The 111,276-nt window shown below is 63.5% G+C and carries 104 protein-coding genes and 2 tRNA genes (1 of these 106 only partly in view); 43 read left to right on the top strand and 63 right to left on the bottom strand.

Annotated features, from left to right (window positions below; all coding sequences use genetic code 11):
• The 7 genes from tauD to U873_RS0111880 all read right to left on the bottom strand — a co-directional run.
• A protein-coding gene (tauD, locus tag U873_RS0111910; protein ID WP_025128481.1) for a taurine dioxygenase crosses the window boundary here: on the bottom strand, positions 1–381 show its 5' end (the start). Its footprint begins 459 nt before the window's first position; the window shows 381 of its 840 coding nt (coding positions 1–381); it begins with the start codon at positions 379–381; its stop codon lies beyond the left edge, outside the window.
• An 88-nt stretch (positions 382–469) separates the two neighbouring features.
• A complete protein-coding gene (tauC, locus tag U873_RS0111905; RefSeq protein WP_025128480.1) occupies positions 470–1,309 on the bottom strand; it encodes a taurine ABC transporter permease TauC in 840 nt (279 codons plus the stop codon).
• Positions 1,306–2,100 (bottom strand): taurine ABC transporter ATP-binding subunit, encoded by a 795-nt coding sequence (gene tauB / locus U873_RS0111900; protein WP_025128479.1) that lies wholly within the window; start codon positions 2,098–2,100, stop codon positions 1,306–1,308. Before tauB ends, tauC begins: the two co-directional genes overlap by 4 nt.
• Before the next feature lie 27 nt (positions 2,101–2,127).
• The gene (gene tauA / locus U873_RS0111895) at positions 2,128–3,105 is read right to left on the bottom strand and encodes a taurine ABC transporter substrate-binding protein (protein WP_025128478.1); all 978 of its coding nucleotides are present in this window, start codon (positions 3,103–3,105) and stop codon (positions 2,128–2,130) included.
• A 173-nt stretch (positions 3,106–3,278) separates the two neighbouring features.
• Positions 3,279–4,862, bottom strand: coding sequence for a glutamate--cysteine ligase (gshA, locus tag U873_RS0111890; protein WP_025128477.1), 1,584 nt, complete (start codon positions 4,860–4,862; stop codon positions 3,279–3,281).
• A gap of 216 nt (positions 4,863–5,078) precedes the next feature.
• Positions 5,079–5,462, bottom strand: a complete 384-nt coding sequence (locus U873_RS34745) for a PaaI family thioesterase (protein ID WP_025128476.1) — start codon at positions 5,460–5,462, stop codon at positions 5,079–5,081.
• The gene (locus U873_RS0111880) at positions 5,462–7,786 is read right to left on the bottom strand and encodes a Tex family protein (protein ID WP_025128475.1); all 2,325 of its coding nucleotides are present in this window, start codon (positions 7,784–7,786) and stop codon (positions 5,462–5,464) included. The genes U873_RS34745 and U873_RS0111880 overlap by 1 nt, the downstream gene beginning before the upstream one ends.
• Positions 7,787–8,145: 359 nt before the next feature.
• Here U873_RS0111880 and ompR point away from each other — a divergent pair, with 359 nt between their 5' ends.
• Both ompR and U873_RS0111870 read left to right on the top strand, forming a co-directional pair.
• On the top strand, positions 8,146–8,886 hold the full coding sequence (gene ompR / locus U873_RS0111875) for a two-component system response regulator OmpR (RefSeq protein ID WP_025128474.1): 741 nt from the start codon (positions 8,146–8,148) through the stop codon (positions 8,884–8,886).
• 105 nt (positions 8,887–8,991) lie between these two features.
• Positions 8,992–10,305 (top strand): ATP-binding protein, encoded by a 1,314-nt coding sequence (locus U873_RS0111870; protein ID WP_025128473.1) that lies wholly within the window; start codon positions 8,992–8,994, stop codon positions 10,303–10,305.
• Positions 10,306–10,380: 75 nt separating this feature from the next.
• Here U873_RS0111870 and rimK read toward each other — a convergent pair whose 3' ends face one another.
• The 3 genes from rimK to U873_RS0111855 are packed head-to-tail and all read right to left on the bottom strand — an operon-like array spanning position 10,381 to position 12,561.
• The gene (rimK, locus tag U873_RS0111865) at positions 10,381–11,286 is read right to left on the bottom strand and encodes a 30S ribosomal protein S6--L-glutamate ligase (protein ID WP_007931744.1); all 906 of its coding nucleotides are present in this window, start codon (positions 11,284–11,286) and stop codon (positions 10,381–10,383) included.
• Positions 11,283–11,747, bottom strand: coding sequence for an ATP-dependent zinc protease (locus U873_RS0111860; RefSeq protein WP_371261301.1), 465 nt, complete (start codon positions 11,745–11,747; stop codon positions 11,283–11,285). Before U873_RS0111860 ends, rimK begins: the two co-directional genes overlap by 4 nt.
• A 34-nt stretch (positions 11,748–11,781) precedes the next feature.
• A complete protein-coding gene (locus tag U873_RS0111855; RefSeq protein ID WP_025128471.1) occupies positions 11,782–12,561 on the bottom strand; it encodes an EAL domain-containing protein in 780 nt (259 codons plus the stop codon).
• Positions 12,562–12,676: 115 nt separating this feature from the next.
• On the opposite strand from U873_RS0111855, the gene U873_RS0111850 reads away from it, so the two are divergent.
• Complete coding sequence (locus tag U873_RS0111850) at positions 12,677–13,081, top strand: RNA-binding S4 domain-containing protein (protein ID WP_025128470.1); 405 nt, start codon at positions 12,677–12,679, stop codon at positions 13,079–13,081.
• 75 nt (positions 13,082–13,156) lie between these two features.
• Here the strand turns inward: U873_RS0111850 and U873_RS0111845 are convergent, their stop codons facing one another.
• Entirely contained in the window at positions 13,157–13,969 is an 813-nt protein-coding gene (locus tag U873_RS0111845; RefSeq protein WP_025128469.1) for a phosphatase PAP2 family protein, read from the bottom strand.
• Positions 13,970–14,069: 100 nt separating this feature from the next.
• Between U873_RS0111845 and hslO the strand changes: the two genes are divergently transcribed.
• Positions 14,070–14,972 (top strand): Hsp33 family molecular chaperone HslO, encoded by a 903-nt coding sequence (gene hslO / locus U873_RS0111840; protein ID WP_025128468.1) that lies wholly within the window; start codon positions 14,070–14,072, stop codon positions 14,970–14,972.
• A gap of 179 nt (positions 14,973–15,151) precedes the next feature.
• Positions 15,152–16,693: a phosphoenolpyruvate carboxykinase gene (locus U873_RS0111835; RefSeq protein WP_025128467.1), complete on the top strand. Its 1,542-nt coding sequence runs from the start codon at positions 15,152–15,154 to the stop codon at positions 16,691–16,693.
• Positions 16,694–16,852: 159 nt separating this feature from the next.
• On the opposite strand, the gene U873_RS0111830 is transcribed toward U873_RS0111835, so the two are convergent.
• The gene (locus U873_RS0111830) at positions 16,853–17,707 is read right to left on the bottom strand and encodes a DMT family transporter (RefSeq protein ID WP_029978347.1); all 855 of its coding nucleotides are present in this window, start codon (positions 17,705–17,707) and stop codon (positions 16,853–16,855) included.
• A 40-nt stretch (positions 17,708–17,747) separates the two neighbouring features.
• Positions 17,748–18,101 carry a DUF1493 family protein gene (locus tag U873_RS0111825; protein ID WP_025128465.1) on the bottom strand — a complete coding sequence of 118 codons (354 nt, stop codon included), beginning with the start codon at positions 18,099–18,101 and terminating at the stop codon, positions 17,748–17,750.
• Positions 18,102–18,355: 254 nt separating this feature from the next.
• Here U873_RS0111825 and U873_RS0111820 point away from each other — a divergent pair, with 254 nt between their 5' ends.
• The 5 genes from U873_RS0111820 to U873_RS0111800 all read left to right on the top strand — a co-directional run bounded on the left by U873_RS0111820 (position 18,356) and on the right by U873_RS0111800 (position 24,900).
• On the top strand, positions 18,356–19,528 hold the full coding sequence (locus U873_RS0111820; RefSeq protein WP_025128464.1) for a YfaP family protein: 1,173 nt from the start codon (positions 18,356–18,358) through the stop codon (positions 19,526–19,528).
• A gap of 67 nt (positions 19,529–19,595) precedes the next feature.
• Complete coding sequence (locus U873_RS0111815; RefSeq protein ID WP_025128463.1) at positions 19,596–20,726, top strand: polysaccharide deacetylase family protein; 1,131 nt, start codon at positions 19,596–19,598, stop codon at positions 20,724–20,726.
• A gap of 196 nt (positions 20,727–20,922) precedes the next feature.
• A complete protein-coding gene (locus U873_RS0111810; RefSeq protein ID WP_025128462.1) occupies positions 20,923–22,857 on the top strand; it encodes an ATP-dependent DNA helicase RecQ in 1,935 nt (644 codons plus the stop codon).
• A 315-nt stretch (positions 22,858–23,172) separates the two neighbouring features.
• On the top strand, positions 23,173–24,399 hold the full coding sequence (locus U873_RS0111805; RefSeq protein ID WP_025128461.1) for a 3-hydroxyacyl-CoA dehydrogenase: 1,227 nt from the start codon (positions 23,173–23,175) through the stop codon (positions 24,397–24,399).
• A 66-nt stretch (positions 24,400–24,465) separates the two neighbouring features.
• Positions 24,466–24,900: a thioesterase family protein gene (locus U873_RS0111800; protein WP_025128460.1), complete on the top strand. Its 435-nt coding sequence runs from the start codon at positions 24,466–24,468 to the stop codon at positions 24,898–24,900.
• Between the two features lie 152 nt (positions 24,901–25,052).
• On the opposite strand, the gene U873_RS0111795 is transcribed toward U873_RS0111800, so the two are convergent.
• The 3 genes from U873_RS0111795 to U873_RS0111785 form a co-directional block, all read right to left on the bottom strand.
• Positions 25,053–25,526, bottom strand: a complete 474-nt coding sequence (locus tag U873_RS0111795) for a YMGG-like glycine zipper-containing protein (protein WP_025128459.1) — start codon at positions 25,524–25,526, stop codon at positions 25,053–25,055.
• A gap of 282 nt (positions 25,527–25,808) precedes the next feature.
• A complete protein-coding gene (locus tag U873_RS0111790; protein WP_025128458.1) occupies positions 25,809–28,157 on the bottom strand; it encodes an FdhF/YdeP family oxidoreductase in 2,349 nt (782 codons plus the stop codon).
• Between the two features lie 299 nt (positions 28,158–28,456).
• Complete coding sequence (locus tag U873_RS0111785; protein WP_025128457.1) at positions 28,457–29,344, bottom strand: LysR family transcriptional regulator; 888 nt, start codon at positions 29,342–29,344, stop codon at positions 28,457–28,459.
• 136 nt (positions 29,345–29,480) lie between these two features.
• Here U873_RS0111785 and lysM point away from each other — a divergent pair, with 136 nt between their 5' ends.
• The gene (lysM, locus tag U873_RS0111780; RefSeq protein WP_025128456.1) at positions 29,481–29,921 is read left to right on the top strand and encodes a peptidoglycan-binding protein LysM; all 441 of its coding nucleotides are present in this window, start codon (positions 29,481–29,483) and stop codon (positions 29,919–29,921) included.
• A gap of 61 nt (positions 29,922–29,982) precedes the next feature.
• Here the strand turns inward: lysM and yrfG are convergent, their stop codons facing one another.
• The gene (gene yrfG / locus U873_RS0111775; RefSeq protein WP_025128455.1) at positions 29,983–30,645 is read right to left on the bottom strand and encodes a GMP/IMP nucleotidase; all 663 of its coding nucleotides are present in this window, start codon (positions 30,643–30,645) and stop codon (positions 29,983–29,985) included.
• Positions 30,646–30,866: 221 nt separating this feature from the next.
• Here yrfG and nudE point away from each other — a divergent pair, with 221 nt between their 5' ends.
• Both nudE and cysQ read left to right on the top strand, forming a co-directional pair.
• Positions 30,867–31,433 carry an ADP compounds hydrolase NudE gene (gene nudE / locus U873_RS0111770; protein WP_025128454.1) on the top strand — a complete coding sequence of 189 codons (567 nt, stop codon included), beginning with the start codon at positions 30,867–30,869 and terminating at the stop codon, positions 31,431–31,433.
• 11 nt (positions 31,434–31,444) lie between these two features.
• Positions 31,445–32,293: a 3'(2'),5'-bisphosphate nucleotidase CysQ gene (gene cysQ, locus U873_RS0111765; protein ID WP_025128453.1), complete on the top strand. Its 849-nt coding sequence runs from the start codon at positions 31,445–31,447 to the stop codon at positions 32,291–32,293.
• Between the two features lie 95 nt (positions 32,294–32,388).
• Here cysQ and U873_RS0111760 read toward each other — a convergent pair whose 3' ends face one another.
• The 7 genes from U873_RS0111760 to rfbB form a co-directional block, all read right to left on the bottom strand.
• On the bottom strand, positions 32,389–32,844 hold the full coding sequence (locus tag U873_RS0111760) for a YiiD C-terminal domain-containing protein (protein ID WP_025128452.1): 456 nt from the start codon (positions 32,842–32,844) through the stop codon (positions 32,389–32,391).
• Between the two features lie 37 nt (positions 32,845–32,881).
• Positions 32,882–34,288 carry a sigma-54 dependent transcriptional regulator gene (locus U873_RS0111755; protein WP_025128451.1) on the bottom strand — a complete coding sequence of 469 codons (1,407 nt, stop codon included), beginning with the start codon at positions 34,286–34,288 and terminating at the stop codon, positions 32,882–32,884.
• Between the two features lie 86 nt (positions 34,289–34,374).
• Entirely contained in the window at positions 34,375–36,183 is a 1,809-nt protein-coding gene (locus U873_RS0111750) for an ATP-binding protein (RefSeq protein ID WP_025128450.1), read from the bottom strand.
• Positions 36,184–36,217: 34 nt separating this feature from the next.
• Positions 36,218–37,099, bottom strand: a complete 882-nt coding sequence (gene rfbD / locus U873_RS0111745; protein WP_025128449.1) for a dTDP-4-dehydrorhamnose reductase — start codon at positions 37,097–37,099, stop codon at positions 36,218–36,220.
• Positions 37,096–37,641 (bottom strand): dTDP-4-dehydrorhamnose 3,5-epimerase, encoded by a 546-nt coding sequence (gene rfbC, locus U873_RS0111740; RefSeq protein WP_025128448.1) that lies wholly within the window; start codon positions 37,639–37,641, stop codon positions 37,096–37,098. Before rfbC ends, rfbD begins: the two co-directional genes overlap by 4 nt.
• A complete protein-coding gene (gene rfbA, locus U873_RS0111735) occupies positions 37,638–38,513 on the bottom strand; it encodes a glucose-1-phosphate thymidylyltransferase RfbA (RefSeq protein ID WP_025128447.1) in 876 nt (291 codons plus the stop codon). Before rfbA ends, rfbC begins: the two co-directional genes overlap by 4 nt.
• Complete coding sequence (gene rfbB / locus U873_RS0111730) at positions 38,510–39,592, bottom strand: dTDP-glucose 4,6-dehydratase (protein ID WP_025128446.1); 1,083 nt, start codon at positions 39,590–39,592, stop codon at positions 38,510–38,512. The genes rfbA and rfbB overlap by 4 nt, the downstream gene beginning before the upstream one ends.
• A 237-nt stretch (positions 39,593–39,829) precedes the next feature.
• Between rfbB and U873_RS0111725 the strand changes: the two genes are divergently transcribed.
• The 7 genes from U873_RS0111725 (at position 39,830) to U873_RS0111695 (ending at position 48,530) form a co-directional block, all read left to right on the top strand.
• Positions 39,830–42,748, top strand: coding sequence for an aminotransferase (locus U873_RS0111725; RefSeq protein WP_025128445.1), 2,919 nt, complete (start codon positions 39,830–39,832; stop codon positions 42,746–42,748).
• 225 nt (positions 42,749–42,973) lie between these two features.
• Positions 42,974–43,852: an N-carbamoylputrescine amidase gene (aguB, locus tag U873_RS0111720; RefSeq protein WP_025128444.1), complete on the top strand. Its 879-nt coding sequence runs from the start codon at positions 42,974–42,976 to the stop codon at positions 43,850–43,852.
• 5 nt (positions 43,853–43,857) lie between these two features.
• On the top strand, positions 43,858–44,964 hold the full coding sequence (aguA, locus tag U873_RS0111715; RefSeq protein WP_025128443.1) for an agmatine deiminase: 1,107 nt from the start codon (positions 43,858–43,860) through the stop codon (positions 44,962–44,964).
• Positions 44,965–45,211: 247 nt separating this feature from the next.
• Complete coding sequence (locus U873_RS0111710) at positions 45,212–45,412, top strand: hypothetical protein (protein ID WP_025128442.1); 201 nt, start codon at positions 45,212–45,214, stop codon at positions 45,410–45,412.
• 479 nt (positions 45,413–45,891) lie between these two features.
• Positions 45,892–46,587: a DsbA family protein gene (locus U873_RS0111705; protein ID WP_025128441.1), complete on the top strand. Its 696-nt coding sequence runs from the start codon at positions 45,892–45,894 to the stop codon at positions 46,585–46,587.
• Positions 46,588–46,614: 27 nt separating this feature from the next.
• Positions 46,615–47,004: a nuclear transport factor 2 family protein gene (locus U873_RS0111700; RefSeq protein ID WP_025128440.1), complete on the top strand. Its 390-nt coding sequence runs from the start codon at positions 46,615–46,617 to the stop codon at positions 47,002–47,004.
• 239 nt (positions 47,005–47,243) lie between these two features.
• On the top strand, positions 47,244–48,530 hold the full coding sequence (locus U873_RS0111695; RefSeq protein ID WP_025128439.1) for an OprD family porin: 1,287 nt from the start codon (positions 47,244–47,246) through the stop codon (positions 48,528–48,530).
• 68 nt (positions 48,531–48,598) lie between these two features.
• Here U873_RS0111695 and U873_RS0111690 read toward each other — a convergent pair whose 3' ends face one another.
• A complete protein-coding gene (locus U873_RS0111690; protein ID WP_157838076.1) occupies positions 48,599–49,459 on the bottom strand; it encodes a hypothetical protein in 861 nt (286 codons plus the stop codon).
• 104 nt (positions 49,460–49,563) lie between these two features.
• Here U873_RS0111690 and U873_RS0111685 point away from each other — a divergent pair, with 104 nt between their 5' ends.
• A complete protein-coding gene (locus tag U873_RS0111685) occupies positions 49,564–50,229 on the top strand; it encodes a hypothetical protein (protein ID WP_256244330.1) in 666 nt (221 codons plus the stop codon).
• A gap of 5 nt (positions 50,230–50,234) precedes the next feature.
• On the top strand, positions 50,235–50,930 hold the full coding sequence (locus U873_RS0111680; protein ID WP_025128436.1) for a tetratricopeptide repeat protein: 696 nt from the start codon (positions 50,235–50,237) through the stop codon (positions 50,928–50,930).
• 70 nt (positions 50,931–51,000) lie between these two features.
• Here U873_RS0111680 and U873_RS0111675 read toward each other — a convergent pair whose 3' ends face one another.
• From U873_RS0111675 to U873_RS0111640, 8 genes are all read right to left on the bottom strand, one after another.
• Complete coding sequence (locus U873_RS0111675) at positions 51,001–52,137, bottom strand: lysozyme inhibitor LprI family protein (protein ID WP_025128435.1); 1,137 nt, start codon at positions 52,135–52,137, stop codon at positions 51,001–51,003.
• A gap of 32 nt (positions 52,138–52,169) precedes the next feature.
• The gene (locus U873_RS0111670) at positions 52,170–52,556 is read right to left on the bottom strand and encodes a c-type cytochrome (RefSeq protein ID WP_025128434.1); all 387 of its coding nucleotides are present in this window, start codon (positions 52,554–52,556) and stop codon (positions 52,170–52,172) included.
• Between the two features lie 79 nt (positions 52,557–52,635).
• Complete coding sequence (locus U873_RS0111665; protein WP_025128433.1) at positions 52,636–53,430, bottom strand: hypothetical protein; 795 nt, start codon at positions 53,428–53,430, stop codon at positions 52,636–52,638.
• A gap of 13 nt (positions 53,431–53,443) precedes the next feature.
• Positions 53,444–54,271 (bottom strand): phosphatase PAP2 family protein, encoded by an 828-nt coding sequence (locus U873_RS0111660; RefSeq protein ID WP_025128432.1) that lies wholly within the window; start codon positions 54,269–54,271, stop codon positions 53,444–53,446.
• Between the two features lie 34 nt (positions 54,272–54,305).
• The gene (locus U873_RS0111655) at positions 54,306–55,157 is read right to left on the bottom strand and encodes a MipA/OmpV family protein (RefSeq protein WP_025128431.1); all 852 of its coding nucleotides are present in this window, start codon (positions 55,155–55,157) and stop codon (positions 54,306–54,308) included.
• Between the two features lie 214 nt (positions 55,158–55,371).
• Positions 55,372–56,406 (bottom strand): DUF1254 domain-containing protein, encoded by a 1,035-nt coding sequence (locus U873_RS0111650; protein WP_025128430.1) that lies wholly within the window; start codon positions 56,404–56,406, stop codon positions 55,372–55,374.
• A 161-nt stretch (positions 56,407–56,567) separates the two neighbouring features.
• Positions 56,568–57,551: an AraC family transcriptional regulator gene (locus U873_RS0111645; RefSeq protein ID WP_025128429.1), complete on the bottom strand. Its 984-nt coding sequence runs from the start codon at positions 57,549–57,551 to the stop codon at positions 56,568–56,570.
• Positions 57,552–58,003: 452 nt separating this feature from the next.
• A tRNA-Thr gene (locus tag U873_RS0111640) sits at positions 58,004–58,079 on the bottom strand.
• Positions 58,080–58,496: 417 nt separating this feature from the next.
• Between U873_RS0111640 and U873_RS0111635 the strand changes: the two genes are divergently transcribed.
• Positions 58,497–58,766: a hypothetical protein gene (locus U873_RS0111635; protein WP_177330262.1), complete on the top strand. Its 270-nt coding sequence runs from the start codon at positions 58,497–58,499 to the stop codon at positions 58,764–58,766.
• Positions 58,767–58,968: 202 nt separating this feature from the next.
• Here U873_RS0111635 and speB read toward each other — a convergent pair whose 3' ends face one another.
• On the bottom strand, positions 58,969–59,937 hold the full coding sequence (gene speB / locus U873_RS0111630; RefSeq protein ID WP_025128427.1) for an agmatinase: 969 nt from the start codon (positions 59,935–59,937) through the stop codon (positions 58,969–58,971).
• A gap of 29 nt (positions 59,938–59,966) precedes the next feature.
• On the bottom strand, positions 59,967–61,352 hold the full coding sequence (locus U873_RS0111625) for a sodium:solute symporter (RefSeq protein ID WP_025128426.1): 1,386 nt from the start codon (positions 61,350–61,352) through the stop codon (positions 59,967–59,969).
• Between the two features lie 217 nt (positions 61,353–61,569).
• Here U873_RS0111625 and U873_RS0111620 point away from each other — a divergent pair, with 217 nt between their 5' ends.
• Entirely contained in the window at positions 61,570–62,214 is a 645-nt protein-coding gene (locus U873_RS0111620; RefSeq protein ID WP_025128425.1) for a hypothetical protein, read from the top strand.
• Positions 62,215–62,266: 52 nt separating this feature from the next.
• Here the strand turns inward: U873_RS0111620 and U873_RS0111615 are convergent, their stop codons facing one another.
• From U873_RS0111615 to U873_RS0111575, 9 genes are all read right to left on the bottom strand, one after another.
• Positions 62,267–62,488 (bottom strand): formate dehydrogenase subunit delta, encoded by a 222-nt coding sequence (locus U873_RS0111615; protein ID WP_025128424.1) that lies wholly within the window; start codon positions 62,486–62,488, stop codon positions 62,267–62,269.
• Entirely contained in the window at positions 62,485–65,382 is a 2,898-nt protein-coding gene (gene fdhF / locus U873_RS0111610; RefSeq protein WP_025128423.1) for a formate dehydrogenase subunit alpha, read from the bottom strand. The genes U873_RS0111615 and fdhF overlap by 4 nt, the downstream gene beginning before the upstream one ends.
• On the bottom strand, positions 65,379–66,932 hold the full coding sequence (locus U873_RS0111605) for an NADH-quinone oxidoreductase subunit NuoF (protein WP_025128422.1): 1,554 nt from the start codon (positions 66,930–66,932) through the stop codon (positions 65,379–65,381). Before U873_RS0111605 ends, fdhF begins: the two co-directional genes overlap by 4 nt.
• Positions 66,932–67,408, bottom strand: coding sequence for a formate dehydrogenase subunit gamma (locus U873_RS0111600; protein WP_025128421.1), 477 nt, complete (start codon positions 67,406–67,408; stop codon positions 66,932–66,934). Before U873_RS0111600 ends, U873_RS0111605 begins: the two co-directional genes overlap by 1 nt.
• 524 nt (positions 67,409–67,932) lie before the next feature.
• Positions 67,933–68,748 (bottom strand): ABC transporter permease, encoded by an 816-nt coding sequence (locus tag U873_RS0111595; RefSeq protein WP_025128420.1) that lies wholly within the window; start codon positions 68,746–68,748, stop codon positions 67,933–67,935.
• Between the two features lie 7 nt (positions 68,749–68,755).
• The gene (locus tag U873_RS0111590) at positions 68,756–69,592 is read right to left on the bottom strand and encodes an ABC transporter permease (protein ID WP_025128419.1); all 837 of its coding nucleotides are present in this window, start codon (positions 69,590–69,592) and stop codon (positions 68,756–68,758) included.
• A gap of 10 nt (positions 69,593–69,602) precedes the next feature.
• Complete coding sequence (locus U873_RS0111585; RefSeq protein ID WP_025128418.1) at positions 69,603–70,715, bottom strand: ABC transporter substrate-binding protein; 1,113 nt, start codon at positions 70,713–70,715, stop codon at positions 69,603–69,605.
• A 100-nt stretch (positions 70,716–70,815) separates the two neighbouring features.
• Positions 70,816–71,907 carry an ABC transporter ATP-binding protein gene (locus tag U873_RS0111580; RefSeq protein WP_025128417.1) on the bottom strand — a complete coding sequence of 364 codons (1,092 nt, stop codon included), beginning with the start codon at positions 71,905–71,907 and terminating at the stop codon, positions 70,816–70,818.
• 150 nt (positions 71,908–72,057) lie between these two features.
• On the bottom strand, positions 72,058–72,975 hold the full coding sequence (locus U873_RS0111575; RefSeq protein ID WP_025128416.1) for a LysR substrate-binding domain-containing protein: 918 nt from the start codon (positions 72,973–72,975) through the stop codon (positions 72,058–72,060).
• Positions 72,976–73,292: 317 nt separating this feature from the next.
• Between U873_RS0111575 and U873_RS0111570 the strand changes: the two genes are divergently transcribed.
• Positions 73,293–74,876 (top strand): peptidase M20, encoded by a 1,584-nt coding sequence (locus U873_RS0111570; protein ID WP_025128415.1) that lies wholly within the window; start codon positions 73,293–73,295, stop codon positions 74,874–74,876.
• 383 nt (positions 74,877–75,259) lie between these two features.
• Here the strand turns inward: U873_RS0111570 and U873_RS0111565 are convergent, their stop codons facing one another.
• The 6 genes from U873_RS0111565 to U873_RS0111540 all read right to left on the bottom strand — a co-directional run bounded on the left by U873_RS0111565 (position 75,260) and on the right by U873_RS0111540 (position 81,412).
• Positions 75,260–76,891 carry an FAD-binding protein gene (locus tag U873_RS0111565; protein ID WP_025128414.1) on the bottom strand — a complete coding sequence of 544 codons (1,632 nt, stop codon included), beginning with the start codon at positions 76,889–76,891 and terminating at the stop codon, positions 75,260–75,262.
• Positions 76,892–77,166: 275 nt separating this feature from the next.
• The gene (locus U873_RS0111560; RefSeq protein ID WP_025128413.1) at positions 77,167–78,378 is read right to left on the bottom strand and encodes a methyltransferase; all 1,212 of its coding nucleotides are present in this window, start codon (positions 78,376–78,378) and stop codon (positions 77,167–77,169) included.
• 48 nt (positions 78,379–78,426) lie between these two features.
• Positions 78,427–79,116 (bottom strand): ABC transporter permease, encoded by a 690-nt coding sequence (locus U873_RS0111555; RefSeq protein WP_025128412.1) that lies wholly within the window; start codon positions 79,114–79,116, stop codon positions 78,427–78,429.
• The gene (locus U873_RS0111550; protein ID WP_025128411.1) at positions 79,116–79,808 is read right to left on the bottom strand and encodes an ABC transporter permease; all 693 of its coding nucleotides are present in this window, start codon (positions 79,806–79,808) and stop codon (positions 79,116–79,118) included. Before U873_RS0111550 ends, U873_RS0111555 begins: the two co-directional genes overlap by 1 nt.
• 64 nt (positions 79,809–79,872) lie before the next feature.
• Positions 79,873–80,625, bottom strand: coding sequence for an ABC transporter substrate-binding protein (locus tag U873_RS0111545; protein WP_025128410.1), 753 nt, complete (start codon positions 80,623–80,625; stop codon positions 79,873–79,875).
• 13 nt (positions 80,626–80,638) lie between these two features.
• Entirely contained in the window at positions 80,639–81,412 is a 774-nt protein-coding gene (locus U873_RS0111540) for an ABC transporter ATP-binding protein (protein WP_025128409.1), read from the bottom strand.
• A 565-nt stretch (positions 81,413–81,977) separates the two neighbouring features.
• Between U873_RS0111540 and gabP the strand changes: the two genes are divergently transcribed.
• The 3 genes from gabP (at position 81,978) to U873_RS0111525 (ending at position 86,277) form a co-directional block, all read left to right on the top strand.
• The gene (gabP, locus tag U873_RS0111535; RefSeq protein ID WP_015633814.1) at positions 81,978–83,369 is read left to right on the top strand and encodes a GABA permease; all 1,392 of its coding nucleotides are present in this window, start codon (positions 81,978–81,980) and stop codon (positions 83,367–83,369) included.
• Between the two features lie 187 nt (positions 83,370–83,556).
• On the top strand, positions 83,557–85,587 hold the full coding sequence (locus tag U873_RS0111530; RefSeq protein ID WP_025128408.1) for a DKNYY domain-containing protein: 2,031 nt from the start codon (positions 83,557–83,559) through the stop codon (positions 85,585–85,587).
• Positions 85,588–85,956: 369 nt separating this feature from the next.
• The gene (locus U873_RS0111525) at positions 85,957–86,277 is read left to right on the top strand and encodes a hypothetical protein (protein WP_025128407.1); all 321 of its coding nucleotides are present in this window, start codon (positions 85,957–85,959) and stop codon (positions 86,275–86,277) included.
• A 101-nt stretch (positions 86,278–86,378) separates the two neighbouring features.
• On the opposite strand, the gene U873_RS0111520 is transcribed toward U873_RS0111525, so the two are convergent.
• Entirely contained in the window at positions 86,379–86,810 is a 432-nt protein-coding gene (locus tag U873_RS0111520) for a hypothetical protein (RefSeq protein WP_025128406.1), read from the bottom strand.
• 250 nt (positions 86,811–87,060) lie between these two features.
• Between U873_RS0111520 and U873_RS0111515 the strand changes: the two genes are divergently transcribed.
• Genes U873_RS0111515 through gltS form a run of 3 tightly spaced genes read left to right on the top strand, consistent with a single transcriptional unit; the run spans position 87,061 to position 90,009 of the window.
• The gene (locus U873_RS0111515) at positions 87,061–87,786 is read left to right on the top strand and encodes an IclR family transcriptional regulator (protein WP_025128405.1); all 726 of its coding nucleotides are present in this window, start codon (positions 87,061–87,063) and stop codon (positions 87,784–87,786) included.
• An 18-nt stretch (positions 87,787–87,804) separates the two neighbouring features.
• On the top strand, positions 87,805–88,743 hold the full coding sequence (gene hutG, locus U873_RS0111510; protein WP_025128404.1) for a formimidoylglutamase: 939 nt from the start codon (positions 87,805–87,807) through the stop codon (positions 88,741–88,743).
• A 57-nt stretch (positions 88,744–88,800) separates the two neighbouring features.
• Positions 88,801–90,009, top strand: coding sequence for a sodium/glutamate symporter (gene gltS, locus U873_RS0111505; protein ID WP_025128403.1), 1,209 nt, complete (start codon positions 88,801–88,803; stop codon positions 90,007–90,009).
• Between the two features lie 8 nt (positions 90,010–90,017).
• Here gltS and U873_RS0111500 read toward each other — a convergent pair whose 3' ends face one another.
• Together U873_RS0111500 and U873_RS0111495 are read right to left on the bottom strand one after the other, a co-directional pair.
• Positions 90,018–90,995 (bottom strand): alpha/beta fold hydrolase, encoded by a 978-nt coding sequence (locus tag U873_RS0111500; RefSeq protein WP_025128402.1) that lies wholly within the window; start codon positions 90,993–90,995, stop codon positions 90,018–90,020.
• 48 nt (positions 90,996–91,043) lie between these two features.
• Positions 91,044–91,373 (bottom strand): hypothetical protein, encoded by a 330-nt coding sequence (locus U873_RS0111495; RefSeq protein ID WP_025128401.1) that lies wholly within the window; start codon positions 91,371–91,373, stop codon positions 91,044–91,046.
• A gap of 124 nt (positions 91,374–91,497) precedes the next feature.
• Here U873_RS0111495 and U873_RS0111490 point away from each other — a divergent pair, with 124 nt between their 5' ends.
• Positions 91,498–91,818, top strand: coding sequence for an isochorismate lyase (locus U873_RS0111490; RefSeq protein ID WP_025128400.1), 321 nt, complete (start codon positions 91,498–91,500; stop codon positions 91,816–91,818).
• Between the two features lie 180 nt (positions 91,819–91,998).
• Positions 91,999–92,610 (top strand): hypothetical protein, encoded by a 612-nt coding sequence (locus U873_RS0111485; protein ID WP_025128399.1) that lies wholly within the window; start codon positions 91,999–92,001, stop codon positions 92,608–92,610.
• Between the two features lie 192 nt (positions 92,611–92,802).
• Here U873_RS0111485 and U873_RS0111480 read toward each other — a convergent pair.
• The 5 genes from U873_RS0111480 to U873_RS0111460 form a co-directional block, all read right to left on the bottom strand.
• Positions 92,803–92,878, bottom strand: a tRNA-Phe gene (locus tag U873_RS0111480).
• 104 nt (positions 92,879–92,982) lie between these two features.
• Positions 92,983–93,255 carry an oxidative damage protection protein gene (locus U873_RS0111475; RefSeq protein ID WP_025128398.1) on the bottom strand — a complete coding sequence of 91 codons (273 nt, stop codon included), beginning with the start codon at positions 93,253–93,255 and terminating at the stop codon, positions 92,983–92,985.
• Positions 93,252–94,319, bottom strand: a complete 1,068-nt coding sequence (gene mutY / locus U873_RS0111470; protein ID WP_025128397.1) for an A/G-specific adenine glycosylase — start codon at positions 94,317–94,319, stop codon at positions 93,252–93,254. The genes U873_RS0111475 and mutY overlap by 4 nt, the downstream gene beginning before the upstream one ends.
• Entirely contained in the window at positions 94,316–96,541 is a 2,226-nt protein-coding gene (locus tag U873_RS0111465) for an AsmA family protein (protein WP_025128396.1), read from the bottom strand. The genes mutY and U873_RS0111465 overlap by 4 nt, the downstream gene beginning before the upstream one ends.
• Positions 96,542–96,622: 81 nt before the next feature.
• Entirely contained in the window at positions 96,623–97,021 is a 399-nt protein-coding gene (locus U873_RS0111460; RefSeq protein WP_025128395.1) for an acetyl-CoA sensor PanZ family protein, read from the bottom strand.
• Positions 97,022–97,408: 387 nt separating this feature from the next.
• Between U873_RS0111460 and U873_RS0111450 the strand changes: the two genes are divergently transcribed.
• From U873_RS0111450 to U873_RS0111420, 7 genes are all read left to right on the top strand, one after another.
• Positions 97,409–99,070, top strand: coding sequence for an OFA family MFS transporter (locus U873_RS0111450; RefSeq protein WP_025128393.1), 1,662 nt, complete (start codon positions 97,409–97,411; stop codon positions 99,068–99,070).
• Positions 99,071–99,281: 211 nt separating this feature from the next.
• Positions 99,282–99,875, top strand: a complete 594-nt coding sequence (gene hisB, locus U873_RS0111445) for an imidazoleglycerol-phosphate dehydratase HisB (RefSeq protein WP_025128392.1) — start codon at positions 99,282–99,284, stop codon at positions 99,873–99,875.
• Positions 99,875–100,513 carry an imidazole glycerol phosphate synthase subunit HisH gene (gene hisH, locus U873_RS0111440; RefSeq protein ID WP_025128391.1) on the top strand — a complete coding sequence of 213 codons (639 nt, stop codon included), beginning with the start codon at positions 99,875–99,877 and terminating at the stop codon, positions 100,511–100,513. The genes hisB and hisH overlap by 1 nt, the downstream gene beginning before the upstream one ends.
• Positions 100,513–100,767 (top strand): DUF2164 domain-containing protein, encoded by a 255-nt coding sequence (locus U873_RS0111435; RefSeq protein ID WP_029978342.1) that lies wholly within the window; start codon positions 100,513–100,515, stop codon positions 100,765–100,767. Before hisH ends, U873_RS0111435 begins: the two co-directional genes overlap by 1 nt.
• 102 nt (positions 100,768–100,869) lie before the next feature.
• The gene (hisA, locus tag U873_RS0111430; RefSeq protein WP_025128389.1) at positions 100,870–101,619 is read left to right on the top strand and encodes a 1-(5-phosphoribosyl)-5-[(5-phosphoribosylamino)methylideneamino]imidazole-4-carboxamide isomerase; all 750 of its coding nucleotides are present in this window, start codon (positions 100,870–100,872) and stop codon (positions 101,617–101,619) included.
• 87 nt (positions 101,620–101,706) lie between these two features.
• Entirely contained in the window at positions 101,707–102,477 is a 771-nt protein-coding gene (gene hisF / locus U873_RS0111425; RefSeq protein WP_025128388.1) for an imidazole glycerol phosphate synthase subunit HisF, read from the top strand.
• A gap of 63 nt (positions 102,478–102,540) precedes the next feature.
• Positions 102,541–103,296 (top strand): ABC transporter substrate-binding protein, encoded by a 756-nt coding sequence (locus U873_RS0111420; protein WP_025128387.1) that lies wholly within the window; start codon positions 102,541–102,543, stop codon positions 103,294–103,296.
• 105 nt (positions 103,297–103,401) lie between these two features.
• Here U873_RS0111420 and U873_RS0111415 read toward each other — a convergent pair whose 3' ends face one another.
• The 5 genes from U873_RS0111415 to gpmI all read right to left on the bottom strand — a co-directional run bounded on the left by U873_RS0111415 (position 103,402) and on the right by gpmI (position 109,894).
• Positions 103,402–104,208, bottom strand: a complete 807-nt coding sequence (locus tag U873_RS0111415) for a divergent polysaccharide deacetylase family protein (RefSeq protein WP_025128386.1) — start codon at positions 104,206–104,208, stop codon at positions 103,402–103,404.
• 115 nt (positions 104,209–104,323) lie between these two features.
• Complete coding sequence (locus tag U873_RS0111410; RefSeq protein ID WP_025128385.1) at positions 104,324–105,634, bottom strand: S41 family peptidase; 1,311 nt, start codon at positions 105,632–105,634, stop codon at positions 104,324–104,326.
• Between the two features lie 31 nt (positions 105,635–105,665).
• Entirely contained in the window at positions 105,666–106,952 is a 1,287-nt protein-coding gene (locus tag U873_RS0111405) for a murein hydrolase activator EnvC (protein WP_025128384.1), read from the bottom strand.
• Between the two features lie 219 nt (positions 106,953–107,171).
• The gene (locus U873_RS0111400; protein WP_025128383.1) at positions 107,172–108,086 is read right to left on the bottom strand and encodes a DUF1460 domain-containing protein; all 915 of its coding nucleotides are present in this window, start codon (positions 108,084–108,086) and stop codon (positions 107,172–107,174) included.
• Between the two features lie 272 nt (positions 108,087–108,358).
• Positions 108,359–109,894 (bottom strand): 2,3-bisphosphoglycerate-independent phosphoglycerate mutase, encoded by a 1,536-nt coding sequence (gene gpmI, locus U873_RS0111395; RefSeq protein ID WP_025128382.1) that lies wholly within the window; start codon positions 109,892–109,894, stop codon positions 108,359–108,361.
• A 163-nt stretch (positions 109,895–110,057) separates the two neighbouring features.
• Here gpmI and U873_RS0111390 point away from each other — a divergent pair, with 163 nt between their 5' ends.
• Genes U873_RS0111390 through secB form a run of 3 tightly spaced genes read left to right on the top strand, consistent with a single transcriptional unit; the run spans position 110,058 to position 111,250 of the window.
• Positions 110,058–110,471 carry a rhodanese-like domain-containing protein gene (locus U873_RS0111390; RefSeq protein WP_025128381.1) on the top strand — a complete coding sequence of 138 codons (414 nt, stop codon included), beginning with the start codon at positions 110,058–110,060 and terminating at the stop codon, positions 110,469–110,471.
• A complete protein-coding gene (gene grxC, locus U873_RS0111385; RefSeq protein ID WP_025128380.1) occupies positions 110,471–110,725 on the top strand; it encodes a glutaredoxin 3 in 255 nt (84 codons plus the stop codon). Before U873_RS0111390 ends, grxC begins: the two co-directional genes overlap by 1 nt.
• Before the next feature lie 42 nt (positions 110,726–110,767).
• Positions 110,768–111,250, top strand: a complete 483-nt coding sequence (gene secB, locus U873_RS0111380) for a protein-export chaperone SecB (protein ID WP_025128379.1) — start codon at positions 110,768–110,770, stop codon at positions 111,248–111,250.
• The last annotated feature ends 26 nt before the right edge of the window (positions 111,251–111,276 follow it).

The following is a 111,276-nucleotide window of genomic DNA, read 5'->3' as shown; positions in this document are numbered from 1 at the left end:
GGCCCACAGGGTATCGCCGCCAAACTCCGGCAGCAGCTTGGCGCTGAGCACCGCGCCCAGGGCCGGAGTCGGCAGGAAGGTCACGTCGGTGTGCCAGATGGCGTTGTCGCGCACGTCGGTTTCGGCGGTATCGAGGATCAGCACTTCCGGCTGTTCCGGCACGTTGGGGTAGATCGGGTGAATGTGCAGGTCACCGAAGTTGGCGGCGAAGCGCGCCTGCTGCTGCGGGGTGATCGGCTGGTCGCGGAAGAACAGCACCTGATGCTTGAGCAGCGCCTGCTCGATGGCGTCACGCAATTCGACGCTCAATGGCTGGCTGATGTCGACGCCACTGATCTGGGCGCCGAGGGCGGAGCTTAAGGGGGTGATGGTCAGGCTCATGGTCATTCTCATGTTCGCGGACGGGTAGGAGCCGGCCGAGCGACGGCGGGCCTCTTCGCTGGCAAGCCAGCTCCTACACAGATCGGGGTCAGTGGCTTTGGCCGTGCCAGGGCACCAGCTTGCGTTGCAGGGCGCGCAGGCCCATCTCCATGGCGAAGGCGATCAGGGCAATCACCAATATCCCCAGCACCACCACATCGGTGACCAGGAACTGCGCGGCGGACTGCACCATGAACCCCAGGCCGCTGGTGGCGGCAATCAGTTCTGCGGCCACCAGGGTCGACCAGCCCACGCCCAGGCCGATGCGCACCCCGGTGAGGATGTCCGGCAGGGCGCTGGGCAGGATCACGTGGCGAATCAGCTGGGCCCGGGTGGCGCCCAGGGACTGCGCAGCCCGGAGCTTGGCCGGGTCCACGGTGCGCACGCCGGTGGCGGTGGCGATGGCAATCGGGGCGAAGATCGCCAGGTAGATCAGCAGCACCTTGGACAGTTCGCCGATGCCGCACCAGATGACGATCAGCGGCAGATAGGCCAGGGGCGGAATCGGCCGGTAGAACTCGATCAGCGGGTCGAGCACGCCACGGGCGATACGGTTGGCGCCGATGGCGATGCCCACCGGGATCGCCGTCAGCACGGCAAACCCCAGGGCCAGGCCGATGCGCTCAAGGCTTGCCGCCAGGTGCTGCCAGAGGGTGGAATCCATGTAGCCGCTGGTGCCCAGCAACCAGGCCTTTTGCAGCACCGCTGAAGGGGGCGGCAAGAACAGCGGTTCGATCAGGCCGCTGGCGGTGACCGCCCACCACAGGGCCAGCAGGGTGACCAGGGTCAGCATGCTGATCCAGCGGGTACTCAGGCGGCGGCGCGCGGGCAATGGCGATTTCGGCTTGGTATCGCCGGTCGCGGTGGCGGGAATCTCGTAGCTGCTCATGGGCGCTCCTGCTGCTGGGTGGCGCTGCGTTGGGAGAACACCCGGGACAGCACGTGTTCGCGGGTTTCGATGAACAGCGGGTCGGACTTGATCGCCCGCGCCGATTCACCGGCGGCGTAGCGTTGGCCGAAGTCCAGGTTCAGGCGTTCGACGATCTGCCCCGGGTTGGGCGCCAGGAGGATCAGGTCGGTGGCCAGGAACACCGCTTCCTCGATGTCGTGGGTAATCAGGAACACCGGCTTGGCGGTGCGCCGCCAGACTTGCAGCAGCAGCTCCTGCATCTGTTCACGGGTGAAGGCATCCAGGGCGCCAAAGGGTTCGTCCATCAGCAGCACTCGCGGGTCGGCCGCCAGGGCGCGGGCCAGGCCTACGCGCTGTTTCTGGCCACCGGAAAGCTGCCAGATGCGGCGCTTGTCGAAGCCGGCCAGGTCCACCAGGGCGAGCATCTCCCGAGCCCTGGCTTCGCGTTTGTCCCGGGCCACGCCGGCCAGTTCCAGGCCGAAGGCGACGTTGCCCAGCACATCCTGCCAGGGCAGCAGGGCGTCGTCCTGGAACACTACGCCGCGCTCGGCGCTGGGGCCCTGCACCGGTACGCCATCGAGCTGGATGCGCCCGGCGCTGGGTTCGACGAAGCCGGCAATCAGGTTCAGCAGCGAGGTCTTGCCGCTGCCGGAAGGGCCCAGGGCGACCAGCAGTTGCTGTGGCCCCAGGGTCAGGGAAATATCCGCCAGCACCGGTTCGGCGGCGCCGGGGTACTGTGCGCTGATGCGCTCCAGTTGTAGCAAGGCCATGACGGCTATCTCCTGTCCTGACGCGGGTTATTCACTGATGAACTTGGCGCTGACGTAGGGGGCGTAGTCCGGCAGCACCGCCTCGACCTTGCCTTGCTCCTTGAGGAACACCGCGGTGTCGGTGATGGCCTTGGTGGTCGGCGCACCGAGGCTGACGACTTGGTCGGCGGCCAGCGGGTAGACGTTGCCTTGCAGCAGCAGCGGGATGTCGCTGGCCTTGGCCCCGGAGAGCTTCACCAGCTTGTCGACGTTGCCCTGGTTGGCCAGCCAGGCTTGCGGGTCCTTGCGGTACTGGGCGTAGGCCTCCAGGGTCACCTTGGCGAAGGCGGTGACGATTTCCGGGTGCTTCTCGGCGAAGTCCTTGCGCACGATCCAGGCATCGAAGGTCGGCGCGCCGAACTTGGCCAGTTCACCGGAGGTGATCAGCACCTTGCCGTTTTCCTTGGCCACGCCCAGGGCCGGGTCCCAGACGTAGGTGGCATCGATATCGCCGCGTTTCCAGGCGGCGATGATCGCCGGTGGCGCGAGGTTGAGGATCTGTACTTTCGAGGGGTCGATGTTCCAGTGCTTCAGGGCGGCCAGCAGGCTGTAGTGGCCGGTGGAAACGAACGGCACGGCGATTTTCTTGCCGATCAGGTCCTGGGGGTTGTTGATCCCGGAGCCGTCCCGGGCCACCAGGGCTTCGGCGGCGCCGATCTGGGTGGCGATGAGAAAGGTCTGCACCGGCACCTTGCGGGTGATGGCGGCGGTCAGCGGGCTGGAGCCCAGGTAGCCGATCTGCACATCGCCGGAAGCGATGGCGGCGATGACGTCGGCACCGTTATCGAATTTGCGCCAGTTGATCTTGGCCTGGGTGGCTTTTTCGTAGCTGCCGTCGGCTTGCGCGACCTTGGCCGGGTCGACGGTGGTCTGGTAGGCGACAGTGACGTCGGCCGCCTGGGCAAAGAAACTCGCTGCAGCCAGGGACGCGGCCGCCAGGAGGCGAAGGGGGAAGTGCAGTTTCATGGGGTGCTCCTCATAGGCGGCCGGTGATCGGCGTGGGAGGAGACTAAATGATCTAAGAATGCAGAAATAAATAACTTATTTGCATTAGCTTATGAGGGGAATATGCAGCGTGCTGTTCGCCGGCAAGCCGGCTCCTACGGGATGGGGGTAGGAGCCGGCTGGCCGGCGAAGCGTCAGTTGCTGATGGCCAGGATGCTGGCCTGGTAGGCGCCGACGAAGACGTCGAAATCACCCACTTCGTTCTGCTCAAGCTCGGTCTGCTGCTCCAGGGATTTGCGCGCCGCTTCTTCGAAGGCGGTTTGCTCTTCCTTGCTCAGGGCCTGGCTGCGGAAGTATTCGGCATGGGCCTGGCTCTGGCGCAGGGAGAACTGGGTGAAGCTCTCCTTGTGCTCGCTCATGGCCGCCAGCACCTGGGCCGAAGGGGTCAGGGACGAATCCTTGACCTTGGCCAGTTGGGCGTCCAGGGCCTTGCTGTGCACGTCGCTGCCATGGCTCTGATCGAGCAGGGCGGCCAGTGGTGCGATCTGCTCCAGCAGTTCGGCAGCCCATTCCTTCATCTCTACCGGTTGGCCCTGGCGCTGCAGTTGCAGGCCCGGGCGCCGGCCTTCCTTGACCACGGCAAGGAAGTTCGAGGTGGCGTTGCCACATTCGTTGTTCTCGAACAACGGGCTGTCGTTGAGCGCGCAGTACAGCAGGAAGGCGTCGAGGAAGCGGGCTTCCTGGAGGTCGATGCCCAGGGGCAGGAAGGGGTTGATGTCCAGGCAGCGCACTTCGACGTACTGGATGCCCCGGGCCATCAGCGCCTGGATCGGCCGCTCGCCGGTGTAGGTCACGCGCTTGGGGCGAATGTTGGAGTAGTACTCGTTTTCGATCTGCAGGATGTTGGTGTTGAGCTGCACCCACTCGCCATCCTTGTGGGTGCCGACTTCCACGTAAGGTGCGTAAGGCGTGGCCACCGCCTTGCGCAAGCTGTCGGTGTAGCTGTTCAGGTCGTTGTAGCAAGGGGTCAGGCCGGCCTGGGCCTTGCTCTGGTAGCCCAGGTCGCTCATGCGCAAGCTGGTGGCGTAGGGCAGGTACAGGGTCTCGGCGTCCAGCTGTTCCAGCTGGTGCGAGCGGCCGCGCAGGAAGCCCGCGTCCAGGGCCGGCGAGGCGCCGAACAGGTACATCAGCAGCCAGCTGTAGCGGCGGAAGTTGCGGATCAGCGCAATGTAGGCCGAGGACTGGTAGTCACGGTCGCTGCCGACAAAGCCTTCGGCCTGCTTGAGCAGCGGCCAGAGCTGTTCCGGCAGGGAAAAGTTGTAGTGGATCCCGGCAATGCACTGCATGGTCTTGCCGTAGCGCAGGGCCAGGCCCTTGCGATAGACGTACTTGAGCTGGCCGATGTTGGAGGTGCCGTAGTAGGCAATCGGGATATCTTCCTCGGCCGGCAACGGGCACGGCATCGATGGACTCCACAGGTACTCGTTGCCGAGCTTGCTGTAGGCGAAGCGATGAATCTTGTCGAGGCTGGCCAGGGTATCCGCCGGGTCCTTGAGGGCCGGGGTGATGAACTCCAGCAGCGACTCGGAGTAGTCGGTGGTGATCTGTTCGTTGGTCAGCGCGGAACCCAGTTCTTCCGGGTGCGGGGTCTGTGCCAGGCGGCCTTCGCCGGTGACACGCAGGCATTCACGTTCGATGCCGTGCAGGCACTGCTCGAGCAGGGAGAGGTTAGCGCGCTCGCCGAGCAGGGCCAGGCGGCGGTTGAGAAGTTCGCTCAAGTTGGATTCCTTCACGCGTCAGTCGCCCCAATATGGGGGTGGGCAGGACGGTCTACAAGGGTGAAGTTGAAACTGGCGTTTTCGCCTTGTTTTTGAGTCAAGTCGACTCGCCTGGAAACGCCAACACTCCATCCTTGAATCTGGCTTCGGCGCGGGCAAGAAAACCCCGACGCCGCTTTCGCAGCGCCGAAATTAACCCAATTTGAGGGGATGCAGCTATAGGACCGCGAAGGTGCCTTGTGCTTTTGCGACCAGTTTGTCGCCCTGGATCACGTCCGCTTCCACCACCAGGGTGCGGCGCCCGGGGTGGATCACCCGGGCCCGGCACAGCACTTCACCCTCGGCCACAGCGCGTATGTAGTTGATCTTGCACTCGATGGTGGCGCTCTGCTGGTCAAAGCCGTGGCTGCTGGAACAGGCCAGCCCCATGGCAATGTCCACCAGGCTGAAGATCGCCCCGCCGTGAAGCTTCTGCCCGCGATTGCGCAGCTGCGGGGTCAGCTCCAGGGCCACGTCCGCCTCGCCGGTTTCCAGGCGTTGCAGACGGCAGCCAAGCAACTGGCTGAAGGCGCTTTCAGTGAGGCCGGCGGGGATTTCCATCAGCGCTTCTTCAACTGCTTGGCATTGGCGAACAGCGAGGCCATGGCGTTGTTGCTCGGCGCCGCCGCAGTGGTTTCCTTGCGTGGTGCATTGCCCTGGGACGCGCGCGGCGCCGAGCCTGGACGGGAGCCGCGGGCGCCGTCGATCTTCTCGCCCGGGGTGTCGCCCATGCGCATCGACAGGCCCACGCGTTTGCGCGGGATGTCGACTTCCATGACCTTGACCTTGACCACGTCGCCGGCCTTCACCGCTTCACGCGGGTCCTTGATGAACTTCTCCGACAGCGCCGAGATGTGCACCAGGCCGTCCTGGTGCACGCCGATGTCGACGAAGGCCCCGAAGTTGGTGACGTTGGTCACCACGCCTTCGAGGATCATCCCCAGCTGCAGGTCCTTGAGGTCTTCGACACCGTCCTGGAACTCGGCGGTCTTGAACTCGGGACGCGGGTCGCGGCCGGGCTTGTCCAGTTCCTGGAGGATGTCGGTGACGGTGGGCAGGCCGAAGGTTTCGTCGGTGAACTTCTTCGGGTCCAGGCGCTTGAGGAAGCCGCTGTCGCCGATCAGCGAACGAATGTCGCGGCCGGTGTCGGCGGCGATGCGCTGCACCAGCGGGTAGGCTTCCGGGTGCACCGCCGAGGCGTCCAGCGGGTTGTCGCCGTTCATCACCCGCAGGAAGCCGGCGGCCTGTTCGAAGGTTTTCTCACCCAGGCGCGCGACTTTTTTCAGTGCCGCACGGGTCTTGAACGCACCGTGCTCGTCGCGGTGGCTGACGATGTTCTGCGCCAGGGTCGCGTTGAGGCCGGAAATCCGTGCCAGCAGGGCCACGGAGGCGGTGTTGACGTCGACGCCGACGGCGTTCACGCAGTCTTCCACCACCGCGTCCAGGCCGCGGGCCAGCTTCAGCTGCGACACGTCGTGCTGGTACTGGCCGACACCGATGGATTTCGGATCGATCTTCACCAACTCCGCCAGTGGGTCCTGCAGGCGGCGGGCGATGGACACCGCACCGCGGATCGACACGTCCAGGTCGGGGAATTCCTTGGCTGCCAGTTCCGAGGCCGAGTACACCGAGGCGCCGGCTTCGGAGACCATGACCTTGGTCATCTTCATGGCTGGGTATTTCTTGATCAGTTCGGCGGCCAGCTTATCGGTCTCGCGGCTGGCGGTGCCGTTGCCGATGGCGATCAGGTCCACCGAGTGCTTGGCGCACAGGGCCGCCAGAATGCCCAGGGTCTGGTCCCACTTGTTGTGTGGCACGTGGGGGTAGACGGTGGCGTGGTCCAGCAGCTTGCCGGTGGCATCCACCACCGCCACCTTGCAGCCGGTGCGCAGGCCCGGGTCCAGGCCCAGGGTCGCGCGGGGGCCGGCTGGCGCCGCCAGCAGCAGGTCGTGCAGGTTGTGGGCGAAAACGTTGATCGCCTCGGTTTCCGCGCCGTCGCGCAGCTCGCCCAGCAGGTCGGTTTCCAGGTGGGTGTAGAGCTTGACCTTCCAGGTCCAGCGCACCACTTCGCCGAGCCATTTGTCGGCGGGGCGGTTCTGGTTCTGGATGCCGAACTGCTGGCCGATCATGCCTTCGCAGGGGTGCATGGTGCCCGGCAGCTCGTCACCGACTTTCAGCGCGGAGCTGAGAATGCCTTCGTTGCGGCCGCGGAAAATCGCCAGGGCGCGGTGCGACGGCATGCTTTTCAGCGGTTCGTCGTGTTCGAAGTAGTCGCGGAACTTGGCGCCTTCCTCTTCCTTGCCGGCAATCACCCGGGCACTGAGGGTGGCTTCCTGCTTCAGGTAGTTGCGCAGCTTGTCCAGCAGGCTGGCGTCTTCGGCGAAGCGCTCCATGAGGATGTACTTGGCGCCTTCCAGGGCGGCCTTGACGTCGGCCACGCCTTTCTCGGCGTCGACAAAACGCGCGGCTTCGCTTTCCGGGGCCAGGCTCGGGTCGTTGAACAGGCCGTCCGCCAGTTCGCCGAGGCCGGCTTCCAGGGCGATCTGGCCCTTGGTGCGGCGCTTCTGCTTATAAGGCAGGTAAAGGTCTTCGAGGCGGGTCTTGGTGTCGGCCAGCTTGATCTCGCGGGCCAGCTCCGGGGTCAGCTTGCCCTGCTCCTCGATGCTGGCGAGGATGCTGATCCGCCGTTCGTCGAGTTCTCGCAGGTAGCGCAGGCGCTCTTCCAGATGACGCAGCTGGGTGTCATCGAGGCTGCCGGTGACCTCTTTCCGGTAACGGGCGATGAAGGGCACGGTGGAGCCTTCATCCAATAGAGCGACGGCCGCTTCGACCTGTTGTGGGCGTACACCGAGTTCCTCGGCAATGCGGCTGTTGATGCTGTCCATAAAACCACCTGACAAATTGTGAAAGCAGGCCCGCGGGGGCATGAATAAGGCCCGGCGAGTCTGGTTGAGCGGCCTGGCCCGCGCCGCCACCTGGATCAAAAGGCTGCCTGTTGACCCGTGAAATCGAAAAAATACTGCCGGCCGAGGCAAATAAATAAACCGGCCGCTGTCGTACTGATCAGATATTGCCCAACACAAAAGGCGGCGCATTATACCCAGCGTTAGTCGTTGCGGGGTGATCGCCAGCCTCAGGCCGACAGCGGGTTTGCTGGCGATAGAGGAAAAATCTGCTAACAATGCACACGGTGCGTATAACGGCAGCTACGCCATAATGCGCACCGAGATTAGAGGAGCATCCAATGAGCAGCACTGCACAAACTGCTGAAGGCGAAAAAATTCTTATTGTTGACGACGATCCGGGGCTGAGCAGCCTGCTGGAGCGCTTTTTCGTCAGCAAGGGCTACCGTGCCCGCGCAGTCCCGAACACCGAGCAAATGGACCGCCTGCTGGGTCGCGAAGTGTTCAACCTGGTGGTCCTCGACCTGATGCTGCCCGGCGAAGACGGCCTGACCGCCTGCCGCCGCCTGCGCAGCGCCAACAACCAGATCCCGATCATCATGCTCACCGCCAAGGGCGACGAACTGAGCCGGATCAAGGGCCTGGAACTGGGCGCCGACGACTACCTGGCCAAGCCGTTCAACCCCGACGAGCTGATGGCCCGGGTCAAGGCCGTGCTGCGTCGCCAGTCGGCTCCGGTGCCCGGGGCTCCCGGCAGCGAAGACGAAAGCGTGACCTTCGGTGACTACGAGCTGTCCCTGGCCACCCGCGAGCTCAAGCGCGGCGCCGAGGTGCACATGCTCACCACTGGCGAGTTCGCGGTGCTCAAGGCCCTGGTGATGAATGCCCGCCAGCCGCTGACCCGGGACAAGCTGATGAACCTGGCCCGTGGTCGCGAGTGGGACGCCCTGGAGCGTTCCATCGACGTGCAGATCTCCCGCCTGCGCCGGATGATCGAGCCCGACCCTTCCAAGCCGCGTTATATCCAGACCGTCTGGGGCGTGGGTTATGTATTCGTGCCGGATGGCACTGCGACCAAGTGATCAGTGATGTGTAGGAGCGAACGGCCGGGCCGGTAACGACCCGGGCGTTCGCATTCCACAACGCTGCGAGTGCGACTCGCTCCTGCAAAGTGTGTATTGGCTGTCATGAAAACCCCGCTGTGGTTCCCCCAGAGTTTCTTCTCCCGCACCCTGTGGCTGGTGCTGATCGTGGTGCTGTTTTCCAAGGCGCTGACCCTGGTTTATCTGCTGATGAACGAGGACGTGCTGGTGGACCGGCAATACAGTCACGGCGTGGCCCTGACCCTGCGCGCCTACTGGGCCGCCGATGAGTCCAACCGCGACCAGATCGCCGAGGCCGCCGGCCTGATCAAGGTGGTGGGCAGCGGTGTGCCGGCCGGCGAGCAGCACTGGCCCTACAGCGAGATCTACCAGCGCCAGATGCAGGCCGAGCTGGGGGCCGACACCGAAGTGCGCCTGCGCATGCACGCGCCGCCAGCGCTCTGGGTGCGAGCGCCGAGCCTGGGGGATGGTTGGCTCAAGGTGCCGCTGTACCCCCATCCGCTGCGGGGACAGAAAATCTGGAGCGTGCTCGGCTGGTTCCTGGCCATCGGCCTGCTGTCCACCGCCTCGGCGTGGATCTTCGTCAGCCAGCTCAACCAGCCCCTCAAGCGCCTGGTGTATGCCGCCCGGCAACTGGGCCAGGGGCGCAGCGTGCGCCTGCCCATCAGCGATACCCCGAGCGAGATGACCGAGGTCTACCGCGCCTTCAACCAGATGGCCGAGGACGTCGAGCAGGCCGGGCGCGAGCGCGAACTGATGCTGGCCGGGGTGTCCCACGACCTGCGCACGCCCTTGACCCGCCTGCGCCTGTCCCTGGAATTGATGGGCGATCACACTGACCTGACCGACGACATGGTGCGCGACATCGAGGACATGGACGCGATCCTCGATCAGTTCCTGGCGTTTATCCGCGACGGTCGCGACGAATCGGTGGAAGAGGTCGACCTCAGCGACCTGGTGCGCGAAGTTGCGGCGCCCTACAACCAGAACGAGGAGCGGGTGCACCTGCGCCTGGAGCCGATCCAGCCGTTCCCGCTGCGTCGGGTGTCGATGAAGCGCCTGCTCAACAACCTGATTGGCAACGCCCTGAATCATGCGGGGACCGAAGTCGAGGTGGCGGCTTACCTGTCCGGTGACACCAATGCGCCGTATGTGGTGTTGAGCGTGATGGACCGTGGCGCCGGGATCGACCCTTCGGAACTGGAGGCGATCTTCAACCCCTTCACCCGAGGCGATCGTGCTCGGGGCGGCAAGGGCACCGGCCTGGGGCTGGCCATCGTCAAGCGGATTGCCGCCATGCATGGCGGCAACGTCGAATTGCGCAACCGCCCCGATGGCGGCCTGGAAGCGCGGGTGCGCCTGCCCCTGGGCCTGCTGCTGCCCCGCGATGCGGATTGATGAGGGCTTCGCTCCTGCAGGCAGCACATAGCCCGTAGGAGCTGGCTTGCCAGCGAAAGGCCGGCAACGCGGTCCCTAGCCTTTGCCTTTGGTCCGGGTCATGTTCGGCCCGCCGTTTTTCTCGATGTGCTCGATGATGATCCCTGCCACGTTCTTGCCGGTGGTGGTCTCGATGCCTTCCAGGCCCGGCGAGGAATTGACTTCCATCACCAGCGGCCCGTGGTTGGAGCGCAGGATGTCCACGCCAGCCACGCTCAGGCCCATGACCTTGGCCGCCCGCAGCGCGGTCATGCGTTCTTCCGGGGTGATCTTGATCAGGCTGGCGCTGCCGCCGCGATGCAGGTTGGAGCGGAACTCCCCCGGCTTGGCCTGGCGCTTCATCGCCGCAATCACCTTGTCCCCCACCACGAAGCAGCGGATGTCGGCGCCGCCGGCTTCCTTGATGTATTCCTGGACCATGATGTTCTGCTTCAGGCCCATGAAGGCCTCGATCACCGATTCCGCCGCCGTGGCGGTTTCACACAGCACCACGCCGATGCCCTGGGTGCCTTCCAGCACCTTGATCACCAGCGGCGCACCGTTGACCATTTCGATCAGGTCGGGAATGTCGTCCGGGGAATGGGCGAAGCCGGTTACCGGCAGGCCGATGCCGCGCCGCGACAGCAGCTGCAGCGAGCGCAGCTTGTCCCGGGAGCGGGCGATGGCCACCGATTCGTTGAGGGGAAACACCCCCATCATCTCGAATTGGCGCAGCACCGCGCAGCCATAGAAAGTCACCGAGGCACCGATCCGCGGGATCACCGCATCGAAGCCCTCCAGGGGCTTGCCGCGGTAGTGGATCTGCGGCTTGTGACTGGCGATGTTCATGTAGGCGCGCAAGGTATCGACCACTACCATTTCATGGCCACGCTCGGTGCCGGCTTCGACCAGACGACGAGTGGAATACAGACGCGGGTTACGCGACAGCACAGCGATCTTCATGCAACACCTGTGGCAGAGGTAGTGGATACCGGGAACACCGGTTTGTCTTGAACGTACTTGATACCCGGATTGACCACCAACTGGCCGTCGATCAGGGCCTTGGAACCCAGCAGCAGGCGATAGCGCATGGCCTTGCGGCAGGCGAGGGTGAATTCCACCCGCCACACGCGATCGCCCAGGGCCAGGGTGGTGCTGATCACGTAGCGCACCTGGGCCTGGCCGTTGGAACTCTTGATGGTCTTCATCGCCACCAGCGGCGCTTCGCAGTGCCGGTGGCGCAACTGCACCACGCTGCCCAAGTGGGCATTGAAGCGCACCCACTGCTCGCCGTCGCGCTCGAAGGGCTCGATCTCGGTGGCATGCAGGCTGGAGGTACTGGCCCCGGTGTCGATCTTGGCACGCAGGCCGGCCACCCCCAGATCGGGGAGCGCCACCCACTCGCGCAGACCGACAACGGTCAAATGGTCAAATGTCTTCAAATAGGCAAACTCGTAATCAACCTTTCCAGGCCGTGGCGGGAACCTCGGCCAAGGCTTTGAATGCAGGCTTGGCGAACCAGAAACCTTGCATCAGATATATTCCACTGTCGGCGAGAAAGTCCCGTTCGCCGGCACTTTCAATGCCTTCGGCAATGACTGTAACGTTCAACTCCGCACAGATTGTGACAATCCCGCGGATGATTGCCTGGCGCACACGATCCTGATCGACATCACGCACCAGCGCCATGTCGAGCTTGATCAGATCGGGTTGGAAATCCGCCAGCAGATTCAGCCCCGAGTACCCCGAACCGAAGTCGTCGATGGCGGTCTTGAAGCCGAATTCGCGGTATTCACGCAGAATATGGGTCAAATGGCGATAGTTATCTGCGTGCTGGCTTTCCAGGGTTTCGAAAATCAGCCGGTCCAGGGGGAAACGCTGCTCGCGGGCGCTTTCCAAGGTGCTGCGAATGCACAGTTCCGGCCGGTACACGGCATTGGGCATGAAGTTGATCGACAGATGGCTTTGCATCCCCAATTGCGCTGCGATGGTGATGGCCTGGGTGCGGCAGCGCTGGTCGAATCGATAGCGGTTGTGGTCGTCGACCTGCTTCAGCACCGTGTCTGCGCCTTCGCCGTTGATCCCGCGGACCAGGGCTTCGTGGGCGAAGATCGAGCGGTCCCGCAAGTCGACTATGGGTTGGTAGGCAAAGGCGAAATCAAAGCCCAGTGGCTGGCTCTGCTGGCAACCCTCGCAGCGCGTTCCGGGCGAGGTCAATGAAGTGGGGAAGTCAGTCACGGGGACTCCTCGCGTGTCAGGGCGCAACCTGGGTTATTTTAGGTGAGCGGCAGGGTTTATGAGAGCCCGTTTGCGGGCTGTTCAGTTGCGACATTTTTCAGCAAGAGGAATTCCAGTGGCGCACAAGCAGGAAGAAGAGGACAAGGTTCGTCTGGATAAATGGCTGTGGGCGGCGCGCTTCTACAAGACCCGTGCCCTGGCCAAGGCGGCCATTGAAAGCGGCAAGGTGCATCACCGTGGCGAGCGCTGCAAGCCGGGCAAGGAGCCGCGGGTGGGTGACGAGTATGAGATCCGTGCCGGCTTCGATGCGCGCACGGTGGTGGTCCAGGCGTTGTCCATCGTGCGTCGTGGCGCTCCCGAAGCGCAGACGCTCTACTCGGAAACCGAAGCCAGCATTGCCAAGCGCGAAGCCGCTGCGGCAATGCGCAAGGCCGGGGCCCTTGGGGTCAGCACCGACGGCAAGCCAAGCAAGAAGCAGCGCCGTGATCTGTTCAAGTTCCACGGCAGCAGCCACGAGTGAAACCGCAGGAGCCGGCTGGTCGGCGAAGGCGCCTTCAAGGCCCATTCGCCGGCAAGCCGGCTCCTACAGGTCTGCTCAGCGCAGCAGGCTGCTGGCGCGCACCACGCTCATGCGCGACAGCAGCGGCATCCGGCTCAACAGGTTGAACAGCGGATGGGTCAGGCGCAGCAGGAAGTTCGACATCCGCGCCGCATACGGCGTGTAGAAGCCCCAGCCCAGGGCCAGCACTGCCAGCAGCACGCCGCCAATGTAGTCGTCCTGGCCCCAGTGCGCGCCTGCCACCAGGCGCGGCATCATGAACAGCAGGGTCAGGCCCCAGACCACCAGGAACTGGCCGACGCTGCGGCTGAAGATACCCATGAACAGGCCCCAGATCAGCAGCACCGAGGCGTGGTCCCCGGGGAAGCTCTGGCTGGAACGGTCCTTGAGCTCCCAGGTTTTTTCCAGGCCGGGGAAGTAGTCGCTCATGTGCACCGCGCCGTCGATCACCATCGAGGGGCTGTTGTGCTGCCAGCCCATGATCGCCACCAGCTTGGAAAACAGTGCGCGAATCACCACCATAAGAATCAGGATCGAGAGAAAGCCGAAAAACGCCCGGCGCACGTCCGCCGCCTTGAACACCCAGTCACCACGAATCAACAGGCCGAGCATGATCAGGCCGACCACGATGTCGAAGGGCCGCAAGCTGGCCATGGCCCAGATGTGCAGCCACGTGGAGTTCGTGGCAAGGGGAGCGTTGAGGTGGTTGAACAGCCACTCGTCGAAGATCACGCAGAACATTTGTCCGGTCGGCCACAACCAGAATCCCAGCAGGGCCAAAGGGAGTAAATTGCACAGAACCAGCTTGCCGAGGTTCCACCTTGCTTGGAACAAACCCGGATTGTTCATAAAATATCTCCAATCACCGTAAAAACTGCACCTTCATGGTGCAAAAAAGCTAATTTTCGGTGCTTGTCACCTTTTTGTCATCATTCAGATACCCAGACCTATGACTGATTTGCCGGATACCGACTTCACCCAACGCTTCATCTTTGATGAGAGCGACGCCCGTGGCGAACTGGTGGCGCTGGAGCGCAGTTACGCTGAAGTCCTTGCCAAACACCCCTATCCCGAGCCGGTTGCGCAATTGCTCGGCGAACTGATGGCGGCGGCGTCGTTGCTGGTCGGCACTTTGAAGTTCGATGGCTTGCTGATTCTCCAGGCGCGCTCCGAAGGCCCGGTGCCGCTGCTGATGATCGAGTGCTCCAGCGACCGTGAGATCCGCGGCCTGGCTCGCTACGACGCGTCGCAGATCGCCCCCGACGCGACCCTCGCCGACCTGATGCCCAACGGCGTCCTGGCCCTGACCGTGGACCCGGCCCAGGGCCAGCGCTACCAGGGCATCGTCGACCTCGACGGCGCCACCCTGGCGGAATGCTTCACCAATTATTTCGTCATGTCGCAGCAGACCGGCACTCGCTTCTGGCTCTACGCCGACGGCCGCAGCGCCCGTGGCCTGCTGCTGCAACAGCTGCCTGCCGACCGCCTGCGCGACCCGCAAGAGCGCGAGGACAACTGGCAGCACCTCACCGCATTGGCCAGCACCCTGAGCGCCGATGAACTGCTGAGCCTGGACAACGAAACCGTGCTCCACCGCCTGTACCACGAAGAGGCCGTGCGCCTGTTCGATGTACAGCCGCTGCGCTTTCGCTGCAGCTGCTCGCGGGAGCGCTCGGGCAATGCGCTGGTCAGCCTGGGGCTGGAAGATGCCCAGGAGCTGGTGGTGGAGCATGGTGGCCGCATCGAGATCGATTGCCAGTTCTGCAACGAGCGCTACCTGTTCGATGCCGCTGATATTGCGCAATTGTTCGCCGGAGCGGGTGTCGACACACCGTCAGATACTCGTCACTAAAACGATTCAGCGCAGGTAAATCACCTGGCAAACGCCGGAATTACGCCGTGCTGACGGGAGGGCCCTACTATTTTCGGGCTTTTCTGGCATAATCCGGCGCACTTTTTTCGCGGTAGTAGTGCGCGAGTTTCTACTACAAAACGTTTGGAGCACTCGGCCAGTGGCCGATGGGGAACCTCATGACGCAAGCCAATAACGCCGTGTACACCGATCTGAGTGTGGATGATCTGGTCAAAGAAGCCCTGAACCGTGGTGAGGGCGAGCTGGCCGATACCGGCGCTCTAGTGGTTCGCACCGGTCACCGCACCGGCCGTTCGCCGGTGGATCGTTTCATCGTTGAAGAGCCCAGCACCCAGGACGCTATCGCCTGGGGCCCGATCAACCGCAAGTTCCCGGCGGCCAAGTTCGACGCCCTGTGGGACCGCGTTGAAGCCTACCTGGGCGAGCGCGAGCGTTTTGTTTCCCACGTGCATGTAGGTTCCGATCCGGCCCACTACCTGCCGGTGAAAATGACCACCGAGACTGCCTGGCACAACCTGTTCGGCCGTTGCCTGTTCATCAACCCGGAGCAGTACAACGCCGGTGGCAAGGACGAGTGGCAGATCCTCAACGCGCCGAACTTCGTCTGCGAGCCTGAGCGTGATGGCACCAACTCCGACGGCACCGTGATCCTCAACTTCGCGGCCAAGAAAGTGCTGATCGCTGGCATGCGCTACGCCGGCGAAATGAAGAAAGCCCTGTTCTCCGTGCAGAACTTCCTGTTGCCTGCTGTGGACGTGCTGCCGATGCACTGCGCGGCCAACATGGGTGAAGACGGCGACGTGACCCTGTTCTTCGGCCTGTCGGGCACCGGCAAGACCACCCTGTCGGCCGACGAAAGCCGTTACCTGATCGGTGACGACGAACACGGCTGGGGCGTGGGCGTGGTGTTCAACATCGAAGGCGGTTGCTATGCCAAGTGCATCGACCTGTCGGAGAAGAACGAGCCGGTGATCTGGAAAGCCATCCAGCACGGCGCGGTCCTGGAAAACGTCGTACTCGATGCCAACAAGAAGGCCGACTACGCCGACGACAGCCTGACCCAGAACAGCCGTGCGGCCTACCCGCGTGAGCTGATCGAAAAACGCGCACCGAAGAACCTCGGTGGCGAGCCTAACGCGGTGATCTTCCTGACCTGCGACCTGACCGGCGTACTGCCACCGGTGTCGATCCTCAGCGAAGAACAAGCCGCCTACCACTTCCTGTCCGGCTACACCGCTCTGGTGGGCTCGACTGAAATGGGCTCGGGCTCGGGCATCAAGTCGACCTTCTCCACCTGCTTCGGCGCGCCGTTCTTCCCGCGTCCGGCGGGCGAATACGCCGAGCTGCTGATCAAGCGCATCCGCGGCTTCGGCTCCAAGGTCTACCTGGTCAACACCGGCTGGACCGGCGGTGGCTACGGCGTTGGCAAACGCTTCAACATCCCCACCACCCGTGGCGTGATTGCAGCGATCCAGAGCGGCGCGCTGATCGGTGCCGAGACCGAGCACCTGGACATCGTCAACCTGGACGTGCCAAAAGCCGTACCAGGCGTCGAAACCGGCCTGCTCAACCCACGCAACACCTGGGCTGACCAAGCCGCCTACGATGAAGCCGCCAAGGCATTGGCCGGCCTGTTCACCGAGAACTTCAAGAAGTTCGACGTGAGCGACGCGATCAAGGCTGCCGGTCCGAAGGCGTAAGCCTCGACCCGCAATGAAAAAGCCGCCCTCTGGGGCGGCTTTTTTGTGCACGGCGGTTTTGCCGGTGCATCGGGCGTTGCGCCTGATCGGCAGCTGCTCCAGATCACCGCGGGGCCTTCCTCGGCCGTATATGCCGGCGCGGCCTGGGCTGCACGTGGCTCAGCCCTGCAAGTGCAGGAGCAGCGCCCCGAGCAGTACCAGCACCACCCCCGTCACCTGCAGCGGCGACAGGCGCTCCTTGAAGAACAGATAGCCCAGTACCGCGGCGATGCCGCCAGACAAGGTACTGATCACCGTCACCACCGACACCGAGCCGTTCATGGCGCCCCAGGAAAAGGCGAAGAAGGCGCTGAGGTTCATCAGGCTGGTGGACGCCAGCAGGCCGCAGTTTTTCAGCGGCGGGATCTGCAATCCGTCCGCAATCTTCAACACCATCAGCAGCATCACGCCGCTGCCCACCCCATAGCCCAGCCAGAGCATGCCGATCGGCCCCAGTTGCGGCAGGGTGTAGCGCCCCTGCAGCCAGAAGCTGGTGCCATACAGGGTCGCCGACAGCAGGGCGTAGAAGATCGAGCGGCCGGCGTCGGTGCTGTGGGGCAGCTTGGGGCCGGAGTGGATGCCGGAAAGGATCACCCCGATCACGCACAGCAGGATGCACAGCAGCTGGATCAGGCTGATCTGTTCACCGCTGGCCCAGGACAGCAGGGTGGTGACCACGCCGTAGGAGGTCACCAACGGCGCGACGATGGAGGCTTTGCCCAGGGCAAAGGCCTTGCCCAGGGCCAGGGCGCCGGAAACGATGAAGGCCGCGGCGACCACGCCCATCAGCCAGACCTCCAGAGGGGCGGTCATGGCCTTGAAGAGGAAGGCGGGGAAGACCGTCAGCAGCAGGCACATCAGGGCAAAACCCAGGGCCTGGCTGAAGAACACCGCACGCTTCACACCCACGGCGCGGACGTTGATGCCCACGAGAAAATCGGTGACGCCCCAGAGCAGGGCGGCAAGCAAACCCATCAATACGTCCACGGCCTGTCCTTGCGTGTTGCCGTGAACCCTAGAGGCCTTCCAGCGCCTGCGTGTCCCAGCGTTGATCCTTGATTGCCCGATACAGCATGCCGATGGTCAGTGGGACCTTGTCGCCCCGGCCCTTGGCTCGGCGCTTGAGGAACACATCGTAGCCTTCGGGCTGGAAGTAGCGATAGCTGTCGAAGTCGACAAAATCGATCACGAATTGCTCTTCCAGGGTCTGCAGCAAATGCCGGGCATCGGCGCCATCACAGCCCAGGTCGAAGTTGATCGCAGTGCTCAGGCGCAGGGTCTTGCGCTCGGGCAGGCCGATTTCCTCATGCAGCAACTGCATCAGCTGGCGCATGGCGGCATCGTCGGGAAAGTCGGGGGCGAGGTGCATGCTTGAGGTTCACTGTCTGCTCATGAGGGCTGCAGTGTACGGTGATTCAGTGAGCGGACTTCAACTGGCGAAGAAGATGAGCTCAGCATCTGCCGGGCACTTTGTGCCTCTGCCTGGGGTCTGTGTTTTGGACAGCGTCGCCCTGCATTTTCAAGGCCCGGGCCGAGCATTGGCGGGCAAAACTGTGTATGGTTCGCGGCTGGCGGAGGGACGGGCTCCGAGCTCGGGCCCTCTTCATTTACAGGGATTTTGTTATGGCAGTTTTACGCCTGGTGGCGTTGTTGTGGCTGGGGATGCTGGCGAGTGCGGTGCAGGCCGGGTCCTTGTCGATCGAGGTGCTGGACGCGGTGGTCAAGGGCGCTGTGCTCGCCGATGCCGAGGTGACGGTGCAGCAAGGCACACTCAAGAGCACGGGGCGTACCGACACCCAGGGGCGGTTGACCCTGGCCACCGAGGCCGTCGATAGCGCCGTCAGCGAGTTGCTGATCCGCAAGCTCGGCTACGCCGATCTGCGTACCCAGTGCCCTTGCCAGGGCCTGAGCTATGCCCTGAGCCCGGTGCTGCAGGATCCCGACAGCCTGCGAGTGGTATTGAGCTGGAGTGCACCGGGGGAGGACCTCGATGCCTATCTGGACTATCCCCACAAGCTGTTGTACTTCGCCACCGGCAAGGGCCCGGGAGCCCGACTGGATGTTGAAAGCAGCGACAGTCGTGGCCCGGAAACCATCACCCTGGAAAAGCCGCAGGCCAACGACAACTACCTCTTTGCCGTGCATGACTTCACCAATGGCAACAACCCCGATTCCCTGCGCCTGGGTCGTAGCCAGGCGCGAGTCTACGTCTATCGGGGGCCGACGCTGATGCGCAGCTATCAGGTGCCGCAGAACCGCCGGGGCAATCTGTGGGCGGTGTTTCGCCTGACCGCCGATGGCCGCCTGCAGGACATCGACCGGCTGCTGCAGAGCAACCTGGAACCGGGTTCGGTGATGAGCGACCTGGAACCCTTGCTCGATCCGGCCAGGACGATTGCCGAGGTGGTGCCCAAGGACACCGGACCAGTGGATGCCAGAAGCCTCAACCAGATCGGTGAGGAGCGCTACCGCAAGGGCGACTTCGGGGGCTCGACCATCTACTACCGCGAGGCCATCGAGATGGACCCCGGCTACGCCCAGGCCTACAGCAACCTGGCCCTGGCCCTGCGCAAGAACAGCCGGCCCGACGAGGCCATTCTCGCCGACCGCCAGGCCATCGCTCTGGCCAGTGGCCCAACGGCGCCGACGGTGCGTGCCAGCGCCTATTACGACATGGGGCGGGTCTATGAAGACGCCGGCCTGTTGCCTCTGGCCCTGGAGCACTATCAGAAGGCCCGGGAACAAAAAGCCAACGCCGTCTATGACAAGGCGGTGGAGCGGCTGCAGAGCCGCTGATCACACAGGCAAGAGTTATCTCCACAACGCGCCGGCAGTGGCGCGTTGTGTATTTATGGAGGTTGATATGCGAATTCGTCTTTTCCCCTGGTTGCTGGCGCTGTGCCTGGCCACGGGAGTGGCCCAGGCCGCTGGCCCATTGGCCTTTGCCACCATCGACCGTAGCGGCTGGCCGACCCCGCTGATCAATGCAGCGGATTTCGATACCGCCTCGCGGGCTGAGATCCTGATGTTCGGCAAGGCCCTGCTGGCCAGCGAGGCGCTGGACGAAAAGGCCTTGAAGCAGCGGCTCGGGGTCAAGCAGCTGGACCTCAAGTCGATCGATCAGGTACGCCAGCGTTTCTGGAGGTTGCTGCTGAACAACTATCAGTTGGCCAGCCGTGACTGTGAGGGCGAGGCGTTCTGCCTGGCAGTGCGCAACCTCGCGCAGTTGCGCCAGCTGGCGGCCAGCTTCACGGGACGCAGCAAATCCACCTACGGCCCCTGGGCCGAAGCCAGTGCCCGGTTCCATCAGCAATACCTGAACGAGCAACTGCGGCTGGCGGCGTTGTTTCCCACCGTGAGCAGTGAAATCCAACGTATCGATCCGGCCGAAATGCTGGGAGATGAACTGGAGGACCGGCAGTTCCTGCTGACCTTCGATGATGGCCCGAGCCCACGCGGCGGGCGCACGGATGAGTTGCTGGAAGTACTGCGGGCCTACGACCTGCATAGCCTGTTCTTTGTCCTGGGGGACTCGTTTCAGGCTCGCTTGAGCCAGTCTTCGGCGGGGCAGATGCGTGAGTTGTATGACAACCAGTGTGTTGGCGTACACGGTTGGGAGCACAAGTCCCATTCCTCGTGGGGCGCCTGGCAGAACTCGGTGATCCACAGTGCCAACCTGGCCAATCGCACCCTGGCGGACGAATACCAGCCGCGGTTTCGCCCGCCCTACGGGCAGCGTCGCAGCGACAGCGCCGGGTTCTTCAAGGCCCAGGGCCTGCAACTGATGTTGTGGAACATCGATTCCCAGGACTGGAGCAGGAAGGTCAGTGCCCAGGACGCCATCCAGCGGGTCCAGACGCTGATGCTGCTCTGGCGGCGCGGCATCATTCTGTTCCATGACACCCATGCCAAGGCGGCCCAGGCCGTGCCGGCGCTGTTCGAAGCCAATCAGCACAATGGCGTGCAGTGGCTGGATTGCCGGAGCCTGCGCTAGGTTTTCGGCCCTGCACCCGTTGCTGCCGCAGCACCCGTTCGTTCATGCAGGAAGAGCGGGTGCAGGAGACGGCCGGCCGGTTGAAACTTTTGCGTCCGGTATCATCCGGTAGCCCTTTTCCCGCTACCTTTACTCGACCCGCTGGCCCGTCACGCTAGTCTTCAGTGACAGGTCAGCGGTCAACGGAGTGACCCTCATGCACAGCACCCTCGAACAGGTCTTCGGTTATCCACGGTTCCGTCCGGGCCAGGAGGCTGCAGTCAGCGCGGTGCTGGCCGGGCGCTCGGCGGCGGCGATCTTTCCCACTGGCTCGGGCAAGTCCCTGTGCTATCAATTGCCGGCCTTGCTGTTGCCACACCTGACCCTGGTGGTCTCGCCCCTGCTGGCACTGATGCAGGACCAGCTGGCCTTCCTTCAACGCCATGGCATTGCCGCGGCCAGCATCGATTCGGCGCAGAGTCGCGATGAGGCCAACGAGGTCATGGCCCGGGCCCGCTCCGGTGAACTGAAGATCCTGATGATCTCCGTGGAACGCCTGAAGAACGAGCGCTTTCGCAACTTTCTGCAGCAGGTGCCGATCTCGCTGCTGGTGGTGGACGAGGCCCACTGCATCTCTGAATGGGGTCACAACTTCCGCCCCGACTACCTGAAGCTGCCGGACTACCAGCGCCAGTTCAACATTCCCCAGGCCCTGCTGCTGACGGCCACGGCGACCCCCAAGGTGATCGCCGACATGCAGGCCAAGTTCGCCATCGCCCCAGACGATGTGGTGACCACCGGTTTCTACCGACCCAACCTCAACCTGCTGGTGGAACCGGTACGTGGCGCGGACAAGCGCCGGCGGCTGGTGCAGTGGATGAGCGAGCGAGCCGGGCAGGCGAGCATTGTCTACGTGACGCTGCAGAAGACCGCCGAGCAGATCGCCGAGCACCTGAGCCAGCAGGGCATCGCCGCCGAGGCCTACCACGCCGGCTTGCCCCATGAGCAGCGCGAGTCGATCCAGCGGCGCTTCATGGCAGGACGCAGCCTGTGCATCGTCGCCACCATCGCCTTCGGCATGGGCATCGACAAGAGCGACATCCGCAACGTGGTGCATTTCGACTTGCCCAAGTCCATCGAGAACTACAGCCAGGAAATCGGGCGTGCCGGCCGTGATGGCCAGCCGTCGGATTGCCTGGTGCTGGCCAACCGCGACAGCCTCAACGTGCTGGAGAACTTCGTCTATGGCGATACCCCGGAGTTGAGCGGCATTCGTTGTGTGCTCGACGAGCTGCAGGCCTCGGCGCCGGACGGCCAGTGGGAGTTCCTGCTCGGGCCCCTGGCGGACCAGAGCAACATCCGCCAGCTGCCGCTCAAGACCTTGCTGGTGCAGTTGGAGCTGCGCGGCCTGATCGCGCCGCGCTACGCCTATTTCGCCGAGTACCGTTTCAAGTTCCTCCTGGAAACCCAGGACCTGCTGGCGCGTTTCGAGGGCGAGCGCCGGGACTTCGTCGAAGCCATCATCCACACCTCAAGCCGTGCCCGGACCTGGGCCACGGTGAATTTCGACGCGCTCTATGACCAGTACCAGGCGCCACGCAACCGAGTGGTCAAGGCCTTGGACTACTTCCAGGAAAAGGGCTGGGTGGAGCTGGAAAGCAAACAGATGACCGAGGTCTACAGCCTGCTGCAGACGGACTTCGATGCCGCCGCCTTGAGCGCAGACCTGCACGGCTATTTCACGCGTCATGAGGCCAGCGAGATCGCGCGGATCCACGCCATGCTCGATCTGTTCGCCACCGAGCAGTGCCTGGGGCATCGCCTGGCGCAGTATTTCGGTGACGAGCAGGCGCCCCGGCGCTGCGGGCACTGCTCAGTCTGCCATGGCCAGGTGGCGCACTTGCCAGAGCCTCCGGCCCTGTCGGCACTTGTGGATAAGAACTTCGACGGGCTGTGTGCCGACTTTATCCACAGGCATCAGCAGCACAGCGGCGCTGTGCCCGGGGCGGAGCGGCTGACGCGTTTTCTCTGTGGCATCAGTGTGCCGCTGTTCACCAAGCTCAAGGCCCGGGGCATTCCCGGCTTCGCGGCGCTGGAGAATTACCCCTATGCCGCGGTGCGCGAGTGGTGCGAGTCCCATTTGCCCGGCTGACAACGGGCTAAAAAACTCTCCGGCCGCCTGTGGCGAGGAAACGTACTTGCGCTTGGCTGGTCGGCTTTCCGAGGTGCAGTGGGGGTAAAAACCTCTTCTGAATCCCGTACCGGGCGAGTGCTGCAAGCCATCCAGGCGCCTGCGCCAGCGCGAACCAAGGTGGTCAGAACCTGGTCTTTCGCGAGCAAAGCGTGGCTGGCATTCTTCCGCAAAATCCATTCGCTGAATGCTGCTCATCACAGGAATAAATTTCAAAAATGATACTCGCCTGACTATGGTGGTGTCTGTCTTCGAATTGCCTACAAGAGAGCCAGCATGAGCCAGACAGCATTCGACATTCAGCGCGCCGCAGTGATCGGCGCCGGCACCATGGGCCGCGGTATCGTCATGTGCCTGGCCAACGCCGGCCTGCCGGTACTCTGGCTGGACAACAATGCGCAGATGCTTGAGCAAGCATTGCAGGCGGTGGCCGAGACCTACGCCCACAACCTGCGTCAGGGGCGGATCGATCAGGCCGAGGCCGATGCGCGCCTGGCCCGAATCAAGCCCGTGGCGGATTATCCACAGCTTGCCGAGGTGGACCTGGTGATCGAGGCGGTCTACGAGAACCTCGAACTCAAGCAGCAGATCTTTCGCCAGCTGGACGCCACCCTCAAGCCCGGGGCGATCCTGGCCAGCAATACTTCGGCCCTGGATATCGACGCGATTGCCGCTGTTACCCAGCGGCAATCCCTAGTGCTGGGGCTGCACTTCTTCAGCCCGGCACACATCATGAAACTGCTGGAAGTGGTGCGCGGCGCCAAGACCGCGCCGGCGGTGCTCGAAGCGGCCCTGGCCCTGGGCGAGCGCATGGGCAAGGTCAGCGTGGTGGCCGGCAACTGCTTCGGCTTCATTGGCAATCGCATGCTCAATACCTATGTGCTGGAGGCCCGCAAGATGCTCCTGGAAGGGGCCTTCCCCTATCAGGTGGATGCGGCGCTGCAGGGCTTCGGTTTCGCCATGGGGCCGTTTCGCATGTATGACGTGGTCGGCATCGACCTGGGCTGGCGTGCCCGGCAACTGGATGGCGTCGGCCAGGCTGCGCCTGAAGTGCAGGTCGACAACCGCCTGTGCGAGCTGGGGCGTTTCGGCCAGAAGAGCGGCGACGGCTACTACCACTACGAACCGGGCAGTCGCCAGGCCGAACATGATCTGCAGGTCGATGCCCTGGTGCAGCAGGTCAGCGAAGGCCTGGGGTTTCAGCGTCGGGACATCGGCCCTGAGGAAATCCTCGAGCGCTGCCTGCTGGCGCTGGTCAATGAAGGCGCAAAGATCCTCCAGGAAGGCATTGCCCGCTCGGCCCATGACGTCGATCGGGTGTACCTCAACGGCTACGGCTTTCCCCGGGAGCGGGGTGGCCCGATGAGCTGGGCGAATACCCAGGGGCTTGGGCGGATTCGCCAGCGCCTGTTGCACCTGCAGGCCGAGCACGGCGCGCATTGGCGCCCGGCGCAACTGATCGACGAGTTGGCGGCGGCAGGAAAAGGGTTTGCCCAGGCGTAGCTGCTTGGGGTGAAATGCCGGGCGATCAATCGATCGCCCGGTATCGAGTCGATGGGAGAAACCTGCATGACCGAGTCCATGCCGCAACGCGGCGACTACCGCCATTTCCAGCCGATCATCACCCGCTGGCATGACAACGACGTCTATGGCCATGTGAACAACGTCACCTACTACAGCTTCTTCGACACGGCAGTGAACACCTACCTGATCGAACAGGGGGGCCTGGACATCCATGATGGCGAGGTGGTGGGGCTGGTGGTCAGTTCGGCTTGCGACTACTTCGCGTCCATCGCCTTTCCCGAGCGTATCGAGATCGGCCTGCGAGTCGGCAAGCTGGGCAACAGCTCGGTGCAATATGAGCTGGCGGTGTTCAAGGCGGGAGAAGCGGATGCCTGTGCGGCGGGGCGTTTCGTCCATGTGTTCGTGGACCGGGCCTCGAACCAGCCCGTGCCGATTCCGCCTGCATTGCGCGTGGCCCTGGAGCAGCTGCTACCCGCCTGAATGCAGGTAGCCGCTGTCTTCAATCTGGGTCGTTGCCCCTGGTTGTGAAGGGCGAGGTCGCAGCCCTGAAGGCCGGTATCGGCCATGAGGTTGCCGGCCTGGGTCCTGCTGCGCCGCCACCTGCTACTGAGGCCGCGGCGCGGTCCGGGTGATCAGTCGCGATAGTGACGGTGCTTGCGATGCCCATAGGCATGGCCCCGGCCACGGTGGCCATCGCGGTAGTAGCGGCGGTCGTCGCGGCCACGGTAGTTGCGATCTTCCCGGGCGCTTTCATTGCCCATGTAGTTACCCAGCGCGCCGCCGGCGCCACCGCCTGCTGCTGCGCCGATCAGGCTGCCGGTGTTGCCCCCCATGCTGCGCCCGACGACGTTGCCGCCGGCAGCACCCAGGGCACCGCCAATGGCTGCCTGGCCACGGCTGCGCTTGTCGGCACCGACCGCACTGCCGCCCGCGCCGCCCAGGGCTGCGCCGATGGCCGAGCCGGTATTACCGCCGATCTGCTGACCGACCACCGAGCCTAGAACCCCGCCCAATGCGCCGCCCACACCTGCTTCGGTGGTGCCGCCGGCAGAGGCTGCGCCACTGATCAGGCCAAGGGACAACAAGAGAATCGAGGAGAACTTCATAGAGGAGCCTCAAAGGGATGACGGCGCGATCCTGAGGCTGTATCACCACGCTTACAAACGAAATCCGACGAATAGCACGAGTTGTACACAATCTCGTAACTTACTGTTTTTATTGCGGAACTTAAGTGATTTTTGCGGGTCTTTAGCTACTTCGGAACGGCCGCTTTTATGCAAAAGCGGCCTTTTTTGTGCCCGCGATTCAAGACCGCGAAGAGGCGCTCGCCAGCTTACCTGTCAAGTGTAGGAGTTGGCTTGCCAGCGAAGAGGCCCTCAAGTCAGGCATCAGGCCGAGCGGGCCATGATCAGGCCGCTGTCGCTGGCCGCCTCCAGGCGGATGGCGATGAACTTCGACGTCGGGGTGTGGCTGCCGTCACCGGTACTTTCCAATGGCACCAGGGGGTTCACCTCCGGGTAGTAGGCCGCAGCCTGGCCCGCCGGAATATCGAACGCCAGCAGGGTGAAGCCCTTGACCCGGCGCTCGCGACCGTCATCCCAGAGCGACACGATATCGGCCTTCTGCCCCGGCTTGAAGCCCAGGCGGATGATGTCCGCCTCGTTGGCGAACAGCACGTCGCGCTGGCCCTTGACCCCACGATAACGGTCATCGAGGCCGTAGATGGTGGTGTTGTACTGGTCATGGGAGCGCATCGACTGCAGGATCAGGTCCGGCAGTTGGCCGGTGGCCCGGGTGCGTTCGTGGATCAGGTCCTTGGGCAAGGCATTGGCGCGAAAGTTGGCGCGCCCCGAGGGGGTGTTCCACTGCCGCGCCCCGGCGCTGTTGCCCAGGTAGAAACCACCCGGGTGCTTGAGCCGCTCGTTGAAGTCCTTGAAGCCGGGAATGGTGTCGGCGATCAGGTCGCGGATGCGCCCGTAGTCCGCCGCCAGCCAGTTCCAGTCCACCGGGCGGCTACCCAGCGTCGCGGCGGCGATACCGGCGAGGATCCATGGCTCGGAGCGCATGTGCGCCGACAATGGCTGCAACTGGCCGTTGGAGGCGTGGACCATGCTGAAGGAGTCTTCCACGGTCACGGCCTGCGGGCCGCCTGCCTGCTGGTCGATGTCGGTGCGGCCCAGGCACGGCAGGATCAGCGCCTGCTTGCCGTGGGCCAGGTGGCTGCGGTTGAGCTTGGTGCTGATCTGCACGGTCAGGTCGCAGTTGCTCAGGGCCTGGAAGGTCCGTGGGCTGTCCGGGGTGGCTTGGGCGAAGTTGCCCCCCAGGCCGATGAACACCTTGGAGCGGCCTTCGAGCATGGCGTGAATCGCCTCGACCACGTTGTGGCCGTTCTCCCGAGGGACCTTGAACTGGAAACGCCGCTCCAGGGAATCGAGGAAGGCCACCGGCGGGCGTTCGTTGATGCCCATGGTGCGGTCGCCCTGCACGTTGCTGTGGCCGCGTACCGGGCACAGGCCGGCGCCGGGCTTGCCGATATTGCCCCGCAGCAGCATCAGGCTGGCGATTTCCTGGATGGTCGGTACCGAGTGGCGGTGCTGGGTGATGCCCATGGCCCAGCACATGATCACGTTCTTGCCCTTGGCGTACATGCGCGCCGCTTGTTCGATCTCCACCAGGGTCAGGCCTGATTGCTCGACGATCTGTTCCCAGGGGGTGTCGTCGACCATGCCCAGGTAGTCGAGCACGTTGGCGGTGTGCTCATTGAGGAAAGCATGGTCGAACACCGCCGGGGCGCCGAGTTTCTGCGCGTCGCGCTCCCACTGCAGGAGGAACTTGGCCATGCCTCGCAGCAGGGCCATGTCGCCGCCCAGGGCCGGGCGGAAGTAGGCGGTGTTGGTCGGGCGGTTGCCGTTGGTGAGCATCTCGATCGGGCTTTGCGGGTGCTGGAAACGTTCCAGGCCGCGCTCCTTGAGCGGGTTGATGCACACCACCTGGGCCCCGCGCTTCACTGCTTCACGCAGCGGTTCGAGCATGCGCGGGTGGTTGGTGCCGGGGTTCTGGCCCCAGACGAAGATCGCGTCCGCGTGTTCGAAGTCATCGAAGGTCACGGTGCCCTTGCCGACCCCGACGCTTTGCGCCAGGGCTACGCCGCTGGCCTCGTGGCACATGTTCGAGCAGTCGGGGAAGTTGTTGGTGCCGTAGGCGCGCACGAACAGCTGGTACAGATAGGCCGCTTCGTTGCTGGCCCGGCCCGAGGTGTAGAACTCGGCCATGTCCGGGTTGGGCAGGTTGTGCAGGTGCTTGGCGATCAGGCTGAAGGCGTTCTCCCAGCTGATGGGCTGGTAGCGGTCGGTCTCGGCGTTGTAGCTCATGGGCTCGGTCAGCCGGCCCTGGTACTCCAGCCAGTAGTCGCTCTGCTCCAGCAGCGCGGTGACGCTGTGCTTGGCGAAGAAGGCGGCGTCCACCCGGCGCTTGGTGGCTTCCCAGTTAACCGCCTTGGCGCCGTTTTCGCAGAACTTGACCATGCCGCTTTCCGGCGAGTCGCCCCAGGCGCAGCCCGGGCAGTCGAAACCGCCGTTCTGGTTGGTCTTGAGCATCATGCGGATATTCTTCAGGGCGTTGTCGCTGGTCAGCCAGGCCTGGGCCACGCTGATCAGGGCACCCCAGCCACCGGCCGGGCCCTTGTAGGGCTTGTAGCGGGCCACCGGCTTCTGATCGGCTTGATGATGTGTACTCACGGGCGACTCTCCATCGCGGGCTGTCGACCCGCGGCGCACTTCACGGCGGCAGGTGGACAAGGTTGAGGCGCTGATCACGCGACCATCGCCTGGCCAGGCTGGTGGCTTCCGCTTGCGAGCGCTTGAGGGGGCTGTGGGTCTGGCGGGCGGCAAACGCCTGGCGGCGTTGCGGGGGCGGGAGCCATGCAGGCCGGGCACTAGCGTTCGTTAAGGGACCAGCGGCGTAGTGGGGCCAAGACTAAGCGCGGCAATCTGTCGCGTCTAATTGCTAGTACTGATCCCTTGATAGATGGCGTCGATCAAGCCTCGTTGAACGATTCCTGATAAAGCGCGAAGCAGGCTTGCGCCAGGGCGGAGCGCGGCGCGCTGCGTCGCATGATCAAGCCCAGGCGGGCCAGGGTCTGGGCATTTTCGATGGGTTGCAGGCGCAGGTGTTCGGTGAGGGCTTCCAGGCCGCTGTCCAGGGGCATCACCGCGCAACACAGGCCGCCGTGGACCATCTGCACCAACTGATGGACGGCATCGGTCTGCAGCACCGGCTGTGGATGCAGGCCGCGGATGTGGAAGTTGTGGTCGATGGATTGGCGAAAGTGCATGCCACTGGTGAGCAGGCCCAGGGGCAGTTCGATCAAGGACTCCCAGCTCAGGGGCTGCTCGCCGAAGCTGAAATGCCGCTGGTCGTACAACAGCCCCATGCGGGTCTGGCCCAGGGCCAGCGAGTCGAAGTGCTCGCTGTCCAGGCGCTCCAGGTAAGACACGCCGAGGTCCAGGCGGTTGCTCGCCAGCTGTTCGAGAATCTGCTCGGAACTCAGGGACGAGAGCTCGAAGCGCAGGTTCGGGTGTTCACTGTGCAAGCGTTGCATCAAGGGCAAGGGATCGAAGCTCGACAAGGGCACCACGCCCAGTCGCAAGGTGCCCACCAGGCTGCCCCGGCACGCGGCGGCTTCGGCCAGCAGGCCGTCGTAGGCCGTGATCACGGTACGAGCCCAGGCCAGGACCCGCTCGCCGGGAGCGGTAAAGCCTTCAAAGCGCTGGCCACGGTTGACCAGGGGCAGGTCGAGCTCTGCCTCGAGGCTGCGCAGGCGCATGGACAGGGTCGGCTGGGTGATATGGCAGCGGGCCGCGGCCTGGCCGAAGTGACGGGTTTCGTCGAGGGCGATGAGGAATTTCAGCTGCTTGATGTCCATCGTCGCTCCGGGGCGGCAAAAGGTCGGGATTCTACCGCGCGGGCGCGACCTTGGGTCACTGGTCGCCCGGGAACCTCACCCGGTCAGGCTGGTCTAGTCTTTCGCGTCTGGATCTATCAACCAAGGAGTGTGCGACATGAGCATTTTCAGCTTTGTGAAAGAAGCCGGTGAAAAACTGATCGACTTGCTGACCCCGGGTAACGCCAATGCCAGCGAGCAACTCAAGGAGCACATCGCCAAGGTCGGCCTGGGCAATCCCAATGTCCAGGCCACCGTGGAAGGCGACAAGGTCATCGTGAGCGGCGAAGTAGCGAGCCAGGAAGAGAAGGAAAAGATCCTTCTGGCCCTGGGCAATATCGCCGGTGTCGGCAGTGTCGAGGACCAGATCACCGTGACCGGTCCGGTCGTGGTGTCGGCGGTGTTCGTGACCGTGAAGAAGGGCGACACCCTGAGCGCCATCGCCAAGGTGCAATACGGCGATGCCAACAAGTACAACAAGATTTTCGAGGCCAACAAGCCGCTGCTGTCCCACCCGGACAAGATCTATCCGGGGCAGGTCCTGCGTATTCCCGAGTGATCGGTTAGCCGCGCTTGCGGGCAAGCCTGCTCCACTGGAGCAGGCTTGCCCGCAAAGGCATTCACAGCCCTGCGATCAGTTCCCGATAGTCTCCCAGCGCCGCGAATTCCGCGGTGTCCTTCGGCCCTTTGCGGCTGTCTGGCTGGCTCACCGCCAGTAACTGCGCCACGCCAAAGTCCCGCGCACTGCGCAGGATCGGCAAGGTGTCGTCGATGAACAGGCTGCGGGCCGGGTCGAACTGGATATCGGCCTGCAGGGCGTCCCAGAACTGCGGGTTTTCCTTGGGGAAGCCGTAGTCATGGGAGCTGATCAAGCGCTCGAAGTAGGGCGCCAGCTCGATCCGTTCCAACTTCAGCGACAGGGAATCACGGTGGGCATTGGTGATCAGTATCACTCGCTTGCCGGCCTGCCTGAGCGCGGCAAGAAAGGTATCGGCATCCGGGCGCAGGGCGATCAGGTAGGCGGTTTCCAGCTTCAGTTCGCGCACCGAGAGTTTCAGCTCGGCGCTCCAGAAGTCCAGGCAATACCACTGCAACTGCCCGGCGTTACGCTCGAACAAGGGTTGCAACTCCAGCTCGGCCATGGCCCGACTGACCCCGTGCAACTCGGCATAGCGCTGGGGCAGGTGCTCCATCCAGAAGTGGTTGTCGTAGTGCAGGTCCAGCAGGGTGCCGTCCATGTCCAGCAGGACGGTATCGATTTCATGCCAGGGCAGTAAGGCCATCGAACACTTCTCCAGCAATCAGAAAACAGCCGACCACCAGGGTCGACAAGGCTAGGGGGCAAGGGAAATCCACTGACCGCAAGGATAGAGAAAATACCCTGGCGGCAACGGTCACACGCAGTAAACAATCCGTCGCGGGGCCTGGGGGCAGGCACGCAATCTGCAACCCAGTCACTTTAAAACAGGCTGTATAGTAACCCGCTATCGCCAAGGAGCCCGTTATGCGCCAGAAACCCACCGTACTCGCCCGCGAGATCGTCGCCACCAGTCGTCTGTTCTGTGTCGAAGAGGTGCAGTTGCGGTTCTCCAATGGTGCCGAGCGTACCTATGAGCGCCTGGTGGGCAAGGGCGCCGGCTATGGCGCAGTGATGATCGTGGCGATGCTCGATGCGGAGCACGCGGTGCTGGTGGAGGAATACTGCGGCGGCACCGACGCCTACGAGCTGTCCCTGCCCAAGGGCCTGATCGAGCCGGGCGAGGACGTCCTGGCGGCGGCCGAGCGCGAGCTCAAGGAGGAGGCCGGGTTTGGCGCGCGGCAACTGGAGCACCTGACCGAGCTGTCGTTGTCCCCGGGCTACATGAGCCAGAAGATCCAGGTGGTGCTGGCCACCGACCTGTACGAAGAGCGCCTGGAGGGCGACGAGCCGGAGCCGATGCGGGTCGACAAAGTCAACCTGCGAGAGCTGGCCAGCCTGGTGCAGAATCCGCAATTCAGTGAAGGCCGGGCCCTGGCCGCGCTGTACCTGACCCGCGACTTGCTGAGCCAGCGCGGAGTCTTTCAAGCATGAGCGAGATCAGCATGAACCTGCCCCACCCCCTGCTGGCACCGGTGATCGACCTGGCGCTGCGCGCCGGCGAGGCGATCCTGCCGTTCTGGCGCGCCGATGTGGCGGTCAATCACAAGGCCGACGAGTCCCCGGTGACTGCCGCGGACCTGGCCGCCCACCACTTGATCGTGGCCGGCCTGACCGCGCTGGCTCCGGACATCCCGATACTCTCCGAGGAAGATGCCGACATCCCCCAGGCGACCCGGGCCGGCTGGCAGCGCTGGTGGCTGGTGGACCCGCTGGACGGCACCAAGGAGTTCATTTCCGGCAGTGAGGAGTTCACCGTTAACATCGCCCTGATCGAACAGGGACGGGTGGTGTTTGGCGTGGTGTCGATGCCCACCAATGGGCGTTGCTACTTTGGTGGCGCAGGCCTGGGGGCCTGGCGGGCGGATCGGGGGCAGTCGCCCCAGGCGATCCAGGTGCGCGAACAGCCAGGTGCGGGGGAAGCCTTTACCGTGGTGGCCAGCCGTCGTCATTCGAGCCCGGAGCAGGAACGGTTGCTCAGTGGCCTGGGGGCGGCCCTGGGCGAGCTGCAACTGGCCAATATCGGCAGTTCGCTGAAGTTCTGCCTGCTGGCCGAAGGGGCGGCGGATTGCTATCCGCGCCTGGCGCCCACTTCGCAGTGGGATACCGCGGCGGCCCAGGGCGTGCTGGAAGGCGCCGGGGGCGAGGTGCTGGACATGACCGGTGTGCCGTTCTGCTACCCGCCCCGGGAGTCGTTGCTCAATGGCTTTTTCCTGGCGTTGCCGGCCAAGGCCACCTGGCGGGCGAAGCTGTTGGCGCTGTGTGATTGCAACGGGGCTGCACAGGCGCAGTAAAGCGGCTTTCCAGGTCTTTCCGGAGAGTCCCGGCGTCAGGGTCTGGGGCCGCTTTGCGGCCCAGCGGGAGCAGGCTCCCCCGCCACAGCTTGGCGTCAGCGATGCAGGACGTACTGGCCACTGAAACGCACGGCATCTGCGTCCTGGCCGGCGTTGACCACGCGGGTGTCCAGGGTCAGTCGGGCCCGGCCGTAGCGCTGGTACATGGCAAGGAATTTCTTCCAGACCTTTTCATCCGGTGCGCCGCAGATCGCCACCGCATCGCCGGTGACCGGCAGCGGGTAGCTGATTTGCCCTTCCTGAATGACGATGTGCCCATCCTCGATCCCGACTTCCTTGAGCCGCAGGTGCAGCCAGCCCCAACCGGCCAGGACCGCGCCGCAGTACAGGCTGCCGCCGAACATGGTGCTCTTGTGGTTGACGTTGGCCTCCAGGGGCAGGTGCAGGCGCAACTCTAGTGCCTGCCAGTCGAGGACCTTGAGCCCCATGTCCCGGGTCAGGGGAATGTCGTGATGGAGGATGGATTCCAGGTATCGACTGTCGCGGTTCATGCACGGGCCTCAAGGGTCAAGGGAGTAACGGTGGGGCTCATTCGGATTCGTCGCCGGGCTGGCTGGCGCCACCGTCGGCGAAGTTCAAGCCATGCTTGCGCAGTTTGTCGTGCAGGGTCTTGCGGGGAATGCCCAGGGCTTCGGCAAGGCTGCGCATCGAGCTGTGGGGCTGGGCCAGTTCGGCGGCGATCAGGCTCTTCTCGAAGTGTTCCACCTGCTCGCTCAGGCCACCTGCGATCACCTTGGGAGCGACAGCGGCGCCGTGCGGCAGGTCGTTGTGGTCCAGGGCCAGCTCCAGGCCCAGGGCGAAACGCTCGGCGGCGTTCTGCAGTTCGCGCACGTTGCCCGGCCAGTCGTGGCGCAGCAGCAGGGCACGATGCCCGGGCTGCAGCTCCTGGGGCGGCAGGCCGTGGCGGGCACTGGCTTCGTCGGCGAAATGCTGGAACAGCATCAGTGCGTCTTCACCCCGTTCACGCAGGGACGGAATGCGCAGCGGGGCGACATTCAGGCGGTAGTAGAGGTCGGCGCGAAAGCGTCCCTGGTCCGCGGCCTGGCGCAGGTCTTCCTTGGTCGCGGCGATGATGCGGATATCCAGGGGGATCAGCTGGTTGCCCCCCAGGCGCTCCACCACCCGCTCCTGAAGCAGGCGCAGCAGCTTGACCTGGACATCCAGGCTCATGCTTTCGATTTCATCGAGAAACAGAGTGCCGCCATTGGCGAATTCGAACTTGCCGATGCGGCGTTTCTGCGCGCCGGTGAAGGCCCCCGGCTCGTGGCCGAACAGTTCGCTTTCCACCACCGACTCCGCCAGGGCGCCGGCATTGATCGCCACGAACGGACCGTTGCGCCGCCCCGACAGGTCATGCAGGGCGCGGGCCACCACCTCCTTGCCGGCTCCGGTCTCGCCAAGGATCAGCACGTCTGCCCGGGTCGCCGCCAGGGCGCCGATCTGCTGGCGCAGGCGCAGCATCGGCGCCGACTGGCCCACCAACCGCGCACTCAGCTCCTGACGGTCGCTGAGGGCCAGGCGCAGGCTGCGGTTGTCGAGCACCAGGCGGCGCCAGTCCAGGGCCCGGCGCACGCTGTCCAGCAGGGCATCGCTGGCGAAGGGTTTTTCCAGAAAGTCATAGGCGCCGGCGCGCATCGCCTGCACCGCCAGGGGCACATCGCCGTGCCCGGTGATCAGCAGCACCGGCAGTTCCGGATCCTGGGCATGCAGTTGGTTGAGCAGCTCCAGGCCGTCCATGCCGGGCATGCGGATATCGCTGACCACGACCCCGGGCCAGTCCCGCTCCAGGCGCGGGGCCAGGCCCTGGGCCTCGGCCAGGGACAGCACCTTGAGTCCGGCCAGGTCCAGGGTCTGGCTCAAGGCCTGGCGCAGATGGGGATCGTCATCGATCAGTACCACCTGCAGCTGGGGATCGAGGGAGTCGGGGCGGGTCATCGGTCACTTTCCAGGTCGTGTCATGGCCGGCAACGCCAGGCCGGGCGGTGAGGTGGATAGCTTATGGCAAAGCCTGTCGGGGTGCTTCATACCCCGCGATCCTCGGAGGGTTGCAGGTTTACCCCCGGTGCCCCGGCGCGCAGGCGCAGGGTGATCAGGGCGCCGCCCTCGGGGTGATTGGCGAACGACAGTTCGCCGCCAAAGGCACGCATCAGGGTGTCGCAGATCGCCAGGCCCAGTCCCAGTCCCTGGGTGCGCGTCTTGGTGGTATAGAACGGCTCGCCGGCGCGCCCCAGGGCCTCCAGGCAAAAGCCCGGGCCATTGTCACGGATGCACAGGTTGACGCCCGCGGCGGTGGATTCGGCACTCAGCCAGAGTTTGCGCGGCGGGCCCTTTTCGGTCAGGGCGTCCAGGGCATTGGCCAGCAGGTTGCCGAGTACCTGGCGCAGGCGGGTTTCCCCGGCTTCGACCCACAGCGTGGCGGCCGGCAGGTCGCGGATCAGTTCCACCTCCATGGCCCGGCGGCGCTTGGCCAGCAGGGCCAGGGCATCGTCCAGGGCTGGCTGCAGGGCGACGCTTTCCGGGGCGTGGTGGTCGCGCCGGGCGAAGGCCCGCAGGTGGGTGATGATCGAGGCCATGCGCCCGGTCAGCTCGCTGATCAGCTTGAGGTTGCCCCGGGCTTCATCGGTGCGCTGGTGGTCCAGCAGCACTTCGGCGTTCTCCGCGTAGCTGCGGATCGCTGCCAGGGGCTGGTTGAGCTCGTGGCTGATACTCGCGGACATGGTGCCCAGGGCCGAGAGCTTGCCGGCCTGGACCAGATTGTCCTGGGCGCGGACCAGTTCCTGCTGGGCGGTCTCACGCTCCAGCACTTCTTGTTTCAGGCGTCGATTGAGGCTCTCCAGGTCGCTGGTGCGCTCGGCCACACGCATCTCCAGCTCCCGTCGGGCCTTGGCTTCGAAGGCGATCCGCTCCAGGTAGTGGCGACGGCGCTGCATCATCAGGCCCAGCAGCAGCATCAGTACCAGCAGCGCAGCGGCGCCCACCGCGACCACGGTGCGCACCGGACGATCGATCAGGGTGCGCGGGGCGAGGATGCTGACGCTCCAGCCGGTTTCCTCGATCTGCTGGGTCTGGGTCAGCCAGGCAGCGGGGTTGAGATTCAATGGCCGTGGGGCGCGGGTCGGGTAGGGCTGGATGGCGACGATGGCCTGGCTCTCCTCGGCGCTCAACGGCCGGGTCGAGCGAAAGCGCCATTCCGGGCGCGAGGTGAGGATCACCACGCCGTTGTGGTCGGTCATCAGCAACTGTTCCGGGGTCTTGCCCCACAGGCTCTCGGTGTGATCCAGATCGACCTTGACCACCAGCACGCCAAGGACTCGCTCGCCATCGCGCACGGCCGCGGCGAAGAAATAGCCCCGCTTGGCCGAGGTGGTGCCCAGGCCGAAGAAGCGCCCGAGGCGTCCGGCCATGGCTTCGCTGAAGTAGGGACGAAAGGCGAAATTGCGCCCGACGAAACTGTCGTGCTTGTCCCAGTTGGACGCTGCCAGGGTGTTGCCCCGGGTGTCCATCAGGTACATGACCTCGGCCCCGGTCTGGGCACTGATGTTTTTCAGCAGGCGATTGGCATTGCCTTGGGTCACGCTATCGTCCGGTGCGCCCAGTACCGAGCGCAGTGCCGGCAGGTCGCCGAGAATCTGCGGCAGCACTTCGTAGCGGTGCAGGGTGCCCAGCAGGTTGGCCACGTAGAGGTCGAGGGTCTGGCGATTCTGGCTGGCCAGTTCGTTGCGGTAATAGCGTTCGGCCAGGTGCTCCAGTGGCCACAGCAACGGCGCCAGGCACAGGGCCAGTAGCGCCAGGCTGCGCCAGCGGGGACGACGGGGAAGGGGTGCAGTCATGGGAAGGGCGCCTGTGGATACAGGCGCATTATGCCTAGCCCTGCTCGGCAAGACACTCGCGCAATGCGGTGTGCCAGTCCGGTTGGATCACTCCCCACTGCTGCGCCAGCCGACTGCAGTCCAGCCGCGAGTTCAGTGGCCGGGGTGCCGGTGTCGGGTAGGCGCTGGAGGGGATGGCTTCCAGTACCGCGCAGGGTTTGCCCATGGCCAGCAGCTGCTCGCCGATGGCCTGGGCGAAGCCGAACCAGGACGTCTCGCCATGGGCGGTGAGGTGGTAGGTGCCCCAGGCTCCGGGGTTGCCGGCCTGCCAGCGTTCGATCAGGGCGCGGGTGCTGTTGGCGATGGTACCGGCCCAGGTCGGAGCACCGATCTGGTCGGCGACGATGCGCAGCTCCGGTTTTTCCTGCAGCAGGCGTTGCATGGTCAGCAGGAAGTTCTTGCCGTGGCTGGAATAGACCCAGCTGGTGCGCAGGATCAGGTGCTGGCCCTGGACCAGATTGATCGCCCTCTCGCCGGCCAGCTTGCTCTCGCCATAGACACTCAGCGGATTGGGCTCGTCGTCTTCCACGTAGGGCGCGTCCTTGCTGCCATCGAACACGTAGTCGGTGGAGTAGTGAATCAGCGGGACGCCCAGTGCCTGGGCCTCCTGGGCGAAGATTCCGGGGGCGGTGGCGTTGATCGCGAAGGCCAGGTCCGCTTCGCTCTGGGCCTGGTCGACGGCGGTGTGGGCGGCGGCGTTGATGATCAGGTCGGGACGGATCGCCCGGACCTGCTGGCGAATCTGCTCCGGGTGAGTCAGGTCCAGTTGGTCACGGCCCAGGACCACCAGTTGGCCCAAATCGCCGAGGCGCTGTTGCAGCTCGCGGGACACCTGGCCGTGCTGGCCGCTGATCAGGATTTTCAGGGGAGTGCTCATGGGAACAGGTCGGCCTCAGTCAGCAGGGTTCCTGCCTGATCCTTGGCGGACAGTTGCGGGGGGGCGCTGAGCTCCCAGTCGATGGCGAGTGTCGGATCGTCCCAACGGATACAGCGCTCGGCAGAGGGAGTGTAGTAGTCGGTGGTCTTGTAGAGGAACTCGGCGAAGTCGCTGAGCACCACGAAACCATGGGCGAAGCCTTCGGGAACCCAGAGCTGGCGATGATTCTGGGCCGACAGGCGCACCGCCACCCACTGGCCGAAGTGCGGCGAGCTGCGACGGATGTCCACGGCCACGTCGAGTACTTCGCCCTGGGTCACGCGCACCAGTTTTCCCTGGGTGTTCTGCAACTGGTAGTGCAGCCCGCGCAGCACGCCCTGCTGCGAGCGTGAGTGGTTGTCTTGGACGAATTGAGTATCGAGGCCCGTGGCTTCGGCAAATGCCTTGGCATTGAAGCTTTCGTAGAAAAAACCGCGCTCGTCGCCAAACACCTTGGGCTCGATAATGAGCACGCCCGGGAGTTCAGTCTGAATGACATTCATTGATTTTCCCCGGCCAAGGTGAACAGGTACTGGCCGTAGCCGGTCTTGCCGAAATAGGCGGCGCGCTCCAGCAGGTGCTCACGGCTGATCCAGCGGTTCTCGTAGGCGATCTCTTCCAGGCAGGCGACCTTCAGGCCCTGGCGGTGCTCGATGGTCTGCACGTATTGGGAGGCCTCCAGCAGGCTGTCGTGGGTGCCGGTGTCGAGCCAGGCGAAGCCCCGACCGAAACGCTCCACATGCAGGTCGCCACGCTTGAGGTAGGCGTTGTTGACGTCGGTGATCTCCAGTTCGCCACGGGGCGAAGGCTTGACCGCCTTGGCGATCTGCACCACGTCGTTGTCGTAGAAATACAGGCCGGTGACGGCGTAGCTGGATTTCGGCTGCTCGGGTTTCTCTTCGATGGACAGGGCGCGGCCCTCGCTGTCGAAGTCGATGACCCCGAAACGCTCCGGGTCCTTGACCCAATAGCCGAATACGGTGGCGCCGCTAGGACGCTGGGCCGCATTGCGCAGTTGTTCGCCGAAGTACTGGCCGTGGAAGATGTTGTCGCCGAGGATCAGGCACACCGGATCATTGCCGATGAACGCCTCGCCGATCAGGAAGGCCTGGGCCAGTCCATCCGGCGACGGCTGCTCGGCATAGCTGAAACGCACGCCGAACTGGCTGCCGTCACCCAGCAGGTTGCGGTATTGCGGCAGGTCATGGGGGGTGGAAATGATCAGGATGTCCTGGATGCCGGCCAGCATCAGCACCGAGATCGGGTAGTAGATCATTGGTTTGTCGTAGATCGGCAATAGCTGCTTGGAAACGCCGAGGGTGATGGGGTGCAGGCGGGTACCGGACCCGCCGGCCAGAACAATGCCCTTGATCATGCAATCAGATCCTTGATGTCGGTGGAGCCCAGGCGTTCGCCCTGATAACTGCCGTCCTGTACCCGGCGGCACCACTCGAGGTTGTCCAGGTACCACTGCACGGTCTTGCGCAGGCCACTGTTGAAGGTTTCTTCCGGGACCCAGCCCAGTTCGCGCTCGATCTTGCTGGCGTCGATGGCGTAGCGCAGATCGTGGCCGGGACGGTCCTGAACGAAGGTGATCAGGTCGGCGTAGTGGGCCAGGCCCTGGGGTTTTTCCGGGGCCAGCTCTTCCAGCAGGCTGCAGATGCCACGCACCACGTCGATGTTCTTCTGTTCGTTGTGGCCGCCGATGTTGTAGGTCTCGCCCACCACGCCTTCGGTCACTACCTTGAACAGAGCCCGGGCGTGATCTTCGACATACAGCCAGTCACGCACTTGCAGGCCATTGCCATAGACCGGCAGTGGCTTGCCTGCCAGGGCATTGAGGATCACCAGTGGAATCAGCTTCTCGGGGAAGTGGAACGGGCCGTAGTTGTTGGAGCAGTTGGTGATCAGCACCGGCAGGCCATAGGTACGCTGCCAGGCGCGGACCAGGTGGTCGGACGCGGCCTTGCTGGCGGAGTAGGGCGAGCTGGGGGCGTAGGGCGTGGTTTCGGTGAACAGGTCATCGACGCCATGCAGGTCGCCGTAGACCTCATCGGTGGAAATATGGTGGAAACGGAAGGCGGTTCTTTCCGCTTCGGGCAACTGCTGCCAGTAGGCGCGTGTCGCTTCCAGCATGCTGTAGGTCCCGACGATATTGGTCTGGATGAAATCCGAGGGACCGTCGATGGAGCGGTCGACATGGGATTCGGCCGCCAGGTGCATGATCGCGTGGGGCTGGAAGCGTGATAGCACAGCGCTGACGGTGGCCTGGTCGACGATATCCGCCTTGACGAATTCGTAGCGGCTGTTGCTGGCGATGCTCTCAAGCGACTCCAGGTTGCCGGCGTAGGTCAATTTGTCCAGATTCAGCACTTCGTGTTCCGTGTGCTGAATCAGGTGGCGGATCAGGGCCGAACCGATAAAACCGGCTCCGCCGGTGATGAGAATGCGCATGTGAAGTGGCCTGTATCCTTAAAAGATCATGTGCTGCGGAAATGCAGCATAGCTTGTCGACACAACGCCTGTGGCGCAATAGGCGCAGCCCACCGATTGCATTCCGGGCGGGCGAAATCCGATCAAAACCAGGCATGCGACCGTCAGGGGCATCGTGCGTTCAGCGTTTTTGGGGGTTGCGCAACGCCTTGGGCAGTGGCGATATAAGCGGCTGACAATAATTCCAGGGGACGTTGTATGTTGCTCGCCACTTTGATCCACCGCGCCAGCCTGCCCAGCCCGCGAGTGACTGCACAGCAAGCGCTGGAACTGCTGCAAACCCATTACGGCCTGCACGGCACCTTGCAGACCCTGGGCAGCCAGCAGGACCTCAACTACCGCGTCGACAGCCCGCAAGGCCGCTTTGTCCTGAAAATCTGCCGCGGCGACTACGCCGCCCTGGAACTGCAGGCGCAGCACGCCGGCCTCAAGCATCTGCAACAGCTCCCCGGGCTGCGGGTGCCTCGGGTCATTGCAGCAAAAGACGGCGCCGAGCTGCTGTCCCTGGAGATTGCCGGGCAAGCACTGCATGTGCGATTGCTCGACTATATAGACGGCCGCTCCCTGACCCATCTGCCGCACCTGGGCCGTGAACTGGTAGCGGGGCTCGGGCGGCTCTGTGGCCAGATGGACCTGGCCCTGGCGGATTTTCAGCATCCGGGCCTCGAGCGCACCCTGCAGTGGGATGCCCGACACGCCCAGGCGCTGATCGGCCACCTGTTACCGATCATCACCGAGCCGCAGCAGCAGGCTTGCATTCGCGAAGCCGCGCAGCGCGCCGAGCGCCGCCTGCAGCCACTGCTGGAGCAGTTGCCGGTGCAGGCGATCCACATGGACATCACCGACGACAACGTGGTCTGGCAGCGGGATGCGGCGCGGCATTGGCAGTTGCAGGGGGTGATCGACTTCGGTGACCTGATCCGCACCTGGCGCATCACCGATTTGTCGGTGACCTGTGCAGCGCTGCTGCATCACGCCGAGGGCGATCCGCTGCGCATCCTGCCGGCGATCCAGGCCTATCACCAGGTCAACCCGCTGCAACGGGCTGAGTTGCTGGCACTCTGGCCGCTGATCGTGGCCCGGGCCGCGGTGCTGGTGCTCAGTGGCGAGCAGCAGGTCAGCATCGATCCCGGCAATGCGTATTCACGCGCCAACCTGGCCCACGAATGGGAAATCTTCGAGGTCGCCAGTTCGGTGTCGTTCGAGCTGATGGAAGCGGCGATCCTCACGGCTGTCGGCCAGACGTTGCCGGCCATCGGCAGCGAAGGCTTCGCCCCGCTGCTGCCGAGCCTGGTGGGCCGCGAGTTCGCCCTGATCGACCTAGGAGTGCTCAGCCCGCATTTCGAGGCCGGCAACTGGGAGCAGCCAGGAGTCGACGACCGCCTGCTGGCGGAAGCGGGCGCCGCCCATGGCCTGGCGGCCAGCCGCTATGGGCAGTACCGCCTGTCGCGCACCCGCCATGACTGTGCACTGGAACCGCAGACCTGCCCATTGCATGTGCAGTTGCAGGTTCCAGGGGGCACGGCGGTGGAGGCGCCATTCGCCGGTGTCCTGCATCGCGCCGAAGAGGGGCTGTGGCGCCTGGATGGCCCGACCCTGAGCGTGCACCTGTGGGGCGTCGAGCCTTCGCTGCATTCGGGAGCTGCCCTGGTCAAGGGCCAGGTGCTCGGGGCAGTGGGCAGCGAGGGGCGGCTCAAAGTGCAGCTGTGTCGCGCCGCCGAGTTGCATCCGCCACTGTTCTGCACGCCCTCCCGGGCCCCGGCCTGGCAGGCGCTGTGCCCCTCTCCGGCGGCGCTGCTGGGCCTGGCCTGTGACGCCGAGCCGGAACTGGACCCGCAGCGCCTGCTGGTCCGCCGCGATGCCAGTTTTGCTCGCTCGCAAAAGCATTACTACGTCGATCCGCCGCGCATCGAGCGGGGCTGGCGCAACCACCTGATCGACATGCAGGGGCGCTCCTACCTGGACATGCTCAACAACGTCGCGGTGCTTGGTCACGGTCATCCACGGATGGCCAGCGAAGCGGCGCGACAATGGTCGCTGCTCAACACCAATTCACGCTTTCACTATGCCGCGATTGCCGAGTTCTCCGAGCGTCTGCTGGCCCTGGCGCCCGACTCCATGGACCGGGTGTTCCTGGTCAACAGCGGCACCGAGGCCAATGACCTGGCGATCCGCCTGGCCTGGGCCTACAGCGGCGGGCGCGACATGCTCAGCGTGCTGGAGGCCTACCACGGCTGGTCGGTGGCGGCGGACGCGGTATCGACCTCGATCGCTGACAACCCCCAGGCCCTCACCAGCCGCCCGGACTGGGTGCACCCGGTGACGGCGCCCAACACCTATCGCGGCGAATTCCGTGGCCAGGACAGCACCCCGCAGTACCTGCGCAGCGTGGATCAGCAACTGGACCAGCTGGACGCACAGAAGCGCCAGCTGGCCGGGTTCATCTGTGAGCCGGTGTATGGCAACGCCGGGGGCATTTCGTTGCCGCCTGGCTACCTGAGCGAGGTGTATGAGCGGGTCCGTGCCCGGGGCGGGGTGTGCATCGCCGATGAGATCCAGGTGGGCTACGGGCGCATGGGTCGGTTCTTCTGGGGCTTTGAAGAACAGGGCGTGGTGCCGGACATCATCACCATGGCCAAGGGCATGGGCAACGGCCAACCCCTGGGGGCGGTGATCACCCGGCGCGAGATTGCCGAGGCGCTGGAAGCCGAGGGTTATTTCTTTTCTTCATCCGGCGGCAGCCCGGTCAGTTGCCGCATCGGCATCGCCGTGCTGGATGTGATGCAGGAGGAAGGTCTCTGGGAGAACGCCCGGGTGGTCGGCGAGCACTTCAGGCAGCGGCTGGAAGCCTTGAAGGATGTGCATCCGCTGGTGGGGGCGGTGCATGGCTCGGGTTTCTACCTGGGGTTGGAACTGATCCGCAATCACCAGACCCTGGAGCCAGCCACCGAGGAAACCACCTTGCTCTGCGAGCGCCTGCGGGAGCTGGGCGTGTTCATGCAGCCCACCGGCGATCACCTGAACATTCTCAAGATCAAGCCGCCGATGGTCACCACCCGGCAGAGTGTGGATTTCTTCGTCGACATGCTGTCCAAGGTACTGGGCGAAGAGCTCTAGAGGCGAGCGTTGCAGGCCCGCCCATCGGCAGACGATAGGCGGGCTGATCCAAATCCCGATTGTTATCGGGTTTTTGTTACGTATTTTTCTGGTTTCATATTTTTCTAGCTTTTAAAGTCGATATTTATCGGATATAAAGTGACCGTAGTCGGGCGCGAACTTTTCCTGCCCGAGTCTTTTCCATGGCTGTCATCCACCGCCTCGTATTCGCCCAGGAGTTGATCCATGAGCCGTATCGTTACCGTCGCCGCTACCCAGATGGCTTGTTCCTGGGACCTTGAGGCCAACCTCGAAACCGCTGAACGGCTGGTGCGTGAAGCTGCCGCCAAGGGCGCGCAGATCATCCTGATCCAGGAGTTGTTCGAAGCCCCGTACTTCTGCCAGAAGCCCAACCCGGACTACCTGCAGCTGGCCACCACCGTCGAGGCCAACGTGGCCATCGCGCATTTCCAGAAAGTCGCCAGGGAGCTGCAAGTGGTGCTGCCCATCAGCTTCTACGAGCTGGCCGGGCGGGCGCGTTTCAACAGCATCGCGATCATCGATGCCGATGGCAGCAACCTCGGGATTTATCGGAAAAGCCACATCCCGGATGGCCCTGGCTACCACGAGAAGTACTACTTCAACCCGGGGGATACCGGCTTCAAGGTGTGGAACACCCGCTACGCGAAGATCGGCGTGGGCATCTGCTGGGACCAGTGGTTCCCCGAATGCGCCCGCAGCATGGCGCTGCAAGGGGCGCAGATCCTCTTCTACCCCACCGCCATCGGCAGCGAGCCTCACGACAAGAGCATTTCCTCGCGCGATCACTGGCAGCGCGTGCAGCAAGGCCACGCTGGGGCCAACCTGATGCCGCTGATTGCCAGCAACCGCATCGGCAACGAAGAGCAGGACGGCTACGACATCACCTTCTACGGTTCGTCCTTCATCGCCAACCAGTTCGGCGAGAAGGTTCAAGAGCTCAACCAAACCGAAGAAGGTATCCTTGTGCACAGCTTCGACCTCGACGAGCTCGAGCACATCCGCAGCGCCTGGGGCAGTTTCCGTGACCGTCGTCCGAACCTCTATGGCGCGCTGAAAACCCTCGACGGTTCCCTGGAGTCCTGAACACTATGAGCACTTTGCACAGCACGCCGCGCGCCGACGGTTTCCATATGCCGGCCGAATGGGCGACCCAGACCCAGACCTGGATGATCTGGCCCGAGCGTCCGGACAACTGGCGCCTGGGCGGCAAGCCGGCCCAGGCCGCCCATGCGGCGGTGGCCAAGGCCATCGCGCGTTTCGAACCGGTGACCGTGGCGGTCTCGGCGGCCCAGTACGAAAACGCCCGGGCGCGCCTCGACGTCCCCAACATCCGTGTGGTGGAGATGTCCAGCGACGACGCCTGGGTACGCGACACCGGCCCGACCTTCGTCATCAATGACAGCGGCGAAGTGCGCGGCGTGCACTGGGGGTTCAACTCCTGGGGCGGCTTCGAGGGCGGCCTGTATTCGCCGTGGAACCGCGATGAACAGGTGGCCAGCAAGGTGCTGGAGATCGAACGTTGCCAGGAGTATCGCACCGAGGGTTTCGTGCTCGAAGGCGGCTCGATTCACGTCGATGGCGAAGGCACCCTGATCACCACCGAGGAATGCCTGCTCAATCACAACCGCAACCCGCACCTGTCCCGCGAAGAGATCGAGGCGGTGCTGCGCGAGCACCTGGCGGTGGAGCAGATCGTCTGGTTGCCGGACGGCCTGTACAACGACGAAACCGATGGCCATGTGGATAACTTCTGTTGCTACGTGCGTCCGGGCGAAGTGCTGCTGGCCTGGACCGACGACCCTCAGGACCCGAACTATCCCCGTTGCCAGGCGGCCATGCAGGTGCTGGAAAACAGCCGCGATGCCAAGGGGCGCTCCTTCAAGGTGCACAAGATGCCGATTCCCGGGCCGTTGTATGCCACCGAGGAAGAATGTGCCGGCGTCGATGCGGTGGACGGCACCCAGGAGCGCAATCCTTCGGTCCGTCTGGCGGGCTCCTATGTGAACTTCCTGATCGTCAACGGCGGGATCATCGCGCCAAGCTTCGACGACCCGATGGACGCCCAGGCCAAGGCCATCCTGCAGAACCTGTTCCCCGAACATGAAGTGGTGATGGTGCCGGGGCGCGAACTGTTACTGGGGGGCGGCAACATTCACTGCCTTACCCAACAGCAGCCGGCGCCACAGCGGGTTTGAGTGCCGTTGTAACAGCGTTTGTCGATGGTCTGACGGCATTGGCTCCGGCCCGTGCCTGAGGCTTTCCAGCAAGCCCGCAGCCCAGATGGGTTGCGGGCTTTTTCATGGGCCGCCTGTCGGCGTGCCGGACACATTGGCACAGCTCTTGTATCCGCCCAATGGTCATTCTGAGACGGGTGGAACTCTGTTGTTCTGTCATAAACCTTGGATAAGTTAAGCCGCTCAGGAACCAGGAGAGAGCGCTGGAATGAATATGGTCAGCGAGCGGGCGTCCCATCCCTTGGCAATGAATAACGAGTCGTTGCAGGCTCTGGTGCAATGGTTGAAGTCCAATGGAACGCGTCAGATCAGGGAACCTGATCCGCGCCGGATCATCATTGAACGCTACCCCGCTGGATTGCTCAGTGAGGCGGAACTGCAAGCGCTGTGGGATGTGGTGAAAGGATAGAAAGACAGCGGATTGTCAAAAGGCGCTGCCGGGAGGGCGGCGCTTTTTTTTGCCTGTCGGTTACTGGCGGGAAGCGCCCTGGTGTTACCCAGGGTTGGGCTCGGCTTCGGCACTGATGGAAGTCGTCGGCAGGGTGGTACTGGTGGCGCGGGCAAAACCTGCGGTCAGCAGGGTACAAAGACCCAGATATAGGGATGTGAGGCGGAAATGTGCAGGCATCTGAAGTGCATCCGAGAGGAGGGAGCTCTAGGGGGGCGAGTGATAATGGTTGCAGTTTGCTTATGTTAATTATTCGGTATGAGTTTTCTCGAGGCGTTGTTGCGAATTGTTTCGGGGTGGTGTCTGCCCGCATATAGTGCCCAATCCCCCCGATTCGACCGGTTACAGAAACAGACTAAAAGTCATATTGAGGTTTTTCCCGTGGCATCCGCGGCCTAGTCTTGGCCTCATCGAATTTCAAGATCCTGCTGGAGCCCTGTATGTCCTCGGCCACTCTTCACTACATCTACGATCCTCTTTGCGGCTGGTGCTATGGCGCCAAGCCGCTGGTGCAGGCCGCCCAGGCGGTGGTACCGGTGGTGGCCCACGCCGGCGGCATGATGACTGGGCGCAATCGCCAGTCGGTGTCGCCGCAGTTGCGTGATTACGTCATGCCCCATGATCGGCGGATTGCCGAATACACCGGGCAGCCCTTCGGCCAGGCCTATTTCGAAGGCCTGCTGCGCGATCATTCGGCAGTCTTCGATTCGGCGCCGCCGATTGCTGCGGTGCTGGCGGCCCAAGCCCTGTCCGGCCGTGGCCTGGAACTGCTGGGGCGCTTGCAGACTGCGCATTACCTGGAAGGCCGGCGGATTGCCGACCGCGAAGTGCTGCTGGAACTGGCTCAGGAGCTGGGGTTTGCGCCGGAGGCGTTCGCGCAAGCGTTCGATCAGGCTGGAGCCCGGGATCTGGACGAGCATATAAAGGCCAGCCGGGCGCTGCTGGCAAAAGTGGGCGGCCAAGGCTTCCCGACCCTGGCTCTGGAGCAGGACGGGCGCTTCCAACTGCTCGACATCAGCCCCTGGTTGGGTAAACCCGAGGCGTTTGCCCAGTGGCTGAAGACCTCCCTGGGCGCGGACTCGAGCCCTCACGATGGCGTGGTCCAGGCTTGTGGCCTGGACGGTTGTGCACTTTGAACTCACCTGACCTGCGAGGAATCACCCATGGATAACCTAGCGTTGATCAAAAGCACCTACGAAGGTGCCAACTCCCAGGAAAATGCGCGAAACACCGCGGCCGCCCTGGCCCCTGATGCCCGCTGGACCGAGGCGGCGGGTTTTCCCTATGCCGGCACCTATGTCGGTTTCGAGGCGGTGCTGGAGCATGTCTTCAAGCGCCTGGGTTCGGAATGGCAGGATTTCACCTTCAAGGTCGAAAATTACGTGGCCCAGGGCGACAAGGTGTTCGCCTATGGCAATTACCAGGGCATCTATAACGCCTCGGGCAAGCCGATCGATGTGCGCGTGGCCCACCTGTGGACGCTGAAAGACGGCAAGGTCACCCACTTCGAACAATTCGTCGACAGCCACAGTGTGCAGTTGGCAATGCTCTAGCCTGCGGTTCTTAGAATATTTTCAGCTATTCAAAGACGATTCACGAAATTGACACCTTGTTAAGGGCGCAGATAGGATTCGCCCCAACGCCTGTGGCCAGGAGCCATATTTCAGAATAATAAAAGGCCCGTCGCGATCACCCGCGGACGGGCTTTTTTGTTTCGACGGTAGAAGAGCGCTCAAGCGCCATAACCACAAGGGCCCACAGCGCGTCATCAAACCGTAATAAGGAAAATAAAATGTTGAAACAGCGGATCTGCTTGGTTGCACTGGGGATTTTGAGCGCTACACAGGCCATGGCTGAAGGCCAGGCCGACGCCAAGGGTTTTGTTGAAGACAGCAGCCTGAAAGTGCTGTTGCGCAACGCCTACATCAATCGTGACTACAAAGATGGCAACCCGGACAAGGCTGAATGGGGCCAGGGTTTCATCGGCACCTTCTCCTCGGGCTTCACCCAAGGCACCGTGGGCGTGGGCGTTGACGCCTTCGGCCTGTACGCACTGCGCCTGGACGGCGGCAAGGGTCGCAGCGGTGCCGGCGGCATCGACTTCTTCAAGCAGGGTGACAGCGGTAGCGCTGCAGATGATCTGGCCAAGGCCGGTGCTGCAGTCAAGTTCCGTTTCTCCAACACTGTGCTGACCTACGGTGACCAGATGCCGGCCCTGCCGGTGCTGAATTACGACAACTCGCGCCTGCTGCCGGAAAGCTACACCGGTACCCTGATCACCTCCAAGGAGATCAAGGGCCTGGAGCTGAACGCAGGTCACTTCACCGCCGAGTCGCGTAAAAGTGCCGAAGGCCGTGACAGTGGTGGCCTGAAGTCGATCAACGTATTGGGCGGTAGCTACCAGTTCACCGAGCAGTTCAAGGGCGCGCTGTACGCTTCCGACGTCGAAGACGTGCTGAAGAAGCAATACATCAACCTGAACTACGTATTCCCGCTGGCCACTGACCAGTCCCTGACCCTGGACTTCAACGGCTACCGTACCGAGCTGGACAAGTCCTACGCGCAGAAGGCTAAAGCAGGCGGCGAGGACAACAAGATCTGGAGCCTGGCAGCCACCTACGCCATGGGCCCGCACTCCTTCACCCTGGCGCACCAGCGCAGCACCGGTGACAGCAACCTGGGCTATGCCTACGGTGGCTACCAGCGTGGTCAGAACCGCGTGGGCGATGGCGGCAACACCATCTACCTGGCCAACTCCTACTGGTCCGACTTCAACGCTGAAGACGAGCGCAGCTGGCAGCTGGGCTACGGTCTGGACTTCGGCGCCTTCGGCGTACCGGGCCTGACCTATAACGTGGCCTACGTACGTGGCGACAACATCACCACCTCGACCTCCACCGGCGGCAGCGAGCGGGAAATCTTCAACCAGTTCAAGTACGTAGTACAGAGCGGCCCGGCCAAAGACCTGAGCGTGAAAGTACGCAGCTCGGTACTGCGCGTTTCGCAGAAGTCTTCCGAGTACAACGTGGGCGGCAACGAGCTGCGTGTGTTCGTCGACTACCCGATCAACGTGTTCTGATCAGCGTTTGATCGCGACCTGAGCGCAGGTTGCTGCAACGAAAAAGCCCCGACTGGTTCGGGGCTTTTTTATGCCTGGGTTTTGCATTTTTTGATTGCCGCCTGAGAAGGCAGGTAAGTGTCTTCGTACCACTGCCTTTTCAAGACGTCGCCTTGATGTTTGTAGGCAATCATCTCCTTCCAGTGATCGTTGGCCAGCTCGAGGGCTTTGCGTGCAATGGCCTGCACCGAGAAGATCAGGTACTGGTTGTAGTCAGGGCCCAGAAGACTCATCAGCTTGTCGAGTTGGATTGTTTGCGCCTGGCTGGAATGGTCGGCCAGTAGCCTGTTCAAGATGATGGTCGGGATAACCAGAATGACACACCCGTTGATGCCGTCGAAGTCAGGGTATCCGTCATGCAGTTGATAAAGGATATAGACATAGATGTCCGCCCAGCGCCGTGTGACGTGGTCACAGCGGTACTCCTGAGCGTCCCAGGTTTTCATCCAGGCGCTCTTGGGTGCCAGGGGAAGCTGGGTTTTCAGCTCTGCGCGGCGAGCGAGCAGGGACAGCCTTTGCGCAGTGCTAGGTACCTGCTTGCTTTTTACTTCCACCCCCCAGCCGTTCCTGAAACTCTGACAAAACAGCTCCTTGTTCTCGGCCACAGGGGCGTGGATGTTCGGGTATAGATCAAGCACTGGCTGGGGATAGCCGAGGAAGATATCCGCCACATCATTCTCGCCATTGTCCTCGCTGGCCGGATCGAACAACACGTTGCTTCGGTAGTTGCTGGGTCTTTGAGTGGGGCTGTAATTGAGCTTGCCGAGCGGTGGATTCGCTTGTTCGAACTGCTTGATCGCCGAAATGATGCACGACTCATAGACACGCCCGATCCAACTGGGATTGTTCTTGAGGATCTTGAGCAGTCTTTGTGGCAGTTCCATGGTCATGGCGGTCCCGAAGGGTGAGGCGAGGTCGGGATTTTCGGCGACTGGTTGGCTGATATCAATCTTGTTACAGTCCGCCGGCCCTTTTCTTTTCACGGATGATTTCGATGTTCCGTACCCTGTTATCCGGCCTGTGCCTGCTGGGCGTCGCCAGCATTGCCCATGGCCAGCAGGCAACCTCGCCCGAGCAGTTGCTGACCCAGTTCTCCCGCTGCGACGGGCAATTCTTCCAGGCCCTGAACACCGTCCAGCCGCCGCCCGCAACCTTGAGCCTGGTCAAGTACGGTCCGGTCAGTGCGCCCAAGGTACTCAACCCCTTGCAGGAAGGCGGTCGCTACCAGGCCTTTGAACAGCCGCTGGTGATCAAGGGGGTGCGCCTGGTGGGTTACTACAACGAGGCCCAATCATTGAAGTCGGTGGGCAACCTGCTGTTCTGGGGCTTTGTCGCCGAAGGCGAACCCAAGGACGTGACCGCAGCGCTCAAGCCGCTGCTGGTGGACAGCGTGCGCCTGAGGGCGGATCGCAGTGCAATGACCCGCGTGGAAATCCGCCGTGTCGGCGACCCGATCCAGCAGTGGCGCACCGAAGGCCTGGCCGGCGGTGGCGTGGCTACGCCATTCGGTTTCGTCGAGCGGGTATTGAGCATCGACAAAGGCACTGCCAGCGCGCCGATCTCTGGCCGCACCACGATCTTCTGCAGCCTGCAGGGCACGGTTACCGCGCCGCTGCTGCAGGTGTACCGCCCAGACCTCAACGCCCATCTGCTGGATTGAAAACCATGCCTTCATTGTCTGTTCGCGGGTTGAGCCTGCTCCTGTGTTCCCTGGTCATGGCCGGCTGCGCCAGCCTGCAGAGCCAGGACCAGATCAACTACGCCCATTGCCGCCTGGTCGGGCAGGCCTCCAAGGCCGAGAAATTTGACGTGGTGCTGCAAGAGGCCGACCTGTGCCTTGAGAAGAACCAGCTGAGCAAGCCCATGCAGAGCCTGGTGTACTGGCTAAAGTCCGATGCCTACGCCAGCTTCAAGCGGTATCCGGAAGCCATCAGTGCCAAGGAGAAATCCATCGAGCTGGGGCCCCAGCCCGATGCCCGCGCCGTGCTCGATCTGAGCCGCCTGTACCGCGAGGCGGGCAACCCGCAAAAGGCCCTGGAACTGGTGCAGTCCAACCTCGACGCCAACCTGGGCGAGGCGGGCAAGGGCGCCGGTTTCAACATGCCGACCTACTATCACCTGGGCCAGGCACTCTACGATTTGGGGCAGTATCGCGAGGCTGCCGAAGCCTACAGCGCCGGCCTGCTGAAACAGCCGGACTATGCCTGGGCCTTCTACCACCGGGGCCTGGCCTACGACAAACTCGGCCTGACCGATGATGCCCGCAGCGACTTCGCCACGTTCGCCAAACTGGTGAACCAGAAGTACGTCGAGCCTCAGCACCAGGCCAAGCTGGCCGAGTACAAGATCAGCCTGCCGTGAGTCGTGCCTTGATCGGGTAAACGCCAGGGCGCGGCGGTTCGCGAGCCCTGGCGTTTGGCGCCCGTGGCCTTCAGTCGTCGGGATTGAGGGCGAATTTCAACTGGTTGCCCTCCAGGTACACCACCGCCTCACGGCCATGGATATCCACCGGCCGTGCCGAAATCGCCTCATGTTCCGGGACGATCTTGGACAGCAGCTTGCGCTGCACATCCACCCGCCAGATACAGGCCCTGGGCCCCTCGTTGTCGAAGTACATCACCGGGCGGGTTTCGCTCCAGGTCGGGTTGACGATGCTCCAGCCCGACTCGACGTCGTTGTGCTCGGTGACGTTCTCCGAATAGGTGCCGTTGCTCTGCTGGTCGTAGTCCAGGGACAGGCTGTAGTTTTCTTCATTGAGGCTCTGCGCCACCCGCGCCCAAGCGTGGCGCTGAGTGTTGGAGAGCGACTGGAACAGCCGTTGGCTGGCTTCGGGGGCGCTGCGCGAGCCCAGGCGATAACTCATGCCCTGCTGCAGTTCGTCGCCGATGCGCTGGCGATAGTAGAACACCCCGTCGACTATCCCGGCGTAGCGCGGCCCCTGGTCGTTGGACCCCGGCAGGGCCCAGCCGACAAAGCGCACATCCCGGGCGATGGGATGCAGGCCGGGCTGGTCGTCGACGTACTCGTACAGGGTGCCGACATAGCCGCTCAGCCCCTGTTGATACTGGCCGACAAACAGCACCACATGCAGTACCCCGCCGATCACCTGGGCATCGACAATCTGCTGGTCCCCTTGCGGTGGCGCGGCGCTGAAGGTGGCGAGGGTATAGCGCTGCCAGCCGTCGGGATCCAGCAGGCTGTACTGACTGGTGGGCGGCTGCGGCAGCAACTGGCCCTTGGCCGGGGCTGGCGGGATCGGCAACGGTTGCGGCGCGAGCATCTTCAACTGGGCCCGGTAGGCCGCTGCCAGGCAATCGCTGGAGTCGCAGGTGTCGCGCACTTCCTGCAGCCAGCGCGCCTGCAACAGGCGAAACATCTTCAAGTGCTTCAGTGCCTTGTAGCGGCTGTTCAGCTCATCGTCGCTGGCGGACAGGCTCGGAGTGTCGCAGACCGTCTTTTCCATCAGGGTCGAGGCCTTGTTGCAGTCGAAACCGGCGGCGTCGACAGCGGGCACGAACACCGCCAGGGACAGGCCCATGACTGCCAGGGACAGCAGGGGTAACTTCATCGAAACATCCTTGTGGGGAAGCGCGGAGAGGGTCAGGGAGACTGGAACGTTTGCAGGTAGGCCAGCAGATTATCGATCTTTTCCTCATCGCTCAGGCCCCAGAAAATCATCCGGGTGCCGGGCACCACGGCTTTCGGGTCTTCGAGGTACTGGATGAGTTTTTCCCGGGTCCAGACGATGCCCGAGGATTTCATCGCCGTCGAGTACTGGTAGTCCGCGGCGCTGCCTGCGCTACGGCCGATGATGCCGTTGAGCTGCGGTCCGAACGAACTGCGCACCGAGGGCCCGATATTGTGGCAGCCGCTGCACAGCCGCTTGAACAGCTTGCCGCCGGTTTCAGCGTCGCCGGCCAGGGCCGGGGCGCTGAACAGCATGGAGTGGAGCGACAGGGTCAGGATCGATACGACGATGGGCTTCATGGGCGGCCTGCATGCAACGGGAGTCGGCGGCTATTGGATCATGAAGCGCATGCCTGGTGGGAGCCTTGCCATGCAAGGCTCAGAAGCGCCCGCTGATCCCCAGCAGTGGCCCCTTCTGGACAATGTCGTAGACAAACCCGTCATGGCGATAATTGACCCCCATGGCCCGGTAGCCGGCCACTGCCGAAAAGCCCGGCAGGAACTCCCAGCCCGCCAGTGCTGCCAGGTCCCAGTCTTCCCGCGACTGGCCGGCGCCCACCATGCCCCAGGACGACAACCAGAACCGCTCATTCACCGCGTAGTGCCCGCGCAGGCCGGCCATCGCGTCGGCCCAGGTGGCCTGGTCGGAGCCCGACAGGCCGCTGGCCGGTCCACCGTGCAGGGTGATGCGGGTGCTGCTGTACCAGATGCGCACGCCACCGGCGATGTCCAACCGATGATCGTTATCCCCCAGCACCTGGTAGCCGCCCCCCAGGAAACCCGAGGCGGTCTTGCTTTGCACCTCGAGCTTGGAGGCATGGACGCTCGCGGGCAGCCGGTTGCGGGTGTCGGTGTCGATGTACATCAGGTCGGCGAGCACGCTGTAGGGGCCGCGCCGTGCCTCGCCCATCAGCATCACCGACATGTCGACACTGCGCGCGATGTCCGAGAAGTCGGACTTTATGAATTGGCTCCCGGTGTTGCGGTGGCCGACGTGCCCGCGGATCCCGGCGCCCCACACGTAAGGACCGCCGTTGAATCGCCAGCTATCATCGTCTGCCGCCTTGGCCACGAGCGGCAGGCCGGCTCCGGCGACCGTCAAGGCAGCGAGCAGCAGTGCCAGGCAGGTGTGCCGATGGGGCAACGCTGAAGGCCGGTGGTCACGGTGGATCATGCTGTTTCTCCGATCAGTGCTGGGTCAGCTCAAGAGCCACGCTTTCTGCCGCGCAGTCTTCGGCAGGCTTCAGACCGGCCTGTTGCGCCGCCTTGACCTCCTCCTTCGCGGCCGCCAGGTCTGCCAGGAACGCCGGATTGCCATGCAGGCTGGCCACCGTGGCAGCCCCCATGATGCGGCCAGCGTCCACGTCGCTCTGCCAGTGGGCATCGCAGATGACCCGGCTCTGGCCGTATGACAGGCCGCGGGTCATCAGTTCGGTGGCGCGAGCCGGGTTGATCTCGGCCAGGACCAGGCCCCAGGCCCAGCCTGCGGCGGAGTGGCCGGAGGGCCAGGAACCGTCCGTGCGCAGCAGGGGCTCCATGTCCTTGCGGCACGTCCCTTCGTCATGCACCACGAAGGGGCGGGTGCGGTTGTAGGCATTCTTGCCGGCGTAGGTGGAGCCACCCGCATCCGTCAGGGTGCGCTGCATCAAGGTATAGAGATGGGGTGTGCTGTTTTCGCTGATCGGCGTGCCCATTGCGCAAGAGAAGGTTTTCGCCGGGCCGGGGAATGACAGCTCCGCATCGTTTGCCGCCAGCTTCTCGCGGCTTGTGCCACGCAGCGCCAGCGCCGCATGCCGTGCCTCTTCATCCCGCGCCAGTGCTGCGGAGTCCGGTTTTGGCGGGGCCCCGAGCAGGGCCAGGCGCACGGGCAAGTCAGCGGGGTCGAGGTAGCCTGGTGCCAGCTTGAAGTGAGGGTCGGTGACTTTCGTGGCAGCCTCCTCGGCCGGCGCCCATCCCGACCACAGCAAGCCGGCCAGAGACAGCGTCACCGCCAACGGTTGAGGTGTTTTTTTCATCGATCGCTTCCTTCTCTGTCCATGACCACGGCTATCAAAACTGGTACAAGGCGTTCAGGTAGGCCCCGGCCCCGACCTTGTCACCGGTCAGCGGGCTGTCGCGGGCGTCGGAGACCAGGGCGTAGGTCTTGATGCCGCCCTCCAGCGCCAGCTGTGGTTGCCATTGCCAGGTGAGGCCCAGCTTCAGGGTCACGTCCCGCATCCCGCCCCCCGGGTGGTACTCATCGAACCGGGTGCGTGCGGCTTGCTGGGCCGTGACGCCGAAGCGCGCCATCATGTCGTTCTCGTTGCTCCAGGTGCCGTACAGCGTCGAGTCCAGGGTCAAGGTCGAAGACAGCGGGTAGGTGGTGGCGACCCCGGCTTCCAGGTATGCCGTGCGCCCCAGGCTTTCGCCGCCGTAGTTGCGGTCCTGGGTCGATTGCAGGCCGCGCACGAACAGTCGGCCGGCCGGCAGGATCCAGTACGCTTCCGCCCCCACCAGGGCGGTGCTGTCCAGGTTGCCCATTCCTTTCAAGTAGTCATCCCGGCCGTCCAGGGTATGGATTCGCTCCTTGCGTCCCTGGTCATAACCGATCAGCAGCGCCACCCCGAAAGGCGCCAGCCCTGGCAAGTCCCAGCGCAGGCCCTCGGGGAACGCCGCGGTAAAGGTGCCCCAGTCCTGGGTGGGCATGAGCGCCTTGAGTTTCAGTGAAGGGAAGGCCGCGTAGTGGGAGGAGCCTTGGTACAGCGGGCCAACAGCCAAGCCACCGCCTACCGTCACGGATGGTGCGCCGGCTGAATCGTCCGGGGCCGCGTGGGCAGGCGGCACCAGCATCAATGCAAGGGCTGTACTTAGGGAGAACAACACGGGAGACCTGAAAGAATGTGAATGATCTTTGAGTGTCATTGTTCATTTCCTTGAATGTGAACTCTGTAGTGCAGAGCCATTCCTGAGTTGATAAGTACTCTTCAACTTGGAAGTGCTGGTATCTGAGGCGAGTGCAGGCCTGTAAAGCCGCGACGCAAGACGCTGGCCTGATTGATCACCACAGGGTGTTTACAAGTGTCGAGGGCAGTAGTCCGTCATTCCGACAAACCCGCACTTGCTCGAATAATCGAATCTATAAAGCGACCGGCTCTGGCTGGGGAAAGCGCCATTGGCCACTGAGTATTTCGTTGCTCGGTCGATAGAGCCTGACCGTATAGTTCCAGCCAGGTGTCGTAACCAGACAATTAACGGTCTTTGCGTCGCAACCACCGAACTGGATGACAATTGAACCGTCAGCACTTTTCTTGGCAGTGAGGTTGTTCAACGAATAGGCGTCATAGGGGTTTTTCTGAAAGTACCCCTCTGCGTTGTAAACACTCACAGACCAGAAACTCTTGACCGGCACCTGTTCAACCTTGAGGCGGTAGACGGTTTTCCCATCGTTGTGCGGCAATACTGCTCCGAGGTAGATGGCGTCCCTGCTCGGGTTGCCGCCCCAGCCCGTAGCGGTTCCGATCAAGTGCCGGATCGGATCGACCCTGCCTTTGGGACCAAAGGACTGGTTGTAGTCGGGAAGGGTCGAACCCAGGACAGCCAGGGCATCACGCATCTTTTTCTGGCTCACCTGATCCCACTTCGGAACCATGAACTCCCCCGGCCTGGCCTGGCTGACCTGGATTGCGTCCTGCAGTGCATGCACTTGCTCAAGGTCGTTGCGATCCGAGGGGTCGAAGAACAGTCGGATCGCGACAAATACATAGCGTGTGCCGATCTCCTCTTTCGCCAGCGTATGGCGGCCGGGCCCGTAAATGACGGCCGGCACAAAGTGATCTTCGTTGACCACTTGCATCGACATGAACCTCTTACCGGCTTCAGGCAATGTGACGGTCACCGGGCCAGCATCGAGATCGAACACCGCTGATGAATACAGCGTGTCCCTGTTCATTCGGATGACATCCTGAGCATCGATGGCAACCGGTTCGCGGCTATGAACAAACCGGCCCAAGCCTCCACTCTTCACACTCTTGCCCATATAGAGATCGGACTCGGCACGTGCAAAGTTATCGACACTTACCGGTATCGTCGTGTCAGCGAACGACTGAGCATTTGCACTGGCAAAAGTGGCCAGCGTCAGGGCGACGATGCAGGCCGTGGATGAATCGGGCATGTAAACCTCTAGCTCTTTTAAGTGGGCATTACCTTTTCAGACTGTATAAGAACACCCCGTTGGAAACTTGCCATTTGGTGCCAAAAGTACCGCGAGCAAGTGCTGCGAAGGCCGCCACTGAAAGGCGCCCAATAGTGGGGCGGGAGGGTCAGGCGAAGAGCTTAGCGATCATCTTTCAAGAGGGTGCGGTAGCGCGACGGCGAGCTTCCGGTCCAGCGCTTGAAGGCTCGGGTAAAGTGCGCCTGATCACTGTAGCCAACCATGTAGGCAATTTCGGTTGCGCTGTACTTACCGCAGGCAATCAGTTGTAGCGCTTCGCTACGACGGGTCTCGTCCCGCAGGTCTTCGAAGTCGATGCCGCAGTATTTGAGACGCCGCTGTAGGGTTCGCGAAGACAAGCCGATGTTGCTTGAAATAGCGGTAAGTTTGGATCGATCCTGATCCCCGATCCGCTCGATCAGCACGCCGGCGGCTTGCGCGGTCGACTTCAAGGCCTCGGTGACTTTCCAGGCCTCATCCCGGCTGGGTTGCAGCGGTGTGTCGAGCAATTCACGGTCGAACTCGATCATGTTGTGCTGCGCGTTCATGTGCAGATTCGGCCCCAGGTATTCCTCCAGCGCCTCATCTCCTCGTTGCCTCGGGTTTTGCAGATGCACACGGATGGCGCATGGCTCACCGGACATGAGCGGTACTTTTCTCAGCAGCGCCAGAGTGCCGAGAATGACCTGCTGCGGATCTGCCCCGTGCTGTCCGGTGAACTGCTGGATCAGTTTCGTCGTACGGCCTTCGGTGACGATTCTTACGTCGCTTCCTTGATGCAGTAAGTCTGTATGGATCGCCGCCACTGCGCACGCCTGAGCCAGAGTGGACGAGCCCAGGATCAACTCGCCCCAGGCGCCGAGTGAGCGTACTTCGATCAGGTGCCCCACCGTTGCACCGGCGAAAGGGTCCTGTGCGACCGCGGCCATTTCATTGGCTATATGAAAGCAGGTCGCCCGTGGCACCCAGGCATCCGGGTATTGAAAAACCTGAGGGGAAATACCGTACCGCCGGAAGAACTCCAGTGGCGACACCCCACGCATGCTCAGGTAGGGCGCTATTTGCTGAAGCGTGCTGAGTTTGATGGAGGGCGTTGCATGGGTCATGAGCGTTTGCACCTGGTTTGAAGGCAATGCACGTGAAAACCGTCCGGGTCCGCAGGGAAACACTAGCGCAAAACCTTTGCCACAGTCGTGCCGACGACCGTGCAGTAAACACAAGGGGCGAATCAGCGACAACATCGGCGTTTCCCGACCTGCAGACCGCACCTTGTACAGAGGGGGGCAGGCAGGGCACGGCTGCAACAAGGATGAGGCCATTGTGCCAATTCAGCTGAAGCCAGGGGCTGTCAGTGGGTTGAGCGCGTGCCCGTGGTCAGCGAAGGGCGAACCAAGGTTCCTGAGAGGGAGCCTGTGTTCGTTGGGTGAGGGAGGGGCTGGTGGGGGAGTCTGAAGCTCTCCGATACCGGAATCAAAAACGCAGCTGAAGGCGTTGGGACAGATTTTTTGATCCCGGAAACAACAAAGCCCTCGCATCGCTGCGAGGGCTTTGTTTTGTATGGTGCCGGCACCAGGAGTCGAACCCGGGACCTACTGATTACAAGTCAGTTGCTCTACCAACTGAGCTATACCGGCGTGTTAGGGCGACGATTATAGCGATTGGCGAGGTTCTGTAAACCCCTGAAATCTGACTATTTTTGCAGGCCCCCGGGTTTTCGTCCGCCAGCTAAGGATTGGGTGACAGCTGCTGGTTCGAGGGTGACCCCGCGGGGTTTATTCGCTCATCCGCCTGGCGGACCCCGGCTATGTCACAGGCAGCCACCTCCTCTGAGGTTATACAGGCAGTGTTCCAACCTGTTGCTCTGGCAGCTGGAGCTTTTATCTGTTCTTGCGCTTAATTGGTTTTTAAACATTGTTTTTTAAATGAAGTGCGACCGTATGTCCCAAAGAGTGGAATTAAAAAACTACTGGTCTAAGTTTGATGGCAGGCCTTTGGGGAAACAGATATTTCCGAAGGTTTATAGGAGTTATGTCAATTAAATGGAGATCGTCATGTCGAAGGAAGCTATCAAGCACCACCATCTCACGGCTATCCAGCACCACGAAGCGGCAAAGAAGCATGAGGAGGCGGCCATCCACCACAAACACCTGGCGGAGCGCCACCAGTCGGCGGTCCACGCCCATGAGCACTCGCGGGATGGGGTGATTTCCAAGCTCAAGGGCGACTGGCGCAAGCACTTGGATGAATCCAAGAAGAAAGTTGATTCCGCCTACAAGACATCCGCGCGGGCGCACAAGAAAACCAAGGAAGTTGCCAAGTAACAGCGCTCTTGGAATATCAGGCTGAAATTTGAACTTATTTAAATAATGCTTTGGGTTTTAGCCTGTTTCAAATGGACGCTGTATATCTGTACCTCCCTCCGATTTCCCATGCGAGACATGAAACACGGTTATCAGAGGGAGGTTTGACTCCCATAGGCCCGGGTATGTCTGCCGGGTTCCTTGGGTACTTGTATTGCCGCCGCTACGGCTTTCCTGCGCGCCCTTGCGCCACCGACTCGGCCAGGATGCACAGCAACTCGAACATCAATGTCGCCCCCACCAGGGCGGTGGCGCCGCCGAGGTCGAAGGGTGGCGAGACTTCCACCACGTCGGCGCCAATCAGGTTCAGGCCGCGCAGGCCGCGGATCAGTTGCTGGGCCTGGAGGGTGGTGATGCCGCCGATTTCCGGGGTGCCGGTGCCGGGTGCAAAGCACGGGTCGAGGGCGTCGACATCGAAGCTGATGTAGGTCGGGCCGTCGCCCACCACGCGCCGAGCTTCGGCCAGGGTGGCCTCGACGCCGATGTCGGCGAACTCTTCCATGTGGATCACGCGGATGCCGCAGTCCTTGGCAAAGTCCTCGTCGTCGGCGGAGTAGATCGAGCCGCGGATGCCGATCTGCACTGTGCGTTTCGGGTCCAGCAGGCCTTCTTCGATGGCACGGCGAAACGGTGTGCCGTGGGTGTAGGGGTTGTCGCCGAAGTAGCGGTCGTTGGTATCGGAATGGGCATCGAAATGCACCATGCCGATGGGCCGGTGGCGAGCCAGGGCGCGGAAGATCGGCAGGGTCACCAGGTGGTCACCGCCTACGGCCAGGGGCACTGCACCGGCTTCCTGGAGCTGGCTGAAAAAGCCTTCGATCTGTTTCAGCGAGTCCAGCAGGTCGATGGGGTTGACCGGCGCATCCCCGAGGTCGCCGACCCGCACCAGGTCATACGGCGCGATGCGGCTGACGTGGTGCACCTTGCGCATCATGCTCGACTGGTTGCGCACCTCCCGTGGGCCATGCCGGGCGCCGGCGCGGTTGGTGGTGCCGCCGTCCCAGGGCACGCCCACCAGGGCGATCTGGACCTGCGTCGGGTCATCGAACAGCGGCAGGCGCATGAAGCTCGGGATACCGGCGAAGCGCGGCACCAGGGCGGCGTCCACGGGTTGGGGAAAGGGCTTGGACATGGGGTGACTCCTTGTTCGCAGTGAAGGGCTTATTCGGTGGCGCTGCGCAGTGCCGGTGCCGCCGGGCTCAGCAGGCTGACGCCGACAAAGGTCAGCAGGCTGACCCCCAGGCCGTAGTAGATCGGGGTGTTGGCCAGGATGCCGTCGTGGGCCATGAAGCCGATCACCGTCAGGCTGCCGGTGACCATGCAGGCGATGGCGCCCCTGGCCGATGCGCGCTGCCACAGCAGGGCACCCATGATGGGGACCAGCAGGCCGCCCACCAGCAGGTTGTAGGCGATGCTCAGGCCGGCAATCACGTCGTTGACCAGGCAGGCCATGACCAGCATCGCCAGACCCAGGCCGAGGGTGATCCAGCGGCTGCTGGCCAGGTGGTTTTCCCGGCCCTGGGTCAGGAAGCGGCTGTAGATGTCTTCCTTGAGCACCGTGGCCGAAGCCAGCAGGCAGGCGCTGGCGGTGGACATGATGGCGGCCAGGGCTGCGGCGACCACCAGCCCGCGCAGGCCGGCGGGAAGCACGCTGCGGGTGACTTCGGCGAAGGCGTTTTCCGCCACCGCCAGGTCCGGCAGCAACAGCTTGGCAGCGGCCCCCACCAGGGCACAGGCGGCCCCGTAGAACATGCAGTAGACACCGGCGCCGAGGCCGGCGTAGCGCACCACGTTTTCACTGCGGGCGGTGAACAGACGCTGCCAGATGTCCTGGCCGATCAGGGCGCCGAAGAAGTACAGCAGGAAGTAGGTGAGGATGGTGTCCAGGCCGATGTTGCCCAGCTCGAAGAAGCCCGCCGGCAGGTTGGCCTGCAGAGCTTCCAGGCCGCCGGCCTGGCCGACGCTCATGGGCAGCAGGACAAAGAAGATGCCCAGGGTCATGATCACGAACTGGATGATGTCGGTGAGGGTCAGCGACCACATGCCGCCGATCACCGAATAGAAGATCACCAGGCCACCACCGCAGAGGATTGCCGGGATGCGTGGAATGTCGAACACCACTTCGGTGATCGATCCGATGGCGATGGTGGCGGTAACTGCCACCATCAGATCGTAGGCGACCATCACGCAGCCGCCGATCAACCGCGAGGAGGCCTGGTAGCGTTGTTCGAGAATCTGGGTCACGGTGAACACCCGCAACTGGGCGATCTGCCGGGAGAACACCAGGCTCAGGATGATGATCCCCAGGCCCAGCATGAATACCAGCCACAGGCCGGAAATGCCGAAGCTGTAGCCCAGGCGTACCGAGCCGAGGGTGGAGGCGCCGCCGAGCATCACCGCCGACAGCGTGCCCAGGTACAGGGCCGGCCCGAGACGGCGCCCGGCCACCAGGAAGTCGTCCTGGCTCTTCACTTTGCGCATGCCCCACCAGCCGAGGCCGGCCATCAGCAGGACGTAGACCAACATGACTGCATAATCGAGTGTCATTACGGATGCTCCCTGGTTGTTTTTGTTGTTTCAGGCAGATCGGCCAAGAGTAGGCTGGACGCTTTGCGCCTTACATCTCCAGGGACACAAGCCGGCTTGCGTTTTGGAGCAAGTGGCGAGGCGGCATTTCTCTCCTGGTGGTGAGTGAAGGCTGTGGGCAGGCGGCCGATAGCCTGCCCAGATCAGTAGCCAGGTTCAGTCAAAGGAAGAGTCAGTGATGGATGTCGGAAAATATACCCTGGTGGCCGCGCTGGGGATGCTCGGTGCCTGCAGCGTGAAACCGGTGGCGCCGTATTCGGAGCCGCCCCTGGGGGCGCCGCTGGCGCAACTGCGGGTGATCACCAACGGTGAGGTGCGGGGCGACGCCTATGCCGGCTGCCAGGGTGATAGCCGGCGTCTGGCCAAGGCCGGGCGGTTCCTCAGTGATCACCAGCCGAACGTCAACGACCCGCAGTTCCCCCAGGTTCCCAGGCAGATCGACATGCTGCCCCGGTTCGCGCCAAAACTGCCGAGTTATGTAGGCGCAATCCGCATGGGCGAGGGGGCCTACAACGAAATCGCCACCGAGTACCGGGTACCGGCGGGGCGGCCTTTCCTGCTGGAGGGCGGGGGCGTGGCGGCGGGCGGATATGGCAGCACCTATCGCAGCTGCCCCGAGGTGAAGAAGGTGGTGCTGTTCGAGCCGGGCAAGAGCTACGAAGCCTTCGTCGGCTTGAACTACGTTCCGGTGGCGGGCGGCGAGGTGCAGGCGCTGTGCGCGTTCGCGGTCTATCAGTTGCTGCCGTTGAGCAAACCGGGGGCGACCCTGCCGCTGGCGGTGCAATCCCGGCCGCCGGCGGAGCGCCGTTGCCCCGGTCAGTGAGTGGTTGCGAGGTTGTCCCTGGCCTGTTGCAACAGGCCAGGGCGTGGTTTGCCTAGGCCTCCCAGCCGGCTTCGCTGACAGCTTTCTGCACCAGGGGATGCAGTTCGGCGCCTTGCTGCTGTGTCTGCCAGGCCAGCAGTTCCTTGCGCATGCCCGGGGTCCAGAACATCTGCATGTGGTTGCGCACGCTGAGCACCGCCTGCACCTGGTCCGGTTCATTGGCGAAGTACGAGGCAATCTGATTGGCCATCTTGATCAGGCTGGCGGTACTCATCGGCGCACCTGTGCCTTGTCGCCACGGGAGCGGCGGCGTTCATCCAGCAGACGATGCTGTTCATCACTGAAGGCCTGGTAGCGTTTCTGCCATTCGGACGGGTGATAGATCCGGCTGACCTCCACCGCCGTGACCTTGTACTCCGGACAGTTGGTGGCCCAGTCGGAGTTGTCGGTGGTGATCACGTTGGCCCCCGACTCGGGGAAGTGGAAGGTGGTGTAGACCACCCCCGGCGCTACCCGCTCGGTGACCCGGGCCCGCAGCACGGTCTGCCCGGCGCGGCTGCCGATACCCACCCAGTCGCCTTCGTTGATGCCCCGGCTTTCGGCGTCGGTGGGGTGGATTTCCAGGCGGTCTTCGGCGTGCCAGGCAACGTTGTCGGTGCGTCGGGTCTGGGCGCCGACGTTGTACTGGCTGAGGATCCGGCCGGTGGTCAGCAGCAATGGATAGCGGCCGTTGACCTTCTCGTCGGTGGGCACGTAGCCAGTGAGCATGAAGCGCCCCTTGCCACGTACGAACTCATCGATGTGCATGGTCGGCGTGCCGTCCGGCGCGGCGTCGTTGCACGGCCATTGCAGGCTGCCGTGACGGTCCAGGCTGGCGTAGCTGACACCGCTGAAGGTCGGGGTCAGGCGGGCAATCTCGTCCATGATTTGCGAAGGATGGTGGTAGCTCATCGGATAGCCCAGGGCCGCGGCCAGGGCCAGGGTGCCTTCCCAGTCGGCCTTGCCGCCCAGGGGCTCCATGACCTTGCGCACCCGGGAGATCCGGCGCTCGGCGTTGGTGAAGGTGCCGTCCTTCTCCAGGAACGAGGAGCCCGGCAGGAACACATGGGCGAACTTGGCGGTTTCGTTGAGGAAGATGTCCTGCACCACCACGCATTCCATGGCCGAGAGGGCAGCGGTCACGTGCTGGGTGTTGGGGTCGCTCTGGGCGATGTCCTCGCCCTGGCAGTACAGGCCCTTGAAGCTGCCCCCCAGGGCCGCCTCGAACATGTTGGGAATGCGCAGCCCGGGATCGGCCTGCAGGGTGACGTTCCAGGCCTGCTCGAACTGCTGGCGCACCGTCTGGTTGGAGATATGCCGGTAGCCCGGCAGCTCGTGGGGGAAGGAGCCCATGTCGCAGGAGCCCTGGACGTTGTTCTGGCCCCGCAGCGGGTTCACCCCCACGCCTTCGCGGCCGATGTTGCCGGTGGCCATGGCCAGGTTGGCGATGCCCATCACCGAGGTGCTGCCCTGGCTGTGCTCGGTCACGCCCAGGCCGTAGTAGATCGCGGCATTGCCGCCGGTGGCGTACAGGCGCGCGGCGGCGCGGATATCCGCGGCAGGCACGCCGCAGATGGCCCCCAGGACTTCCGGCGAGTTGTCGGCACGGCTGACGAAGTCGCTCCACAGGGCGAAGGCCTCGGGTTCGCAGCGGGCGCTGACGAACTCCTGGTTGACCAGCCCTTCAGTGACGATCACATGAGCCAGGGCATTGAGCATGGCCACGTTGGTACCCGGGCGCAGGGCCAGGTGCAGCTCGGCGCGGGCGTGTACCGAGTCCACCAGGTCGATGCGTCGCGGATCGATGACGATCAGCTTGGCCCCTTCACGCAGGCGGCGCTTGAGCTGTGAGCCGAACACCGGGTGGGCATCACTGGGGTTGGCGCCCATCACCAGGATCACGTCGGCCTGCATCACCGAGTCGAAGCTCTGGGTCCCGGCGGATTCCCCCAGGGTTTGCTTGAGGCCGTAGCCGGTGGGCGAATGGCAGACCCGGGCGCAGGTATCGACGTTGTTGTTGCCGAAGGCCGCCCGCACCAGTTTCTGCACCAGGTAGGTTTCTTCGTTGGTGCAGCGGCTGGAGGTGATGCCGCCAATGGAATCGCGGCCATATTTGAACTGGATGCGCCGCAGTTCGCTGGCGGCGTAGGTCACCGCTTCGTCCCAGCTGACCTCCTGCCACGGGTCGCTGATGTGCTTGCGGATCATCGGTTTGGTGATGCGGTCCGGGTGGGTGGCGTAGCCCCAGGCGAAGCGGCCCTTGACGCAGGAGTGGCCATGGTTGGCCTGGCCATTCTTGTCCGGAACCATGCGCACCAGCTGGTCGCCCTTCATCTCGGCACGGAACGAACAACCCACGCCGCAGTAGGCGCAGGTGGTGATTACCGCCCGCTCCGGCTGGCCCATTTGCACCACGCTCTTTTCCATCAGGGTCGCGGTCGGGCAGGCCTGCACGCAGGCGCCGCAGGACACGCATTCGGAGTCCAGGAAGTTGTCGCCACCGGCCGCCGCGACCCGGGATTCGAAGCCCCGGCCACTGATGGTCAGGGCGAAGGTGCCCTGGGTTTCTTCGCAGGCGCGCACGCAGCGGTTGCAGACGATGCACTTGCTCGGGTCGTAGTCGAAGTAGGGGTTGGAGGTGTCTTTCTGATCCTGCAGGTGGTTGGCACCGTCGTAGCCGTAGCGCACTTCCCGCAGGCCCACCTGGCCGGCCACGGTCTGCAGTTCGCAGTTGCCGTTGGCCGAACAGGTCAGGCAGTCCAGCGGGTGGTCGGAGATGTACAGCTCCATCACGTTGCGGCGCAGGGTCGCAAGCTTCGGCGTTTGCGTATGCACCACCATGCCTTCGCTGACCGGGGTGGTGCAGGAGGCCGGGTAGCCGCGCATGCCGTCGATCTCCACCAGGCACATGCGGCAGGAGCCGAAGGCTTCCAGGCTGTCGGTGGCGCAGAGTTTCGGGATGCTGGTGCCCATCAGCGCGGCGGCGCGCATCACCGAGGTGCCCTGGGGCACGCTGATGCTGCGACCGTCGATGTTCAGGCTGATTTGCACCTGGCTGTCCCGGGCCGGGGTGCCAAGGTCAACGGCGTTGAGGTCGATGTCTGTGGCGGGGTCGAAAAGAGTGATCATTGCTCGGCCTCCGAGGGCTGCAGACCGAAGTCGGCGGGAAAGTGCTTCAGGGCGCTGGCCACCGGGTAGGACGTCATCCCGCCCAGGGCGCACAGCGAGCCGTATTGCAGGGTGTCGCACAGGTCCTTGAGGATCAGCGCCTGGTGTTCGCGCTCCTCGGCCTGGGGGGCGGCCAGCAGGCGGTCGATGACCTCCACGCCGCGGGTCGAGCCGATGCGGCACGGGGTGCATTTGCCGCAGGATTCCTCGGCGCAGAACTGCAGGGCGAAGCGCGCCATGCGGGCCAGGTCGAGGCTGTCGTCGGCCACCACCACGCCGCCATGGCCGAGCATCGCGCCCATGGCGGCGAAGGCTTCGTAATCCAGTGGCGTATCGAACTGCGCGGGCGGCACCCAGGCGCCCAGGGGGCCGCCCACTTGCGCGGCCTTGAGTGGCCGGCCACTGGCAGTGCCACCGCCGTAGCCTTCCACCAGCTCGCGCAGGGTCAGGCCAAAGGCTCGTTCCACCAGGCCACCGTGGCGCACATTGCCCGCCAGCTGGAAGGGCATGGTGCCCAGGGAGCGGCCCATGCCGTAATCGCGATAGAACGGCGCGCCCTTGGCCAGGATCAGCGGCACCGAGGCTAGGGTCAGCACGTTGTGCACCAGGGTCGGTTGGCCGAACAGGCCTTGCAGGGCCGGGATCGGCGGCTTGGCGCGAACCAGGCCGCGCTTGCCCTCCAGGGAATCCAGCAGGGCGGTTTCCTCGCCGCAGATATAGGCCCCGGCACCGACCCGTACCTCCAGGTCGAAGGCCTGGCCGCTGCCGCCGGCATTGGCTCCCAGGTAACCGGCATCCCGGGCGATTTCCATGGCTTCGCGCAGGGTCGCCACCGCCTGTGGATATTCCGAACGCACGTAGATGTAACCGTAGCTGGCGCCAACCGCGAGGCCGGCAATGGCCATGCCCTCGATCAGCAGGAACGGGTCGCCTTCCATCAGCATGCGGTCGGCGAAGGTGCCGGAGTCGCCTTCGTCGGCGTTGCACACCACGTACTTTTGCTGCGGCGGTGTGTCACGCACGGTGCGCCACTTGATCCCGGCAGGAAAGGCCGCGCCACCGCGACCGCGCAAGCCGGAGTCGAGCACGGCGGTCACGGTCTGGTCGCCCCCCAGGGCGATGGATTGGGCCAGCCCCTCGAAGCCGCCGTGGGCCCGGTAGTCCGCCAGGGACAGTGGCCGGGTGATGCCCGCGCGGGCGAACAGCAGGCGTTGCTGGCTCTTCAGATAGGGCAGGTCTTCCACCCGGCCCAGGGCCAGGGGGTGGTTGCTGGCATCACCTTGCAGGGCATCGAGCAGCGAAGGGACATCGGCGGCAGTCAGCGGGCCGAAGCCCAGACGGCCGTCCGGGGTGTCGACTTCCAGCAGCGGCTCCAGCCAGTACAGGCCGCGGGAGCTGGTGCGTTGCAGTTGCAGGTTGCGCGGTTCGGCCTGGGTGGCGATGGCTGCGGCCACTTGGTCGGCGCCCACGGCCCGGGCCAGGGAATCACAGGACAGGTAGAGGCTGGGCATCACGCATCCTCCAGGCAACGCTCGAGCAGCGCGTCGAGGCGCTCGGCACTGACCCGCGCATGCATCTGGCCGTCCAGTTCCAGGGCCGGTGAGCAGGCGCAGGCGCCCAGGCAATACACCGGCCGCAGGCTGATGCTGCCATCGCTGCTGCTGCCGTGGTCGTCCAGTTGCAGGCGCTCGCGCAATTGCGCGGCCAACTGTTCGGCACCGCGGCTCTGGCAGGATTCGGCGCGACACAGGCGCAGGATGTGCCGTGCCGGTGGGGTGGTCCGAAAGTCGTGGTAGAAGCTGATCACCCCGCGCACTTCCGCCTGGCTCTGGTTGAGGGCGTGGGCGATTTCGGGGATGGCGAGATCGGGGATATAGCCGAGCTCTTCCTGGAGGGCGTGGAGGATCGGCAACAGCGCACCCGGGACGCCCTTGTGGCGTTCCAGCAAGGTGTGGATCACAGGCAGGTGCAGCGTTTCATCAGGCATACAGCAATCCTCACGGTCACGGACACACCTGGTGGTTGTCGGCGGTCCGAAAGTGTCGGCTGCGGCACTTGTTGCCACGTCACGGTAGCGCGGCGGTTCAGGCCGGTGGCCATGCACCCTGAATGGGCATCTTGTTGTACCCGGCGCGGTCGTTGCCGCACCTGTTCAGGGCATAAAGGGCAGCTTGACACGCTGCCTTTGAATCATCCGCACGAAAGCGACTTGCTCAGTTCCAAATACGACTACCCGTTGAGTCTAGAAGAGCCTGGACAAGCCGGCGCGCGGAGCCGCCGACTATCGGATAAACGCCGGCGCTGAGTGCTGACTTCGGTCAGTTGCGCGATGAATAGACAGGCGCGCAGGGAGGGCGGGCCAAGGGGCTGTTGTGGCGAGGGCGCTTGCTCCTGCTCGGGCGCGCAGCGGCCGTAGCGCCTGCGTCCGCGGTTCGTCGGCAGCAACCGCGACGCAGGCATTGGGCTGGCTTCGCCAGCCAGCGCGAGCAAGCGCCCTCGCCACAGGGGGCGCTAGGGGCGAGCGCGGCGCTGGGCGGCGTACTGCAAGGCCAGGCGGCCCATGAGCACCAGCAGGGTCAGGCCGATCAGCAGCACGGAGATCGCAGCCACGCTCGGGTCGACGTTATCCCGCAGCCCGCTCCAGATCCGCCGGGGCAGGGTGTTGACGTCAACGCTGGTGATGAACAGGGTCACCGCCACCTCTTCCCAGGACAGGGCGAAGCTCAGCAGCGCAGTGGAGAAGATCCCCAGCTTGAGGTTGGGCAGCATCACCAGGAAGGTGGTCTGCATCAGGCTGGCGCCGAGGTTGCGCGAGGCCAGTTCGATGCGCCGATCGACCTGGCTCAGGGCCACGAGCATGGTCACCACGCCGTAGGGCACCACCATCACCACGTGGGCGATCACCACCCCCGGCAGGGTGTCGTAGCCCCAGCCCGGGGCAATGCGCCCGAGGTTGGTTTCCATGAAATACAGCACCAGCGCCGAGATCACCGGTGGAATGGCCATGGGCAGCAATACCAGGCCGATCAGCAGGGTCGCCAGGCGCGAGCGCAGGTACCAGATGCCGAGGCTGAAGCTCACCGCCAGCAAGGTCGCGATAACGCTGGTGGCGCTGGCGATCGCCAGGCTCTGGCCGATGCTCGACAGCCAGTCGGGGTTGCTCAGCAGCGCCTCGTAGTGACGCAGCGACCAATTGCCGTCGGGCATCGACAGGTAGCGCTTGGCGGTGAAGGAAACCGGGATCACCGTCAGCAGCGGGAACAGCATGAAGGCCATGGCGACCACGGCGATCAGTCGGGTACTCAGGGCAGTGCGATGTGTATTCATAGTGACCTCAACCCACCAGTCGATTGACACGGGTGATGCGCATCAGCAGCCAGATCAGCGCGCTGACCAGGGTCAGCAGCACCAGGCTCAGGGCGGCGCCCAGGCCCCAGTTGCTGGTCTGGAACATCTGCAGGAACACGTACTCGGCGATCATCACCGTCTGCCCGCCCCCCAGCAGCACCGGCGTAATGAAGAAGCCCAGGCAGAACACGAAGACCATGATGAAGGCCCCCAGCAACCCCGGCAGGGTCTGCGGCAGCAGCACTTGCCAGAAGGTGCGCAGGGCGCCGGCCCCCAGGCCGCGGGAGGCCAGCAGCACGCGCTGGTCCAGCTGGCGCATGCTCGACAGCAGGGGGAACAGCGCATAGGGGATCATGAAGTGCAGCATGCCGATCACTACCCCCAGTTCGTTGCGGGTCAGTTGCAGGGGATGATCGATCCAGCCCATGGACAGCAGGCTGTCGTTGACCACGCCGTTGCTGCGCAGGGCGATCAGCCAGCCGAAGGCGCGCACCAGTACCGAGATCCAGAACGGGATGAACACGCAGATCTCCACCATGCGCTGCCAGAACGGCGGGCTGAACACCCAGCAGTAGGCCAGCAGGTAGCCGATCACCAGGGCCAGCAGGCTCACGGTCAGGCACAGGCGCAGGGTGCGCAGGAGCATGTCGTGGATCGCCGGGTCAGTGGCGATGCGCTGGTACTGCTCGATCCCGGGCTCGGGCAGGGTGAAGCTCCAGCTCACCACGCCGAAGAACGGCAACAGGTAGAACACCACCAGCAGCAGCGGCAGGGGAAACAGCAGCAGGCTGCGTTCCAGGCGCGCGGTTCGGGTTGTACTCATGGTCGACGGCTCACTTGGACAGGTGGGTCAGGTACTGCTCCAGGGTGCTGGAGTAGTGGTCGGCGTACCACTGGGTGTCGAGGAAGATCTGCTTCTTCATGTTGGCTTCGGAGGCGCAGTTGATCTCCCGCTGTTCGGCGCTCATCAGTTGCTGGGTGGCGGCGTTGGACGGACCGTTGCCCAGGGCCTCGAACAGCTTGAGCTGGCCGGCCGGTTGCAGGGCGTGCTGGATGAACTGCATGGCCGGGGCCTTGCCCGCCGGGTTGTCCTTGAGCACGCCCCAACTGCTGGCATTGAGGAAGGCGTTATCGAAACCCCACTTGATGCGCCCTTCGCTGTCTTCGTGCAACAGGGTGGCGCGGGTGTGCCAGATGGCGCCCATGGAGGCTTCGCCCTCGATCATCAGTTGCTGGCTCTCGGCGCCCGAGCCCCAGAACGACAGGACATGGGGCTTGAGCTCGTCGATCTTGCGCAGGGCCCGGGGCACGTCCAGCGGGTATAGCTGGTCGGCCGGGACGCCGTCGGCCAGCAGCGCCGCTTCGAGCATGCCGTTCATCCACTTGTAGAGGGTGCGCTTGCCGGGGAATTTCTCCACGTTCCAGAAATCCGCCCAGTTCTTCGGCCCGTTGTCGCCGTACTTCTGGCTGTCCCAGGCGATCACGTAGCTGAACAGGTAGCCGGCGATGCCGTGCTCGTGGGACAGCGAAGGCGCCACCAGGTCGCGCTGCACCATGCTGTAGTCCAGGGGCTGCAACACCTGGTCGCGGCCCAGGGTCATGGCGCTGTAGCTGTCCACATCGACCACGTCCCAGCTTGGGCGGCCGCTGGCCAGTTGCGAGCGGATGGCGCCTTCGGTGGGGCCGGCGCCGTCGATGCGCACCGGAATCCCGGTGCTCTTGGTGAAGCTGTCGGTCCAGGCGCTGCGAAAGGCGTTCAGCGCATCGCCGCCCCAGTTGACCACCACCAGGGGTTTGTCCGCCGCCCAGCTGATGCCGCTGCGCAGCGCCAGGGGCACGGCCGCCAGCAGGCCCATGGCCTGGATGAAAGTGCGGCGGCTGACCTGTCCGCCACGGGCTTTTTCGATGAGGATTTCAATGCAGTCGCGTTGATGGTGCTGGCTCATGGGGCAAGTCCTCGCGAGGCCGACGCACTGCGCGACGGCCGATTATTGTTGGTTTTTTACGAAAACCCTGGGCAGAAGCTTGGGGGGTGGGCGCGCCGGCTCAGGCTTCCAGCAGGAAGCTGTTGCGCACCGGCCAGCTGAGCCACACCGGGGTGCCGCTGGGCAGGCGGGCACCGGGGTGGTCGCCGGGCACCGAGAGGTTCACCGGTGCCAGTTCCGGGCTGATGTTCAGCGCCAGATGAGTGCTGGAACCCTGGTAGACCCGTTCGCCGAGGCACGCCGGCAGCACGTTGTGATCCCCCAGCTGCGGACGCTCGGTGTGCAGCATCATGTGTTCCGGGCGCACGGCCAGCAGTTGTGGCTGGTTGCTGATTTCACCCGAGGTTGCGGCGTGCAGCGGGTTGTCGCCGCAGCGGCCGCTGGCCTGGTTGCCATTGCGGGAAATGCCCTGCAGGGGGAACAGGTTCATCTTGCCGAGGAACTCGGCGACGAAGCGGCTGTTGGGGCGGTCATAGATGCCTTGCGGGGTATCGACCTGGGACAGCCGGCCCTGGTTGAAGATGGCGATGCGGGTCGACAGCGCCAGGGCTTCTCCCTGGTCATGGGTGACGAACACGAAGCTGGTGCCCACCTGGCGGTGGATGCGCTGCAACTCGCTCTGCAGCTGCTCGCGCAGGTTCTTGTCCAGGGCCGACAGCGGCTCGTCGAGCAGCAGCATGTCCGGTTCGAACACCAGGGCCCGGGCAATGGCCACTCGTTGTTGCTGGCCGCCGGACAGTTCGGAAGGCTTCTTGTGCAGGTGGGCGCCCAGGCCCACCACTTCGAGGATGTGCTTGACCCGACGCTGGCGCTCCTCGGCCTTGATCCCGCGGATCCGCAGCGGGTAGGCGACGTTGTCGGCAACGCTCATGTGCGGGAACAGCGCATACCCCTGGAACACCATGCCGTAGTTGCGCTTTTCCGCCGGGCGGCGGCTGATGTCGACCCCGTGCTCCAGCAACTTGCCGGCGCTGGGACTGAGGAAGCCCGCGAGGATCATCAACAGGGTGGTCTTGCCTGAGCCGGAGGGGCCCAGAAGGGTCAGGAACTCGCCTTGGCGAACGTCGAGATCGATGCCATCCAGGGCGGTGAAGTTGCCGTAGTACTGGCAGATTCCTTGGGCGCTGAGTTGAGTCGAAGGACTACTGGACACTGCAGTGTTCTCCCAGATAACCGGCCTGAAAGATGAAGTTTTTATTGTGGTCGAAGCAGGCGGTGAGCTCATTATTGTGAAAAGCAACGCGACATCAATGGATTAATTTTTGTCTCATTGGTGAGTGAAATTATCCAGTCGCCGAAGCCTTCACGGCTCCAGCGGCGGCGCGTCGGTGATGCCCTGGGCGCTGGTCTGCAACTGGTTTTTCAGCCAGGCACTGAAGGCCTGGACCACCGCTCGCTCGGCCTTGGCCGGGTCGATCACCAGGAAGTAGCCACGCAGGGCACTGATGGCGATATCGAACGGGCGCACCAGCAGCCCGCGGGCCAGGGCATCGCCACTGAGCAGGTTGTCGCCAATGGCCACGCCCTGGGCGGCAATGCAGGCCGACTGCGCGCAATGGGCATCGGAGAAGGTGATGCCGCTGTCGGCATTGACCTGGGTAGCGCCTGCGGCCGCCAGCCAGACTCGCCAGTCGGTGGGGTCGCTCATGTGGATCAACGGGAAGTTGCTCAGGTCCTGAGGGCTGTTCAGGCCGCCGATGGCGTTGATCAGGCGCGGGCTGCACACCGGGGAGAAGCGCAGGGTGACGATCTGTTCCACCATCAGCCCCGGCCAGTCGCCGATGCCGTAGGCGATGAACAGGTCCGCCTCGGCGTCGCTGGTGTCGTCCTGGGTGCGGGGGCTGACCACCTGCAATTGCACCTGGGGGTATTGGCGCAGGAAGCCGTTGATGTGATTGCACAGCCAGAAACTGGCGAATCCCGGGTTGCAGCTGATGCGCAATTTGCCGGACACCTGCTGGCCGTCGAAGCGCCGGCCGGCGTCCTGGATATCGGCCAGGATGCGCCGCACTTCGCGGGCATAGCATTGGCCCTGGTAGGTCAGGCCGATGCCGCGTCCGACCCGTTCGGTGAGGGCGAAACCCAGGCTCTGTTCCAGGCTGATGATCTGGTGGCTGATGGCGCTGCGGGTCAGGCTCAGCTGCTGGGCCGCGGCAGTCACGCTGCCCAGGCGGGCTACCGCGTCGAGGGCGCGCAGGGCGGTGATCGAGGGATAACGCATGCTACCTCCGGGTCGGGGGAAACCTGTCTTCGACGGCGTCCGGTCGGCCTGCGCGGCGGTGCCGGGGCGAGGCGCGGGGGCCGAGGATGCCGGCCGCAGTATGGGCCGCGGCGCTGCAGAAATGGTCAATTTTCTTTGACATTGATGGCGAAAAAATTCGATTGATGTAATCCGCGCTTCACCAATACTGAGCCTCGATCCGGCCCCCAGCCGACCGGACAACCCCCATAACAACAAGAGGTCCCGTCGGCCTGGAGCGGGCGCTGCTGTGCCCCGGCGCCAGCCGGCAGGAACCTGGATAACCAGGAGTGCCGCGGATGTCACGCTACAAGGAATTCGCTCTCGATTGGGTCGAGCGCCATCGCCAGCAACTGTCGGACTGGCACCAGATCATCTGGCATTACGCGGAGCCTGCGTTTCGCGAATACAAGTCCTGCGCCTGGTATGTCCAGTTGCTGGAGGCCGAGGGATTCACCGTCGAGCGCGCCAGTGGCGGCATGCCCACGGCCTTCTGCGCCACCTTCACCCAGGGCCAAGGGCCGGTGCTGGCAACCTACGGCGAGTACGACGCGGTGCCCGGCAACTGCCAGGCCGCGACCACGCGCAAGATGCCTCGTGATGGCTTGTCGCGCTTCGCTCCGGGCCACACCGACCCGCACTCGGCCCTGGGCATCAGCGCCCTGGGCGGGGCCCTGGCGGCGAAGGCGACCATGGTCGAGTTCGGCCTCCAGGGCAGCATCCGCTTCTTCGGCGAGCCGGCGGAAAAGCTACGGGCCTCCAAGCCGGTGCACGCGGCCAAGGGCTATTACAACGACCTGGACGCGGCCATCAGCTTTCACCCCACCTACATGCTGCCGCTGAACAACACCACCACCTGGGACACCCACTGCGGTATCGCCTACGCCTACATCTACAGCTTCACCTGCGTCGATCCGGAAAACTGGATCGCCGCTGACCGCTACAGCCCGATTCCGCAGAATCACCTGGCGGCCCGTGCCCCGGGGGCCAACGACGCTCTGGTGCATTTCTACACCCTCAACGAAAGCCTGCGCCGCTCGACGCTGCCGTTCACCGGCCTTTGGAGCTACAACGAAGCGATCCTCACGGCGGGCCAGGCCACGGCCGACAACCTGCCGCCGCACCTGTCGCAGATCCAGTACCTGCTGCGCTGCGACTCCATCGAGCAGGCCGAGACCATCTCCCAGGTCATGGACAACAACGCCGCCGCGGCGGCCATGGCCACCGGCTGCCAATGGAAAAAGACCTGGGTGTGCAAGTCCCGCGGCGGCCTGCCCAATCACGTCATGGCCCAGGCCACCTACGACAACCTGGCGGCGGTGGGCGCTCCGCAGTGGGACGAAGAAGCCCGGGAGATCGCCCGCGAGATCCAGCGCAACCTCGGCCTTGAGGCGATGGACAAGCCTTTCCTGCCCGCCACTGAAGCGCTGATCGAGCCTCAGGAATGCGAGCGGCAGATGCGCCTGCAGATGCCCGCCTGGCAGAACTACCTGACCTCCGACGACTACCCGGAATACACCTGGCATTGCCCCACCGTGCGCCTGCTGGTGGCCCGGCCGATGCTCAGCGCGCCGCCCGGGACGGTGTATCCGGACTGGGTGTCCAACGCCCTGGGCGGCATTCGCCAGACCATCGACCCGATGATCGAGGTCGCCGCCAAGACCATTGCCGGCACCCTGGTGGACCTGCTCACCGATGAGGCGTTGCTCAGCGCGGCCAAGGCCGAGTTCGTCGAGCGCACCGGTGGCGGGATTGGTGGCAGTCGCTGGCAGGCGCCGCTGTTGCCCAAGGACTTCCAGGTGCCCCACGATTTCCGCTGGCCGGAATACATCAGCACGGCCCGAGGCGAAGAGTGGTGGATTCCGGCACGGGCCGATGAGTAGGAAGCGGCATCGGGCCCTTGCCTGAGGTCGTTCCCTGGCACCTGGGCGAAGGTCGTTATGCCCATTCGCTCAGGTGTTTATGCACAACGGATGGGTTGCCAGGGCCGGGAGCTGTCGGATTTGTGGAGCCGTTCTCACCTTTGTGCAACTGGCTGTTTTTTCGGGCTTTTATTTTGTGAACAAAAAATGACCAATCGCTGATTGGTCTGCAATGCCCTGCATTTGTGGGCTTTGCCAGGATTCCATCAACAGACTTATCCACAGGTCGCGACAGCCTGTCGCAGAGGCGCACAGCATGCTCATCAAGCCAATGGCGTACGGCTACCGGGAGGCTGGAACGAGCACACTGCGGTTATACCCCTGTGGTGTGTCCGGGCTGGAACCTATTGGGTCGTTGTGGCCGGGATGGACAGTTCATGACGAAACAGGTTGTTGGGGTCTATTGAGGCCTTCAGGTTGCAAAGGGTGTTGATCAGTTCCGTATTCCAGCCGTAGTACAGGTTCAACCAGTCGGGGTCTACAGCGCCTGTATCGGTGTACTTCATGTCGACATCGGGGTAGTTGATATAGCAGCCATCGTAGGCGGGTCTTTTCGGCTTGCCGCCGTGTACGGCATTGAAGATGTTGCGAATCCAGGCTATTTGCACCCTGTCCTCGGCAGCATGGGTCCAGTACGTCTGGTACTGGGTTTTAAGCAGTGAGCTTCGTTGAGGAACTGCGGTCGTTCCCATGCCGTTTTTATTGATCGCCCCGCCGTAGGAATCGATCTGTACCAGTGACTGGCTGAAGCGTTTGTCTAGCGTAGCTTCGGTCAAGTGCGTCAGCAACGCGTTGCAGGCCTGATCGGAGAACTGTTCGACCTGATAGTCGGACTTGTATTTGCCCCGCTGATTGTTGCCCGAGCCGTTAATCATTTGAGTGACGTACAGCCAATCCATTGCCGTATGTTCCGCTACCGCCCCGCTGAATTTTCTGCCGGCAAGCGGGTGTCGCAGCGGTGCAATGTTGGGGGCGATGAAACCGTCATGGAGGGTCGGCGTGATGCCCGCCGCGGCATTCATCTTGCTGATGAAGTCATTGAGCGGGATATCGTTTGCGCCGCCGACCAGGCCATTGGGACCGGTGTATTGGATCGCCAGCACTACATGGTCGGAGGTATCCACATGGTTCAGTTTCAGCAGGGTGAACAAGCCACCATTGCCAATCCCTTCCACTGGGCTGGTCGCGGCGGCGTCGTTGTCCGAGAACCATTGCCAATAGGCTTTCAGGAAGTTCGAGAAGTTGGGAATCAGCTCTTTCCACGGGTAGGCCAGGGGAATCCAGTAGGCTTTTTGCGGGGCTTGGGGAAGTTGGTCGAAGTAGTAGCCGATGATGATGCCGAAGTTGCCACCGCCGGCGCCGCAACAGGCGGTGAACAAGGCCCTGTCGTTGTTCGATGGGCTGTCTGCGCGAACATGCCGGAACTCCAGTTGCCGCGAGTTTTCCACAGGCACAAGAATGTCGACGCCGGTAACCCAGTCCACGGTCAGGCCCTGAAGGCGCGATAACAACCCGTAACCGCCGCCGCTGATGTGCCCGCCGACACCGACTGAATAGCATGAGCCGCCAGGAATGGTGCGCCCGGCCTGCTTGTACAGCGACAGGTAGCCGTCCCAGTTCTGATTGCCGGTCAAAGCCATGAAGCGATACTGCCTGTTCTGGCTGTCCCAGGGAGACGTGATGGATTGGCCTTCGTCGTACTTCAGGCCTTTCATTTCACCAATGTCGATAATTGCCAGGCTTTCTGTCTCGCCGCGCAACTTGTTGGAAACAAAACCCTCGTAGCAGTGGCCACCGCTGCGCACCGTGATGCGATAGCCGTCACGCAGTGCGGTATTGGCTGCCGCCAGAACTTCATCGGGCGTTGTACATACATAAATCCGCTGTGCGCCCTGTTCGATACTGGGCGGCCAGCGCAAGTTGAAACCCTTTTGCAGGGTTTCGTAGGTGTGTGCCTGATGGTCGATGACGTTCATGGTTAACTCCCTGTAGGTGATGGTGAACTTGGCGACTTCCTGTCGAAAAATGACCGCTTTCGTTGCGCCCGAGCTGTTGCCTGAGTGCTGCCTGTTTCTGCACGCCTTAGAGACTAGTAGGCGTAATCAGCTTGGTTTTTTTCTTTCGTGACCTTGAGGACCATTCCTCGGCTTGATCGGCAACGTTCAATGGGTTGTCCGAGGTCCGTTTGTGAGGTCACTGGTCGCAGGGGGCAGGCACCACGCGCATCGGCCAGAGCCGGCGCGGCGGGAGGTTAGGGGCGTTGTGCCAGCAGTAGCAGATTGCGCGGGGTCAGGGGGGCCTCGCAGAAGGTTCCGAGGCGCACGGCATAGCCCTGCTCCTGCAGGAACAGCCCACGGTCCAGCACCAGCCACAGTTCCAGGGGGCGGCGGAACAGGCCGCGCAACAGTTCCAGGTTGCGCACCTGGGCCAGGCGCTGCCAGCCGGCGGCTTCGAGGGCGGCCCAATCCTGGCAATCGACTGTGGATAAGTCCTTGAAGGCGGCGAGATCGCGGCAGTAGGCGGCGAAAGGTTTGTCCAGCCAATGGCTGGGCAGGGAAGGGGTCGGCAGGTATTCGTCGATGCCACGCACTTGCCGTTGCAGCAGGTCGAATGCCAGGCGCCGGGCCATGGACGTGTCGCGCTGGCGCCGGACCCGGGCGCCGGCCGTGACGGTTTCGCTCATGGGCAGGGCCAGGTCTTCCAGGGACAGTTCCAGGCTCGACGCCAGGGCGGCTGTGGATAAGCCCAGGTAGCGGCTGGCGCGGGTGCGGTTGTAGCAGCAGGGGGCGATGGCCAGCTGTGGACAACCCTGCTGGCTGGCCAACTGGATCAAGCGCACATGCAGATCGCCGCACGCGTGCAGGGCCACCGGACTGTGCTCGGCGCCCAGGTGCCGGGCCGTGTCATCGGCCAGCACGTCCTGTTGCCGATGGTGGGCGGGCAACCCGTGGTGCCGGCTCAGTTGCTCGCCGCTCTGGATCAGCGCCGGGTCGTATTCCAGGCAGGTCAGTTGCTGCCCGGGTTGCAGCAGGCGCCTGCCGAGGTGGCCCTTGCCGGAGCACCAGTCGAGCCAGTGAGTCGGCTCGCGGTCGAATTGCAGGCAGGCGGCGAAGGCTTCGATCTGCTGCCATTTGCGTCCGGGCACGTCGACGTTGAGGCGTGGGTGGTGCGCGGGCAGTGCCTGCATGGGGAGTTCGCCCACTGCGCCGAGTGCTCGGGCCTGCTCTGCCAGTTGGACAAAGGGGGCCGGTGCCTGGAGTTGCTGCGGGTGGTTGTGGGCCGCCTCGGCATCGTCCAGGGAACGCTGGCGCAGCCAGTGGGGGAGCTCGGGATGCTGGGCCTCCCAGGGCAGGTGCGGGTGGTTGAACGGGCGCGGACGCCAGAGCGCCTGGTGCTCAAGCAGGAAATCCCCGAGGGCCTGGAAGCGAGTCAGCAGCGCGGGGCCTTGGAGGATCGGGGGCATGGGCGTTGGGTCCGGGCAGGCCCGCTCCCTGGCGGGAGCGGGAGAAGGTCAGCGTCCCTGGCAGGCGTCGACCCGCAGCCAGCGTTCCAGTTGGCGAAAGGCCTGGACCAGGATGAACGACATCAACAGGTAGAACACCCCGGCGGTAAAGAACATGTCCACCGTCAGGTAGTTGCGGGCAATGATGGTGCGGGTCATGCCGGTCAGTTCCAGCAGCGTCACGGTGCTGGCCAGGGAGCTGGCCTTGAGCATCAGGATCACTTCGTTGCTGTAGGCCGGCAGGCCGATGCGCGCCGCCCGCGGCAGGATGATGTAGAACAGTGCCTTGGGCTTGGACATGCCCAGGGCCCGTGCGGCTTCGATCTCGCCGGGCGGAATGGCCTGGATCGCGCCCCGCAGGATCTCGGCGATGTAGGCCGCGGTGTGCAGGGTCATGGTGGCGGTGGCGCACCAGAACGGGTCACGCAGGTAGGGCCACATGAAGCTCTCGCGCACCGCATCGAACTGCGCCAGGCCGTAGTACACCAGGAACAGCTGCACCAGCAGCGGCGTGCCGCGAAAGAAGAAGATGTAGGCGTAGGGCAGGGCGCGCACGTACCACAGCTTGGACGAGCGGGCGATGCCCAGCGGAATGGCCAGCAGCAGGCCGAGGATCACCGCGATGCCTACCAGCTCCAGGGTCAGCGTCGCGCCCTGGATGAATTTCGGCAGCCATTTGTAGATGACTTCCCATTCCATTACGTCGTCCTCACAAAGCCGCGGGCGGCGCGTTTTTCCAGGAAGTGCATGCCGGTCATGGCCAGTACGGTCAGGCCCAGGTACATGAAGGCCGCGACCATGAAGAAGGTGAAGGGATGCTTGGCGAAGGTCACGGCGTTCTGCGCGTGGCGCATGATTTCCTCAAGACCGATCACCGACACCAGGGCGGTGTCCTTCATCAGGATCATGAACAGGTTGCCCAGGCCCGGCAGGGCGATGCGCCACATCTGCGGCAGGATCAGGCGGGTGAAAATCCGCCATTTGGACAGGCCCAGCGCGGTGCCGGCCTCGCGATGGCCCTTGGGGATGGCCAGGATCGCGCCGCGGAACACTTCCGTGGCATAGGCGCCAAAGCACAGGCCGAGGGCAATCACCCCGGCGAGAAACGGGCTGAGGGCCAGGTCGGGATTGCCGAAATACTCCCCCAGCGCGCTCATCATGTTCACCGTGCCGTAGTAGATCAGCAGCACCCACAGCAGCTCCGGGACGCCGCGCACGATGGTCGAGTAGGTTTCGCCAAGCCAGCGCAGCGGCTTGTACGGGGAAGTCTTGGCCAAGGCGCCGAGCAGACCGAGCACCAGCCCCAGGCATAACGCCGAGAGGGCCAGCTTGACGGTCATCAGCGCGCCGGCGGCGAGCGCCGGGCCGAATCCGTAGAGATCGATATTCATGGGGTCTGGATGGCTTTGCTAAGGACCGGCGCCCAGGGGGGAGCGCCGGTCAGGCAAGTCAGTATCAATAGATGCTGAACGGGAAGTACTTGTCGTTGATCTTCTTGTAAGTGCCGTCGGCCACGATTTCCTTCAGGGCGGCGTTGAGCTTCTCGCGCAGTGGATCTTTCTTGCGTACGGCAATCCCGATCTTGTCGCTTTCCACCATAGGTTCGCCCTTGAACTCATAAGGCTTGCCGGCATCGCTCTTGAGCCACTCGTAGTTGACGTACTTGTCGGCCAGGATCGCGTCGAGGCGGCCGGACGTCAGGTCCAGGTAGGCGTTTTCCTGGGTGTCGTAGAGCTTGATGGTGATGTCGTCGCCCAGGTTGTCTTCCAGCCAGGTGCCGGCCAGGGTCGCCCGTTGTGCGCCGATGATCTTGCCCTTGAGCGAGGCCTTGTCGGTCTTGAACTCGGTCTTGGCTTTAGGCGCGATGAACTGCAGCTTGTTGGAGTAGTACGGGTCGGTGAAATCCACCGCCTGCTTGCGCTCGTCGGTGATCGACAGCGAAGAGATCAGGAAGTCGAACTTCTTCGCGTTCAGGGCCGGGATGATGCCGTCCCAGTCGGAGGTGACCACGGTGCACTCGACCTTCATCTTGGCGCACAGGGCGTCGCCGATGTCTTTGTCGAAGCCCACGACCTGGCCGCTGGCATCCTTGTTGTTGAACGGCGGGTAGGCTGCCTCGATGCCCATCTTCAGGGTCTCGGCGGCAGCGCTGGCGCTGAAGGCCAGGGTGACGGCAGCGGCCAGGAGGATTTTCTTATAGCTCTGCATGCGTGTAGCTCCGTTAGCGGTTGCTGGACATGAATTGTTTGCAGCGTGCCGAAAGCGGGTTCTCGAAGACCTGCTGTGGCGATCCCTGTTCTTCTACCAGACCCTGGTGCAGAAACACCACTTCGCTGGAGACCTGGCGGGCAAAGCTCATTTCGTGGGTGACCAGCAGCATGGTACGGCCTTCTTCGGCCAGGGCGCGGATCACGTTGAGCACTTCCTGGACCATTTCCGGGTCCAGGGCCGAGGTCGGCTCGTCGAACAGGATGACCTTGGGTTGCATCGCCAGGGTGCGGGCGATGGCGGCGCGCTGCTGCTGGCCACCGGACAGCTGGGCGGGGTAGGCATGGCGCTTGTCGGCGATGCCGACCTTGGCCAGCAGGGCCTCGGCCACTTCGATGGCCTCGGCCTTGCTCTGGCCCAGCACCCGGCGCGGTGCCTCGATGATGTTGTCGAGCACGCTCATGTGCGGCCAGAGATTGAAATTCTGGAAGACGAAACCGATTTCGCTGCGCAGGCGGTTGATCTGCTTGCCGTCGGCGGCCACCAGCTCGCCGTTTTTCGCGGCCTTGAGCTTGAGCTCTTCGCCGGCCACCAGGATCTGGCCCTGGTGCGGGTTTTCCAGCAGGTTGATGCAACGCAGGAAAGTGGACTTGCCGGAGCCGGAGGAACCCAGGATCGATATCACGTCACCGTCGCGTGCGGTCAGCGAGATACCCTTGAGTACCTCCTGAGTGCCGTAGCGTTTGTGCAAGTTGTGGATTTCAAGCGCGGGCGTGGCCTCAGCCATGTGCGGTCCTCATAGAGTTCATTGTGCTCCTGCTGTTGGCGGCCTTCCTGGCGAGGCGCCAAGCTAGCATAGGGTTCAAAGCGCAGCCAACAGCGCTACCGGAGGTAAACAGACGGTGTGTGGCAGGTTGTCGCATCAGCACAGGAGACTGTCGCCCCATCAACAACCGAACGCCCGTTTGAACCCTGAATCCGCCTGAAATCCGATAGGTGTCGCGTAAAAAAAGGCGCGATGGTGCCAGCTTTGGCCGGGTGTTGGAAGGGTTAACGGGCCAAAGGTCATGGATCTGCACTCTAATCGCTCATCACCTGCTTTTCGGGTGTGTTTTTGGTGCACGGTTTCGTCCTGTAAGTTGAGTCGCCCGGTAACGAAATGGCGAAATGCCATTGTTCTCAATGACTTGGGATTTCCATCGGTCGGCTCGCCAACCCCGCTTGGCCGGGACCCTGTAACATTTTGGCGCAATTCTTGCGTGCGAAATAAAGAACGCCCTGTTGATTTCTTTTTACGAGAACGAATGCGGACCGGGTGGAGTTACTCTTTATTTCGTTGCAAAGGTGCTTTTATGAGCGGTACGCAACTCTCCAATGACCTCGAACAGGGGCTCAAACCGCGGCATGTGACCATGCTGTCGATTGCCGGCGTGATCGGCGCGGGCCTCTTCGTCGGTTCCGGCCATGCCATCGCCGAGGCCGGTCCGGCCGTACTGCTGGCCTATGCCGCCGCTGGCACCCTGGTGGTGCTGGTCATGCGCATGCTGGCGGAAATGGCCGTGGCCTCGCCGGACACCGGGTCGTTCTCGACCTACGCCGATCGTGCTATTGGCCATTGGGCCGGCTTCACCATCGGCTGGCTGTACTGGTGGTTCTGGGTGCTGGTGATCCCGCTGGAAGCCAACGCCGCCGCCACCATCCTGCATGCCTGGTTCCCCAATGTGGCGATCTGGGTCTTTACCCTGGTGATCACCCTGCTGCTGACCGCCACCAACCTGTTCAGCGTGAAGAACTATGGCGAGTTCGAGTTCTGGTTCGCCCTGATCAAGGTGGTGGCCATCATCGGCTTCGTGATCCTCGGCCTCGCCGCCATCTGCGGCTTGCTGCCCAACAGCCAGGTCAGCGGCGTGTCGCACCTGGTGGACACCCAGGGCTTCATGCCCAACGGCATGGGCGCGGTACTGGCCGCGATGCTGACCACCATGTTCTCTTTCATGGGCACCGAGATCGTCACCATCGCCGCGGCGGAATCCCATAACCCGGGCAAGCAGATCTCCAAGGCCACCAACTCGGTGATCTGGCGGATCGGCCTGTTCTACCTGGTGTCGATCTTCATTGTCGTGGCCCTGGTGCCATGGAATGACCCGAGCCTGGCCCAGGTCGGCTCCTACCAGACCGTGCTCGATCGCATGGGCATTCCCAATGCCAAGCTGATCGTTGACCTGGTGGTGCTGGTGGCCGTGACCAGTTGCCTGAACTCGGCGCTCTACACCGCCTCGCGCATGCTCTTCTCTCTGGGCAAGCGTGGCGACGCCCCGGCTGCGGCCAAGCGCACCAATGCCAGCGGCACCCCTTACTGGGCGGTGATCCTGTCTACCGCGGCGGCCTTCCTCGCGGTGTTCGCCAACTATGTGGCCCCGGCTGCGGTGTTCGAGTTCCTGCTGGCCAGCTCCGGCGCCATTGCCCTGCTGGTGTACCTGGTGATTGCCGTGTCGCAACTGCGCATGCGCCACAAGCGCATGGCCGCCGGCGAGAAGATCGCCTTCCGCATGTGGCTGTTCCCGGGCCTGACTTACGCGGTGATCGTGTTCATCGTCGCGGTGCTGGGCATCATGCTGTTCCAGGAAGAGCACCGGGTGGAGATCCTCGCCACTGGCCTGCTGAGTGTCATCGTCATCGCTGCCGGCCTGTTGGTGGCCCGTCGGCGCAAGGCCGAGCGCAACGGTGCTCTGGCACTGAACTGACGCTTTGCCCCGCTGTTGGTGAAAAAGGCCGCGCTCAGAAATGACCGCGGCCTTTTTCATCTGCGAATGCAGCTTGGCGGGTCTGCTGGCGGCGGGCTGAGGCTCACTCGCGGCCTGGCAACGGGGCGCTTTACCCACCCGGGGCGCCTGCTGATAATCCGCCACTCGGTTAGCTTGGGATGCAGCGATGAACGACCTGGATATGGATCATGCCGAGTGGGAACTGCTCGACCTTGAATGGCATCAAGGGTTCGCCTTCGTGGACGGGGCGCTGTTGGTGGAGGAGCGAGCTCGGGACGTGTACCTCCTGCTGCAGCGTGAAGGGCGGACCCCGGCTGAGCAGGCTTGCCAGGCGGCGACCGAGCAATTCCCGGCTTCCCCCCTGGTAGAGGGCGAGCCGCTGTGGCGACATCGTGTTCATCGGCACCTGCTGCGTGATGCGCGAGCCGATTATTATGCGTTGCCCCGCTACTTCGAGCGTTATGGCTACCACCCGTTGCAGGCGTTGCCGGGGCGCGTGTGTCGGGGCTTGCAGAGCCTGGGCCATGACCATTGGCGTGATCAGGGTCGTGCCTATTTCTGTCACGACTACGGGCAGGAAGTGATCGAGGGCGCGCAGCCTGAGCGCCTGGCGCTTGTGCACCCGGTGCCAGAAAACTGGCCCGCGGGCTCGGTGCTGTTCAGTGACGGGGCCAAGGTCTTCCTCGGCGCCCGGGCGATCGCCAGCGCGGAGCAGCAGATACGCGGTACCAACCATCCGGCTTATCAAGTGATCAGCGGCCAGGTCTGCCGGGGCGGCGCTGTGCTGCATCAGAAGGACGGTTCGCCATTGCCGATTGCCAATCCCGATGGCTTCCAGATGCTGGCCAGGCGCTGGGGGACGGATGGGCATTCGGTGATCGTCCAGGCGCAGCAGGGCTCGAGCATTGCCTACGAGTATTTCTACCGCATCGACAACGTCGATCTGGCGACTTTCAGCGTGCTCAACGAGCGCTACGCCAAGGACGCACGGCGGGCTTACTACCTGACCGGAAAAACCCTGCGCTATGTCGGTGACTTCCGCCTGCTGAACCGTGTTCAGTCGCTGTTCGACGCCGGTGGCCGGATCTTGAGCCAGAGTGAAACGGCGGACCCGTACTTTGCCGTGGACGATCAGTTCGTCTACTGCAATGGCACCCGCCTGCGTGGTGCCGATGGCCCGAGCTTTCGCCACCTGGGATTCGATTACTACGCTGACCGGCATCGCGTCTACCGGCGCAGCAAGCCGCTGGACGTGGATATAGAGAGCTTTGTGGTGGTCCAGCTGGAGCGTGGCGAATACAACTATTCGCCGTTGCTGGTGGGTGACAGGCACGGCCCGCTGGGTTCGGACGGGGTGATCGATGACACCATGCTGCAAGAGTGGTCGGCGTACTTCGAGGCGCATCCGCAGGTGCAAGGCTATTGGTGGCATCGCTTGCAGGCGCCATCGGCTTCAGCAGCCCAGGCCTTGCGTGCCATCGGCGCCGGGTTCGAGCTGGGGAGCCAGGTGCACTTCCATGGCCGCCCCATCAATGGTCTGGACGCCGGCAGTTTCAAGCTGCTGGACACACACCTGTGTGGCGACGCCAACGGCCTGTATCTGATCCCCTTTCATCGCGCCGAGACCCAGGTGCCGGAACGATTCTCTTCGGCCTGCGCCGATCAGTACCGTGCCCTGGGCGGCCCGTACCTGACAGATGGCCAGAGGGTTTTTTGCCACAGTGTGTTTTATCAGGTGCCTGAGCCGATGGCCAAGGCGGATCTGGCCAGCTTCGAGTCATGCGGGCAGGGCTGGGCCCGAGACAAGGCGGCGGTGTATTACTACGGCACAAGAAAGAAGCCCCTCGACCCGGCGCACACTCGCTTCATGGGCAGCTACGCCTTCACCGCGACACTGATGTTTGCTGCCGGCAAACCGCTGGAGGTGGCATTCAGCCCGGAAGAAGTGACGGTTCCACATCCGGACTTTCTGCAATTGGGCACGCGCAAGCTGTTCTGTGGTCGGCGGCCGGTGAGTGCCAAGCGCATCGACCTGGCCAGCCTGGAGTTTGTTGCCCAGCGCTATGCCCGGGACAAACAGCGCTTCTACCTCTACGACGGGTACGCGACCCTCAGCGAAATCAGTGCCGAGCAGTACCACCAGGCACTGACGAAGGCTCCGGCAGGGGATGCCGGTTTTGAGAGTTTGGCGTTCTGAAGGGCAAAAAAGGCTGCCATCAGCATTGACGGCGGCCTTTTTACTGGATTTGTGACTTGTTACATGGCGTTTCATGGACAGCCCGCTGGCGAAATAGTAGCCTGCGCGCTCTTCGATAAGAGCTCTTGCGTGCCAGCGTGAGAGGAGCTAAGGAATAGCGCTGTAGTACAAGGGAATGAACGCTTGTCGGGATTCTAAGTCCGCCTTCTGTTTCTGCCCCCCTTGATCCGCGTGTGCCACCCCTGCTCCTGTATTGTCCGTGCCTGCTTGTGCTGTGGCCGACAGTCCCGCTCGAAGAATGAGCATTCAGGGTTCAATGGTGATCGCCCGGCCATTGCTCCCTCAAAAAAGGGCGGCAAGGAGACGCGCATGGCGTTCACTAAAATCATCTTCAAAAACCCGAACACCGGAGCCATCAAGGAAGCGCCAGTTGGTTTCTCCTGGACCGTGTTCTTCTTCGGCTTCATCCCGGCGCTGTTTCGCGCTGACTGGAAATGGGCTGCCATCATGTTCCTGCTGGCCATGTTCACCTTCGGCCTGAGCAACCTGGTGTTCATGTTCATCTACAACAAGCTGTATGTGCGTGACCTGATCGGCTCGGGCTTCAAGGCCCAGTCCATCGCCAGCGGCGACCTGAACTTCGCCAGCTCGCGCATCGGCATGGAAATCCCTCGGCTGGAAGCGGCCTGAGCATCAGGCCGGCTCTCGAGCTGAAACAGAAAAGGGCGCATTCATTGCTGAATGCGCCCTTTTTTCATGCCTGAATCCAGGCAAGCCTCAAGCCTTGAGCTTCAGGCTTCAGGTTTTGCGTTTTGCTCTTCAGGGCTGAACAGGGCCTGGGAGGCGGCGAGGTAGTCGGCCTGGAAGGCTTCGGACTCGATCCAGGCCAGGGCTGTGGCTTCGTCGGCTTCGGTGGACCAGTTGCGGTACTCGATCAGGGCCGCAAGGATGAAATCCGTCGCGCCTTGTTCACCTTCCTGCTCATACACCAACTCCAGCAGCGGGTCCGCGAGGAAGGCTTCGCACAGGGCTTGCTGGCTGGTCTTCTCGGCATTGCGCATTTTCACGAACAGCTCGGTCAGGTCCACCGACTCGAAATCCAGGCGCTGGTCATTGGGGTCCAGGTCGGCTTCCGAGGTCGGAGCGGTGCGCTTGGCGCGGTTCTGCTTGGCCTTGGCTTTGGCCCGGGCGGCACGTTTGTGTTGTTTGTCCAGAGAGGCCATCGGCGTCTTACCTTGTTGCGAAGAAGTTCAGCACGGGCCTGGCGGCAGGCTCGCGGCATGTCAGGCGGGCAAGGATGCCAGTAAATCCGCGATCCGGCATCTGCCGCCGAGCCGCAGCCAGGAACTGCAGGCTGGATGAATAGCCCGCGGGTGCCCGGGTGCTGGGTCTTTTGTCGGGTTTTTCCCATTCAGTGGGAATCCGATTTCATTCGCCGGGAAACTCCATGCACCATGGCCGCAAGAGGCCGCTATGAACTACAACACGCCGACTGACCGCTTACTGCAAATTCTCGTGGCCCTGGGGCAATCCCCCGAGGCGATGTCCGCCAAGGCCTTGTCGCAGGATCTGCAGCAGCCCTTGAGCAGCACCTACCGTCACCTCAAGACCCTGTTGCGCTGGGGGCTGGCCGAAGACAACGGCCAGGGCCGTTATGTGCCCGGGCCGACCTGCCTGCAACTGGCGAAGAAATTCGACCGTGAAGGCTTGCTGGTGACCCTGGCCAAGCCGGAGCTGAAGCGCCTGGCCGAACTCAGCCAGGAAAGCGTGGCGCTGATGGTGCCGAGCAACGGGCAGGCGATCTGCATCGAGCTGGTGGACAGCCCCCAGCCCCTGCGCTGCTGCTATCAGAAGGGCTTGGCCCAGCCATTGCTGCTGGGGGCTTCGGCCCGGGTCCTGCTGGCCTACATGGAGCCTGAGCGCAGCCTGCCGATCCTGCAGCAGCAGGGCATCGAGCAAGCCGAGTATCCGCGCTACCTGGAAGGGTTCGCGGCGATCCGCCAGGCCGGCCATGCGGTCAGCCTGAGCGAGATCGATGAAGGGATCTGGGGTGTCAGCGCGCCGTTGCTCGACAGTCGCGAGCGCTTGCAGGGCGCCATCAGCCTCATGGCGCCGGCCTTTCGTGCCGAGCAGAACCGCGAGCGGCTGATCCGCTGGACCCGTGAAGCGGCGCAGCGCCTGAGCGCCCGGCTTGATTGAATTGACTGGAGCAACCCGATGACGATCCACATTCCCATGCACCTGTGGCAGGGCCGCACCGACCTGGCCGAAGGCGCTGCTGCGCGGCGCTGGCACCAATGGGTGCAGCCCGAGGCGCCCGGGCAGGCGGCCGGTGTCGCCTTGCTAGGGCTGGCCTGTGATGAAGGGGTCAAGCGCAACCAGGGGCGCAGTGGTGCCCGCCAGGGGCCTGAGGCCCTGCGCGTGGCCCTGGCCAACCTGGCCTGGCACGGCAGTTGCGGCTTGTACGATGCCGGTGATGTGAGCTGCCAGGGCACCGAGCTGGAAGCGGCGCAGCGGGATTACGCCCAGCGCCTCAGCCAGTTGCTGGATCAAGGGCATCTGCCTCTGGGGCTCGGTGGCGGTCATGAAATCGCGTTCGCCAGTTTCAGCGGCCTGGCCCGGCACCTGGAGCGCCAGGCGCTTCGTCCGCGGATCGGGATTCTCAATTTCGATGCGCACTTCGACCTGCGTCATGCAGCCCAGAGCAGTTCGGGAACCCCGTTCCGGCAGATCGCCGAGTACTGCCAGGCGGCGGACCTGCCCTTCAACTATTGCTGCCTGGGGGTCAGTGAGTTGAGCAATACCCAGGCACTGTTCGACCAGGCCCGGCAGCTCAAGGTGCGCTACCTGCTGGACCGCCAGATGCAGGGCTGGAACATGCCGGCGATCGAGGCCTTCCTCGATGGGTTTCTCGACGGTATCGATGTGCTCTACATGACCTTGTGCCTGGACGTACTGCCCGCCAGCCAGGCTCCCGGGGTCAGTGCCCCGTCGGCCCACGGCGTCGATGTCCAGGTGGTCGAACACCTGGTCCGGCGCGCCCAGGCCAGCGGCAAGCTGCGGGTCGCCGATATTGCCGAACTCAATCCCGGGCTGGATCACGACCAGCGTACGGCTCGCGTGGCCGCGCGCCTGCTGGCCAGCCTGATTCACTGACGGGGCGCAGAACCCCGCTGACCGACACCCCAACGACAAGAAGAAGAGATACCAAGCATGCTGACTTTTGAACTGGACGCGCTGACCACGCTGGCGCTGGCCCTGATCCTGCTGGGGGTGGGCGCGCAGCTGAAAAAACGCAGCCGCTGGCTGACCCAGCTCTGTGTGCCGTCACCGGTGATCGGTGGTTTCGGCTTTGCCCTGATCGTCTGGTTGCTGCGGGACCAGCAACTGTTGGCCATCAAGCTCGACACGGCGATCCAGACGCCCTTGATGGTGGCCTTCTTCACCACGGTCGGCCTGGGCGGCAGCCTCGGCCTGCTGCGCCGGGGCGGCAAGATCCTGTTCGTCTACCTGGGGGCCTGCTGGTCCCTGGCGCTGCTGCAGAACCTGGTAGGGGTCGGCACGGCCAAGGCGCTGGGCATTGATCCGCTGCTGGGCATCATGGCCGGGGCGGTGTCCCTGGAAGGCGGTTTCGGTGCTGCCGCGGCCTTTGGTCCCATCGCCGAGAACCTCGGTGCGGTCGGCGCCACCACCGCGGCGCTGGCAGCGGCAACCTTCGGCATGGTGGCTGGCGGCCTGCTGGGCAGTCCCTTGGCGCGCTGGTTGATCGAGCGCAACAAGCTGGTGATCCAGGCCGACCAGGTCAGCAGCCTGCAGCACCTGGAAGGCGCTGCGAGCACGCCGGTCGCTCCGCTGGATGCGCCGACCCTGTTGCGCCTGCTGACCTGCATCCTGGTGATCATGGTGCTGGGCTTCTGGATGGGCAGCGCCCTCAACCAGCACCTGGGGATTGTCCTGCCCAGCTATGTCGGCGCGATGTTCGTGGCGATCATCCTGCGCAACCTCAATGACCGCGCCCAGGTCGTCGAGATTCCCGACAGCGCCGTGAGCACCGTGGGCGATGTGTGCCTGGGAGTGTTCCTGACCATGGCCATGATGAGCCTGAAGTTCTGGGAGCTGGAGCAACTGGGGCTGCCGTTGCTGGTGATCCTGGTGGTGCAGGTGCTGATCATGGTCCTGCTCTGCGTGTTCGTGCTGTTTCGCCTGTTCGGCGGCAACTACGACGCCGCGGTGCTGTGTGCCGGGTTCATGGGCCATGGCCTGGGCGCGACGCCCAATGCGGTGGCCAACATGGGAGCGATCTGCGACCACTACAAAGTGTTTTCCTATAAGGCCTTCATCATCGTGCCGCTGTGTGGTGCGGTGCTGATCGACATCGTGGCGATCCCGATCATCACTTGGTTCATCAACGCCTTTGCCTGAATCCAGGTTCAGCGAGGGCGTGGCACCTGGCGCCCGGGGCTCTGGCGATCCAGCTCGCCGTGGCGCAGCCAGGCCAGGGCCAGGGGCCAGAGCCGGGTCTGGAAGCGGCTGTGGAAGAAGGCGAAATGGCCGATCTCGGTTTCGCCGATGTCTGCAGGGTCGATGCGCAGGTGAGTGCATGGGCTGTTGCGGTAGTAGCCCAGCAGGCGCTCGATGGCCGGGATGGTGCCGAAGGGGTCGTCGCTGACGCTGATGGCCAGCATTGGCGCCGTGACTCGACTGAACGGCAGTGAGTCCTCGTGGCCCTGGAGGGTTCTGCCACTGGGGCGGCCCTCGTAGCGCGAGTGCGGAGTGCACCAGTCACTGACCACTCCGGCCGGGGTGTCTTCCATCCAGCCCAGGCGCTTGCCGGGAAAGTAGCCGTAGAACCAGGTCAGTAGGGGCATCAGCAGGTGCCACTTGCCGAGCATGCGCCAGCGCAGCTTCGGGGCGTAGTCGCGCCAGTAGGCGAACTGCGCGCCCATGGTCACCACCCGCCGGACCACCCCCGAAGAGGCGCCAAGGCCCACTGCGCAGCCGCCAAAGCTGTGGCCGACCACATCGATTGGCTGGCCGGGAAACTCGCGCTGAGCGCGCTTGAGGATGGCCTCGTAATCCAGCGTGCCCCAGTCCGACCAGGAAGCCTTGAAGCCCTTGAGCGAGGCTGGGCGCGATTCGCCGATGCCGCGGTAGTCGTAGGTCATGACATCGAAGCCATGGGCGAACAGATAGTCGGCAAAGCGAAAGTAATAGCGGCAGCGCACCGAGGTGGCGGCATTGATGATCACCACGGCGCGGCCAGGGGCCGGCTGGGCATGGCGCCAGGTAAAGCCGCCCAGCATCACGCCGTCCTGCGCAGGCTCGCTGAAGGTTTCGCTGGGGCCGCTCACAGGTTCGATGACGGCAGGGCGGGTGGCTGGCAGGTCGGTTGGGGGCAGCAGGGACATGGGCGGTTGTTCCTGGGTGGCTGGAGCGGGGCGGGGCCGCGACCGCGCTCAGCGACGGTTTTTTTGTGCGTTCATTAATACCCGGCCGATCCACAGCGCGGCAACTGCCAGTGCTCCCAGCAGCAGGGTGGAGGTGCCTTGCCAGAGCAGCTCGAAGTAGAACTTGGTGGGCTGCAGCGCCTGGCTGTAGGCGAGCTTCGGGCCGGCGCGGTTGCTGGTGACGATCTGGCCGTCGATCAGTGCGCTGATCAGTGTCCAGCCCAGCAACCCGGTGAGCGCCAGCAGCGCGCAGCCGATCAGCAGGAACAGCCAGGCTCCACTGCGGGTTGTTTCGGGCTTGGGGTGGGGCAGGGGGACTCGGGTCTTCTTCTGGCTCACGGCAGGCAGGTCCTTTGCGGCATCAGGGGCGCGGTGCCTGCAACTTTACTCCCAGGCGGGCCCATGGGAATAATCCGGGCCCGGTTGGGTCCGGGTGTCCCTATTGGTCGATGGAGCCTTGAGCATGGAAGTGAAGAATCAAATGAGCCCGGAGCAATGCCAGGGCATGGACGATATCCGCCGGGAAATCGATGCCCTGGATCGGGCCGTCATTGCCTTGCTGGGCGCGCGCTTCCAGTACGTGCTGGCGGCTTCGAAGTTCAAGACCTCGGCGGCTTCGGTGCGTGCCGAGGAGCGATTCAACGCCATGCTCGCTACCCGCCGCGAGTGGGCGCGGGCTGAAGGCTTGAATCCGGACGCCATCGAGAAAATGTACAGCGACCTGGTCAAGCACTTCATCGAGCAGGAGCTGCGCCATTGGCAGGCCGCCCAGCCATCAGCCTGAGCTGGTGAGGCTGGGCTGTCGCGGTCCAGGCGTTTGCCGCGCACAACCGGAGGTTGGGTCGAGCAGGAACAGCTCCAGCGGACGGCTCGCTGCGATGAGCATGAGGCGCGGCTTTCATGGCCAGATGATGGAGGCTGTCTAGTACTATGGCCGTCCCTTTTCCAGCGGTCGATTCCCCCCATGCCTGAGTACCAGCCAACTGCTGACAATGGGCGCATCCAACTGTTTGCCACCCACCTCAGCCTGTGGGCTGACGGTGTGGAGCTGGCGACCCTGGCCACGCCCGAGAGGAAGCCCTTTCGGGTGTTGCGCTATGGCTGGGTGCTGCTGGTTGCAGGCTTGCTTGGCGCGGTGGCGCTGGGCAACCAGGCGCTGGCGCTTGGCTTTGGCGCCTTGATCCTGTTTGTGCCGCTGATGGTCCTGGGGATCGCCGGACGGCTGTACCCGCCGGCTCGTGCCGATGCCTGGTTCGATGCCCACGGCCTGCACCTGGTGTGCGGTACACGGCAAGCCCCGGGCAGCGTTTATCAGTACTTCATTCCCTTTGCCGACATTTCCCGTGTGGCGACCCTGGATCAGTCCATCGACCTCGGTTGGCGAGGGCAGGTGCAGTACCGCACCTATCTTGTCGAGAGCCAGCAGGTCTTCGCCGGGCCGACAAGCATCCACATCAGTACCCAGGGCAGTCTGGGCGCGCTGCGTGCGGTGCTCGAGCGTCTTCAGCGGTTGCCCGCGGCGGCGCACATTGTCGTGCCGCCGACCAGGCATTACCCGGTGCCGTCCAGCTCGTAACCCGTCTGAGCGCCATTGCGCAACGTCAACCAGATCGAGCGGTTGCGGATCGCCAGGGCTGCGGTGCCGGATCTGTGTGGTGGGGGGTAATGGCTGGAGGATGGGCCTGAATTACAGGCAACAAAAAACCCGCACTAGGCGGGTTTTTTGGTTGCTTTCACGTGGTGTAGAACACCACCTGAAAACTGAAGGTGGTGCCCAGAGACGGAATCGAACCGCCGACACGGGGATTTTCAATCCCCTGCTCTACCGACTGAGCTATCTGGGCAACGGGGCGCATTAAACGGGTTTTTCGGGGGGGCGTCAAGCAAGTTTTGAAAAAAAGTTTAATTATTACCGCCGCTTACGGCCCGACCCCGATTTTCCGCGGGTTTACTCCGCTGGCGGCACGTAGCCTTCGGCCTTGGCGTATTCCTCGCCGGAGAAGTACTTGTCCATTTCCGCCTGGAGGAATTTGCGGTCCTCGGCGTTCATCATGTTCAGGCGCTTTTCGTTGATCAGCAGGGTCTGGTGTTTCTGCCAGTCGGCCCAGGCCTTGGCCGAGACGTGTTCGAAAATATCCTGGCCCTTGGCGCCGGGGTACGGAGGGCGTTCCAAACCTGGCAGTTGTTCTTGGTACTTGCGGCACATTACGGTGCGGGTCATGACGACTCTCCTGCATTCAAGACTTCGGCCGCGCGCTTGAGCAGCTTCTTCACCGGGGCGGCAAGGCCCAGGCGCGGCGGGGTGGCGAGGTTATACCAGAGCCAGTCGGCCTCGGCGACGTGCAGCGCCGACTCTTCGACCCGGATCAGCCAGGGCTCGATGGCCAGTTGGAAGTGGCTGAAGGTGTGGACCAGCCCGGGCATCTCCTGCTTCTGGCCCAGTTCCAGGGAATGCTGCAGGGCCAGGTGCTGGATATCGTCCAGGTCATCCAGTTCCGGCAGGCTCCACAAGCCGCCCCAGAGGCCGCTGGAGGGCCGTCGGTACAGCAGGATGGCGCCATCGCGGTTGGCTAGCATCGGCATCAGGGTGCGCTTCTGCGGGACTTCCTTGCGCGGCTTGGGAATCGGGTAGCGGGTTTCCAGGCCGAGCATGTGGGCTTCGCAGCCGCGCTCCAGGGGGCACAGCAGGCAACTGGGCTTGCTGCGGGTACAGAGGGTGGCCCCCAGGTCCATCATCGCCTGGGTGTAGTGGTTGACCCGGCTGTGGGGGGTGAAACGCTCGGCGGCGGCCCACAACTGTTTGGCCACCTTGGGCTCGCCCGGGTAGCCCTCCTGGGCGGTGAAGCGCGCCAGCACCCGCTTGACGTTGCCGTCGAGGATCGGTGCCCGCAGGCCCATGCTGATGCTGGCGATGGCGCCGGCGGTGGACAGGCCGATGCCCGGCAGCTCGGTGAGCTGCTCCACGTCCCGGGGAAACTCACCGCCGTATTCGGCCATGACGATCTTCGCGGTCTTCTGCAGGTTGCGCGCCCGGGTGTAGTAGCCCAGGCCGGTCCACAGGTGCAGTACTTCGTCTTCCGGGGCTTCGGCCAGGGCCTGCACCGTGGGCAGGGAGGCCATGAAACGGTCGAAGTAGTTGAGCACGGTGCTGACCTGGGTCTGCTGCAGCATGATCTCCGAGACCCACACCCGATACGGGTTGATGCCCTGTTGCCAGGGCAGGTCGTGGCGGCCATGGCGGTCGTACCAGTCCAGCACCGCCGGTGCAAATGCCTCGGCTCTCATCGCTTGAACAGCCCCTTGAGTGCGTTCTTCAGTTCCGGGCTGACCTTGTCACCGAGCTTCTCGTCGATCTTGTCCTTGAGGCGGTCGCCGGCCAGCTTGGCCGCGACCTGGCCCAGGCCGTCCTTGTCCAGGCGGCAGGCCTTGGCCCCGAGCTCCAGCGGGCCCCGGCAGCGCAGCGGCAGCTCGATGCCCTTGAAGCGTTCGCCCACCTGGCAGGCCGGGTCCGGGTTGGCGCTCAGGTCGCCCTCGACGATGATGCCGACCCGGTAGTCCATGCCCAGCACCCGCAGGTCGAGGTCGCCATTGCCGTTGACGGTCATGCCGGGGATGCGCACTTTCAGGTCCGGGTTGCTGGCTACGCCGTTGCGCAAGGTCAGGTTGCCCTTGAGCTCCTGGAACGGGGTGTCCTTGCCACGGGGTGTGCTGCCCAGGTTCTTGCGGTTGAGCACGGCGATGCCCTGGCACAGTTGCTGTTCCAGGTTGGCATTGAGCAGTACGCCATTGTTGATGACGAAACTGGCCGTGCCGTTGAGGCTGTCGATCAGTGCCTTCTGGCTGTTGCCGCTGCCGCTCAGGTTGCTGTTGAGCGTCACCAGGCCCTTGACCGGAGGCTTCTGCCCCTGGCTTTCGAGGATGCGCTCCACGGGCACCCGGGTGATCTTGGTCTGCAGGCTCAATTGCGGGGTGCTGGGGCGCAGGTCCAGGTTGCCGCTGGCGTCGAAGCTGCCGTTGTACAGCTCACCGCGGAGGCTGGAGAGTTTCAGCAGGCCGCCCTGGCCGCTGGCCTTGAGGGCGGCGTTGTGGATCGGTAGTTGGTCCAGGGTCAGTTGGCCGAAGCTCAGGTCGGCATCGACATCGAGCTTGCTCAGGCGCTCCACTGGCAGCAGCCGGTCGGTGCTCCAGGCGCCCTTGGTCGGGGCGTTGGGCAGCGGTGTGGTGCCGGCCCCGGCCATGGCGTCGGCTTCGCTGCTTTGCACTTCGGCCTTGCGCGCGCTGGCGGCGCTGTTGGCCTCGGCGGATTTGGGTGGCAGGTAGCGGTCGACATTGAAGGTGTCGCCCTTGAGCTGGACGCGCAGAGACTGCTTGTCGAAGTCCTCGACGGCCAGGCGGCCGCTGAAGGTGCTGTCGTCGAGCTTCAGGTTAAGGTCTTCCAGGGCCAGGCTGGTGGGCGTGCCCTGTAGGCGGCTGACCAGCTCGACCTTGCTCAGGCTGCCTTCGGCCATGGCTGGCAGGGTCTGGCCGATACTGTCGACGAACTTCGCCAGGTCGAACTGGGCGATGGACAGGCCACCGCTGATCTGCGGGGTCTTGTCCAGGTCATTGACCTTCAGCTCGCCCAGGGCGCGCAGCTGGTTGAGGGAGACCTTGAGGCCGGTCCATTGGCCGACGTTGGCAGCCTGGTCCAGCAGCAACTGGCCCTGGGCGGCGAAGGTGACGGTCTTGCCTTGCAGCGGATCGCCGGCCACTTCGCCGGACAGGCGCATGTCTTCGAACTGGTAGCGCTGCAGCGCGCGGTCGAAGCGCAGCTCGCCATTGAGTTCGGTGCGCACGCGCACCGCTGGCTGGCTGCTGGCCAGGAAGGCGGTGAGCTTGACCGGGGTGTTGGTGGCTTCGTGGATCGGGCCGGTGCTCAACTGGATGCTTTCGGCGGTGAATTGCTTGCCGGTCTGCTCATCGTTGTATTCGATCCGGGCGTTGTTCACCGTCAGGCTGTCGATGTCCAGGCGGATCGGCTGCGCGGGTTTTTCCGGGGCTGGGGTGGCCTGGCCGGTTTCGGCGGTACTGGTGGCGGGGATCTCGGCCTGCTTGTCGGCAGGGGCTGCCTTGCCGATGTCCTGCCAGTTGCCGTGGCCGTCCTTGTCGCGGTTCAGACGCAGGTTCAGGCCCTCGACCCGGACGTCGCTCATCTGCACTTCACGGCGCAGCAGGGGCAACACGCGGACCGACAGTCCAAGCATCTGCAGGTCGGCGAAAGGCTGGGTCGGGTTGGCCAGGGTCGCGACCCCGGCGTCATGCAGTTCCAGGCCAAGCCAGGGGAACAGGCTCCAGCCGATGTCGCCATTGAGCGTCAGCTCGATGTGGGCCTTGTCGCGGGCAATCTGGCGAATCTCGTCTTTGTAGTCGTTGGGATCAAACAGGTGGGTCAGGGCAAAGCCCAGAGCCACGATGATCAGCAACAGCCCGAGAATTACCAGACCCAGGATTTTGCCGAACGCTTTCATGGGCGAGTCCTTGTATGTCGAATTCAAAATTTAGCCGGGGAGTATAGCGCCCTGAACCTGGCGACTGGTCACCCAATGCGCTTACAGATTTTTCAACGCCAGCTGCAGTTTTGCCGCCAGGGCCCGGGCTTGCGGGTCTCCGGTGGGGGCCAACAGATGCAGGGTGGCGCCTTGTGCCAGGGCAATTTTTTGCGCCTCGCGCACCAGGCGCTCGGCGATGCCGCGACGCCGGGTGATCTTGCGCACACAGAGTTGGGACAGGTGCCAGCCGCCCGAGTGCCGTTGCAGGCGCGCTGCCCCCAGCAGCCGCTCGTTGAGGCGAGCGACGACCAGCTCGCCGCCCAGCAGGCCGTGCTCGATCAGTTGCAAGGCATCGCCATGGGGCGCGAGCAGCCAGTGCGGGGCGTCCTGGTGGATTTTCTGCAGGTCCTGCTGATCCTGGTAGCTGGCGTTCTGCAGGGGTTCGACAACGATGGTCATGGGGGCCTCCTGGTGGAAGAAGGAAGGGGCGGGGCCGTTTGCCGGCTTGCCAGCAAGAAGGGAGATTTGGGCCCAGGTGGCGGTCAACCAAGGGCTCGCGCGGTTATCGGTGGCAAGGACGCTTGCTCCTGCCTGGTTGGCCGGCGTTCCGGGGCGTGCTTCCTGGCCGGCCGCGGCGCTGGAGCAGTCGCTGTAAAAAAGCTGATGTCAGTCTGGTTTTTTAGCCGGGCGCAAATGGTAACCTCTCGCGGTTCGTCCGTCCTTCTGCGACTTAATGTCGCGTCTGCTCGCAAGGGAGCTTTACTCAATAGAACGACCGCGCCTGCGTGCCAAGGTCGTCGTAGGGGAGTGGCCGATGAACAATTCTAATAATTGGGGGAAACATCCATGAGCACTAGCAACGCGGCGGCCAGTCCGTCTGCTCAGCCAGCGTTCTTGTCCAAAGAACGCATCATCGCCAAGCCCGGTTTCAACCGCTGGCTGGTACCACCGGCCGCTCTGGCCATTCACCTGTGCATCGGCATGGCCTACGGCTTCTCGGTGTTCTGGCTGCCACTGTCCAAGGCCCTTGGCATCAGCGCGCCGGTGGCCTGCGCGCCGGACATGGGGTTTATCGCCCAGGTCTTTTCATCCCAGTGTGACTGGCCGATCTCCATGCTCGGCTGGATCTACACCCTGTTCTTCATCTTCCTCGGCTGCTCGGCGGCGATCTGGGGCGGCTGGCTGGAACATGCCGGCCCGCGCAAGGCCGGTGTGGTGTCGGCACTGTGCTGGTGCGGCGGCCTGCTGATCTCCGCGCTGGGGGTCTATACCCACCAGATCTGGCTGATGTGGATCGGCTCCGGGGTGATCGGCGGTATCGGCCTGGGCCTGGGCTACATCTCCCCGGTGTCGACCCTGATCAAGTGGTTCCCGGACAAGCGCGGCATGGCCACCGGCATGGCGATCATGGGGTTTGGCGGCGGTGCCATGGTCGGTGCGCCGCTGGCGGCGGCCCTGATGGGCCACTTTGCGACCCCCACCAGCGTAGGCGTATGGCAGAGCTTCCTGGTGATGGCCGCGATCTACTTCGTGTTCATGATCGGCGGTGCGTTGACCTATCGGGTCCCGCCTACCGGCTGGAAGCCTGAAGGCTGGAGCGCTCCGGCGAAAAAGGCCGCCAATGCGATGATCACTCACCGCCATGTGCACGTGAATGTGGCGTGGAAGACCCCGCAGTTCCGCCTGGTGTGGCTGGTGCTGTGCCTCAACGTTTCGGCGGGTATCGGCATTCTCGGCATGGCTTCGCCGCTGCTGCAGGAAGTGTTTGGCGGCAAACTGCTGGGCAACGACCTGGCCTTCGGCCAACTGGACGCCGGGCAACTGGCGTCGATCGCCGCCATCGCTGCGGGCTTCACCGGCCTGCTGAGCCTGTTCAACATCGGCGGGCGCTTCTTCTGGGCATCGTTCTCCGACTACCTGGGCCGCAAGAACACCTACTTCGTGTTCTTCGCCCTGGGCTTTGCCCTGTACGCGCTGATTCCGAACCTTGGCCACCTGGGCAACATCGCCCTGTTCGTGGCGGCGTTCTGCATCATCCTGTCGATGTACGGCGGTGGTTTCGCCACAGTGCCGGCCTACCTGGCGGACCTGTTCGGCACGCAGATGGTCGGTGCGATCCACGGTCGCCTGCTGACGGCCTGGGCTGCGGCCGGGGTGCTGGGGCCGGTGCTGGTGAACTACCTTCGCGAGTACCAGCTGAGCATTGGCGTCGAGCGCGCCGCGGCCTACGACATCACCCTGTACATCCTCGCCGGCCTGCTGGTGCTGGGCTTCCTGTGCAACCTGCTGGTGCGCCCGGTGGCCGACAAGTACTTCATGACCGACGAGCAACTGGCCGCCGAACAGGCGATGGGCCACGACAAGGGGGCTGACAGCAGTGTCGTCCTGGAGTGGAAGGCCTCGTCGGCGAGCCTGCCAGTGGTGATCGCCGCCTGGCTGGCCGTGGGCATTCCCCTGGCCTGGGGCGTGTGGGTCACCCTGCAAAAGACCGCGGTGCTGTTCCACTAGGCCGTGGTTGGATGCTGGAGGAACAGGGCGCTTGCGCCCTGTTCTGCTTTCTGGGGCTACCGGCGCAGCTTCCCGCTGGCTTGTCATGACAGGTACAGCCCCGCAGCCATTGGTTCGCGCCGGTCAGGAGATTGTCCGTCATGTTTCTGTTTGGCCGCCTGCGGGCCTATACTATTCGCCTTTTTCGCCCAATGATTTTGCGGAGCTGGTGATGGCCGAACGTAAGGCATCTGTCGAGCGCGACACTCTGGAGACCCAGATCAAAGCCTCGATCAACCTGGATGGCACCGGAAAGGCCCGATTCGATATCGGCGTTCCCTTCCTTGAGCATATGCTGGACCAGATCGCCCGACACGGGCTGATCGACCTGGATATCGAGAGCAAGGGCGACCTGCATATCGACGACCACCACACCGTGGAGGATGTCGGTATCACCCTGGGCCAGGCGTTCGCCAAGGCCATCGGCGACAAGAAGGGCATCCGCCGCTATGGCCACGCCTACGTGCCGCTGGATGAAGCCTTGTCCCGCGTGGTGATCGACTTCTCCGGCCGCCCCGGCCTGCAGATGCACGTGCCGTTCACCCGCGCCACCGTGGGTGGCTTCGACGTCGACCTGTTCCAGGAATTCTTCCAGGGCTTCGTCAACCATGCGCTGGTCAGCCTGCACATCGACACCCTGCGCGGCACCAACACCCACCACCAGATCGAGACCGTGTTCAAGGCCTTCGGTCGTGCACTGCGCATGGCGGTGGAACTGGACGAGCGCATGGCCGGCCAGATGCCGTCGACCAAGGGCGTGCTGTAATGCAGACCGTCGCCGTCATCGACTACGGCATGGGCAACCTGCACTCGGTAGCCAAGGCCCTGGAACACGTAGGGGCCGGCAAGGTACTGATCACCAGCGACGCGGCGGTGATTCGCGAAGCCGACCGGGTGGTGTTTCCCGGGGTGGGCGCGATCCGCGACTGCATGGCTGAAATCCGCCGCCTGGGGTTTGATGCCCTGGTGCGGGAAGTCAGCCAGGACCGTCCCTTCCTGGGGATCTGCGTGGGCATGCAAGCCCTGCTGGAGCACAGCGAAGAGAACGACGGCGTCGACTGCATCGGCCTGTTTCCCGGCCAGGTGAAGTTCTTCGGCAAGGGCCTGCATGAAGACGGCGAGCACCTCAAGGTGCCGCACATGGGCTGGAACGAGGTGAAGCAGGCGGTGGACCATCCGCTGTGGCACAGCATCCCGGACCTGGCGCGTTTCTACTTTGTGCACAGCTACTACATCAACGCCGGCAATGCCCGGCAGGTGGTGGGTGGCGGTCACTACGGCGTGGATTTCGCCGCGGCGCTGGCCGAGGGCTCGCGCTTTGCCGTGCAGTTCCACCCGGAAAAGAGCCACACCCATGGCCTGCAGTTGCTGCAGAACTTTGCTGCCTGGGACGGTCGCTGGTAATGGCCAAGAAAAAACCGCCGATCCTGACCCTCACTCCCGAACAGGAGAGCGAGGCCAATCACAAGATCAAGCGGTTCATGGAGGATCGCTTCGAGCTCGACCTGGGTTCGTTCGAGGCCGCCGAGATTCTTGAGCTGTTTACCCGGGAAATTGCTCCGCACTATTACAACAGAGCGATTTTCGATGTGCAGACGCACCTGAAGGAGCGCTTCGAGAGCATCGAAAGCGACCTCTGGGCGCTCGAAAAGAACTAGGGCAGCGGCAAGCTTCAAGCTGCAAGCTGCAAGAAGTAGAAACACGTGCCTGCTTGCAGCTAACCGCTTGCAGCTTGCAGCTCTTTTGACGAAGGAAAAAGCATGCTGATTATTCCCGCTATCGATCTCAAAGACGGTGCTTGTGTGCGTCTGCGCCAGGGCCGCATGGAAGACTCCACGGTGTTCTCCGATGACCCGGTGAGCATGGCTGCCAAGTGGGTCGAAGGCGGTTGCCGTCGTCTGCACCTGGTGGACCTCAATGGCGCCTTCGAAGGTCAGCCGGTCAATGGCGAAGTGGTTACCGCGATCGCCAAGCGCTACCCGAACCTGCCCATCCAGATCGGTGGCGGCATCCGTTCCCTGGAAACCATCGAGCACTACGTCAAGGCCGGTGTCAGCTACGTGATCATCGGCACCAAGGCGGTGAAGGATCCGCAGTTCGTCGCTCAAGCCTGCCGTGCATTCCCGGGCAAGGTGATTGTCGGCCTGGACGCCAAGGACGGTTTCGTCGCCACCGACGGCTGGGCCGAGATCAGCACCGTGCAGGTCATCGATCTGGCCAAGCAGTTTGAAGCCGACGGCGTGTCCGCCATCGTTTATACCGACATCGCCAAAGACGGCATGATGCAGGGCTGCAACGTGCCCTTCACCGCAGCCCTGGCGGGCGCGACCAGGATTCCGGTGATCGCCTCCGGCGGCATCCACAACCTGGGCGACATCAAGACCCTGCTGGACGCCAAGGCGCCAGGAATCATTGGCGCCATCACCGGCCGGGCGATTTATGAGGGCACCCTGGATGTGGCAGAAGCCCAGGCTTTTTGTGATGGCTACGCGGCCAGCAGCAAGGCATAAGCGGCAAGCGGCAAGTGGGACGCGTGGCTGCTATCCGCTCTTGCTTGTCGCTTGAAGCTTGTCGCTTCTTAATCGGAGATTAAGTCTATGGCGTTAGCCAAACGCATCATCCCTTGCCTGGACGTGGACAACGGCCGGGTGGTCAAGGGCGTCAAGTTCGAGAACATTCGCGATGCCGGCGACCCGGTGGAAATTGCCCGTCGCTACGATGAACAGGGTGCCGACGAGATCACTTTCCTCGACATCACCGCCAGCGTCGACGGCCGTGACACCACGCTGCATACCGTCGAGCGCATGGCCAGCCAGGTGTTCATCCCGCTGACCGTGGGCGGTGGCGTACGCACCGTGCAGGACATTCGCAACCTGCTCAACGCCGGCGCGGACAAGGTCTCGATCAACACCGCCGCGGTGTTCAACCCGGAGTTTGTCGGTGAGGCCGCGCAGCATTTCGGCTCCCAGTGCATCGTGGTCGCCATCGACGCGAAGAAGGTCTCCGGCCCGGGCGAAACCCCGCGCTGGGAAATCTTCACCCACGGCGGGCGCAAGCCTACCGGCCTTGATGCGGTGCAATGGGCAAAGAAAATGGAAGGCCTGGGTGCCGGTGAGATCCTGCTCACCAGCATGGACCAGGACGGCATGAAGAACGGCTTCGACCTCGGGGTGACCCGGGCCATCAGCGATGCCCTGGGCATTCCGGTGATCGCCTCCGGCGGTGTCGGCAACCTCCAGCATCTGGCCGACGGCATCATTGAAGGCCACGCCAGCGCAGTGCTGGCGGCGAGCATTTTCCACTTCGGTGAATACACGGTACCCGAGGCCAAGGCCTACATGGCCCAGCGCGGGATCGTTGTGCGATAGCCACTGGACAGCATGGCGGGCTCACGGCACTCTTGAGCACGCCATGGATTCAGGTAGCCCGTTATGTTCAAGCGTCTTCTTGTGGTTGTCGCCAGCGTCTCGCTCCTTCTTGGCGGCCTAGCCCGCGCTGCTGAAACCGCCGGCACCTCCCTGGTGCTGCTGACGGAAAACTTCCCCCCCTACAACATGGCCAAGAACGGCAAGAACTTCGCCCAGGACGAGAACATCGACGGCATCGCGGTGGACATCGTCCGCGAAATGTTCAAGCGGGCCGAGGTCAACTACAGCCTGACCCTGCGCTTCCCCTGGGAGCGCATCTACAAACTGGCCCTGGAACAGCCGGGCTACGGCGTGTTCGTCATGGCGCGGCTGCCGGACCGGGAAAAGCTCTTCAAGTGGGTCGGCCCCATCGGCCCGGATGACTGGATCATGCTGGCCAAGGCGGGCAGCAAGATCAGCCTCGAATCCCTGGAGCAGGCGCGCCAATACAAGATCGGCGCCTACAAGGGCGATGCCATTGCTGAAACCCTGACCAAGCAGGGCCTGGCGCCCCAGGTGGTGCTGCGTGACCAGGACAATGCGAAGAAGCTGGTATCGGGGCAGATCGACCTGTGGGCCACCGGTGACCCGGCGGGACGCTACCTGGCCAAGCAGGAAGGTGTCAGCGGCCTCAAGACCGTGCTGCGCTTCAACAGTGCCCAGTTGTACCTGGCCCTGAACAAGGACGTGCCCGACGAGGTGGTGGCCAGGCTCCAGGCCGCCCTCGACGCGATGCGCAAGGAAGGACTGGTAGAAGAAATCATGGGGCGCTATCTCTAGAGATCAGCGGCAAGTTGCAAGCAGCAAGCTACAAGTAACAGCCGGTCGGCGGCGCTTTGGGTTTGGCTTTGGCTTGCAGCTTGAGGCTTGCCACTTGGCGCCGCCCTATCTGTACTTGCCGTTCTTGCCGTGAGCCGCTGTGGCCTGGTTGCTGCGCAGGCTGATCATTGACTTGATATCGATCCACTCGATGCCCTGGGCCTTGAGCTTGGGCAGTTCGCGTTCAAGCACCGCCAGGGTCTGCGGGTAGGGATGGCCGATCATCACCGCCGTACCCTGTTTGTGGGCCAGCTTGATCGCGGTCAGCAGTTGCTGGGCAATCGCCGCTTCGGTGCGCTCGTCATCCAGGAACACGTCCCGGGACACACTGGCCAGGCCGATCTTCTGTGCCTCGGCGGCGGCCACGGTCTGCGCGCTGGTGCGGCTGTCGACGAAGAACTTGTGCCGGCGCTGCAACTCACTCATCAGCCAGGCCATGGCCGGACCTTGAGCGGTCATGCGGCTGCCCATGTGGTTGTTGATGCCGCTGGTGTAGGGCACGGCCTGGAAGGCGGCATCCAGGCGTTTGTGCAGCTCTTCGATGGGCAGCTCCGGGTGCCAGGCGAAAGGCCCGGTGGCCGGGTCCATGGGCATGTGCAGGATGACGATCTTGCCGGCGCGATGGGCTTCCCGGGCGAACTCGGCGGCGTGGGGGGTGTCGGGCATGATGGCCGTGGTCACCGGGCCGGGCAGGGCCAGTACACGGCGGTCCCGGGGCAAATTCTGCCCGAGGTCGTCGATGATCAGGCTCAGGTAGGCCTTGGGGGCCGCGGCTGTGGGTTCGGCGGCTTGGCTCGCAAGGGGCAAGAGACACAGCAGGCTGAGCAGCGGGGCCCGGAGTGAGCGGAACAGGGGGGAGCAGCGGGAAATCATCGGGATCGGGATCAGGCCTTTAGGGGGATGGGCGCCCTGGCGGGCGCTTCGCTGGCGAGCCAGCTCCTACACAAGCCGGCTCCTGTAGGAGCCGGCTTGCCGGCAAAGGGTTCAATCATTTGCCGCGGGTGATGCTCAACCCCTTGAGCAGGCTCAGGGCCTGGGCCAGCTGGTAGTCGTCATCCTGGGGCATCGGCTTGGCCTTGCTCGCCGAGCTGCTTGGCTTGTCGGCACCGCCGTTGCCGTTGCCCAGGTGACCCTGGAGGTCGGCTTCCTTGAAGTACTCGCCGTCCTGGGATTCGCTGGTGATCTTGGCGCGGCGCACCTCGATATCCGGGACGATGCCCTGGGCCTGGATCGAACGGCCGTTGGGGGTGAAGTACAGCGCGGTGGTGATCTTCAGCGCCCGGTCGTTGTTCAGCGGCAGCACGGTCTGTACCGAGCCCTTGCCGAAGCTGGTGGTGCCCATCAGCACCGCGCGTTTCTGATCCTGCAGGGCGCCGGCGACGATTTCCGAAGCCGAGGCGCTGCCACCGTTGATCAGCACCACCATCGGCACGGCTTCGCTTTCGTCCTTGCCGGTGGCAGAGAAGCGCAGCTCGGAGTTGGCGATGCGGCCCTTGGTGTAGACGATCAGGCCCTTGGTGATGAAGTGGTCGACCACTTCCACGGCGGCCTGCAGCACGCCGCCCGGGTTGTTGCGCAGGTCGAGGATGATGCCGTTGAGCTTCTTGCCGTTGTCCTTGCGCAGCTTGGCCAGGGCCTTGGAGACTTCCTCGCCGGTCTTGACCTGGAACTGGGTGATGCGGATGTAGCCGTAGCCCGACTCCAGCAGCTGGCTCTTCACGCTTTTCACCTGGATGGTGGCGCGGGCCAGGGTCACGTCGAACGGCGTGCCGCCATCGCGCACCAGGGTCAGGGTGATCTTCTGGCCGATCTTGCCGCGCATCTTGTCCACGGCTTCGGTCATGGTCTGGCCGCGGGTCGGCTGGCCGTTGATCTTGACGATCAGGTCGCCGGCCTGGATCCCGGCCTTGGATGCAGGAGTGTCGTCGATCGGCGAGACCACCTTGATGAAGCCGTCTTCGGCGCCAACTTCGATGCCCAGGCCGCCGAACTCGCCGCTGGTGCTTTCCTGCAGCTCGGCAAAGTCCTCAGGGCCCAGGTAGGCCGAGTGCGGATCGAGGTTGCTGAGCATGCCCTTGATGGCGTTCTCCAGCAGGGTCTTGTCGTCCACAGGCTCCACATAGGCGGCCTTGATGCGGTCCATGACTTCGGCAAAGGTGCGCAGTTCTTCCAGCGGCAAAGGTGCCTTGGTGGTCGCGGCGGTGGCTGATTGAGCGGTTTCGGCGGCAAACGCCAGAGGCGCTCCGATCACCAGGGCGATCGTCAGGGCCAGCGAGGTAAGGCGGGACAAATGCAGCATGTCGAACGAACTCCTAATTTAGATGCGACGCTTATCCTTGCGCGTGGCACCACTGTGCCGGGTCGCTGGGGCGGCCCTGCTGACGAATTGCAAAGTACAGCGCAGGAGTGTCCTGTCCGCCACTATTACCCACAGTGGAGATGGACTCTCCGGCCTTGACCACATCACCGGCTTCCTTGAGCAGCGTCTGGTTGTGCCCGTAAAGGCTCAGGTAGCCGTTGCCGTGATCGAGGATCACCAGCAGCCCGGCGCCCCGCAACCAGTCGGCGAACACCACCCGGCCACCGTGCACGGCGTGCACCTGGCTGCCGGCGGCGGCGCTGATCATCACGCCATCCCACTTGGAGCGGGAGTCGTCGCCACGGGTTTCACCAAAGCGTGCCAGCAATCGACCATCAACGGGCCATGGAAGTTTTCCCCGGGACGAAGCAAAAGCGCCGCCAAAGGACGGGCCGCTGCTGGAAACCAGGGCGCCAGGGGTTGATCTGGCCGGCTTGCGCGGTGCATCGCTGGCGTCGGCCTGGGCCTCACGCAAGCGCTTTTTTTCGGCTTCCTGCTGGGCAATCAGCGCTTTTTGACGCGCTTCCTCTGCCTCGCGGGCCTGGCGTGCCAGGGTTTCTTCAATGGTTTTCAGCACCTTGCCCAGGTCGGCCTGGTCCTGCTCGCGGGCCTTGAGCTTGTCGTCCCGGGCCTTCACGTCGTTGTTGAGCTTGGCCAGGGCCAGCTGACGCTCCTTGCGCACCTTGTCGAGTTCTTCACGCTGGGTGTCGAGGCTGCTTTTCTGCACCAGCAACTGGGCCTGCTGCAGGGAAATGTCTTTTTCCACATTGGCCAGCTGGCGCAGGGTCTCGTTGAAGTTCTTCAACTGCTCCAGGCGCGCCTGGCTCAGGTAGTCGTAATAGGTCAGGGTACGGGCGAATTTTTCCGGATTCTGCTGGTTGAGCAGCAGCTTGAGGTATTCCTGGCGGCCGTTCTGGTAGGCGGCGCGGGCCTGGATGGCGATCAGTCGTTGCTGTTCAGTGCGCGCGCTCTGGAGTTTTTTTTTCTCCTCATCGAGTCGCTGCAGCTCGGATTCGCTTTTCTTCAGCTCTTTTTGCAGGGCTTCGACCTGTTTCTCCAGCTTGCCCATCTCGGTCTCGGTGCCGCGCAGTTCTTTCTGCACACCGGACTTTTCTTCCTGCAGTTTGCCCAGGAGCTTTTTCAGCTCGGCAATGTCCTGACGCGTGGCGTCCAACTGTTGTTGGGTTTGCGCGCGCTCATCGGCGAAAGCCGGTTGGAGCAGGCAGATCAGGGCAAGGGTAATCAGGGCGCGAAGCATAGAGGCGGGCGACACCAGGGAAAGGGACGGTCTAGTATGCCCGCCCATCGCTGCAAAAAAAACGCCTCAAAGCCAACTGCTTTGAGGCGTTCGTCATAAAAAGCCGTTTCCGGGCGGTTATTGGGCCTTTTGCTATCAGGGGGCGGGCGATTGCCGCCCCAGGCGGTGATGGAGTGCGGCCCATTGCTGGAGCGCGCAGTGGCTGAGCGCCGTCGGCCATCAACCCTGAACAGGGGCCGGGTCCGGGGCTGCCGGCGCTTCATTTTGCGCGGCCGCCGGTTGTCCCGGTGCCTGGTCGTCCTGTCGGGTGCGCAGCACCACGATGCCCGGGATGTGCTGCACGTACTCCATGAAAGGTGCGTCCATGACCTGGCGCTGCATTTTCTTGGACGAGGCATTGCGCAGCACTGGGCCTGCGGCGGTCCTGACAAAGAGCCCGGTATGGGTCACGTCCAGGCCCGGAAGGTCGGTGTAGATACCGATGTAGTCGCCGGTCTGCAGGCGGCTGAGCAGTTGCTCGTCGATCGAGGTGCTGGGTATGTAGGTAATCTCGCGTTCGACCAGGGGCAGGCCCGGCAGGTACAGGTTTCCGTTGGCCTGCTGGTTGAGGTGTTTCGTCACGGTCACCGAGTCGCTGCTCAGTTGCGCGGTCAGGTCGTCGGTCAGCGGGTGTCCGGCATGGGCCCAGTCGGTGAAGAAGTGCCGGCGCTTGACGAAGTTCACCTCTGTGTCCTGGTAGCGGGTCTGGATCAGGTTGTGGATGAAGCTGTCTCGGTCGGTGGACTTGCGCACCGCCTCGACGTAGTCCAGGTAGGTGAAGCAATCCAGGCCCCTGAAGTCGACCACCAGTTTTTCGGCCGTGGTTGCCGAACCTTCCAGCCGGCCCGCGGCATAAGGCGTGTGCATGAATTCCCGCGAGATCCGCTCGTTGAGCTGTCCCGTGGGGGCGGAGCCCGCCTGGTGGCGGATCTCAAGCAGCTTGCCCAGTTTCTCGGAGGTGTAGGCATCCATTGCTACCTGGGGCAGCCGGGCCTGGGGTGCAACCGCGTCAGCCTGGGTTTTGGATTCGACGTGACCAGGGTGTGCGCAACCTGCCAGGACGGATGCTAAAAAAATCATGGCGGTCTTGTTCATTCGCTTTCCCTTGTGCGCCAGCGGCTCCAATTGATAATTGTTTGCATTTATAAAGCGATAGCAAAGATTGCGCTACCTGAATTCGCCCATCGGCTGGAGAAATTGCCGGCTGCCCTCGTTTTGCAGGGCGATGGCAGCGACGGTGGCAGGTTTGGTCGTCGCTGGTTGAATCGTGCTCGGGGCTGGCCTGGCCGCTTTCCAGGCAGGCCCGATGCAAAAACGCCCGATACCAGGTATCGGGCGTTGCCAGGGGGCGCAGGCGTTGGCCTGTCTCAAGCGTCCAGCAGTATCGACTTGCCGGTCATCTCTGCGGGCTGAGCAAGGCCCAGCAGCTTGAGCATGGTGGGCGCCACGTCCGCCAGGACTCCGCCCTCGCGGACCTTCAGCGGACGCTTGCCGACATAGATGAAGGGCACCGGTTCGGTGGTGTGGGCGGTGTGGGCCTGGCCGGTGGACTCGTCGGACATCTGCTCGACGTTGCCGTGGTCGGCGGTGATCAGCGCTTCGCCGCCCACCTTCTCCAGGGCGTCGACAATGCGGCCGACGCACAGGTCCAGGCATTCCACGGCCTTGACCGCCGCGTCGAACACCCCGCTGTGGCCAACCATGTCGCCGTTGGCGTAGTTGACGATGATCACGTCATAGCGCTGGTGCTCGATGGCATCGACGATCTTGTCGGTGACTTCCGGGGCGCTCATTTCCGGCTGCAGGTCGTAGGTGGCGACTTTCGGCGACGGGATCAGGATGCGCTCTTCCCCTGGGAACGGCTCTTCACGGCCGCCGGAGAAGAAGAAGGTGACGTGGGCGTACTTCTCGGTCTCGGCGATGCGCAGCTGGGTCTTGCCGTTTTTCGCCAGGTAGTCGCCCAGCACGTTTTCCAGGCTGCCCGGAGCAAAGGCCGAGGGGGCGGGGATGCTGGCAGCGTACTGGGTGAGCATGACGAAGCCGGCCAGCTTTGGCTGACGCGCACGTTCGAAGTCCTTGAAGTCGTTCTCGACGAAGACCCGGGTCAGTTCGCGGGCACGGTCGGCGCGGAAGTTCATGAACACCACGGCGTCGCCGTCCTCGACCTTGACCGGCTCGCCGATGGTGGTGGCCTTGACGAATTCGTCGCTCTCTTCACGTGCGTAGGCGGCTTGCAGGCCTTCCTGGGCGCTGGCGGCGCTGAACTGGCCCTGGCCGTTGACGATCAGGTTGTAGGCCTGGGCCACGCGGTCCCAGCGGTTGTCGCGGTCCATGGCGAAGTAACGGCCGATCAGGCTGGCGATGCGGCCCTTGCCCAGGGTCTTGAAGGTTTCATCCAGCAGTTCGATGGACGACTGGGCGCTTTTCGGCGGGGTGTCGCGGCCATCGAGGAAGGCATGCAGGTAGATCTTCTCGGCGCCGCGCTTGAAGGCCAGTTCAGCCATGGCGATCAGGTGGTCCTGGTGGCTGTGTACGCCGCCGTCGGACAGCAGGCCGAGGATGTGCACCGCTTTGCCGGCATCCACCGCCTTGTCCACGGCCGCGCAAATGGTCGGGTTCTCGAAGAACTCGCCGTCACGGATGGCCTTGGTCACCCGGGTGAAGTCCTGGTACACCACGCGGCCGGCACCGAGGTTCATGTGGCCGACCTCGGAGTTGCCCATCTGCCCGTCCGGCAGGCCCACGTCCATGCCCGAGCCCGAGATCAGGCCGTTGGGCATGCTGGCGCACAAGCGGTCCAGGACTGGCTTCTTCGCTGCGTAGACGGCGTTGGATTCGTGGCTTTCGCTGTGACCGAAGCCATCCAGAATCATCAGGACCAAAGGTTTAGGCGTGGTAGTCATGGCGTCCACTCGTGGCTGGATAGGAAAGAGTTGAAAAGGAGGTGTTGAAAAAGGGAGTGGCAGTTTAATGCGAAGTTCCGGTGGCGTCACCGCCGGGCGGGGTTTGGCCGACCCTGAGGGCTGTGTATACTGGCCGACATTTTAACGCCCTGGAACCTCCTAGATGGTTGCTCACCTGATTCAATTCGTCACTGAACACTACTTGCTCGCCGGTGCCTTCGCTATCCTGCTGGCCCTGTTGATCGCCCATGAATTGAGCCGCGGCGGCCGCAGCCTCAGCACCCGCGAACTGACCGCGCTGGTCAATGGTGAGCAGGGCGTGGTGATCGACCTGCGTCCGTCCAAGGACTTCGCGGCCGGGCATATCGTCGGCGCGCTGAACATTCCCCAGGACAAGCTGATGTCGCGCATCGGCGAACTGGAGAAGCACAAGGCCAAGACCATCATCTTGGTGGATGCCCAGGGCCAGCACGCTGGCACCCACGCTCGCGAGCTGATGAAGTCCGGCTTCACCGCGGCCAAGCTGTCCGGTGGTATCTCCAGCTGGAAAGCCGACAACCTGCCATTGGTGAAGTAATGTCCAAGGTCATCGTCTACTCCAGTGATTACTGCCCTTACTGCTCGCGGGCCAAGCATCTGCTCGGGAGCAAAGGCGTAGCCTTCGAAGAGATCAAGGTCGATGGCAAGCCCCAGGTGCGCGCCGATATGGCCCAGAAGGCCGGACGCACGTCCGTGCCGCAGATCTGGATCGGTGCCACCCACGTAGGTGGTTGTGATGATTTGTTTGCCCTGGAGCGCGCCGGCAAGCTCGACGCGCTGCTGGCGGCCTGAAACTCCTAACCCTATAGACCTAAAGATCAAGAAGGATCTGAGATGACTGAGCAACAGAACACTGCCGCTGCCGAAGACGAAACCGCACCGCAATTCTCCCTGCAGCGCATCTATGTGCGTGACCTGTCCTTCGAAGCGCCGAAAAGCCCGGCGATCTTCCGTCAGCAGTGGGAGCCAAGCGTCGGCCTGGACCTGAACACCCGTCAGAAGGCTCTGGAAGCCGACTTCCACGAAGTGGTGCTGACCCTGTCCGTGACCGTGAAGAACGGCGACGAAGTGGCCTTCATCGCTGAAGTGCAACAGGCCGGTATCTTCCTGATCAAGAACCTGGACGAGGCTTCCATGAGCCACACCCTGGGTGCCTTCTGCCCGAACATCCTGTTCCCTTACGCTCGCGAAGCCCTGGACAGCCTGGTGACCCGTGGTTCGTTCCCGGCCCTGATGCTGGCTCCGGTGAACTTCGACGCGCTGTACGCCCAGGAACTGCAGCGCATGCAGTCCGCCGGCGAGAACACCGTTCAATAAGAGCGTCGCCCGTGCATGAAAAAAGC

The sequence above is a fragment of the Pseudomonas sp. PH1b genome, from assembly GCF_000633395.1.
Lineage (GTDB): Bacteria > Pseudomonadota > Gammaproteobacteria > Pseudomonadales > Pseudomonadaceae > Aquipseudomonas.
This window is presented reverse-complemented; position numbering and strand designations above follow the sequence as displayed.

What these genes read in the sequence shown, in the direction of transcription:
- tauC (WP_025128480.1), bottom strand. Translation starts at nt 1,309, where the DNA reads ATGAGCAGCTACGAGATTCCCGCCACCGCGACCGGCGATACCAAGCCG.
- tauB (WP_025128479.1), bottom strand. Translation starts at nt 2,100, where the DNA reads ATGGCCTTGCTACAACTGGAGCGCATCAGCGCACAGTACCCCGGCGCC.
- tauA (WP_025128478.1), bottom strand. Translation starts at nt 3,105, where the DNA reads ATGAAACTGCACTTCCCCCTTCGCCTCCTGGCGGCCGCGTCCCTGGCT.
- U873_RS34745 (WP_025128476.1), bottom strand. Translation starts at nt 5,462, where the DNA reads ATGGAAATCCCCGCCGGCCTCACTGAAAGCGCCTTCAGCCAGTTGCTT.
- U873_RS0111880 (WP_025128475.1), bottom strand. Translation starts at nt 7,786, where the DNA reads ATGGACAGCATCAACAGCCGCATTGCCGAGGAACTCGGTGTACGCCCA.
- ompR (WP_025128474.1), top strand. Translation starts at nt 8,146, where the DNA reads ATGAGCAGCACTGCACAAACTGCTGAAGGCGAAAAAATTCTTATTGTT.
- U873_RS0111870 (WP_025128473.1), top strand. Translation starts at nt 8,992, where the DNA reads ATGAAAACCCCGCTGTGGTTCCCCCAGAGTTTCTTCTCCCGCACCCTG.
- rimK (WP_007931744.1), bottom strand. Translation starts at nt 11,286, where the DNA reads ATGAAGATCGCTGTGCTGTCGCGTAACCCGCGTCTGTATTCCACTCGT.
- U873_RS0111845 (WP_025128469.1), bottom strand. Translation starts at nt 13,969, where the DNA reads ATGAACAATCCGGGTTTGTTCCAAGCAAGGTGGAACCTCGGCAAGCTG.
- hslO (WP_025128468.1), top strand. Translation starts at nt 14,070, where the DNA reads ATGACTGATTTGCCGGATACCGACTTCACCCAACGCTTCATCTTTGAT.
- U873_RS0111835 (WP_025128467.1), top strand. Translation starts at nt 15,152, where the DNA reads ATGACGCAAGCCAATAACGCCGTGTACACCGATCTGAGTGTGGATGAT.
- U873_RS0111830 (WP_029978347.1), bottom strand. Translation starts at nt 17,707, where the DNA reads ATGGGTTTGCTTGCCGCCCTGCTCTGGGGCGTCACCGATTTTCTCGTG.
- U873_RS0111825 (WP_025128465.1), bottom strand. Translation starts at nt 18,101, where the DNA reads ATGCACCTCGCCCCCGACTTTCCCGACGATGCCGCCATGCGCCAGCTG.
- U873_RS0111820 (WP_025128464.1), top strand. Translation starts at nt 18,356, where the DNA reads ATGGCAGTTTTACGCCTGGTGGCGTTGTTGTGGCTGGGGATGCTGGCG.
- U873_RS0111815 (WP_025128463.1), top strand. Translation starts at nt 19,596, where the DNA reads ATGCGAATTCGTCTTTTCCCCTGGTTGCTGGCGCTGTGCCTGGCCACG.
- U873_RS0111810 (WP_025128462.1), top strand. Translation starts at nt 20,923, where the DNA reads ATGCACAGCACCCTCGAACAGGTCTTCGGTTATCCACGGTTCCGTCCG.
- U873_RS0111805 (WP_025128461.1), top strand. Translation starts at nt 23,173, where the DNA reads ATGAGCCAGACAGCATTCGACATTCAGCGCGCCGCAGTGATCGGCGCC.
- U873_RS0111800 (WP_025128460.1), top strand. Translation starts at nt 24,466, where the DNA reads ATGACCGAGTCCATGCCGCAACGCGGCGACTACCGCCATTTCCAGCCG.
- U873_RS0111795 (WP_025128459.1), bottom strand. Translation starts at nt 25,526, where the DNA reads ATGAAGTTCTCCTCGATTCTCTTGTTGTCCCTTGGCCTGATCAGTGGC.
- U873_RS0111785 (WP_025128457.1), bottom strand. Translation starts at nt 29,344, where the DNA reads ATGGACATCAAGCAGCTGAAATTCCTCATCGCCCTCGACGAAACCCGT.
- lysM (WP_025128456.1), top strand. Translation starts at nt 29,481, where the DNA reads ATGAGCATTTTCAGCTTTGTGAAAGAAGCCGGTGAAAAACTGATCGAC.
- yrfG (WP_025128455.1), bottom strand. Translation starts at nt 30,645, where the DNA reads ATGGCCTTACTGCCCTGGCATGAAATCGATACCGTCCTGCTGGACATG.
- nudE (WP_025128454.1), top strand. Translation starts at nt 30,867, where the DNA reads ATGCGCCAGAAACCCACCGTACTCGCCCGCGAGATCGTCGCCACCAGT.
- cysQ (WP_025128453.1), top strand. Translation starts at nt 31,445, where the DNA reads ATGAACCTGCCCCACCCCCTGCTGGCACCGGTGATCGACCTGGCGCTG.
- U873_RS0111760 (WP_025128452.1), bottom strand. Translation starts at nt 32,844, where the DNA reads ATGAACCGCGACAGTCGATACCTGGAATCCATCCTCCATCACGACATT.
- U873_RS0111755 (WP_025128451.1), bottom strand. Translation starts at nt 34,288, where the DNA reads ATGACCCGCCCCGACTCCCTCGATCCCCAGCTGCAGGTGGTACTGATC.
- U873_RS0111750 (WP_025128450.1), bottom strand. Translation starts at nt 36,183, where the DNA reads ATGACTGCACCCCTTCCCCGTCGTCCCCGCTGGCGCAGCCTGGCGCTA.
- rfbD (WP_025128449.1), bottom strand. Translation starts at nt 37,099, where the DNA reads ATGAGCACTCCCCTGAAAATCCTGATCAGCGGCCAGCACGGCCAGGTG.
- rfbC (WP_025128448.1), bottom strand. Translation starts at nt 37,641, where the DNA reads ATGAATGTCATTCAGACTGAACTCCCGGGCGTGCTCATTATCGAGCCC.
- rfbA (WP_025128447.1), bottom strand. Translation starts at nt 38,513, where the DNA reads ATGATCAAGGGCATTGTTCTGGCCGGCGGGTCCGGTACCCGCCTGCAC.
- rfbB (WP_025128446.1), bottom strand. Translation starts at nt 39,592, where the DNA reads ATGCGCATTCTCATCACCGGCGGAGCCGGTTTTATCGGTTCGGCCCTG.
- U873_RS0111725 (WP_025128445.1), top strand. Translation starts at nt 39,830, where the DNA reads ATGTTGCTCGCCACTTTGATCCACCGCGCCAGCCTGCCCAGCCCGCGA.
- aguB (WP_025128444.1), top strand. Translation starts at nt 42,974, where the DNA reads ATGAGCCGTATCGTTACCGTCGCCGCTACCCAGATGGCTTGTTCCTGG.
- aguA (WP_025128443.1), top strand. Translation starts at nt 43,858, where the DNA reads ATGAGCACTTTGCACAGCACGCCGCGCGCCGACGGTTTCCATATGCCG.
- U873_RS0111710 (WP_025128442.1), top strand. Translation starts at nt 45,212, where the DNA reads ATGAATATGGTCAGCGAGCGGGCGTCCCATCCCTTGGCAATGAATAAC.
- U873_RS0111705 (WP_025128441.1), top strand. Translation starts at nt 45,892, where the DNA reads ATGTCCTCGGCCACTCTTCACTACATCTACGATCCTCTTTGCGGCTGG.
- U873_RS0111700 (WP_025128440.1), top strand. Translation starts at nt 46,615, where the DNA reads ATGGATAACCTAGCGTTGATCAAAAGCACCTACGAAGGTGCCAACTCC.
- U873_RS0111695 (WP_025128439.1), top strand. Translation starts at nt 47,244, where the DNA reads ATGTTGAAACAGCGGATCTGCTTGGTTGCACTGGGGATTTTGAGCGCT.
- U873_RS0111690 (WP_157838076.1), bottom strand. Translation starts at nt 49,459, where the DNA reads ATGACCATGGAACTGCCACAAAGACTGCTCAAGATCCTCAAGAACAAT.
- U873_RS0111685 (WP_256244330.1), top strand. Translation starts at nt 49,564, where the DNA reads ATGTTCCGTACCCTGTTATCCGGCCTGTGCCTGCTGGGCGTCGCCAGC.
- U873_RS0111680 (WP_025128436.1), top strand. Translation starts at nt 50,235, where the DNA reads ATGCCTTCATTGTCTGTTCGCGGGTTGAGCCTGCTCCTGTGTTCCCTG.
- U873_RS0111675 (WP_025128435.1), bottom strand. Translation starts at nt 52,137, where the DNA reads ATGAAGTTACCCCTGCTGTCCCTGGCAGTCATGGGCCTGTCCCTGGCG.
- U873_RS0111670 (WP_025128434.1), bottom strand. Translation starts at nt 52,556, where the DNA reads ATGAAGCCCATCGTCGTATCGATCCTGACCCTGTCGCTCCACTCCATG.
- U873_RS0111665 (WP_025128433.1), bottom strand. Translation starts at nt 53,430, where the DNA reads ATGATCCACCGTGACCACCGGCCTTCAGCGTTGCCCCATCGGCACACC.
- U873_RS0111660 (WP_025128432.1), bottom strand. Translation starts at nt 54,271, where the DNA reads ATGAAAAAAACACCTCAACCGTTGGCGGTGACGCTGTCTCTGGCCGGC.
- U873_RS0111655 (WP_025128431.1), bottom strand. Translation starts at nt 55,157, where the DNA reads ATGACACTCAAAGATCATTCACATTCTTTCAGGTCTCCCGTGTTGTTC.
- U873_RS0111650 (WP_025128430.1), bottom strand. Translation starts at nt 56,406, where the DNA reads ATGCCCGATTCATCCACGGCCTGCATCGTCGCCCTGACGCTGGCCACT.
- U873_RS0111645 (WP_025128429.1), bottom strand. Translation starts at nt 57,551, where the DNA reads ATGACCCATGCAACGCCCTCCATCAAACTCAGCACGCTTCAGCAAATA.
- U873_RS0111635 (WP_177330262.1), top strand. Translation starts at nt 58,497, where the DNA reads ATGTCGAAGGAAGCTATCAAGCACCACCATCTCACGGCTATCCAGCAC.
- speB (WP_025128427.1), bottom strand. Translation starts at nt 59,937, where the DNA reads ATGTCCAAGCCCTTTCCCCAACCCGTGGACGCCGCCCTGGTGCCGCGC.
- U873_RS0111625 (WP_025128426.1), bottom strand. Translation starts at nt 61,352, where the DNA reads ATGACACTCGATTATGCAGTCATGTTGGTCTACGTCCTGCTGATGGCC.
- U873_RS0111620 (WP_025128425.1), top strand. Translation starts at nt 61,570, where the DNA reads ATGGATGTCGGAAAATATACCCTGGTGGCCGCGCTGGGGATGCTCGGT.
- U873_RS0111615 (WP_025128424.1), bottom strand. Translation starts at nt 62,488, where the DNA reads ATGAGTACCGCCAGCCTGATCAAGATGGCCAATCAGATTGCCTCGTAC.
- fdhF (WP_025128423.1), bottom strand. Translation starts at nt 65,382, where the DNA reads ATGATCACTCTTTTCGACCCCGCCACAGACATCGACCTCAACGCCGTT.
- U873_RS0111605 (WP_025128422.1), bottom strand. Translation starts at nt 66,932, where the DNA reads ATGCCCAGCCTCTACCTGTCCTGTGATTCCCTGGCCCGGGCCGTGGGC.
- U873_RS0111600 (WP_025128421.1), bottom strand. Translation starts at nt 67,408, where the DNA reads ATGCCTGATGAAACGCTGCACCTGCCTGTGATCCACACCTTGCTGGAA.
- U873_RS0111595 (WP_025128420.1), bottom strand. Translation starts at nt 68,748, where the DNA reads ATGAATACACATCGCACTGCCCTGAGTACCCGACTGATCGCCGTGGTC.
- U873_RS0111590 (WP_025128419.1), bottom strand. Translation starts at nt 69,592, where the DNA reads ATGAGTACAACCCGAACCGCGCGCCTGGAACGCAGCCTGCTGCTGTTT.
- U873_RS0111585 (WP_025128418.1), bottom strand. Translation starts at nt 70,715, where the DNA reads ATGAGCCAGCACCATCAACGCGACTGCATTGAAATCCTCATCGAAAAA.
- U873_RS0111575 (WP_025128416.1), bottom strand. Translation starts at nt 72,975, where the DNA reads ATGCGTTATCCCTCGATCACCGCCCTGCGCGCCCTCGACGCGGTAGCC.
- U873_RS0111570 (WP_025128415.1), top strand. Translation starts at nt 73,293, where the DNA reads ATGTCACGCTACAAGGAATTCGCTCTCGATTGGGTCGAGCGCCATCGC.
- U873_RS0111565 (WP_025128414.1), bottom strand. Translation starts at nt 76,891, where the DNA reads ATGAACGTCATCGACCATCAGGCACACACCTACGAAACCCTGCAAAAG.
- U873_RS0111560 (WP_025128413.1), bottom strand. Translation starts at nt 78,378, where the DNA reads ATGCCCCCGATCCTCCAAGGCCCCGCGCTGCTGACTCGCTTCCAGGCC.
- U873_RS0111555 (WP_025128412.1), bottom strand. Translation starts at nt 79,116, where the DNA reads ATGGAATGGGAAGTCATCTACAAATGGCTGCCGAAATTCATCCAGGGC.
- U873_RS0111550 (WP_025128411.1), bottom strand. Translation starts at nt 79,808, where the DNA reads ATGAATATCGATCTCTACGGATTCGGCCCGGCGCTCGCCGCCGGCGCG.
- U873_RS0111545 (WP_025128410.1), bottom strand. Translation starts at nt 80,625, where the DNA reads ATGCAGAGCTATAAGAAAATCCTCCTGGCCGCTGCCGTCACCCTGGCC.
- U873_RS0111540 (WP_025128409.1), bottom strand. Translation starts at nt 81,412, where the DNA reads ATGGCTGAGGCCACGCCCGCGCTTGAAATCCACAACTTGCACAAACGC.
- gabP (WP_015633814.1), top strand. Translation starts at nt 81,978, where the DNA reads ATGAGCGGTACGCAACTCTCCAATGACCTCGAACAGGGGCTCAAACCG.
- U873_RS0111530 (WP_025128408.1), top strand. Translation starts at nt 83,557, where the DNA reads ATGAACGACCTGGATATGGATCATGCCGAGTGGGAACTGCTCGACCTT.
- U873_RS0111525 (WP_025128407.1), top strand. Translation starts at nt 85,957, where the DNA reads ATGGCGTTCACTAAAATCATCTTCAAAAACCCGAACACCGGAGCCATC.
- U873_RS0111520 (WP_025128406.1), bottom strand. Translation starts at nt 86,810, where the DNA reads ATGGCCTCTCTGGACAAACAACACAAACGTGCCGCCCGGGCCAAAGCC.
- U873_RS0111515 (WP_025128405.1), top strand. Translation starts at nt 87,061, where the DNA reads ATGAACTACAACACGCCGACTGACCGCTTACTGCAAATTCTCGTGGCC.
- hutG (WP_025128404.1), top strand. Translation starts at nt 87,805, where the DNA reads ATGACGATCCACATTCCCATGCACCTGTGGCAGGGCCGCACCGACCTG.
- gltS (WP_025128403.1), top strand. Translation starts at nt 88,801, where the DNA reads ATGCTGACTTTTGAACTGGACGCGCTGACCACGCTGGCGCTGGCCCTG.
- U873_RS0111500 (WP_025128402.1), bottom strand. Translation starts at nt 90,995, where the DNA reads ATGTCCCTGCTGCCCCCAACCGACCTGCCAGCCACCCGCCCTGCCGTC.
- U873_RS0111490 (WP_025128400.1), top strand. Translation starts at nt 91,498, where the DNA reads ATGGAAGTGAAGAATCAAATGAGCCCGGAGCAATGCCAGGGCATGGAC.
- U873_RS0111485 (WP_025128399.1), top strand. Translation starts at nt 91,999, where the DNA reads ATGCCTGAGTACCAGCCAACTGCTGACAATGGGCGCATCCAACTGTTT.
- U873_RS0111475 (WP_025128398.1), bottom strand. Translation starts at nt 93,255, where the DNA reads ATGACCCGCACCGTAATGTGCCGCAAGTACCAAGAACAACTGCCAGGT.
- mutY (WP_025128397.1), bottom strand. Translation starts at nt 94,319, where the DNA reads ATGAGAGCCGAGGCATTTGCACCGGCGGTGCTGGACTGGTACGACCGC.
- U873_RS0111465 (WP_025128396.1), bottom strand. Translation starts at nt 96,541, where the DNA reads ATGAAAGCGTTCGGCAAAATCCTGGGTCTGGTAATTCTCGGGCTGTTG.
- U873_RS0111460 (WP_025128395.1), bottom strand. Translation starts at nt 97,021, where the DNA reads ATGACCATCGTTGTCGAACCCCTGCAGAACGCCAGCTACCAGGATCAG.
- U873_RS0111450 (WP_025128393.1), top strand. Translation starts at nt 97,409, where the DNA reads ATGAGCACTAGCAACGCGGCGGCCAGTCCGTCTGCTCAGCCAGCGTTC.
- hisB (WP_025128392.1), top strand. Translation starts at nt 99,282, where the DNA reads ATGGCCGAACGTAAGGCATCTGTCGAGCGCGACACTCTGGAGACCCAG.
- hisH (WP_025128391.1), top strand. Translation starts at nt 99,875, where the DNA reads ATGCAGACCGTCGCCGTCATCGACTACGGCATGGGCAACCTGCACTCG.
- U873_RS0111435 (WP_029978342.1), top strand. Translation starts at nt 100,513, where the DNA reads ATGGCCAAGAAAAAACCGCCGATCCTGACCCTCACTCCCGAACAGGAG.
- hisA (WP_025128389.1), top strand. Translation starts at nt 100,870, where the DNA reads ATGCTGATTATTCCCGCTATCGATCTCAAAGACGGTGCTTGTGTGCGT.
- hisF (WP_025128388.1), top strand. Translation starts at nt 101,707, where the DNA reads ATGGCGTTAGCCAAACGCATCATCCCTTGCCTGGACGTGGACAACGGC.
- U873_RS0111420 (WP_025128387.1), top strand. Translation starts at nt 102,541, where the DNA reads ATGTTCAAGCGTCTTCTTGTGGTTGTCGCCAGCGTCTCGCTCCTTCTT.
- U873_RS0111415 (WP_025128386.1), bottom strand. Translation starts at nt 104,208, where the DNA reads ATGATTTCCCGCTGCTCCCCCCTGTTCCGCTCACTCCGGGCCCCGCTG.
- U873_RS0111410 (WP_025128385.1), bottom strand. Translation starts at nt 105,634, where the DNA reads ATGCTGCATTTGTCCCGCCTTACCTCGCTGGCCCTGACGATCGCCCTG.
- U873_RS0111405 (WP_025128384.1), bottom strand. Translation starts at nt 106,952, where the DNA reads ATGCTTCGCGCCCTGATTACCCTTGCCCTGATCTGCCTGCTCCAACCG.
- U873_RS0111400 (WP_025128383.1), bottom strand. Translation starts at nt 108,086, where the DNA reads ATGAACAAGACCGCCATGATTTTTTTAGCATCCGTCCTGGCAGGTTGC.
- gpmI (WP_025128382.1), bottom strand. Translation starts at nt 109,894, where the DNA reads ATGACTACCACGCCTAAACCTTTGGTCCTGATGATTCTGGATGGCTTC.
- U873_RS0111390 (WP_025128381.1), top strand. Translation starts at nt 110,058, where the DNA reads ATGGTTGCTCACCTGATTCAATTCGTCACTGAACACTACTTGCTCGCC.
- grxC (WP_025128380.1), top strand. Translation starts at nt 110,471, where the DNA reads ATGTCCAAGGTCATCGTCTACTCCAGTGATTACTGCCCTTACTGCTCG.
- secB (WP_025128379.1), top strand. Translation starts at nt 110,768, where the DNA reads ATGACTGAGCAACAGAACACTGCCGCTGCCGAAGACGAAACCGCACCG.